General features: G+C 50.0%; 111 protein-coding genes (2 of these 111 only partly in view). 50 read left to right on the forward strand and 61 right to left on the reverse strand.

What is annotated here, in order from left to right; translation table 11 throughout:
• The 12 genes in view from ACJJIR_RS21220 to ACJJIR_RS21275 are tightly spaced (at most 20 nt apart) and all read right to left on the reverse strand, a layout consistent with a single transcriptional unit that may run on beyond the window.
• Positions 1 to 372 carry the 5' portion of an MMPL family transporter gene (locus ACJJIR_RS21220; RefSeq protein ID WP_444906736.1) on the reverse strand. The gene continues 1893 nt to the left of window position 1, outside the view, so 372 of the gene's 2265 nt are visible here — the first part of the coding sequence; the start codon lies at positions 370 to 372; its stop codon lies off the left edge, out of view.
• A 4-nt stretch (positions 373 to 376) separates the two neighbouring features.
• On the reverse strand, positions 377 to 994 hold the full coding sequence (locus ACJJIR_RS21225) for a LolA family protein (protein WP_444906737.1): 618 nt from the start codon (positions 992 to 994) through the stop codon (positions 377 to 379).
• A complete protein-coding gene (locus ACJJIR_RS21230) occupies positions 994 to 1428 on the reverse strand; it encodes an acyl-CoA thioesterase (protein WP_444906738.1) in 435 nt (144 codons plus the stop codon). Before ACJJIR_RS21230 ends, ACJJIR_RS21225 begins: the two co-directional genes overlap by 1 nt.
• Positions 1418 to 2977 (reverse strand): HAL/PAL/TAL family ammonia-lyase, encoded by a 1560-nt coding sequence (locus tag ACJJIR_RS21235; protein ID WP_444906739.1) that lies wholly within the window; start codon positions 2975 to 2977, stop codon positions 1418 to 1420. The genes ACJJIR_RS21230 and ACJJIR_RS21235 overlap by 11 nt, the downstream gene beginning before the upstream one ends.
• Complete coding sequence (locus ACJJIR_RS21240; RefSeq protein WP_157953838.1) at positions 2974 to 3897, reverse strand: lysophospholipid acyltransferase family protein; 924 nt, start codon at positions 3895 to 3897, stop codon at positions 2974 to 2976. The genes ACJJIR_RS21235 and ACJJIR_RS21240 overlap by 4 nt, the downstream gene beginning before the upstream one ends.
• Positions 3894 to 4634, reverse strand: coding sequence for a glycosyltransferase family 2 protein (locus tag ACJJIR_RS21245; protein ID WP_444906740.1), 741 nt, complete (start codon positions 4632 to 4634; stop codon positions 3894 to 3896). The genes ACJJIR_RS21240 and ACJJIR_RS21245 overlap by 4 nt, the downstream gene beginning before the upstream one ends.
• Complete coding sequence (locus ACJJIR_RS21250; RefSeq protein ID WP_444906741.1) at positions 4627 to 6333, reverse strand: ApeI family dehydratase; 1707 nt, start codon at positions 6331 to 6333, stop codon at positions 4627 to 4629. Before ACJJIR_RS21250 ends, ACJJIR_RS21245 begins: the two co-directional genes overlap by 8 nt.
• 9 nt (positions 6334 to 6342) lie before the next feature.
• A complete protein-coding gene (locus tag ACJJIR_RS21255) occupies positions 6343 to 6870 on the reverse strand; it encodes a COG4648 family protein (protein WP_444906742.1) in 528 nt (175 codons plus the stop codon).
• Positions 6871 to 6890: 20 nt separating this feature from the next.
• Positions 6891 to 7145 carry an acyl carrier protein gene (locus ACJJIR_RS21260; RefSeq protein ID WP_413663941.1) on the reverse strand — a complete coding sequence of 85 codons (255 nt, stop codon included), beginning with the start codon at positions 7143 to 7145 and terminating at the stop codon, positions 6891 to 6893.
• An 11-nt stretch (positions 7146 to 7156) separates the two neighbouring features.
• Complete coding sequence (locus ACJJIR_RS21265; RefSeq protein WP_444906743.1) at positions 7157 to 7414, reverse strand: ApeE family acyl carrier protein; 258 nt, start codon at positions 7412 to 7414, stop codon at positions 7157 to 7159.
• The gene (locus tag ACJJIR_RS21270) at positions 7411 to 8196 is read right to left on the reverse strand and encodes a lysophospholipid acyltransferase family protein (protein ID WP_444906744.1); all 786 of its coding nucleotides are present in this window, start codon (positions 8194 to 8196) and stop codon (positions 7411 to 7413) included. The genes ACJJIR_RS21265 and ACJJIR_RS21270 overlap by 4 nt, the downstream gene beginning before the upstream one ends.
• Positions 8186 to 8911, reverse strand: coding sequence for a beta-ketoacyl synthase chain length factor (locus ACJJIR_RS21275; RefSeq protein WP_444906745.1), 726 nt, complete (start codon positions 8909 to 8911; stop codon positions 8186 to 8188). The genes ACJJIR_RS21270 and ACJJIR_RS21275 overlap by 11 nt, the downstream gene beginning before the upstream one ends.
• A 356-nt stretch (positions 8912 to 9267) precedes the next feature.
• Here ACJJIR_RS21275 and ACJJIR_RS21280 point away from each other — a divergent pair, with 356 nt between their 5' ends.
• Positions 9268 to 9987, forward strand: a complete 720-nt coding sequence (locus ACJJIR_RS21280) for a 4'-phosphopantetheinyl transferase family protein (protein WP_444906746.1) — start codon at positions 9268 to 9270, stop codon at positions 9985 to 9987.
• Between the two features lie 26 nt (positions 9988 to 10013).
• Here ACJJIR_RS21280 and ACJJIR_RS21285 read toward each other — a convergent pair whose 3' ends face one another.
• From ACJJIR_RS21285 to ACJJIR_RS21325, 9 genes are all read right to left on the reverse strand, one after another.
• On the reverse strand, positions 10014 to 11639 hold the full coding sequence (locus tag ACJJIR_RS21285; RefSeq protein WP_444906747.1) for a M28 family metallopeptidase: 1626 nt from the start codon (positions 11637 to 11639) through the stop codon (positions 10014 to 10016).
• Positions 11640 to 11815: 176 nt separating this feature from the next.
• Complete coding sequence (locus ACJJIR_RS21290) at positions 11816 to 12559, reverse strand: hypothetical protein (RefSeq protein ID WP_444906748.1); 744 nt, start codon at positions 12557 to 12559, stop codon at positions 11816 to 11818.
• A 14-nt stretch (positions 12560 to 12573) separates the two neighbouring features.
• Positions 12574 to 12984, reverse strand: coding sequence for an ACT domain-containing protein (locus ACJJIR_RS21295; protein ID WP_444906749.1), 411 nt, complete (start codon positions 12982 to 12984; stop codon positions 12574 to 12576).
• A 359-nt stretch (positions 12985 to 13343) separates the two neighbouring features.
• Positions 13344 to 14018: a hypothetical protein gene (locus ACJJIR_RS21300; RefSeq protein WP_282930497.1), complete on the reverse strand. Its 675-nt coding sequence runs from the start codon at positions 14016 to 14018 to the stop codon at positions 13344 to 13346.
• A 45-nt stretch (positions 14019 to 14063) separates the two neighbouring features.
• Positions 14064 to 14543 carry a hypothetical protein gene (locus ACJJIR_RS21305; protein WP_282930498.1) on the reverse strand — a complete coding sequence of 160 codons (480 nt, stop codon included), beginning with the start codon at positions 14541 to 14543 and terminating at the stop codon, positions 14064 to 14066.
• Between the two features lie 265 nt (positions 14544 to 14808).
• The gene (locus ACJJIR_RS21310) at positions 14809 to 15273 is read right to left on the reverse strand and encodes an ecotin family protein (RefSeq protein WP_444906750.1); all 465 of its coding nucleotides are present in this window, start codon (positions 15271 to 15273) and stop codon (positions 14809 to 14811) included.
• A gap of 44 nt (positions 15274 to 15317) precedes the next feature.
• Entirely contained in the window at positions 15318 to 16514 is a 1197-nt protein-coding gene (locus ACJJIR_RS21315; RefSeq protein ID WP_444906751.1) for a biotin/lipoyl attachment domain-containing protein, read from the reverse strand.
• A gap of 123 nt (positions 16515 to 16637) precedes the next feature.
• Complete coding sequence (locus ACJJIR_RS21320; RefSeq protein ID WP_413663932.1) at positions 16638 to 17324, reverse strand: thiol:disulfide interchange protein DsbA/DsbL; 687 nt, start codon at positions 17322 to 17324, stop codon at positions 16638 to 16640.
• A gap of 229 nt (positions 17325 to 17553) precedes the next feature.
• Positions 17554 to 18228, reverse strand: a complete 675-nt coding sequence (locus ACJJIR_RS21325; RefSeq protein WP_444906752.1) for a c-type cytochrome — start codon at positions 18226 to 18228, stop codon at positions 17554 to 17556.
• A gap of 124 nt (positions 18229 to 18352) precedes the next feature.
• Here ACJJIR_RS21325 and yihA point away from each other — a divergent pair, with 124 nt between their 5' ends.
• On the forward strand, positions 18353 to 19012 hold the full coding sequence (yihA, locus tag ACJJIR_RS21330; protein ID WP_444906753.1) for a ribosome biogenesis GTP-binding protein YihA/YsxC: 660 nt from the start codon (positions 18353 to 18355) through the stop codon (positions 19010 to 19012).
• Between the two features lie 75 nt (positions 19013 to 19087).
• Here the strand turns inward: yihA and ACJJIR_RS21335 are convergent, their stop codons facing one another.
• The 4 genes from ACJJIR_RS21335 to polA all read right to left on the reverse strand — a co-directional run bounded on the left by ACJJIR_RS21335 (position 19088) and on the right by polA (position 24618).
• Positions 19088 to 19300, reverse strand: coding sequence for a hypothetical protein (locus ACJJIR_RS21335; RefSeq protein ID WP_444906754.1), 213 nt, complete (start codon positions 19298 to 19300; stop codon positions 19088 to 19090).
• 13 nt (positions 19301 to 19313) lie between these two features.
• Positions 19314 to 19772: a hypothetical protein gene (locus ACJJIR_RS21340; protein WP_444906755.1), complete on the reverse strand. Its 459-nt coding sequence runs from the start codon at positions 19770 to 19772 to the stop codon at positions 19314 to 19316.
• 728 nt (positions 19773 to 20500) lie between these two features.
• A complete protein-coding gene (locus ACJJIR_RS21345; protein ID WP_413663927.1) occupies positions 20501 to 21469 on the reverse strand; it encodes a ribose-phosphate diphosphokinase in 969 nt (322 codons plus the stop codon).
• Between the two features lie 410 nt (positions 21470 to 21879).
• A complete protein-coding gene (polA, locus tag ACJJIR_RS21350) occupies positions 21880 to 24618 on the reverse strand; it encodes a DNA polymerase I (RefSeq protein ID WP_444906756.1) in 2739 nt (912 codons plus the stop codon).
• Positions 24619 to 24952: 334 nt separating this feature from the next.
• Between polA and ACJJIR_RS21355 the strand changes: the two genes are divergently transcribed.
• Positions 24953 to 25246: a hypothetical protein gene (locus tag ACJJIR_RS21355; RefSeq protein WP_444906757.1), complete on the forward strand. Its 294-nt coding sequence runs from the start codon at positions 24953 to 24955 to the stop codon at positions 25244 to 25246.
• A 55-nt stretch (positions 25247 to 25301) separates the two neighbouring features.
• Here ACJJIR_RS21355 and ACJJIR_RS21360 read toward each other — a convergent pair whose 3' ends face one another.
• Entirely contained in the window at positions 25302 to 26204 is a 903-nt protein-coding gene (locus tag ACJJIR_RS21360; RefSeq protein WP_444906758.1) for a metal ABC transporter substrate-binding protein, read from the reverse strand.
• A gap of 121 nt (positions 26205 to 26325) precedes the next feature.
• Between ACJJIR_RS21360 and znuC the strand changes: the two genes are divergently transcribed.
• The 3 genes from znuC to ACJJIR_RS21375 all read left to right on the forward strand — a co-directional run bounded on the left by znuC (position 26326) and on the right by ACJJIR_RS21375 (position 30759).
• A complete protein-coding gene (gene znuC, locus ACJJIR_RS21365; protein WP_444908444.1) occupies positions 26326 to 27117 on the forward strand; it encodes a zinc ABC transporter ATP-binding protein ZnuC in 792 nt (263 codons plus the stop codon).
• A complete protein-coding gene (locus ACJJIR_RS21370) occupies positions 27118 to 27918 on the forward strand; it encodes an iron chelate uptake ABC transporter family permease subunit (RefSeq protein ID WP_413663923.1) in 801 nt (266 codons plus the stop codon). It begins immediately after the preceding gene.
• A 228-nt stretch (positions 27919 to 28146) separates the two neighbouring features.
• Positions 28147 to 30759, forward strand: coding sequence for a TonB-dependent receptor (locus ACJJIR_RS21375; protein WP_444906759.1), 2613 nt, complete (start codon positions 28147 to 28149; stop codon positions 30757 to 30759).
• 86 nt (positions 30760 to 30845) lie between these two features.
• On the opposite strand, the gene ACJJIR_RS21380 is transcribed toward ACJJIR_RS21375, so the two are convergent.
• The 9 genes from ACJJIR_RS21380 to ACJJIR_RS21420 all read right to left on the reverse strand — a co-directional run bounded on the left by ACJJIR_RS21380 (position 30846) and on the right by ACJJIR_RS21420 (position 37900).
• Positions 30846 to 31016 carry a hypothetical protein gene (locus ACJJIR_RS21380; RefSeq protein ID WP_444906760.1) on the reverse strand — a complete coding sequence of 57 codons (171 nt, stop codon included), beginning with the start codon at positions 31014 to 31016 and terminating at the stop codon, positions 30846 to 30848.
• Between the two features lie 194 nt (positions 31017 to 31210).
• Positions 31211 to 31447, reverse strand: coding sequence for a hypothetical protein (locus ACJJIR_RS21385; RefSeq protein ID WP_444906761.1), 237 nt, complete (start codon positions 31445 to 31447; stop codon positions 31211 to 31213).
• An 85-nt stretch (positions 31448 to 31532) separates the two neighbouring features.
• Positions 31533 to 32729 (reverse strand): dipeptidase, encoded by a 1197-nt coding sequence (locus tag ACJJIR_RS21390; RefSeq protein ID WP_444906762.1) that lies wholly within the window; start codon positions 32727 to 32729, stop codon positions 31533 to 31535.
• A gap of 197 nt (positions 32730 to 32926) precedes the next feature.
• Positions 32927 to 33718: a CPBP family intramembrane glutamic endopeptidase gene (locus ACJJIR_RS21395; RefSeq protein ID WP_444906763.1), complete on the reverse strand. Its 792-nt coding sequence runs from the start codon at positions 33716 to 33718 to the stop codon at positions 32927 to 32929.
• A 56-nt stretch (positions 33719 to 33774) separates the two neighbouring features.
• Positions 33775 to 34443, reverse strand: a complete 669-nt coding sequence (locus tag ACJJIR_RS21400; RefSeq protein WP_444906764.1) for an SCO family protein — start codon at positions 34441 to 34443, stop codon at positions 33775 to 33777.
• 7 nt (positions 34444 to 34450) lie between these two features.
• The gene (cyoE, locus tag ACJJIR_RS21405) at positions 34451 to 35344 is read right to left on the reverse strand and encodes a heme o synthase (RefSeq protein WP_444906765.1); all 894 of its coding nucleotides are present in this window, start codon (positions 35342 to 35344) and stop codon (positions 34451 to 34453) included.
• 37 nt (positions 35345 to 35381) lie between these two features.
• Entirely contained in the window at positions 35382 to 36473 is a 1092-nt protein-coding gene (locus tag ACJJIR_RS21410; protein ID WP_444906766.1) for a COX15/CtaA family protein, read from the reverse strand.
• A gap of 25 nt (positions 36474 to 36498) precedes the next feature.
• Positions 36499 to 37137: a redox-active disulfide-containing membrane protein gene (locus ACJJIR_RS21415; RefSeq protein ID WP_444906767.1), complete on the reverse strand. Its 639-nt coding sequence runs from the start codon at positions 37135 to 37137 to the stop codon at positions 36499 to 36501.
• A complete protein-coding gene (locus tag ACJJIR_RS21420; RefSeq protein ID WP_444906768.1) occupies positions 37124 to 37900 on the reverse strand; it encodes an SURF1 family protein in 777 nt (258 codons plus the stop codon). Before ACJJIR_RS21420 ends, ACJJIR_RS21415 begins: the two co-directional genes overlap by 14 nt.
• 32 nt (positions 37901 to 37932) lie before the next feature.
• Here ACJJIR_RS21420 and ACJJIR_RS21425 point away from each other — a divergent pair, with 32 nt between their 5' ends.
• Positions 37933 to 38157: a DUF2909 domain-containing protein gene (locus ACJJIR_RS21425; RefSeq protein ID WP_413663912.1), complete on the forward strand. Its 225-nt coding sequence runs from the start codon at positions 37933 to 37935 to the stop codon at positions 38155 to 38157.
• A 45-nt stretch (positions 38158 to 38202) separates the two neighbouring features.
• On the opposite strand, the gene ACJJIR_RS21430 is transcribed toward ACJJIR_RS21425, so the two are convergent.
• Genes ACJJIR_RS21430 through coxB form a run of 4 tightly spaced genes read right to left on the reverse strand, consistent with a single transcriptional unit; the run spans position 38203 to position 42391 of the window.
• Positions 38203 to 39093, reverse strand: a complete 891-nt coding sequence (locus ACJJIR_RS21430; protein ID WP_282930522.1) for a cytochrome c oxidase subunit 3 — start codon at positions 39091 to 39093, stop codon at positions 38203 to 38205.
• Between the two features lie 5 nt (positions 39094 to 39098).
• Positions 39099 to 39671 (reverse strand): cytochrome c oxidase assembly protein, encoded by a 573-nt coding sequence (locus tag ACJJIR_RS21435; RefSeq protein WP_444906769.1) that lies wholly within the window; start codon positions 39669 to 39671, stop codon positions 39099 to 39101.
• 3 nt (positions 39672 to 39674) lie between these two features.
• Complete coding sequence (gene ctaD / locus ACJJIR_RS21440) at positions 39675 to 41225, reverse strand: cytochrome c oxidase subunit I (protein WP_282930524.1); 1551 nt, start codon at positions 41223 to 41225, stop codon at positions 39675 to 39677.
• A 20-nt stretch (positions 41226 to 41245) separates the two neighbouring features.
• Positions 41246 to 42391, reverse strand: a complete 1146-nt coding sequence (gene coxB / locus ACJJIR_RS21445) for a cytochrome c oxidase subunit II (protein WP_444906770.1) — start codon at positions 42389 to 42391, stop codon at positions 41246 to 41248.
• A 953-nt stretch (positions 42392 to 43344) separates the two neighbouring features.
• Between coxB and ACJJIR_RS21450 the strand changes: the two genes are divergently transcribed.
• The gene (locus ACJJIR_RS21450; protein WP_444906771.1) at positions 43345 to 44631 is read left to right on the forward strand and encodes an MATE family efflux transporter; all 1287 of its coding nucleotides are present in this window, start codon (positions 43345 to 43347) and stop codon (positions 44629 to 44631) included.
• A gap of 211 nt (positions 44632 to 44842) precedes the next feature.
• Here the strand turns inward: ACJJIR_RS21450 and ACJJIR_RS21455 are convergent, their stop codons facing one another.
• Genes ACJJIR_RS21455 through ACJJIR_RS21465 form a run of 3 tightly spaced genes read right to left on the reverse strand, consistent with a single transcriptional unit; the run spans position 44843 to position 48032 of the window.
• Positions 44843 to 45673, reverse strand: coding sequence for a hypothetical protein (locus tag ACJJIR_RS21455; protein WP_444906772.1), 831 nt, complete (start codon positions 45671 to 45673; stop codon positions 44843 to 44845).
• Positions 45670 to 45948, reverse strand: a complete 279-nt coding sequence (locus tag ACJJIR_RS21460) for a YheV family putative zinc ribbon protein (RefSeq protein ID WP_282930528.1) — start codon at positions 45946 to 45948, stop codon at positions 45670 to 45672. The genes ACJJIR_RS21455 and ACJJIR_RS21460 overlap by 4 nt, the downstream gene beginning before the upstream one ends.
• 35 nt (positions 45949 to 45983) lie before the next feature.
• Complete coding sequence (locus ACJJIR_RS21465) at positions 45984 to 48032, reverse strand: M3 family metallopeptidase (protein WP_444906773.1); 2049 nt, start codon at positions 48030 to 48032, stop codon at positions 45984 to 45986.
• Positions 48033 to 48097: 65 nt separating this feature from the next.
• On the opposite strand from ACJJIR_RS21465, the gene ACJJIR_RS21470 reads away from it, so the two are divergent.
• The 3 genes from ACJJIR_RS21470 (at position 48098) to ACJJIR_RS21480 (ending at position 50190) form a co-directional block, all read left to right on the forward strand.
• Entirely contained in the window at positions 48098 to 48652 is a 555-nt protein-coding gene (locus tag ACJJIR_RS21470) for a gamma carbonic anhydrase family protein (protein ID WP_444892455.1), read from the forward strand.
• A gap of 19 nt (positions 48653 to 48671) precedes the next feature.
• Entirely contained in the window at positions 48672 to 49586 is a 915-nt protein-coding gene (locus ACJJIR_RS21475) for a LysR family transcriptional regulator (protein WP_444892454.1), read from the forward strand.
• Between the two features lie 85 nt (positions 49587 to 49671).
• The gene (locus tag ACJJIR_RS21480; RefSeq protein ID WP_444906774.1) at positions 49672 to 50190 is read left to right on the forward strand and encodes a carboxymuconolactone decarboxylase family protein; all 519 of its coding nucleotides are present in this window, start codon (positions 49672 to 49674) and stop codon (positions 50188 to 50190) included.
• Between the two features lie 32 nt (positions 50191 to 50222).
• On the opposite strand, the gene ACJJIR_RS21485 is transcribed toward ACJJIR_RS21480, so the two are convergent.
• The 8 genes from ACJJIR_RS21485 to ACJJIR_RS21520 form a co-directional block, all read right to left on the reverse strand.
• Positions 50223 to 50624: a hypothetical protein gene (locus tag ACJJIR_RS21485; RefSeq protein ID WP_444906775.1), complete on the reverse strand. Its 402-nt coding sequence runs from the start codon at positions 50622 to 50624 to the stop codon at positions 50223 to 50225.
• A gap of 15 nt (positions 50625 to 50639) precedes the next feature.
• Positions 50640 to 51473 carry a shikimate dehydrogenase gene (gene aroE / locus ACJJIR_RS21490; RefSeq protein WP_444906776.1) on the reverse strand — a complete coding sequence of 278 codons (834 nt, stop codon included), beginning with the start codon at positions 51471 to 51473 and terminating at the stop codon, positions 50640 to 50642.
• The gene (locus tag ACJJIR_RS21495) at positions 51470 to 51919 is read right to left on the reverse strand and encodes a DUF6841 family protein (protein WP_413663901.1); all 450 of its coding nucleotides are present in this window, start codon (positions 51917 to 51919) and stop codon (positions 51470 to 51472) included. The genes aroE and ACJJIR_RS21495 overlap by 4 nt, the downstream gene beginning before the upstream one ends.
• Before the next feature lie 30 nt (positions 51920 to 51949).
• Complete coding sequence (gene hemF / locus ACJJIR_RS21500) at positions 51950 to 52855, reverse strand: oxygen-dependent coproporphyrinogen oxidase (protein WP_444906777.1); 906 nt, start codon at positions 52853 to 52855, stop codon at positions 51950 to 51952.
• Positions 52856 to 52882: 27 nt separating this feature from the next.
• Complete coding sequence (locus tag ACJJIR_RS21505; protein ID WP_444906778.1) at positions 52883 to 53449, reverse strand: L-threonylcarbamoyladenylate synthase; 567 nt, start codon at positions 53447 to 53449, stop codon at positions 52883 to 52885.
• 295 nt (positions 53450 to 53744) lie between these two features.
• On the reverse strand, positions 53745 to 55178 hold the full coding sequence (locus tag ACJJIR_RS21510) for a catalase (RefSeq protein WP_444906779.1): 1434 nt from the start codon (positions 55176 to 55178) through the stop codon (positions 53745 to 53747).
• Between the two features lie 127 nt (positions 55179 to 55305).
• Positions 55306 to 56472, reverse strand: a complete 1167-nt coding sequence (dprA, locus tag ACJJIR_RS21515; protein WP_444906780.1) for a DNA-processing protein DprA — start codon at positions 56470 to 56472, stop codon at positions 55306 to 55308.
• A gap of 78 nt (positions 56473 to 56550) precedes the next feature.
• Complete coding sequence (locus ACJJIR_RS21520; RefSeq protein WP_444906781.1) at positions 56551 to 57621, reverse strand: LysM peptidoglycan-binding domain-containing protein; 1071 nt, start codon at positions 57619 to 57621, stop codon at positions 56551 to 56553.
• A gap of 183 nt (positions 57622 to 57804) precedes the next feature.
• On the opposite strand from ACJJIR_RS21520, the gene def reads away from it, so the two are divergent.
• The 9 genes from def (at position 57805) to ACJJIR_RS21565 (ending at position 67877) form a co-directional block, all read left to right on the forward strand.
• Entirely contained in the window at positions 57805 to 58311 is a 507-nt protein-coding gene (gene def / locus ACJJIR_RS21525) for a peptide deformylase (protein WP_282930542.1), read from the forward strand.
• Positions 58312 to 58386: 75 nt separating this feature from the next.
• Positions 58387 to 59334, forward strand: coding sequence for a methionyl-tRNA formyltransferase (gene fmt / locus ACJJIR_RS21530; RefSeq protein WP_444906782.1), 948 nt, complete (start codon positions 58387 to 58389; stop codon positions 59332 to 59334).
• Between the two features lie 2 nt (positions 59335 to 59336).
• Complete coding sequence (gene rsmB, locus ACJJIR_RS21535; RefSeq protein WP_444906783.1) at positions 59337 to 60644, forward strand: 16S rRNA (cytosine(967)-C(5))-methyltransferase RsmB; 1308 nt, start codon at positions 59337 to 59339, stop codon at positions 60642 to 60644.
• 30 nt (positions 60645 to 60674) lie between these two features.
• Entirely contained in the window at positions 60675 to 62060 is a 1386-nt protein-coding gene (gene trkA, locus ACJJIR_RS21540) for a Trk system potassium transporter TrkA (RefSeq protein WP_282930545.1), read from the forward strand.
• An 86-nt stretch (positions 62061 to 62146) separates the two neighbouring features.
• The gene (locus ACJJIR_RS21545; protein WP_444892443.1) at positions 62147 to 63598 is read left to right on the forward strand and encodes a TrkH family potassium uptake protein; all 1452 of its coding nucleotides are present in this window, start codon (positions 62147 to 62149) and stop codon (positions 63596 to 63598) included.
• Between the two features lie 97 nt (positions 63599 to 63695).
• Positions 63696 to 64727, forward strand: a complete 1032-nt coding sequence (locus ACJJIR_RS21550) for an efflux RND transporter periplasmic adaptor subunit (RefSeq protein ID WP_444906784.1) — start codon at positions 63696 to 63698, stop codon at positions 64725 to 64727.
• A gap of 46 nt (positions 64728 to 64773) precedes the next feature.
• Positions 64774 to 65469, forward strand: coding sequence for an ABC transporter ATP-binding protein (locus tag ACJJIR_RS21555; protein ID WP_444906785.1), 696 nt, complete (start codon positions 64774 to 64776; stop codon positions 65467 to 65469).
• Positions 65466 to 66626, forward strand: coding sequence for an ABC transporter permease (locus ACJJIR_RS21560; RefSeq protein ID WP_444906786.1), 1161 nt, complete (start codon positions 65466 to 65468; stop codon positions 66624 to 66626). Before ACJJIR_RS21555 ends, ACJJIR_RS21560 begins: the two co-directional genes overlap by 4 nt.
• A 63-nt stretch (positions 66627 to 66689) precedes the next feature.
• Positions 66690 to 67877, forward strand: coding sequence for an ABC transporter permease (locus ACJJIR_RS21565; RefSeq protein ID WP_444906787.1), 1188 nt, complete (start codon positions 66690 to 66692; stop codon positions 67875 to 67877).
• 33 nt (positions 67878 to 67910) lie between these two features.
• Here ACJJIR_RS21565 and ACJJIR_RS21570 read toward each other — a convergent pair whose 3' ends face one another.
• Positions 67911 to 68798, reverse strand: coding sequence for a lysophospholipid acyltransferase family protein (locus tag ACJJIR_RS21570; protein ID WP_444895588.1), 888 nt, complete (start codon positions 68796 to 68798; stop codon positions 67911 to 67913).
• A 159-nt stretch (positions 68799 to 68957) separates the two neighbouring features.
• Here ACJJIR_RS21570 and glyQ point away from each other — a divergent pair, with 159 nt between their 5' ends.
• The 4 genes from glyQ (at position 68958) to ACJJIR_RS21590 (ending at position 75888) form a co-directional block, all read left to right on the forward strand.
• Entirely contained in the window at positions 68958 to 69914 is a 957-nt protein-coding gene (glyQ, locus tag ACJJIR_RS21575) for a glycine--tRNA ligase subunit alpha (protein WP_444906788.1), read from the forward strand.
• Positions 69914 to 71995, forward strand: coding sequence for a glycine--tRNA ligase subunit beta (glyS, locus tag ACJJIR_RS21580; protein WP_444906789.1), 2082 nt, complete (start codon positions 69914 to 69916; stop codon positions 71993 to 71995). The genes glyQ and glyS overlap by 1 nt, the downstream gene beginning before the upstream one ends.
• Positions 71996 to 72051: 56 nt before the next feature.
• Positions 72052 to 72603, forward strand: coding sequence for a D-glycero-beta-D-manno-heptose 1,7-bisphosphate 7-phosphatase (gmhB, locus tag ACJJIR_RS21585; protein WP_444906790.1), 552 nt, complete (start codon positions 72052 to 72054; stop codon positions 72601 to 72603).
• Positions 72604 to 72906: 303 nt separating this feature from the next.
• Complete coding sequence (locus ACJJIR_RS21590; RefSeq protein WP_444906791.1) at positions 72907 to 75888, forward strand: S8 family serine peptidase; 2982 nt, start codon at positions 72907 to 72909, stop codon at positions 75886 to 75888.
• Positions 75889 to 76259: 371 nt separating this feature from the next.
• Here ACJJIR_RS21590 and ACJJIR_RS21595 read toward each other — a convergent pair whose 3' ends face one another.
• Positions 76260 to 77255, reverse strand: coding sequence for a GlxA family transcriptional regulator (locus ACJJIR_RS21595; RefSeq protein WP_444906792.1), 996 nt, complete (start codon positions 77253 to 77255; stop codon positions 76260 to 76262).
• A gap of 272 nt (positions 77256 to 77527) precedes the next feature.
• Here ACJJIR_RS21595 and ACJJIR_RS21600 point away from each other — a divergent pair, with 272 nt between their 5' ends.
• Entirely contained in the window at positions 77528 to 78715 is a 1188-nt protein-coding gene (locus ACJJIR_RS21600) for a class I SAM-dependent rRNA methyltransferase (RefSeq protein WP_444906793.1), read from the forward strand.
• Positions 78716 to 78786: 71 nt separating this feature from the next.
• On the opposite strand, the gene ACJJIR_RS21605 is transcribed toward ACJJIR_RS21600, so the two are convergent.
• Positions 78787 to 80967: a TonB-dependent receptor family protein gene (locus ACJJIR_RS21605; RefSeq protein ID WP_444906794.1), complete on the reverse strand. Its 2181-nt coding sequence runs from the start codon at positions 80965 to 80967 to the stop codon at positions 78787 to 78789.
• A gap of 231 nt (positions 80968 to 81198) precedes the next feature.
• Between ACJJIR_RS21605 and ACJJIR_RS21610 the strand changes: the two genes are divergently transcribed.
• Positions 81199 to 81645 carry a GNAT family N-acetyltransferase gene (locus ACJJIR_RS21610; protein WP_444906795.1) on the forward strand — a complete coding sequence of 149 codons (447 nt, stop codon included), beginning with the start codon at positions 81199 to 81201 and terminating at the stop codon, positions 81643 to 81645.
• A gap of 139 nt (positions 81646 to 81784) precedes the next feature.
• Complete coding sequence (locus ACJJIR_RS21615; protein ID WP_444906796.1) at positions 81785 to 82465, forward strand: phosphoadenosine phosphosulfate reductase domain-containing protein; 681 nt, start codon at positions 81785 to 81787, stop codon at positions 82463 to 82465.
• Between the two features lie 223 nt (positions 82466 to 82688).
• Here ACJJIR_RS21615 and ACJJIR_RS21620 read toward each other — a convergent pair whose 3' ends face one another.
• Positions 82689 to 83195: an SRPBCC family protein gene (locus ACJJIR_RS21620; protein WP_282930559.1), complete on the reverse strand. Its 507-nt coding sequence runs from the start codon at positions 83193 to 83195 to the stop codon at positions 82689 to 82691.
• A gap of 96 nt (positions 83196 to 83291) precedes the next feature.
• Between ACJJIR_RS21620 and ACJJIR_RS21625 the strand changes: the two genes are divergently transcribed.
• Entirely contained in the window at positions 83292 to 84185 is an 894-nt protein-coding gene (locus ACJJIR_RS21625) for a LysR family transcriptional regulator (RefSeq protein ID WP_444906797.1), read from the forward strand.
• A 258-nt stretch (positions 84186 to 84443) separates the two neighbouring features.
• Here ACJJIR_RS21625 and gyrB read toward each other — a convergent pair whose 3' ends face one another.
• The 4 genes from gyrB to dnaA form a co-directional block, all read right to left on the reverse strand.
• A complete protein-coding gene (gene gyrB, locus ACJJIR_RS21630) occupies positions 84444 to 86864 on the reverse strand; it encodes a DNA topoisomerase (ATP-hydrolyzing) subunit B (protein WP_444906798.1) in 2421 nt (806 codons plus the stop codon).
• A gap of 18 nt (positions 86865 to 86882) precedes the next feature.
• Entirely contained in the window at positions 86883 to 87989 is a 1107-nt protein-coding gene (recF, locus tag ACJJIR_RS21635; protein WP_444906799.1) for a DNA replication/repair protein RecF, read from the reverse strand.
• Between the two features lie 117 nt (positions 87990 to 88106).
• Positions 88107 to 89213, reverse strand: coding sequence for a DNA polymerase III subunit beta (gene dnaN / locus ACJJIR_RS21640; protein ID WP_444906800.1), 1107 nt, complete (start codon positions 89211 to 89213; stop codon positions 88107 to 88109).
• 33 nt (positions 89214 to 89246) lie between these two features.
• A complete protein-coding gene (gene dnaA / locus ACJJIR_RS21645; RefSeq protein ID WP_444906801.1) occupies positions 89247 to 90878 on the reverse strand; it encodes a chromosomal replication initiator protein DnaA in 1632 nt (543 codons plus the stop codon).
• A gap of 511 nt (positions 90879 to 91389) precedes the next feature.
• Between dnaA and rpmH the strand changes: the two genes are divergently transcribed.
• The 19 genes from rpmH to ACJJIR_RS21740 all read left to right on the forward strand — a co-directional run bounded on the left by rpmH (position 91390) and on the right by ACJJIR_RS21740 (position 109131).
• A complete protein-coding gene (gene rpmH, locus ACJJIR_RS21650; RefSeq protein ID WP_020413885.1) occupies positions 91390 to 91524 on the forward strand; it encodes a 50S ribosomal protein L34 in 135 nt (44 codons plus the stop codon).
• A gap of 29 nt (positions 91525 to 91553) precedes the next feature.
• Positions 91554 to 91940, forward strand: coding sequence for a ribonuclease P protein component (gene rnpA / locus ACJJIR_RS21655; protein WP_413663877.1), 387 nt, complete (start codon positions 91554 to 91556; stop codon positions 91938 to 91940).
• The gene (yidD, locus tag ACJJIR_RS21660; RefSeq protein WP_108735100.1) at positions 91937 to 92170 is read left to right on the forward strand and encodes a membrane protein insertion efficiency factor YidD; all 234 of its coding nucleotides are present in this window, start codon (positions 91937 to 91939) and stop codon (positions 92168 to 92170) included. The genes rnpA and yidD overlap by 4 nt, the downstream gene beginning before the upstream one ends.
• A gap of 8 nt (positions 92171 to 92178) precedes the next feature.
• Positions 92179 to 93849, forward strand: a complete 1671-nt coding sequence (gene yidC / locus ACJJIR_RS21665; RefSeq protein ID WP_444906802.1) for a membrane protein insertase YidC — start codon at positions 92179 to 92181, stop codon at positions 93847 to 93849.
• A gap of 79 nt (positions 93850 to 93928) precedes the next feature.
• Positions 93929 to 95305: a tRNA uridine-5-carboxymethylaminomethyl(34) synthesis GTPase MnmE gene (gene mnmE / locus ACJJIR_RS21670; RefSeq protein WP_444906803.1), complete on the forward strand. Its 1377-nt coding sequence runs from the start codon at positions 93929 to 93931 to the stop codon at positions 95303 to 95305.
• An 866-nt stretch (positions 95306 to 96171) separates the two neighbouring features.
• Entirely contained in the window at positions 96172 to 98061 is a 1890-nt protein-coding gene (gene mnmG / locus ACJJIR_RS21675) for a tRNA uridine-5-carboxymethylaminomethyl(34) synthesis enzyme MnmG (protein WP_444906804.1), read from the forward strand.
• Between the two features lie 85 nt (positions 98062 to 98146).
• Positions 98147 to 98776 carry a 16S rRNA (guanine(527)-N(7))-methyltransferase RsmG gene (rsmG, locus tag ACJJIR_RS21680; protein WP_444906805.1) on the forward strand — a complete coding sequence of 210 codons (630 nt, stop codon included), beginning with the start codon at positions 98147 to 98149 and terminating at the stop codon, positions 98774 to 98776.
• Positions 98777 to 98902: 126 nt separating this feature from the next.
• Positions 98903 to 99712 (forward strand): ParA family protein, encoded by an 810-nt coding sequence (locus ACJJIR_RS21685; RefSeq protein ID WP_444906806.1) that lies wholly within the window; start codon positions 98903 to 98905, stop codon positions 99710 to 99712.
• 12 nt (positions 99713 to 99724) lie between these two features.
• Positions 99725 to 100627: a ParB/RepB/Spo0J family partition protein gene (locus ACJJIR_RS21690; RefSeq protein WP_444906807.1), complete on the forward strand. Its 903-nt coding sequence runs from the start codon at positions 99725 to 99727 to the stop codon at positions 100625 to 100627.
• Positions 100628 to 100829: 202 nt separating this feature from the next.
• Complete coding sequence (locus ACJJIR_RS21695; protein WP_282930569.1) at positions 100830 to 101192, forward strand: ATP synthase subunit I; 363 nt, start codon at positions 100830 to 100832, stop codon at positions 101190 to 101192.
• Between the two features lie 49 nt (positions 101193 to 101241).
• Complete coding sequence (gene atpB, locus ACJJIR_RS21700; protein ID WP_282930570.1) at positions 101242 to 102168, forward strand: F0F1 ATP synthase subunit A; 927 nt, start codon at positions 101242 to 101244, stop codon at positions 102166 to 102168.
• A 59-nt stretch (positions 102169 to 102227) separates the two neighbouring features.
• A complete protein-coding gene (gene atpE / locus ACJJIR_RS21705) occupies positions 102228 to 102473 on the forward strand; it encodes a F0F1 ATP synthase subunit C (protein WP_020413895.1) in 246 nt (81 codons plus the stop codon).
• 52 nt (positions 102474 to 102525) lie between these two features.
• Positions 102526 to 102996, forward strand: a complete 471-nt coding sequence (locus tag ACJJIR_RS21710; RefSeq protein ID WP_282930571.1) for a F0F1 ATP synthase subunit B — start codon at positions 102526 to 102528, stop codon at positions 102994 to 102996.
• 12 nt (positions 102997 to 103008) lie between these two features.
• On the forward strand, positions 103009 to 103545 hold the full coding sequence (locus tag ACJJIR_RS21715) for a F0F1 ATP synthase subunit delta (RefSeq protein WP_108735091.1): 537 nt from the start codon (positions 103009 to 103011) through the stop codon (positions 103543 to 103545).
• Between the two features lie 48 nt (positions 103546 to 103593).
• Complete coding sequence (gene atpA, locus ACJJIR_RS21720) at positions 103594 to 105138, forward strand: F0F1 ATP synthase subunit alpha (RefSeq protein ID WP_108735090.1); 1545 nt, start codon at positions 103594 to 103596, stop codon at positions 105136 to 105138.
• Positions 105139 to 105215: 77 nt separating this feature from the next.
• Positions 105216 to 106076 carry a F0F1 ATP synthase subunit gamma gene (gene atpG, locus ACJJIR_RS21725; protein ID WP_444895613.1) on the forward strand — a complete coding sequence of 287 codons (861 nt, stop codon included), beginning with the start codon at positions 105216 to 105218 and terminating at the stop codon, positions 106074 to 106076.
• Between the two features lie 53 nt (positions 106077 to 106129).
• Entirely contained in the window at positions 106130 to 107533 is a 1404-nt protein-coding gene (gene atpD / locus ACJJIR_RS21730; protein ID WP_282930574.1) for a F0F1 ATP synthase subunit beta, read from the forward strand.
• An 18-nt stretch (positions 107534 to 107551) separates the two neighbouring features.
• Positions 107552 to 107971: a F0F1 ATP synthase subunit epsilon gene (locus ACJJIR_RS21735; RefSeq protein ID WP_108735087.1), complete on the forward strand. Its 420-nt coding sequence runs from the start codon at positions 107552 to 107554 to the stop codon at positions 107969 to 107971.
• A gap of 173 nt (positions 107972 to 108144) precedes the next feature.
• Positions 108145 to 109131, forward strand: coding sequence for a hypothetical protein (locus tag ACJJIR_RS21740; protein WP_444906808.1), 987 nt, complete (start codon positions 108145 to 108147; stop codon positions 109129 to 109131).
• A 1-nt stretch (position 109132) separates the two neighbouring features.
• Here the strand turns inward: ACJJIR_RS21740 and guaD are convergent, their stop codons facing one another.
• Positions 109133 to 110530, reverse strand: a complete 1398-nt coding sequence (gene guaD / locus ACJJIR_RS21745) for a guanine deaminase (protein ID WP_444906809.1) — start codon at positions 110528 to 110530, stop codon at positions 109133 to 109135.
• A 236-nt stretch (positions 110531 to 110766) separates the two neighbouring features.
• Between guaD and ACJJIR_RS21750 the strand changes: the two genes are divergently transcribed.
• Entirely contained in the window at positions 110767 to 111195 is a 429-nt protein-coding gene (locus ACJJIR_RS21750; RefSeq protein ID WP_444895617.1) for a VOC family protein, read from the forward strand.
• Positions 111196 to 111310: 115 nt separating this feature from the next.
• A complete protein-coding gene (locus ACJJIR_RS21755; RefSeq protein WP_444895618.1) occupies positions 111311 to 111949 on the forward strand; it encodes a glutathione S-transferase family protein in 639 nt (212 codons plus the stop codon).
• 74 nt (positions 111950 to 112023) lie between these two features.
• Here the strand turns inward: ACJJIR_RS21755 and ACJJIR_RS21760 are convergent, their stop codons facing one another.
• On the reverse strand, positions 112024 to 113022 hold the full coding sequence (locus ACJJIR_RS21760) for a hypothetical protein (protein ID WP_444906810.1): 999 nt from the start codon (positions 113020 to 113022) through the stop codon (positions 112024 to 112026).
• A gap of 23 nt (positions 113023 to 113045) precedes the next feature.
• Positions 113046 to 114392: a methyltransferase gene (locus ACJJIR_RS21765; protein WP_413663866.1), complete on the reverse strand. Its 1347-nt coding sequence runs from the start codon at positions 114390 to 114392 to the stop codon at positions 113046 to 113048.
• A 409-nt stretch (positions 114393 to 114801) separates the two neighbouring features.
• Here ACJJIR_RS21765 and ACJJIR_RS21770 point away from each other — a divergent pair, with 409 nt between their 5' ends.
• On the forward strand, positions 114802 to 115343 hold the beginning of the coding sequence (locus ACJJIR_RS21770) for an NAD-dependent epimerase/dehydratase family protein (protein WP_444906811.1). It continues 688 nt past the right edge of the window; only the first 542 of its 1230 coding nucleotides appear in the window; it begins with the start codon at positions 114802 to 114804; its stop codon lies off the right edge, out of view.

Consider the following 115343-nt stretch of genomic DNA (forward strand, 5'->3'; position numbering starts at 1 on the left):
TCTATCTTCAGGGCTGAGTAGCTGTTGGCGCAGAGGAAAGAGCAGCTCCCACTCCTCTTTATAGCTTTCAGAATCGGCCCAACGATATTCAACAGACTCTAAAGATTTAGCGGCCTTTAGTTTCTGCGCCAACTCTTGGGTATGCATGGCCAGACGTTGTGATTCTTTTCCTTCAGAAACTAAAACCCAAATTAAACTTCCCTGTAATTGCTGACTGACTTTTTTCTGGATGCCAGCACTACTTACCGAGTCGGAGTTATTATCAGCTAATAACAAAATATCTGTTTGTAGCCAGCTGGATTGATAGCGTAATACAGTTATCCCAATAATTACACTAACAAAGGAAAGCCAAATAACAACTCGACGTGACATGAGATTATTTCTGGTTATCTTCTGAGAATTCACTCAGCAGTTGACTGTTATTAGCTTCAACTGAATGTAAATTTAAAATATCTATTTCAGTAATTGCCATGTTGGCTTCAGCTAGTACTATTTTCCGAATCTTTTTGTCTCCCACGACCTCTATCGATTCAATAACCTTTCTAAAAGCCTCTTGCTTGGGAATTAAGTTAATTCTCCATTGCTCTTCTGCAATCTGTGGTCCCACCGTAAAAGTCTGATCCAGTTCGCTAAAATCACCACTGATAATCTTTAATAGAGGATCAGCCACATGATTTCCTACAATATTGCTATTGACCCGATTCCCAGAATCAGCATCATCTAGCTTAAATATTCGATGGGATTCTATTGGATTCTCTATTCGCCAGCTTAATCCTAACTCTTCAGAAATAGCCAGGATGCCTGAAGAAACCAGAGGCCTGGGCAACTGGGGCAGCCTCTTTGTCTGGGAAAAAGTGCCAAGCATCTGTGGAGATGACACAATATTTTTCTCTATCTCCCGCAAAACTGCCTGCTGCTCTGAAGTCAAAGCAGAAGTTACTGTGGAAAATAGAAAGCAAATAAAAAATAAAACCAAACGCTTGGCAGTCATCACTAATTTACCCCCAATTTTTCCAGCAAAATTGGAGGCGATGCAAACAGCATTTCGGCACTGCTTATTTCGACAGCTACCTGTACAGTATGTCCTTTTGTTAAGCGTACACCGGTATCTCTATCTGTTATTGTATAATTGATCTTAAATCGATTTTCATATTCTGAAACCTCAGCGCGAATAACAATCCACTGCTGAAATCGTAAAGGCTTTGCATATCGTACGCGCAAATCTATGACCGGCCAGGCAAAACCTGATTCCTTCATTTGTTGGAAGTTATATTCCAACTGATCAAACAATGCACATCGGGCTATTTCAAAGTACTTTGCATAATGCCCATGCCAAGCTATCTCCATCATATCCACATCGTGGAAAGGAATTTGTAGTTCAACTTGTGCCGTCCATTTTTCAGGGCGCATAGGTTTATTAGTTTTCATATAAGCGCCAATGTCTTTGCTGAATTAACGAAACGAATTTTCTCAATGGCTGTTCAAGCTCTCTATCTTCCTCCAGAAAAGAAAATTCATCTCCTATCTGCCTGATTGTGGTATTAAGAGCGGTAGATAATTTTTCCAAATCCACTCCTCCACTACGAACTCGAAGCTGAATACCCTGCCAAGCAACCATCAGTGCCGCTGCGGTTGTTTGCTCCGTTAACTGTAATACCCTAATACAGTCCCTGGCAGCAATGGTGCCCATACTGACCTTATCCTGGTTATGACACTCCGTTGATCTGGAAAAAACACTTGCGGGCATGGTCTGCTTTAGTGCTTCAGCAGTCCAGGCACTCGCACCAATTTGAACAGCCTTAAAGCCATGGTTAATCGATCTTCGAGGCCCGGTTACACCTGATAGGTTTGCCGGGAGTCCATTATTGAACTTAACGTCTACCAGTTGGGCTATTTGTCGATCCAGTAAGTCAGAGAGGTTTGCTACCGCATTCTTCAGGCTATCCATGGCGAAGGCTATATGCCCACCATAGAAGTGCCCACCATGAAGTACCCTCTCGTTTTCACCATCAATGATCGGGTTATCATTGGCACTGTTTAGTTCGCTATGAATAAACTGCTGGAGCCAGGGCAGAGAGTCCTGTAATACACCCACTACATGGGGAGCGCACCGAAGTGAATAGCGATCCTGCAATCGGTTATTTTGTCTTGGAGCGGCACCAACATTGAGATCGTCATGAATCCACTTTGCAATCTGGTTTTGACCGGGGTGAGGCTTCACAGCAAAAAGCGCGCTATCAAAATGATAGGCATTGCCATCCAACGCAACGCTCATCATGGAGGTAATACGAGCACTCAGCTGTGCTAGATACTCTGCCCGTTTGTAGGCTAAGCACGCCAAGCCAGTCATTGCGGCGGTGCCATTCATTATCGCCAAACCCTCTTTTGGGTATAGCTTTAATGGCTCAATCTGCAATTCATCGAATACCTCAGCAGTATCTCTCTGGTGGCCTCGGTACCAAACTTTGCGCTCCCCGCACAAAACCGCAGCAACATAAGACAGTGGGGTCAAGTCGCCACTGGCTCCCACAGAACCCTCTTGGGGAATTACCGGAATAATGTCTTTCTGAAGTAACAGAACCAATTGCTGCAACAGCCGATATCGGACCCCTGAACTGCCCTTTGCGAGGCTGGCAATCCGGGCAGCAACAATCGCTCTACTCTGCTCAAGAGTAAAGACTTCCCCCATTCCACAACCATGGAAGGTAAATAATCGATGAGGTAACTCTTCCACCAGGTCTGCTGGAATACTTTCGGTACAGGAATCACCATATCCAGTGGTTACTCCGTAGATCACACCTTCCTTCTGCCAAAGGCTATCCAGGAACTCGGCACCGCGATTTATCCTTGCGACAAAGCCGTCTTCATCAGATAGAGAGATATCGCCACGGCCAGCTGCAATGGTGTTTACCTGATCAATAGATAGATCTGTGCCATCAAAGACTATTTGGGTTCGTTGTAGTACTGCTGAATTCATTTTTGCTGATCCCAGAACGGGTAAAAGTTATACCATTGCAAAGGTGCTATATGACAATAGCGTTCCAACCGTCGTGCAAACTCCTCGACAAGAGAGCGAATATGCCCCTCTCTGTCACCGCGTTTCATCACAACGCGATCGCAGAGTTTTTCCATATAAATATCGTATCCGGAAGTACTGCGCAGACAGAAAAGCGTGTACACCGGGCATTTGAGCAGCGCAGCAAGAATATATGGCCCCTGGGGAAAAGGCGCTTTTCGCCCTAGGAATTCTGCCTCGCAGGTGCGCCCCATAGAGTTAATAGGTGTTCTATCACCGACAATAACAACCAGCTCCCCAGCCTCAACAGCCTCGGAGAGTCGCATCGCTAGAGCGGGAGTCACTTCTGTTACCTGGATAAGCCGTACTTGACTCAAGGGATTGAGCATCTTCATCATGCGATTAAATTTCACCGCATGCTTTGTATGCACTAACACGTTTACCCGTACCTTTGTCAGGCTGCCAAGCGCTCTGCAAACCTCCAGGTTCCCGAGATGAGAGCCAATTATTAATCCACCTTGGCCACTAGCCGCCAACTGGTGAAGACCCGCTCTTTTTGGGAAATTTACCTGACTATCCGGGATACCCACAAACCAGGCTTCAAGCTTTTCTCTAGCGCTGTTAGCAAAATTAAGGAAAATTCTAAATCCGGTTTTCCAATTCGGTTCTATACCGCTAGATGGGTAGCGTTTGGCGAATAATTCCAAGTACTCACGGATCGAATTGCGGCCACTCTGATTTTTTAGGTAATAGCATAAAACTACCGGGTATACCGCAACTTTAAAGGCAATCGGACCCAACCAGTGATGCAACCAGAATAAGAACTTGATACCCAGGAAAAAGCCTTGTTCCCGGTATTTTGACCAGTGTAAATTACTCACGCTTTTCGCCCTACTGTCGAAATACGCAGAGTTCTGGCTAACATGCCAAAAAATAGACGGGTGTGCATTGCCGATATAAGGAAGTTATCCTCAAATCCCCGGAAATGGGAAACGCCATCTATTGGGTAGCTCACATTAACAGGTACCTGGCAGAGACCGCCTTTGCTCCAATACCACCGTACCAAGATCTCTGGATCAAAATCCATACGATCACCGGTATATTCGTTATCTAACAAATCTACAGTTCGAGATAAGGGATAACAACGCAGCCCACACATGGAATCCTTAATCTCCAGAGAAAGAGTATTAATCCAGATCCATACATGAGTTAGATAGCGTCCCCACAAACGAACTTTAGGTACTGATTTATCGTATTGCGGATAGCCACAAATCAGTGAATCAGGGCACTTTCTGCTTTTCTCTAGGAATTGAGGTATGTCAGCGGGGCTGTGTTGACCATCGGCATCGACTTGAATTCCATGACTATATCCAAGCTCTTTCGCAGCTCGCAGACCACTTTTTACCGCGGCACCTTTTCCACCATTAGCCTGGCGAACAACCAAGTGAACCCGGGAACCGTAGCTCTGCTCTAAGCGTTGTAGTTCATTTCTACAGGGTTCATCACAGCCATCATCTACCAGAATGTAAGGCAGGTTAAAGTCATCCAGAGATGCCAGCGTCTCTGCGATCGCCCCCTCATGATTATAAACGGGTATTACAAAACAAAAGTTAGACATGGCTGAAGCACAACCTACCACTGCTATATTCTATATTGCCATCTTGAGTGTTCCGAAAAGAATAATTTAATTTGTTCTTTTCCTGGCTGAACTCCAAAGATAAAGTGACAGCATCACCGGGCATCATTAACTGCTTAAATTTAATCACTTCCATTTGGGTAAACGTACTGCCGGCTTTTACAAGTGGGCGGCCAAAATGCATAGCCCAATCCAGCTGTACCACCCCCGGCACTACCGGTGAGCCTTCAAAATGACCATCCAAGCAAGGCAAATCGTCATTAACCGTAAAATTCACTTGACAAGTATTATCTAATATTTCGCTGCTAATAATCTGTGGCACCATTGCTGCCGGAATTTCATCAAAAAGTTGCATTAGCAGGTCTCTCGTTATTTTTCCCTGTAAGTTAGTGGGAATTTCATCAACAAAACGCCAAGAACGTGGCACAGCCACGCCATCAAGATCCTTGGCCAGGGTTTCTCTAAGTTTACGAACAAGAGAAGCCTTTCCTTTCTTTTGCAATAGTTCTTTCCCGGATTCCGTTAGTGTGGCAACAGCGGCAACTATTTTTCTTTTACGCTCCAGGACAAGTGCATTGGCTTTTACAATATATGAGCTACCAACTAGTAGGGACTCAACTTGTGTAAGAGAAATTCTTTTCTCTTCAATCTTAATAATGCGATCAGCCCGCCCCTTAAGTTCGAACATACCGTTTGTATTTATTTGTACTTTGTCCTGACAAATAAACGCCTTGGGTAACCACGGAGAAGAGACTTTGAGTAACCCATCGCTGTTTTTTGCAATGTTCACTCCTTTTAGTGGACTCCAACTTTTCTGACGCAATTGATTACGCCAGGCAATCCCCCCGGTTTCAGTGCTTCCATAGACCTCTATGGGCTGGATTCCACACAACTGATCAATCGCCTTTGCATCTCTTTCCAGTAAAGGCCCCCCAGAAGAAAAGATATCCACTAAGGACTTTCCTAACTCCCATGGCCAGGAAGAAATACGGCGGCTTAACTGTGCAGGGCTTGCAACCCACACGGCAGGCCCCCATTTCTGGGCGTCTTGGAGTAATCCCACAATATCCACATAAGTCTTACTAACAAATCGACGCCCGCTGGCTAGCGGCCACAGTAATTTAAACAGTAAGCCATATATATGCTGGTGGCTTACTGTTGCCAAAGTAGTTGTATTAACCACCCGGGATGACCACTTCAGATTATGGGCCTTAACCTCATTGAGCAATTGATATAAGGTTTTATCAACGGTTTGTGGTTCACCACTGGTTCCTGATGTGAATAATTGAATACCAGCATCAAAATAACTGGGAACAGATAGCTCTTCGCTATATTGATCCGGAATATTTATAGTAAATGCCGAGCTGTCTTCCCAGCTGCCCAGTAATAGGGTTTGCTCACCCAGTTTTTGCTGAGTAAATCGCTTGTTATTTGCCGGAATAACAACAACTTCACAACAAGACATAGCGGCAAAAAAAAGTAAACTAAACTCGTAACTATCTTCACAGAAAATGGCAGCTTTTTTGATCCCAGCTTCGTTTAGGGATTTTTTTAGCTTTCGCTCAACAAATGCCAATTCACGCTTAAATTGTGCGAATGAAATTTCCCCACGACTTGAATAGCTAACTACTGCTTGGTCATTCGAGTAACCAAACACCTGTTCAAACTGTACTTTGTCCACGACCTTAACTCACACCTTATTTTGGACGCGACGACGCAGTAGCCATTCACCACCCATCATAATTCCCATTAGCACATATGAAACAAGGCCATTGTAAAGAGTCCAGACTTTCATATCGCCGTTTAAAACAGTTGCCAGTGCGAGGCTTCCATTAATTAAAAAGAATAGACACCATGCCTTGGTAACCTTTCGTGTATATAGGACACCTTCAGCTGGTAAATCTGGAGTCGTAAGGCGAGCAAGCCGTTCTACTAATGTTTGCGGTTGACTCAAACTGTAAAAAAACAGTGAAAATAGAATCAGATTACAAAGTACTGGATACCAAAGAAGTCCGTTTGAGTCGCCCCTTAACCAGGAAACCCCAACAACAAAAGCCAAGGCCACAGCCATTAACTTGGTGCCAATCGCCTTATTCGCGCCGCCAAACAATACCCTTAAAACCGCAACTATCAACAGCAGTAACAGAATACTACTTAAAGACAAGTATTCTATGCCAAAGTAAATTGCCATAGGGTACAGTGTCAGAATAATGACCAATATTAGCTGCGCGAATCGACTCACTTCTCTGCCATTACCTTTTCAATTGCACCAACTACATCTCCAACAGTTCTTACACTTTTGAACTCTTCAGGTGCAATTTTCTTTCCTGTTACTTCTTTCAAGCGAACAATTAGGTCCACAGCATCAATACTATCTATATCAAGATCATCAGAGAGGTGGGCTTCTTCTTTTACATCTGCCTCATCGACCTCAAACATCTCAACCAGAATTTCGGTCAATTTTGGTAAAATTTCTTCTCTGCTATTCAACATAAATACCTCTATTATGCGCGGCGGCTGCTGACAAAATTTGCCAGGCTATTCACATTAGCAAAATGCGATTTTGTATCTTCGCTTTCTGCATCTATTGATATGTTGTATTTTTTTTGCAGAGCAAGACCTAACTCTAGTGCATCAATAGAATCCAGCCCCAAGCCCTCTCCAAAAAGGGGCTCATCTGCTACGATTTCTTCTGGAGTAATATCTTCCAGATTTAATACATCAATAATCAGAACTTTAAGCTCTTCAACTAACTCTTTCACGCAGCACACTCCTCGGTAAAAAATGCTTTTAATTCTTGAGTAACCTCTCGGGCTACTTGTGGTGTTTCATCTTTTTCTTTTACTTGAATAAAACTCTCTGATTCATTCACATCGAATTGAAAATGTGGTCGACTCAGAGGAATACTGTACCAAGGAATATTTTTCATCAGCATCGGTGGATTACACCGTATTGTTACCAGAGTTGGGGTCACCCCGGAGCGTAACGCCATGTAGGCTGCCCCACGCTGAAACCTAAACGGTTGTCCTGGTACAGAGCGAGTTCCCTCTGGAAAGAGAACTACTGATTCCCCTTTTTGTAGTGATATCGAAGCCAGTTCGATAATCTGTTCCGGGTCATCATTAGGTATATAGCCTGCAGTCATTACTGCGCCGCGCATAAACGGGTTTCTAAATAAACTGGCTTTTACAATACAGTTGGCATTCGGTATTCGGGATATTAGAAATACCACATCAATAAGCGATGGATGATTTGCCAATATCAATTGGCCTGGTTTAGCTAACTTTTGTTCATCACGAAATTGATAGGTGTAGATTCCCGTGATATGCATAAAGCCAATAAACAATCGAAAAGCGTTGTGGATACACAAACGAGCCTTGCATTTTCGAACTTCTGCGTCCCGATAGATCACCTTTAATGGTGGGAACAGAACAAACCGCAGTATCAATCCACCGATACCGAACAGGCTAAATGCTATCGCCGTAGCGACCAACCTTAGCCAATACTTGTCTTTTTTCTTTGCCGGCAATAAGTTAACTGGCATTGATCTGTAGCTCCCATCTCTCTGAAACAGGTATACGCCCCTCGCGATCAATCAAAGATCTAATCAACGGAAGCTGGTAATCAGGCTCTGCAAATACTGACTCAGCTCCCGCACATTCACTGGCAGTTAACGATAGTTTTATATCTGTATCACTAGATTTATGTTTCGCCAAGCGCATAGCCGTTGCGCAAATATATGTTGAGCTCTCAGCGCTGGGATAGTAAATCTCAGGTAGTGTTTCTTCACAGAACACTAAAAGCAATTCCTCAGCACCCTCTTGGAGTAGACCAGCAGCCTCTATAAAACCCGACTGCATAGGAAAATCCCCCCCAGCTAAAGCAAGTGCTGGAGACCTGGTTTTACAGGCAATAGAGAACTGTCCTGCAATTGCGTTGTGTACAGAAAGTCCAAATGCAGTTGGCGATAGGTCTTCACTTGCTGCAACGCCTTGTAACAAGGAATAAGTCCTCATTGCTTCGCCATGCACTGAGCAAAGCAGTAAAGGAATATCTTCCTGCTCTAATAGCGGAAAAGCGGTATTAAAAACGGCTTTAGCCAGCGGACTCAACCGACGGCGCTGCATTGCAGGAAGAAAAGACACATCCGCCTGGCTATTTCCACCAAGCTGCTTTTCTCCTCTACGCCAACCCTGCCAATCCGATTGATCTGATATTCCCGAGCACCATGCTCGCCAATTACTGACAACAAATTCCATAACCAAACATTAATTCTGGAGCAGAGCTCCATCCCCCAAAATCAAAAAGCTGAAGCTGGCCTTTCCCACCATTATTTTTAGTTGGCTAATAGGTATTGCGCGACCAGAGACAGGGCGGGAATGGTACACAAAATGACCAATAGCCGCCAGTAAAAGCGCTGAATTATAGGTCGATGCGCGGCCTTAGATTACAGTGAAATACACGGGCTTTTCCGGCCACTTATTCTCTCGTACTATGGTACACATTTGCCATGGGAAACTTGTATTGCACAGCCCCCCAGCCGTTAAAGTGAAGGTTTTTTAAGTCGACCAGATTCCATCGCTTCCAAAGGGAACAAATTCTTAGGGGTTATCAAATGCCTTACTTTACCTGCTCTTCCTTCAATAGCTGGTCAGGAAACTGGCAGGGAGATTCCATTCACCTGCTGGGAAGCACTGAGCTCTCACGGCTGGAGAAAATACACAGTATTAAACGCCGAGCCCAGTTCCTGGCCGGGCGAATATTACTGCGCACTTTAATTGCGGAGCAATACGAGTATTCACCTTGGGAAATTACAGTTGAGGCTGAAGCACCGACCATTGCTATGGTTAGAGGAAAACCCCTTTGTCATATTTCCATAAGCCATTCCGATGACTTTGTTGCCGTAGCAATAGCGGAAACTCCAGTAGGTATTGATTGCGAAAATGAGTCCCACCAAAGGAATTGGTTGGCCATGGCTAAGCAATACTTCCACAAGGCGGAGATAACCGAACTAAACTCGCTCCCAACATCGCAAGTAGCTGCTTGTTTCCTCACTAAATGGACCGCCAAAGAAGCATTAGCTAAATGTTCTGGTGTCGATTTGGGGCAGCTGCTGGCCTCAGCTCCTGTAATTAACCGACCTCAGCAATTGAACCATCCGTACAAGAATTACCTATTGTGGACAGGACAGCCGAAGCCTGGAGCCTACCTAAGCCTTGCGGTTAAACACAATCAAGCCACCTCTGTCGTAAACCCAATAGGCACATTTAGAGCTAGCCACTGCGGGAGAACAAGCGATAGTACTATCCTGAAGCCAATCAATGGTTTCAGTTAGGGTTGCTCCCAGGGTGTTCAAACCGCTCAATCCCTAGAAAATAAATCCCCAAAGAAATCACCTTCGTACCAATATGGTTGAATGTCGGCATCGGCAACTTGCCGGGCAATCAGGTAATTTACCTGGGTAAATTGCTCAGCCGCCTCATAATTAATCTGCTCGTCCGCAGCATCCCCTGGCTTGTGGTAGCGCTCGCGGAAGAAAGCCATCTGTGCAGCAGTACCATCCACACTGGGGTCTTTTGCCTCCCTTCCGGTAATCAAGTAGATTGAGGGCACTCCGCGACGGACAAAATTGTAGTGGTCACTGCGCACGAAGATAACTTCCTCCGGCATAGGATCGGGACTGAGTTTAAGCCCGGAACGGTTTGCAGCCTCCTCCGCAACTCGCCCCAAAGATGAATGTTCAGCACCGAAAGCAATAATATCGCGGAATGGATAGAGCAGCATGGGCATATCAAGGTTGATATTGGCTACGATCGATTCCAGTGGCACCGTGGGGTACTCAGCAAAATAATCCGATCCCAGCAAACCTTTTTCCTCTGCGGTAACAGCAACGAACAGCAGTGATCTTCGAGGATTTTGCCCAGATTCAACAAAAAGACGTGCGGTTTCCAACATCACCGCGATACCGGCAGCGTTATCCTGGGCTCCGTAGTAAATCTCGCCGTCCTCTTTCTTTCCAACATGATCCAGGTGTGCGGAAAAAACAACATATTCAGCTTTCAGGAGTGGATCACTTCCCGGTAAAACGGCCACTACATTCGGGCTGGTTACGCGCTTGTGGTTAGAGCTGCTGCTCATTTTTGCACGGTAACTAAGGGGGAAGCCTTCTGGAGTTTTTCCCTGCTCGATATCGGCAAAAATACTTTCAAGACTGCGCTCAGCGCCATCAAACAGCTTGCCGCCTGCAGTGATGCTCAACATAACTCCCGGGTGCATCCCCGGGATTGCACTACCGGGCATACCAGTCTTTTTCACCCAGTCAAAAGTGTCGTCAAAACGGTGCTTCGCATAGTAGTCAAATGGGCGGCGTTTCTCCCGCTCAGGCGTATACAGGCGAACAAAACCCACAGCGCCATGTTTTGCGGCAACCTGGCGTTTGGTGCGAGGAGAGGAGTGGTGAGCCCCCACTTCACTGGGCAAGCTCTGCGGCCGGCCTGCTAACACAACGACAATCTTTCCCTGTACATCCAGGCCGTGATAGTCATTAATGCCAAAATCCGGAGCCTCAATACCGTAACCGACAAATACCAACTCGGCATTGATCTGCGAGCGCTCACTCAGTGCGGAGGGCGATGCTAGAAAGTCCTCGCCAAATTGCATGGCGATTTCATCGTTCTGGCCCTCTAAGACAAATTCAGGATCACTCCCATCCCAACTGGCACTGCGAAAAGGCACTTCCTGGAAGTAACCTTGCTCCCCTGCTGGAATCAGCCCCATCTTTTTAAATTGGCCAGCCACATACTGTGCCGCTTGGCGATAACCCTCGCTACCGGTATCGCGACCCTCTAGTTCCGCTGATGCGAGGAAATTGATATCTCTACGGATGTAATCACTATCTGCAATGGGGCCAGTGCTGTTAATGCTGGAGGTGGTACAAGCCACCAATAGTGCCATAGCCAGGGCACCCAATAGACTTTTAACTCTCATGGGGAGTGCTACTTCTCAGGAATACAAAGCGTGATTGTTGATACGGACAGGTCATTTGAAATCGCACCACTACAGGTGCTTGTGGACCGTCGAGCAATTGCCCATCTTACCACGATTTAGGGCAATCTAAGCTGAGGCCCAGTGAGCTGCGCCCTGACTGTGCTCGCTAAACTCATCTATGCAGCCTTCCCCAAACCGGGGAACGCTTGTCCAACCGCATAAGCTACTTTCTCGTAGGCATTATCCGCACAAAAATCTCCATGAGCCGCAAGAAAGTGCAAAAACGGCTGCCTTAGGATTTGTTCGAAGTCGTACTTCAACCACAGCCTGGGATTTTTATCACTTGGTGTCACCCTTGCTCTCCAGGAGGGAGCAATCTGCATACCTCGGCGGATACCAGAAAACCTCAGCAGGTTTTTCCCAAACCAGGTACATCCATTCCATGACTGCCAGTACTGCAGGGCATCACAACTGACCAGTAGTCCGCCACTAAACGGGAGCCACAATACGGCCTCTGGAAACTGACTTTGGGAAAAGACAATAAAGCGCCCCCCCGGTATTGGACAAACATCCTCCTGTCGCAACACCTTATCTGCTTTTGGCGGATAAAAATCGGAGCCGCGCTGTGTCCAAAAGGTAAGATCAAAGTGGTCTCTGTAGTAGAGATCATCACGCCCATGGTGATAGCCGAGCCGTATCGCGTGACTCACACGCCCGAGATCTTTTAACTTTTCCTCCTGCTGTGGACGCAATCTGATGGGATTAATCAAGGTAAGGTGATCCTGCCAGCGAGCGATTCCCATATTGCGATTGATAGTGACCCCCGGCGCTAGTTTGATAGTTCCGGGAACATAAAAAAAATTAGGCAACAGTTGGCGAATCTCGCCGTGGGGCTCTGTGGGGGGATAGTTGATACGCACTGGCAGGCTACATATCAGCTATATTGAACTCGATTTCGAATACCGCGCAGAATTTTTACTGCAAATTCCGCGCGCTCATCAGGGACAAAAATGTGGTCACGGTGTAGTGTGGATACCACGCTGGTATCTATTCCAGCCTCCATTAATTCCTGGGCGACCACAGGAATAACCCGCACCGCATCAAGACCAGCCAGGATCTGCAAAGTGATTTGGCGAAAGGGGGCGCTTGCGACAATATCTAATTGCCGAGCCGAACGTTGAGGCAGTATCACACTCATTCCCTCACCTTCTCGGAAGAAACACAAACTCTCTGACAAAATATCTGTAAACCGACTATCTGAAACCTGACAAAACACATAGATTTCATCGTGCAGCTTGGGATACAAAGTTCTCAATGCTCTCACTACGGATAGATCAGCTTTCATGCTTTCTTTGCCGTCTGGAAGTTTTCTCCAACCTGATTAATACGACCGGTTTCTACACGGTCGCACTGCTTTTGGATCAATCTTTTTGATTAATACCTGTCTTCAGGTGAAAATAATCCAACTCTAAAACTACTTTTCGTGGGCTCTCTATTACCCGGCAGCATATTTTAATTTGGAAAAGGTAAGATCACGCATTTTTTTAGAATTATTTTCCTAACAGAGCTGGCAGTTTAATAACTAAATCTTTTTAAGATTTTTCCTGAAGCTTAGAGAAGTCGGATTTTAGCTGGTGGAAAGTTAAAAATATATTGATGGGATTATTTCTTATTGAGAGAAGTAGACCCAATGACTGTGAGAAGTTACGGATTTCTCAGCTCTTCACCATCAAATTCCGGTTCATTGGGTGCCGGAGTTGTATCCACTTCCGACGAATCCTGTTCAACCTCCCAGCTCTTCAGCACCGCGTCAATATCCTTTTCCAGGCGTACACGGGGAAATTTGGGGCAGGGTGAATCTCTATCTGGATCATGCCATGCGGACAGGGGGGCTACAAAAACTACATAGGATTTATGCAGGCGATTTCGCCCAATACTCACTTCTGTCCATGTTGTTTGCCAGGCAAACTTTCCCCTTACCGCGTAGTCGCTTTCGTAGGATTTTAAAGTGAGAAAATAGGGGTAAATCTTCCCTCGCTTGCAAATAATTCTGCGTCCGGTCTTTATATTGGCCATTTGAGTAAATGGATCAAAATACCAATTAATATCGTATCCAAATACGAATTGCATCTCTCCATTTTGCCTTAAAAAAGCGTAGGATCTCCCAGTGCCATCGGGCTTGAGACTCCACACATGCCGCGCTTCACCATCGCGGGAAATCAGCCAGGCCCCAACCCATTGACTGGCATCGTAGCGTGATTTTGCATGCCAGCCTTCATTGAGTGTTTTTCGTTTCTCTTCACTGGCATTTGCACTTACGACAAAAATTAGCAGTGGCAGGAAGAGATAGAATTTTATCCATTCCCACCCACTACTCATCTTTTCCACGCACGGATTAAATATCGTTCGCACGGAATTAAGCTGCTAGCGACTGACAATATCCGGGCAACTTGCACCGGCCTTGGGGGTTCGCCAATCAGCCAACCGACGCTGAAAGCTCAGAAGTCCACCGCCCGCCTGCAGCCAATGACGGCCATCAATCACTGCAAAGAGGAGGGTGGCACGGCTCCAATCTCGAAATGCGACAGATACAACCCCGCCCTTACAGCGCACCGAGGTTCCCGTTTTAACTCGCACCCGGTCACCATCCAATTGCCAGTTAATGGCAAAACCATGGGTCAATAGGCCTTTGGCATTAAATCCATAGGCATATCCGGAGCCATCGGCATGCAGTTGCCACACTAATTGATCATCGCCTTCACTCACAACCAGCCAATTTCCCGCCCACTTTTGCTGGGCGGACTCCGCCGAGGCCCACATTGGTATCGCTAGGAAAATTGCTGTGACAAATGGAACAACCGGCTTGATAAAATGCCGCTTTGGTAAAAGACGCAAAAACTTCATGCGCTGCCCTACGGTATCGGCCCCAGTGCATTACAGGGGGCGGGTTATTCAAAAGACGACTGGGGAAGTCGCCAATTTTCCTTTCCGATTACGGGGCTAAAGCCTCACTTATCGGCATGAAAAAACGCTTCGGCGCTATTTTTCACATCCCTCGAAAAGTAAGGCTAGACGCAATTTACAACGGTGGCAGGTTAAACGTTAAAAATATTCAAATTTACGACAAATTCACAAAAAGAATGCCAAGTCATTTTTACCGGTAGTCCAACTATCTGGATTTTGCTTCGGAAAAATTCTTGTCTGCTCTCCACACCCGATACTTTAACTGCACGCCCTGTGGCAGATATATAACCATTGGCAACTTACTGCTATAAGGCAGCATCAAGCCATCACCGCGCACGGTGATAAATCGCCGGGATTCACTGCCTTGGGCACAGACCTTTTGCGTATCTGTGGTCGGGGTCAAGTCGGACAGGACATAAAAGGGGTAACCCCAGCCTGGGAGTATGTCCTTACGCAATGGGGCGCTAAAGCTTTGCAAGTTGCATTCCGCGACTTGGCTTTTTCCCGGTACCAACTCAACCCTGAAGCGACTTTCATCGACAACCTTGGGCAGCTTGATAACGTGACGTAACTTGCCTTCAACCTCCTCTGGAAATGCATCCAGAGGCTCAGAACCGTGACAATCCAGGGCCAGTAACAACATGAAGGCAGTGGCAACTAATTTTGACATGGTATGGCCTCACTACTGCGCCGGGAAATGGCGGACAAAACTTTTTAAAGTCTAGTTCGCTTTTGTCTTCGCAGTCCCCACCAGAGCAGCGCCCCCAAACCGATTGCCAAAGCAAACAGAGCGGCAGTCCATAGGTATCGCCCCTCCCCCATCGCAGGTGGCTCCAACTTGGAGTGGGCCAGATTGAGATCCGCCCGCAGATTTTGAAACGCGGCAATAACTTCTGTGGAACTGGCACCACCAATCAAGTCACCCCTCAATTGCTGCCATTGGACCTGAAGCTGCTCCACCAGTACCTTGTCACGAATCAGCAGCTCCTGTCGTAACGGCCTATACCCATCACGATAAGCCAGCATTAACTTACCGTATGCCGCTGTTATATCTCCTCCTCGATAGTCCGTCTCCGCCAGCTGCAGCAAGCCAATTGCGCTGATAAGAGGGGGGATCAGAGTGCGTACAAGATGGGGGTTTCCGCGCCACCACATCAATGCTTGTTGCAGAGTTGGATCAAGTTCCGCCGGTTTAGTGGTCGCCATTCCCGGCAGTCCCAGTAACCCGGGATAACGGGTCGCCAAGTCAGAAGAGGGTGGTAACTGATTCGCCACTGGAAAAGCAGCGACAGTCACCGCTAATGCCCAGCGCTGTAGGCCGGTCAGATCTCCATCAATGTCGACTGTGTGAATAGAGTCAGTTTCTGGGTCCAGGGTGTTATAAAGATCATAGAGACTGAACCCCGCCATTCTCTCAAGATCATTGAGGGCTGGGCCTTCATTACTACCCTCACCGTCGACACCGTGGCAGATGGCACACCGCTGCTGATAAACAGGCATCATAAAACCCGGCGAGGGCAAAGAGTAACTGGGTGACCGCTGCAGCTGATACAAAGCAGCAAGGCGATCGGCGATTGCATTGGCTCGACGGCGCACCTCTGCGCTGGAATCCTTATCCTCAATCGCCTTACGCAAGTCCGAGAGGCTTTTCTGCAAACCCTGCCGACCAGGCCGATCGGGGAGTTGAGTGACCAGGCGCAGTACTTCTTCTACCTGTTGCTTCTGTAGTTCATACAGAGGAGTGTCCAGTCGCTGCCCGTTCTCTACGGCGTCGCCGTAGTCTACCGCTATATAGGAGAGAAGATTGCTGGCCTGAGCGGCCACAGTATTGCTGCTTGAAGTGTCCTGGGCTGAAACAGGTGCGATTAAGCCAGCTAGGAGGGTAAACAGTAAAATCCATTTGAATCCCATTAGTGGCTTCCGGATCGGGCAAGGTTGATCGATGTTAGGAGCCTCTCGACAGATTGCGGGGCACCTTTCTTAGGGTAGAAATAAAAAACCCCGCTCGAGGCGGGGTTTCTTCAATTGGAAAGCTTAGCCGCGATCCGCTCGCTCTTTGGCAATCAGGTAATCCGCCACTTGCAGCATCAGCTCCTGGCCATTGCTCTTACCTTTATATCCGGGGAAAGAGGAACTGATGCGGTATTTACCCGCAACAACAACTTCTGGGGTACCAGTCATTTTGTAAGCGCGCTGATTGGCCATACCTTGCTTAACTTTGCTGTTGATAGCGAAGGAATTCATCAGCTTCGCAGCTTTGGCACCATCTTCACCATGCTTGTTAAACAGAGCCTCGATAGCCTTTAAGTCAGGCACCCAGTTGCGACCTTCGCGGACAGCCAGCATCTGGCGCTGAGTGTAGATGGTGTTAAAGATAGGCGTGTGCATCTTTTCCAGAACACCCATGGAATCTGCTACGTAGTAAAGACGAGCGTGTACATCCATAACCGGCTGCCAAATTGCTGGCAATTTCAGCAGCGCAACATCGCTGGGCATCTTTTCTTTCCAGCGCTCCAGAGTTGGCTCAAAAGTGAAGCAGTGGGCACAGCCGTACCAGAACATCTCAGTCACTTCGATCTTGTCGTTGCTCTTTTGTGGTACAGCCTGCGGCAATACTTCATAGTGCTGGCCCGCTTTGAACTCGCCACTTTCCTGGGCGCAGGCAACGAGGCTGAACATTACAGCAAAAACCATCGTGATCGGGGCGAGAAATGCTCTCATAAGTCTTCTCCAACTTTTATTTAGTGGTGCGAACGCCATCTAGCGGCGGGCTGTCGAGCCACTGAGGACACAATAGACAACGCAGATTATTTAAGTTCCCGGACCCTCGTGCAAGGAAACACTGCAAAAACTGCCTAGTACATCTATGGAAAGCGGCTTTATGCTCAGGCGACAGGCACAAAAAAGGCCGGTTACAGACCGGCCTCAGTGTACTCAAACCCTGTGACTATTAGTCAGTCAGGCCTGCGATATAGTTGGCCAGCGCCTTGATCTCTGCATCGGAGAGTTGCTTGGCCACGGTGCGCATAGTGCGAACTTCACCGTCATTGTTGCGGGTACCCACACGGAATGCTTTCAGCTGGGCTTCGATGTACTCTGGATACTGACCGCCCAGACGAGGGTAACCGGCCGGTGCATTGCCCAGTCCAGCAGGTGAGTGGCATCCCATACATGCGGGAACACCAGTCTCCATATTGCCACCACGGTAGATTTTACGTCCAAGCATCAGGCCGTCGACGTCCTCACCGTTGTTTAGCTTCACGGAAATAGCCTCAGATCCGGTCAGCTGCATTGGCTGCGAGGCAAAGTAAGCGGCGATATCCTGCAGGTCCTGATCGTTGAAGTTGTCCAACTGACCGATCATTTGCGGCACATCGCGGGCCTTTTTACCGTCTGGTGTACCTTTAATATCTTTAAGCTGCTTATACAGATATTTTTCGCCGAGTCCGGCAATCTTTGGAAAAGCTGGAGCAATACTGTTACCGTCTGCACCGTGGCAGGCTGCACATTGAGCGGCTTTTGCCTTGCCCGCAGCAGCGTCGCCCGCAGCCAGCGCCAAGGGCACGGCGCCCAAGCCGAAAACTAAACCGAGTGCCAGAGCAGTGTTCTTGATAATGCTGTTCATACGTCGTCCCGTTGCGCGCTGAGAGATGGCGTTTCGCACCGCCCCCGATAGTCCTGCGACGCGAAAACGGCGGCATTATATACTTGCGCGCCAAGCGAGTGTACCGAATAAACAGACTTATACGATGTCAAATTCAGAATTTAAAGCCCAACCACCAAAACTGAACTACCGTTCCATACAATTTCTCACCAGTGCCCCCACCCTGACTGAGTGTCCGGAGGACTTTGGTGCCGAGGTGGCCTTTGCCGGTCGCTCCAATGCGGGGAAGTCCAGTGCCATCAATGCGCTCACGGAAAACAACAAGTTGGCGCGTACCTCTAAAACACCGGGACGCACCCAGTTGATCAACTTCTTTCGCCTCTCCGATCAGCAGCGCCTGGTGGATCTGCCCGGCTATGGCTTTGCCAAGGTCGCCCGCAGTATGAAAGATGAGTGGCAGCGCCATCTGGCCACCTACCTTGAGAAGCGAGAGTGCCTGCGTGGACTCGTGTTACTAATGGACATTCGCCAACCCCTCAAGGAGTTCGATCTGCATATGCTCACCTGGGCAGTAGAGGCCGAGCTCCCAGTGCACATCCTGCTAACCAAGGCCGACAAGTTGAAGAACGGTCCAGCCAACAACACTCGCTTTGCCGTAGAGAAGACCCTCAAGGAGCAGGGACTCAATCACGGGGTCACTCTGCAGATCTTCTCATCGACCAAAAAAACAGGCCTGGACAAACTCGAGCGCAAGCTCAATGAGTGGCTGGAAATCCCAGAGGAAGCCGCCCCCACTGAAGATTGAACGAGCTGGGAGCCCGGGGGCAGCGCCCCCCGAGCAACACAAGCACTTCAATTTATCTCACACCGGAGAAAATTCCTAAAAGTGAACTCCGGGCACACCAGTTGCCGCTGCTATGCGCTTCTGTTCGGGGATCAGGGAGCGAAGCAGTACCCGGTGCAGCCGTCGGCGTGCCCCCGGAGTTAAACAATGCAATTCCTCTGCATGTAAGTACCTCTGCGCGAGAAGAGCGGCAAGAGTTTCTTCGTGTATGGCAATCGTCAGCAGACGGGAATTGCCATCGGTATTCATCTTTTCACTCCCCTCAGTGCACTCTGTTTCCGCCATTGATACAGGCGGATATTCTGGCTGTGGAGAACTCGCGTACCTGCTGCTGTGTCTCTCCGGGGTAGAGTGAGCTGATGCAATCCGCCGCAACCCTTTGCTTATGGCTATCGCCCAACTCGCGGGCGAGTACTGAGCTGGCGCCGGCAAGTATGTAGTTTCGAAGTTTTTCATCACCCAGCTCCCGGTAGGCAGCCATTAACCAGATAGCGCTTTCACTAAAACGCGTTGCCGAAATGGAATAAGTTGGCCACTGCTTTTCCAGAAGAAAGCTGGCCAGATCGAAGGCGCATCCCAAATAAGGTATTGCTTCGGCGTAATTGCACTCTTCAAGCAAAAGCTTGCCGCGCTCAATCCAATCGAGCCACGCCTTTTCTGCTCGATCCGTGTCAGCGGTCAACCATTGGCGATGGTTGGCACACAAGTAACGTAAATTCACCGATAACCCCCCATATTTGATTTAACTTAAAGATAATGCGAACCATTATCATTTGCAAGCGCATTCACAAGCAACTTTTGCTTTCTGCTGTGATGGAGTCATTTAATGAAATAAAAAAAGCCGGCAGATGGGGGCTGCCGGCTAGGGGACAGTGCCCTTGGGGTGGGGCACTTGTCAGACGCACCCAGGGGGACGGGTACGCCTGAGGGTTCTTTTCATCCCAAAATTTCTTTACCTGCTTCGATGGTAGGCTGAACTTTCATGCTTCCCAAGCGCATGTGTGAACCTTTAGGTTAGACCTATGCCATGCCCCAATTATGCCGGAAGTGGATAACAGGCAATGTAACCGTGGGACCCAGGGGTAACTGTGAAAAACCTCTGCGGGAGTCTTGGGGAGATCCAATCTAAGGGCCTGCTCGCCGCATACGAAAACTTAAACTAGCTGAGCAGCTCACCAAACGATTTAAGCGCTTAATTCAAAAAGGAAAGGACAGGTGCCCCGATGGATGAAATTACATAAATTCACGAAAGACATAAAAAAACCCCGGAGTTGGGGACCATCCGGGGTAGAAAAAGCTAAACGCTTTGGGGTTAGGGAGCAACAATGAACTGATTAATTGGATAGGCTCTCAAGCCCGATGGTTCCCGCTCCTTTGGTAAATAAGTGTAAACAAAATACGTGTTTTGGCGCCTCATACGTTCTTCTAAGTAAAGGCGGTCGATTTTTATCAAATTGTTAACTCAGCCACTGGCCCATTGCTGTGCAGGCGGCGAATACAATCTGCAATCAACGGCGCACAATCTATCCACTCACAGTTTCCTCGCAGCTGCGACTGAGGAAGAGAATTAGTCACCACAATTGATTCCACCGGCAAGCGCGCCATTGCTGTATGGGCATCGCGACTAAATTGTCCGTGGACACAAAACACCAAAATCCGCCTCGCTCCCGCTTTTATCACCGCGTCCACTGCCCGTGTAACTGTGTGGCCAGTAGCAAGTAAGTCATCGACGATAATGACCGTGGCATCCTTAACTTCCCCAATCAAAGTTCCCCCACTCAACAGAGCACCACTGCGATACTTCTCTACAAATGCGCTAGCTACCGGCACCCCCAACTGATCCCCAAGGGCCAAACGGAATTTTTCCGCACGCTTTATCCCTCCTTCATCTGGAGACAAAACAACCAGGGGACCGGGGTCTCCGGACAGGCGCATTCGCGCTACTTCAATCAACAGGGGGTTGGAAACCAGGTGAACGGTGCGACAGCGGAATGCGTTCTCAAAGGCCGCCAGGGAGTGAACATCCATAGTCACGACTACATCCACTCCGGCGGCTTCCAGAAAACTGGCCAGATAGCGACTCGGCAGGGGGTCGCGCAATTTGGTTCGCCGCTCTTTTCGTGCATAGCAAAGGTAGGGGATGACCGCAGTCACTCTCGCGGCACCGGCATCACGAAGCGCCCCAATGAAAAACAGGCAGCGCATAAGTTTCTGGTCAACACAGCTGCTGGTATCGGTGTAAAGGGATTGGACCAGAAAAACATCCGCCCCTTCCACATCATCCAGTGGCCGAACTTTGTGTTCGCCATCATCGAATTGACGCTCTTCATGGCGAGATACCGGTTCACCGAGACTCGCGGCGACACGTCCTGCGAAGTCTGCTCCCACATCGAGACTGAATAACTTAATGCGGCTCATAAGCTCAGTACCCTGCCTGGCGCCTCACACTCGCTAAGCGCCTTGCCCACGTTTTAATAGAAGTATGGACAGTGGAATTTAGGATCTGGAGTACTGCGGGTGTTGCAGTTGTTGCGGCTTGGGTAGATAGGGAGGGTCAGGGCTGAAAGACAGGCAAAAAAATGCCCCGGACTTGGGGGAGTACCGGGGCAAACATCTGACTTCCTTGGGGGATGATGACGCATTCCAACGATCTTGCCTTTTTAGAGGGGCTGTCGCCGGAACAGTTCCACGGAATTTCAAAAAGATTGTAAAAACGCCTAACAAAACACAAAAATTGGCATTTTATTCATCCGTACCAACAAGAGCGCGCCAAATCATTCCGAGCAGCGCGCCCTACCCTCAATTCTTAGATGGTTTCTTCAGTCAAATTAGTGCGCCTGATCCCAATCTCGGCCTTGTCCCAGATCCACAATCAGGGGAACGTGGAGTTCTGCCGCGCCTTGCATCAATTCAATAATGCCATCGGCCACAATTTCGACCTCATCCTTGGGTACTTCAAGAACCAATTCATCGTGTACTTGCATAATCATCCGGGTCGCCAGCTTCTTCTCCCTGAGCCAGCTGTCTACAGCGATCATGGCCCGCTTGATAATATCGGCGGCAGTACCCTGCATTGGCGCATTAATTGCGGTCCGCTCTGCTGCTTGGCGCTGCATGCCATTGCGTGAGTTAATTTCCGGCAGATAGAGACGGCGTCCAAACAGGGTTTCCACATAGCCCTTTTCTGCGGCCTGTGCACGGGTATCCTCCATATAGCGCAATACACCCGGGTAGCGCTCAAAGTAACGGTCGATATAAGTTTGGGCGTCAGCCCGGGGGATATCCAACTGCTTGGCCAGGCCAAAAGCCGACATGCCGTAAATCAAACCAAAGTTGATCGCTTTGGCCCGCCGGCGCTGCTCATCAGTCACCTTATCCTGAGCTACTTCAAAGACTTCTGCCGCCGTCGCGCGGTGAATATCTGCGCCTTGAGCAAATGCATCCACCAACCCTTTGTCCCCAGACAGGTGAGCCATAATACGCAGCTCAATTTGGGAGTAGTCCGCAGCGATGATCTCACTGCCACCATTGATTCTTGGGTCAACGGTGAAGGCCCGACGAATACGGCGCCCCTCCTCTGTACGAATGGGAATGTTCTGCAAGTTAGGGTCACTGGAGGACAGGCGCCCGGTAGCCGCTACTGCCTGGTGATAAGAGGTATGTACACGACCGCTACCCGGGTCGATCATCTTTGGCAGTTTATCGGTGTAGGTATTCTTCAGTTTGGCCAGGCCGCGATACTGCATTATCAGTGCGGGCAGCTCGTGGTTGTGGGCCAATTCCTGCAATACAGCTTCGGCGGTAGAGGGCGCACCTTTGGGGGTCTTCTTGATCACTGGAATCTGCAGCTTTTCAAACAGGATCGCCCCCAGCTGCTTGGTGGAGCCCAGATTGAACTCTTCGCCGGCTACTTCGTAAGCCTGCTGTTCCAGCTCTCGCATTCGCTGCTCAAGTTCAGCACTCTGCTCCGCCAACATCTTGGCATCGATATAAGCACCGTTACGCTCCATACGTGCCAGAACTGGTAGCAGGGGCATCTCAATTTCATCGAGTACCTTTACCAGAGTTGGCTCTCGCTCCAGACGCGCACTCAACTCATTGTGGAGACGCAGGGTGATATCTGCATCTTCAGCCGCATAGGGGCCCGCTTTGTCCAGCTCGATCTGGTTAAACGTCAGCTGTTTGGCGCCTTTACCGGCAATATCCTCGAAGTGAACCGTGTTCTCCCCCAGGTACTTGAGTGCGAGACTGTCCATATCGTGACGGCTGCCAGTGCTGTCCAGAACATAGGACTCCAACATGGTATCCCGTGCGATGCCGCGCAATTCAATATCGTAGTTGGCCAGGATATGACTGTCGTACTTCAGGTTCTGCCCCACCTTCTTCTGCTGTGGATCTTCCAGCAGGGGTTTGAGTTTGGCCAGTACTTCGTCAAACGGCAGTTGCTCTGGTGCACCCATATAGTCGTGGGCCAGGGGAACATAGGCTGCACGATAGGGCTCCACCGCGAAGGACACCCCCACTAATTTTGCCTGCATATAATTGAGGCTGGTGGTTTCCGTGTCGAAGGCAAAGATGTCTGAACCCTTCAGTTGTTCCAGCCAGGCATCGAACTCCGACATTTCTGTGACGATGACGTAATCGCGCTCAACGGCTTCCGCCATGGCTTCTTCAGCCTCTTCACTGGTTAGCTCTTCTAACCAGCCGCGAAATTCATTCTGCGTGAATAGCTCAACCAGTGCCTCTGTATTGGGCTCTGAATTGTGCAGTTCCTGGGGGTGATAAGGCATCTCCACATCGGTTTTGATAGTGGCGAGCTTATAGGAGAGTTCTGCCGCCTCGCGGTGCTCCGCCATCTTTTTGCCGAGGGTTTTTGAGCCACGGAACCCCAGCGGTGCAATGGCATCCAGGTCGGAATAAATGGTCTCCAAGCCTCCCAGATTCTGTAACAGTGCCAGAGCGGTTTTCTCGCCCACACCAGGAACTCCGGGGATATTGTCTGATTTATCTCCCATCAGGGCGAGAAAATCGATAATCAGTTCTGGACCTACACCAAATTTCTTAGTCACGCCCTCGCTGTCCATTTCGGTATTGGACATGGTGTTAACCAAGGTAACGCCCGGACGCACCAGCTGCGCCATGTCTTTGTCGCCGGTGGAGATTATGACTTGCTGCCCCTGACTCTGGGCCTCCAGCGCCAGGGTGCCGATCACATCATCAGCTTCAACACCATCGACCACCAAGCGCGGCAATCCCATAGCGTCGATGATGTCGTGAATGGGCTGAATCTGCTCACGCAAGTCATCTGGCATAGGAGGGCGGTGGGATTTGTATTCGGCAAACATCTCATCGCGAAAAGTCTTGCCCTTGGCATCAAAAACAACCACTACGGGACTGCCTGGATGCTCCTTGAGATGGCGGCGCAGCATACTAATCACACCGCGCACCGCACCAGTAGGCTTACCCTGGCTGGTGGTCAATGGCGGCAGCGCATGAAAAGCGCGATAAAGGTAGGAGGAACCATCCACCAAAATCAACGGGGCGGCTGAGGTGTTTTGTTTACTCATAGACGATGAATTCTTGCTTGCTTAGTTTGGCGTTCATGACGCGCGGCAGGCCGATAGGATAACGCCCTTCGCTCTGTTTTTCCGCTTACTGATTCTTTCCCGCCAGACACCGTAGGCAACCTCTGCACAAAAGCCCACTCGACTTACCCCGCCGATTAAAACTATCGGCGCATCGATCTCACCAAATCTCCAGGCTTGGCTAGTCTTGCCGGTAGCGACCTTATGCGTTCGCTACTCCCCGGAAATCAAATTGTCACAGGCTGCCCCCAGGCAGTCAGGGATCTTTTATTTCCAAAAAACTGTGCCACCCGATGTTGAAGGAAGGATTCGAAAGATGAGAGGAGTGATGCGTGCCACCCTGTTGTTTGCCGCAAGTATCTTTGCCATTTCGGCAAGTGCCGGCTCGGATTGCAGTGGAGAGCATACCGCTGAAGCCGAGGCGACTGATGAAACACACTCACAGCAGTCTGAGGTAGAAGGCCATGAATTAATACTCAGGCAAGCTATCCGTGAAAGAGAGAATGATTTGCTGGAGAGACAAAAACAGCAGCTGGAGAAACTGCAAAAAAAAGCGGAAAGAGATGCTGCCCGAGTAGAGAAACTACAGCAAATAACCAATCGTTCCTAGAAACCACCCTACCAGATCCCGCCCCCTCCCTGGGTAGGCGGGATACTTGGTGCCCTCAAGGAGCCTCTGATTTATCCTTGTTGCGGTCGGGAACCTGACTCAAGCAAGTGCGGGCTTGAGACAAGAGGGACTCTATCAATTCCCTGTAATCAGCATTTTCATTCAACTGATCTCCCAGCAGATCCAAAGCGGCGTAACGCAGCCCCAAGTTTTCTGCCAACTGTTGATCTCGTTCATTAGCCGGCATATCTCCAAATAGACAGCCGTCGCCAATCTGTGACAAATCCAGCATTGCCTTGGCACCATAGCCCCCACCACTGCCATCGCCCAGGGCATGGGTTTTCACTCCTGCGGAACCAAAAAAGTGACCATAGGCATCGTGCGTAACAACGATGGGAACTTCGCGATATCCATACAAGGCCCGATCGAGTACTTTCTGCAAGTTGGCCATCGAACTGGAAAACTGCCGTGCACGCCCCATAAACAGCTCCGCCTGCTGTGGCTGTAATTGCGCCAGGCGCTCAGCGATCTGCGCCGCAGCTATTGCCGCATTGCGGGGACGCAACCAGAGGTGGGGGTCGGTAGCACTGGCTCCCTCATATTCAAGGGTCTCTATATCCAGCAGCTGCATTTGCCGGCCCGCTGGTAACAGCGCTGCCTGTTTTGCCAACACCCCCTCCATTTGCGGCCCCAGCCACACCAATAGTAGGGCGCGCTCAAGTGCAGCCCGATCGGAAACCGAAGGGGCATAATGGTGAGGATCTGCTCCCTCAACCAGCACCCGAACAGGAATATCCTCACCGGTTATTTCCCGGGCGATCAGGGCTAAAGGGCGCACGCTGACGACCAGCTCTCCACCACTATCGGATTCCGGTTTGCTACAAGCCGGGAGAAAGAGCCCGAACAGAAGCACCGTGGAGATTGTAAAAAGACGTTTGAAGGGATACATCAGAGACATTAGGCGGCGAAAAATTGCGATATAATCACAACCAGCGCCAAGCTGCCAGCCTGGTTGTCCATATCCGGTAAAGAAGGTATGGAAGCAAACATCTTAAAGACTTCCCTGCGGAGATTGAATTCTGAATCCACCCCAGCCGCTTATCACAGCTGACAATATCGCCCTTCAGGTGGGCGGCAGACAGTTACTTAAAGATATTACAGTCGAATTGTCCCAGGGGGAGATTGTCACCTTAATAGGCCCTAATGGAGCCGGCAAAACCACTCTCCTTCGCCTTCTGTTGGGGCTCAGCCAGCCGACCCAGGGCCGCGTGTGGCGACAAGCTGGGTTGCGTATTGGCTATATGCCCCAGCGGCTTCATATCGATAGCTCAATGCCCATGTCAGTTGAACGCTTCTTGCAACTTGGCCAATCGACCATGAAGCCCGAGCAAGCGCAGTCGGCATTGGACAGGGTGGGCGCAGGGCAGCTTAGAGGCGCCTCTCTGGCAAATCTATCCGGTGGAGAAATGCAGCGGGTCTTACTCGCTCGTGCCGCATCGCGCAAACCTCAGCTGCTTGTCCTGGATGAACCCACGCAGGGAGTCGATATCGGTGGTCAAAGTGAGTTGTACCAGTTAATTGCCACTCTGCGCGACGAGCTCGGCTGCGGTGTGTTACTGGTTTCCCACGACCTTCATTTAGTTATGGCTGCAACCGACCGGGTCCTTTGTTTGAACCAGCATATCTGCTGTCACGGACACCCGGAGCAAGTAAGCCGCCACCCTGCCTATCTGGAATTATTTGGGGACAAGGTCGCCCCCTATACCCACCAACATAACCACCAACATAAATTAAGTGGGGATATTGCGCCCGCAAGCAGCTGCAATCATCAACACTCTCATACAAATACAAAAAACAAAGAGCAAAAATAAGTGGTCGATTTCGGCGAATTACTGCACAGCCAATTTCTCTGGTACGCCCTCGCCGCCGGCCTTATGGTCGCTGTTGTCAGCGGCCCTTTGGGCTGCTTCGCCGTGTGGCGACGCATGGCCTATTTCGGCGACACCCTGGCTCACTCTGCCCTTCTCGGAGTGACGCTGGGTTTTGTACTTCAAATTATGCCAACGGTGGCCGTCGGTATTACTTGCTGTGTACTGGCACTGCTGCTGATGTATTTACAGCAACGCCAAAAGCTCGCTGTAGATACCCTGCTGGGCATATTGTCCCACTCCATGCTGGCACTGGGTATTGTCACCGTCAGTTTCTTCAAGATTAAGGTGGATCTCTTATCTCTGTTGCTGGGAGATTTACTCGCGGTCAGTGGCCAGGATCTGGTACTAATGGCCATTGCCGCCGCCACGATCCTGGGACTGCTTTATTTCCTGTGGGAACAGTTACTGGCTTTCACCCTGCACGAGGAATTAGCTTCAGTGGAAGGTGTCCCTATCGAGCGATTGCGGATCGCTCTGATGTTGATGCTGGCAATACTGATTGCGATCGCAATGAAAGTTGTCGGGGTTCTGTTAATTACCGCCCTGCTGATTATTCCCGCAGCTACCGCGCGAAAACTGTCACACACTCCGGAGCGTATGGCGGTGCTGGCCTCATTGCTGGGATGCTTAGCGGTAGTACTCGGTCTTCTTGCCTCTATCCTGTGGAATACACCGGCGGGCCCGTCCATTGTTCTGGCCGCAGCACTGTTCTTTCTCACTTCACAACTGCGTGCCAGCTGAAGGTAGCCGCAGGTTAACCTCATCCTAATTTCTTATTTTATTTCGTTATTTGTCGCAAATTGTCGCTTAAATCTACCCATTGGTGAGATGCCCGTCACCGTTTATCGCAATAAGCTGATGGTTAGCCGCTAGCTAATTGTGTCAATTTTCCGTCGTTGCTAGTGTTGCCCGACGACCAGCCGTATTAGGCCGGTCACCAATAATGAAAAAAAATGGACTCACAACGATATGGAAAAGTTCTCTCTTCGTCGCAAGGTATTAACTACAGCCATAGTGGCGGCAACCGCTGCCACTAGCCCACAAACACTCTTTGCCGCCGAGGATCAGGCGATGGAAGAAGTTGCAGTTGTGGGTTCCCGTATTAGTCGAAACGCTGAATTTGAAACAGCTACCCCGATCCAGGTAATGGATCGCGATGCCATCGAAAAGTCGGGATACACCAATCTGCAGCAGCTTTTTGAAAAAAACCCTGCCGCAGGTAATGGCACCTTCTCAACCCGGGGTAACAACCAAGACTCTACCGCAAATGGGGCTGCCGCTGTGAGCCTGCGCGGTATGGGTGCCGACGCCACTTTAGTACTGGTAAATGGTCGCCGGGTGGCTATCAGCGCATTTGCCGAGAGCATTACTACCAACTTTGTGGATATCAACAGTGTGCCCCTTGCGGCGATTGAGCGGGTCGAAGTCCTAAAGGATGGTGCCTCCGCAATTTACGGTTCCGATGCCGTTGCCGGTGTGGTCAATCTGGTGTTACGTAGAGACTTTGAAGGTACTGAGGTATCCGTAGATTACGGTGGTGCCGATGGCTATGACGAGCAATCCATGTCCGCTGTCTGGGGCATCAATGGGGATGACTCAAACCTGACTGTTATTTTTGACCACCATAAAAACAGCCGCCTATCCAGCACCGAACGCAGTGGTTTGGATACCGCTAACCAATCCAGCCGTGGCGGTATGGACTTCCGCTCCTCCAGGGGCTATCCCGGTAGCTTCAATGTGGGCGGTACCTTTGTTTCCGACCCCAACTGTCCCGAAGAGCGCGATACCGGTGAAGTCTGTGTTTATGATTACGGCCCCTGGACTTTGATCACACCCGAAGCCGAACGCACTGGCCTATTAATGCTTGGCCATACCCAGTTGGCCGAAGGCGTGGAGTTCTTTAGCGAGGTCGCTGTTCAGCACAATACCTCCGTAGCCCAGGGTGCACCCACCCCCCTCGATGGCGACGCGGGTCTCTATGTACTGGCAGATCATCCCAATAACCCATTCGGCGAAGATGTAGATATTTACCGCTATCGCACCGTGGATGCAGGCGCCCGCCAGTGGGATATCGAAACCGATAACTTGCGTGGTGTCTTCGGCCTGCGCGGCTCTGTCGCCGACTGGGACTGGGAGGCTTCTGTGCAGCGCTCCCGCAGTGAAACAACCCAGACCGGTGACCGCTCCCAGGGCTGGGTGCGTACGGACCTGTTACAAGAGCAGATTAATGCCGGTAACTACAATCCGTTTGGCGGGGTTCAAAATCCAGACTCGGTGATTGATGCCATCACCACCAGCCTGGTCCGCCAAGGCAAGTCTGACCTGACCAGCTATAACTTCTCAGTTAATGGAGATTTAGTCGATACCGCCAGTGGCACCATTGCCATGGCTGCAGGCTTGGAATATCGGGAGGAGAAAGCCTCCGACATCCCTGATGACCAGTTCCAGCGCGGTTTGATCTTCGGTACCGAATCCGTATCCGCCAGTGCCAGCCGGGATATCTCCTCAGCTTATGTGGAAGTTGCTATCCCCCTCCCTGCCAGGTTCGATCTAACTGTGGCCGCCCGTTACGATGATTACAGTGACTTTGGCAGCACCACCAATCCAATGGCAAATCTGCTGTGGACAGTAACCGACCAGCTATCCTTCCGAACCTCTTGGGGTACCGGCTTCCGCGCGCCTTCACTGGCACAGGTCGGCTTAGGCCCATCGCAGGAGTCCCTGTTCTTCGCTGATACCTATGGCTGTGAAGTTAACGATGCCTACTGTGCAAAGACCGACTACACCATTGTCTTCTCCGGCAACCCGGATCTGGATGCAGAGGAGTCAGAGTCCTTCAACATCGGCGCTGTTTACGAGCCCATAGAAGACCTGCGACTGTCTCTGGATTATTGGAATATCACCCAGGAAGGTAAGATTGACGAGGTCCCCTTCGGCTATATCTACAGTCTCTATTGCTGGGATCAAGACAGCACCGTGTGCCGCCGCGATACCCCGATTGATGGTGAAACCCTTGGCGCCCTGCAATCTATCGACAGCAGCTTCACCAATATTGGTGAACAGGACGTATCAGGCGTCGACCTAAGTATTGTCTACAGCGGATTTGAGCTAGTGGGCGGAGAGCTTGGCCTGCGCCTGGATTACTCTTACCTGGCAGAATTTGAGCGTGTTGAACTGAACTCCAGCGGCGACGCATTTATCACTCGCGACCTGGCCGGTGAATACGAGTATCCACAACACCGTTGGAACGCTACCGCTGACTGGACCTTTGACACCTTCGGATTTAGTGCCGGGCTCAGCTACATTGGTGAGTTCGAGGATACTCCGGATATCGATTTCGACGGGACACTCGACTATGACAGCAATAACTCCCGCACCGTAGACTCTTTCCTGACCATGAATATGCAGGCCCGTTATACCGGCTTCGAGAATATGGTGTTGAGCCTGGGTGCGGATAATGTCTTCGATGAAGAACCGCCCTTCGCTATCGGGGATGGCGACGGAGACCTCTATGGTTATGTACAGTCACAACACGATCCCCGTGGTCGCTTTATCTACGGCAAGATGACTTATAGCTTCTAAGTTTTTTGTAAACCATAAAAATTACAAAGGGGAAGCATCAGGCTTCCCCTTTGTATTTCCTAACTAAGAGTAGTTAAGGACGACAATCATTTTTCTACGCCATTCTTCCGCACTCTTATTGCTGCCGACTCCAAAGAAATACGCTGTTTAGTCAATTCTTGCCCTGCCTTTCGAAACTCACGAATGCCCAGTAGAATTCCTATTAACTCAAAAAGCGAAACCGCCACTCCAATCAATAACAGATAAATTTCAGGCACAACTATCTCCTGCGAGCTAGCAAAGCCGTCACTTTGAAATAGATGCCCAGTGTCAGAATAGTGGGAACCCAAAGTGCGGTAAAAATTCCTTGCTCCTTATAACCGCTAAACCACAAACTCGCGGATAATATCAAAGAGATTAAAACTGCCAGTAAGATAAAGAAATCTGATACTTTGAGCACGCACCATATCCTCTAATCTTCATCAAATTCCCAGAATCCAATTGCCGCCATCAGCAAACCAAAAACTGTAATACCAGCTGGAATCCGCATCCACAATACGCCAAAAACGTCCAGCATTGAGGGAATAAATGAAAGAAATCCTAAAATTCCCCATAAAAAGAAAATACCGGCAATCGACAATCCAGTCCAACCCACTATCAATCGTACTTTCTTAGATCGAAAATAACCGGCCAAAAGTATTTTCTGCATTAATAATACAAAACAAACGGGCTTTGCCCGTTTGAACATTATTGACAGAATAGTGCAGCCTCAGCTGGTTAGAGGAGTGTGAGTCTCATCCTTTATTGCGCTTGGCGTAATCTTCATTAGCTTGCCAAACTCTAACTAAATTTCCGCCTAGAATTTTTTTAATATCCTGCTTGCTATACCCACGCTTTAGCAGGCCTTCAACCAAATTAGGATATTGAGAGACGTCTTTTAAGCCGACGGGCAAGCTATCTCCGACACCGTCAAAATCCGATCCAATGCCTATATGATCCACTCCCACTAAATCACGAATATGGTCGAAATGATCAAGAACATCTTCCAAATCTGCAAAAATGAACTTCTCAGTTGAAAGCTTATCGGAGTACTCCTCAACTTCCTTACTATCTTTGGGTAAACCCTTTTCTTTAGCAAATTTCTCAACCTGATCAGTTATTTCACGATATGAATTCAGTGATTCACCACTAATAAAAGTAGAGCCAAAATTCACCATGATAATGCCGCCATTGTCAGCCAACGCCTTTATCATTTCATCATTCATATTTCGTTCAAATCCCGGGGTAAAATGCCTTGCCGAAGAGTGTGAAGCGATAACAGGAACAGCGGATAAATCAACAACTTGCCAAAAAGCTGCATCTGATACGTGGGAAATATCGATCATTACTCCCGTCCGATTCATCTCTCGTACCAAGCGCTTTCCGAATGCACTCAAGCCTTCCCAGGGCCTGTTTTTATCATACGAGGAATCAGAGATATGATTGCTCTTTGAGTGAGCTAAGGTAATGTACCTCACCCCTCTATCAGAGAAATACTTTAAATTGGCTAGATCTCCCTCAATAGGAGCTCCGTTCTCTATACCCAAAGGTAAGGAAATTAAGCCGGCATCGACTTGCTTTTGTAGATCATTTATTGACTTAGGTATTGCAAACTTATCCGGGTGCTGTTTGACCATTGCCTCCACTTTATCAATCAAAGTATCTGCATACGATTTGGCAATACCTTCATCCTCCTTTTCTGCTGGGACATAAATAGACATAAAGGGGGCATTTAGTCCACCTGCTTTAGCTCGAGGGTAATCAAAGTCTCCCTTATCCGTGCTAAGTCCAACATCTTCTTCAGCTTGTTCGAGACGATAGGGAACATCTACATGTCCATCAACAATCAAATACTCTTGAACCAGCTCTTGAGCCAGACTTTTACCTTCAACTGCAAATACAGGGTTGCAAGTTAGTGCACATAATGTCCCAACTAAAAAATAATTTTTCAAATGACAATCTCCCTATTTATATGAATAAATCTAGAAAATTTACCGTAGATGGTGTTCATCTAGAACCACATTTCTTAAATACATTACTTTGATTTGTTAATCTACAAAGATTAAATCGTTGTCTTTCTTATAACTGCAGATTGGCTGAATCTTAGGGGTAACAATAAAACAATGATCCAAAGCAGATGATATATGGCCTAGCCGGGTAACGGGTAAGGCAACAAGAGCATATGCATAAGATTTACCCCCCAATGCGTCATTACGCATATCCAAAAATTCTGCCGCAATGTCCAAATCAATGCATAACAGATTGAGGCGACTATCAATAATAGAACTGCGGAGATATCTGTTGACCACCCTCCATGTAGAAGCACAAACACCGTAGCTACAACTGGTACGGATAACCAGCGCCAGCGTCCTAATAGTTCTTCGGTACCCCGCTGTAATATCCACCGGAAGAACCCCTCTTCAGAAATGCAAACAATTACTAAGTTTATCATTACCGCAACGGCGATAGTGCCAGTAAATTTTATCGAAGGCGTATATAGGAGTAGACCCAATGCAACAGGAGTAAATATAGCCAATAAAAGATAGGGTAAGTCCGTAAAACGGAAGGTCTGCTTCATGCGCAACATAAAAGCCAATAAGGCAATAGCAATAACTGCTTTACCGCTGTTTATGCTGGCATAGATAAGATTACCACTTGCATCTGTATAGGGTGGCAATACCTGGATATGTTCACTACCGGGAAGCAAATTTAACCCCGATACCAGCATTAGAACTGCTACAGAAAGAAAAGACAACGCTCTCGGCCAACTGCTAGTAGACTCTATTGTTCGCAGGAAAATCCAGATTAAAGGGGCTATAAGCCCACTCCAGCCAAAAGGAATTATACAAAGTGATAGCAAGATAGGTGCAGCCCAAGGACTCACCATACCAGATGGTGTCTGATCTCCTCTTCTCCTTAAAGCAGCAACTTCATTTTGCATCGATTGGTCCAGAATTAATATCTAATTTGATAACAATAGCTCATGCGATTCCTTCACTATCCATTAAAGGTCGCTCGTATTGAACGATAGGTCAACTTCATTTTCGCAGGATCTAGAGGTGCCTTAAAAAAGGCGTGATAATGTCCTCTAGGATTAATTAATACAACTTGAGATCCATGATCGATAGTATAACCGCCCTCAGCAAGAGAAACTTTATTAAAAGGTACATTTAGCTGAGTGGCAAATTTCTTCAGCTTAAAAAAATCACCGGTAATACCACGAAATTCAGAATTAAAATAACGGACATACTGCCCTAACTGCTCCGGCTTGTCCCTGCTTGGGTCAACCGATACGAGTACTACGTCTGTAGATGCTCTGGTACTTTCGTCTAAAGTTTTATAAAAATTATTAATTGTAGATAGAGTTGTTGGACAGATATCTGGACAGTGGGTAAACCCAAAAAATACCAGAGTCCACTTACCTTGAAAGTCTTTAGTATAGAAATCTCTACTGTCATCAGACAATAATTGTATATCTTCTATGATTCTTGGTCTCTGCAGTTTTACAGTGCCATTAATTCTAAGTTCCTCATCAGTAATAATACGAGGCTGTCCGAGCTTATGTATAAATCCAGCAAGCACAGCAAGAATCAATACTAGAAGAACAATAACGGTAATTCTAATTCCACGTTTCTGTTTATCGATGGCAGAATATTGCTTTTCCACTTTTCCCTCACACTTCAATTAAATAATGATCTAATAGCATGATAAAAAATAGTGCCATTAAATAAATTATTGAATATTTGAAAGTCTCCATACCAGCATTGGTTTTTTTTCCAATGAGCATTACAAGGCTCCAATAAACAAAACCAAATCCAAGTACGACAGCTCCCAGCAAATATAACCACCCAAACATTGCGGTGGCAAAGGGCAATAGGCTAACAGCCAATAAAATAAAGGTATACAAAACTATATTTAGGTTTGTATAGGGTATTCCATGTGTAACCGGCAACATAGGAACATCAGCTTTTGCATACTCTTCTTTTCTATGTACGGCAAGGGCCCAAAAGTGTGGAGGAGTCCAAGCAAAAATAATCAATACTAACAACAAAGCATGCCCATGCACTTCCCCAGTAACCGCAGTCCATCCCAGTAGGGGCGGAGCGGCTCCTGCAAGCCCGCCAATAACAATGTTTTGTGGTGTGGCGCGTTTCAGGAACATGGTGTAAATCACCGCATATCCGAGAAGAGATATTAAGGTTAGCCAAGCGGTAAGGGCATTGACAAAAACCAATAGGATAAACATTCCTGTCACACCCAAGATAAGAGCAAAGGCAACCGCTTTAACTGGCTCAACCCGTCCTTTCGCAATCGGGCGATTACTGGTACGAGCCATTTTTGTATCAATATGACGATCAACTAAATGATTTACTGCCGCAGCACTACCCGCACAAAATGCAATTCCCAAATTACCAAATACTAAAATATCTAGCGGCACCATTCCTGGAACAGCTAAAAACATTCCAATAACAGAAGTTAATAGCATAAGCATAACTACTCGAGGCTTAGTAAGCTCATAGTAGTCCCGCCATTGAATTTGATGTATTCCCGTGGAGTTTATGGCCATATTCGCACCTATTTTTATATTTATATACGCTTAGTATCTAATTAAGATTGGATACGGTAGTTAAACCTTCTCCCCGCTCTATTACTTCCACATCGACTACCTCTTGTTTATTTATAATGACGGCATTCATTGTGTATATTCGATAACAAAAAGTTAGCAAACTAAGAAGTAGAAGAGCTGCACCAGCATTGTGTGCCACAGCAATCCCTAATGGTAGAGACATAACAACATTTGCTATTCCCAAGCTGACTTGAAGAAGTAGTACCCCGGTAAGCCATAATGACCAACCTCTCAATCCATATCTCCAAGCTAAAACTGAAAGAATAAGTACAATTGCTGTTGTAATCAGTGCTCCAATACGATGGGCAAGATGTATGGCTGTACGTGCATCATTCTCTAATGCACCACCTAAATAATTTGGGCCAATTTGTTGAAAAATATTAAAGCCTTCTACAAAGTTTGCCTGTGGCCACCATTGGTTATGACAAGTTGGAAAATCTGGACAGGCTAAAGCTGCGTAATTAGAGCTGGTCCAACCACCGAGTCCAATCTGTAGAATTACTATTGCAACTGCAGTCAGTGCAAGTAGTCGTAATCGCCTTATTCCCGGTAAATACCTCCCATGTAATTGTCTAGGTTTATCAGCCAACCTTTCACAGAGAATCCACAACATAGATAATGTTGCCATTCCACCTAATAGATGAGCAGTAACTACCTGCGGCCAAAGCTTCAAGGTTACCGTCCACATCCCAAAAGCAGCTTGCAGTATAATAATAATTAAAAGAATATGTGTTTGCTTAAAGGTTGGGGCTTGCCGATCTCTCCAAGCAAGATAAGTGAGTAATACAACGAATAAAAGTAAAGTTCCTGCAAAGTATCGATGAACCATTTCCGGCCAAGTTTTACTAACATCTACCGGAGAGTCCGGAAAAATCATATTGGCCGTTTTAATTTCTTTTATATCATTCGGCCAGGTGAGATGACCATAACAACCAGGCCAGTCTGGACAGCCCAAACCGGCATCCACCAGCCTAGTAAATGCACCTAGAACAACAACTACGACAGCTAGTATACAGGCCGCCCAGGTAATGATATGTCGCCAATTCTTAGGGGTTTTTTGTTTAGACACTACTGAAAATCTCCGAATAGTAATCTTATTGCTCGTAGGAGTACTTCAATAATCTTTTTATATCTTTAAGTAATTGGTTTCCGCTATGCTGCCGATCATAGGCCATCATTGCATAACCCTCCTGATCAACCAGCAACGCCTTGGTTGAAGTCACACCGTCATGATCAGTTTTCTGTACCAACTGCTTAAAGTTTTCATCATCCAAATTCACTATTTTTAGTTTCGGATGCTCAATTTGTATTTGTTCTTGTCGTTTTTCATCCAAACTATCACCAACCACCAGTAGCCTCTCAACCCTATGAGCTTTTTCCCCCAGCCGAATATGAACCTGCCTACTTATATACAAGAGATCTTCACAATCTTTACCACAATCACTGTCACTTAATATTAGATAGCGCCATTTTGATTCTCCCTCTTGTGCCAGGGATTGCTGCTGTCCTTGAAAGGTGATTTTTATTTCAGTGATATCAAATGGGGGCTGCAATAATTCACCTTGATTAATCGTCTCTTTAGGCATGCCTAAGCCCGTATAGTAAACGACACAGGCAGCTGTAATTGGGAGTACGACGGATGCTAGCACTGAGAGTCCTTGAATGATTTTATTCGCTGGCTTCCTTTTGCTCAGATTTCTTTCAGGTGAAACTGGCTGACTATTTGATTTCATTTTGAAACTCCTTTTTCAAACTTCTACTCAATCTACGACGTAATCTAAAAATAATATTTGTGGCTGAATAAGCCCATAAAAGCCAGATAGCTATTGCCATCGTGAACCACTGGAAAGCATACGCTTGATGTTTTTCAGGGCCACTATTGAAAAAATTCCAATCAGTAATTAAAGCTGCACCTGAATCCGCAAACAAACGGATCGACCATCTATTGTTGACTAAACCGATAGCCTCAATGAAATTTGAATTTATTTGTTGAATTCTATTTTTAAAAACCGGGTCTATACTAACATTCGAGTAGGATTCAGTATCGATAGGGTATAAGTAGCCCTGAAGTGATTTCACATCAAGTAAAGCTGTTACTTCAGGTAAGCTATCTCGGTCGCCAGCAGAGGGAATCCAACCTCTATTGACAAGCCAATCAGTATTTTCTGTTGAAAATACTTGTAGTACTTCATAGCCCACACGACCGTTTCTGGTCCGGTTATCCAGAAAATATATTTCCTTCTGGAAAACTCCCGCTAAAGTTACAGACGCATACTCTTGATAAGAACTTAGATTTGAAATTTCCTGTGGTTGCAGAGAGAGCCTACTCTCTACCTTTTGCATAAGTTCGACTTTCTGCTTTGCCCTATCAAGCTGCCACAATCCCAAAAATATAAAAAGGATGATTGCACCCAGAGAAAATATCGTGATGGGCCAATTGCGAATCAGTGGTAAACTGATATCTTTCGCAGAAGCTGATGGAATATCTACTATCATGCGCAACTACATAAATAATGGAAAATAATAAAATGTGGCTGAAGATTGTTATTGTTGTCTTATTCCTTTCCGTACTTGCCAGTCTTTCAAGTGCACTTTTTTTTCTACTTAGAGATATGGGAACACCTCAATCTAAGCGCACACTCTACGCATTAGGTATTAGAATACTCCTAGCGTCACTCTTACTTCTTGCCATTTGGTACGGCTTTGAAAGTGGCATTTTGGCAAAAACGGCACCTTGGGCTGATAAATATTAAGAAAACAAAGGCTTTCTATTTATACGATAGAAAGCCTTGCCCACATTAAGCACCTAGAACATATACAAATATAAACAGCCCGACCCAAACTACATCGACAAAATGCCAATACCAACTTGCTGCTTCAAAGCCGAAGTGATCATCAGGTCTAAAATGATTGGCTATCACAGACCTTAACAACATGATCAACAACATAATTGTACCGAGTGTGACATGGGCACCATGAAATCCGGTCAGCATAAAGAATGTTGTACCATAGATTCCTGACTCAAGTGTTAACCCCAAGTGTTGATAGGCTTCGTAGTATTCTTTACCTTGTAGAAAAATAAACGCCCCACCCAATGCCACAGTGATTGCCAGTAATATATTGAAATTTTTTCTTTGATTCTTTTTCAGGAAAACATGTGCGAAGTGTACAGTTACACTGGAGGTGAGAAGTATGATGGTGTTCCATAGTGGCAAGTGCCATGGGTCTATCACATCTTTAGGCCCCATAAATTTTGCCGTTTCTCCGTTTGCTGCGGCGTCAGGAGTCACATATAGGGGCCAGCTACTTTCGAATCCCTCCCAAAGCATATTGGAAATTCCACGATCACCTTCACCACCTAGCCAGGGAACTGTAAAATTGCGTATGTAATAAAGTGCTCCAAAGAACGCAGCAAAAAACATCACCTCAGAAAATATAAACCAGCCCATCCCCCAAACATATGATCTCTTTAACTGTTCACTGTTGAGCCCTGCCATATTCTCTTTGATTACGGCAGCAAACCAAAACCACAAAACTGCGGCCATCGCTAACGCACCGGTGAAGAAAATATAAGAGCTTCCTCCATTAATCCAATTTGCTGCGCCAAACGCTATTAGGAATAGACCTATCGTCGCAAAAATTGGCAGCCTGGATTGTTCGGGCACGTAATAACTGCTTTCACTAGCCATAATTTTTATCCCTCTCGCTCGGGGTCGATATCATTCTTATCGGTTTTATTGGCAAACCTTTCCGTTACATCAAACAACGTATAGGAAAGCGTTACAGTATTAACACTTGCGGGAAGATCTGGATCCACAATAAAACGTAGTGGTAATTCTGCAGTCTCTCCCGCTTTTAATTCTTGCTGGTTGAAGCAAAAACACTCTGTTTTATGAAAGTACTCAGCAGCTTTGAAAGGAACCATACTGGGAATTGCCTGACCAACCATATCCCTAGATGTCTTATTTTCTGCAATAAAAACAGTATCTTTAATTTCTCCAGGGTGTACTTTCAAAGACATCACACTCGGGCGAAATTCCCATGGCATATTTTCATTATTGTTTGCCACAAATTGCACTGTGACCAGCCTATTTTTATCAATCGCAGCTGGCACAGCTTCATAACGACCACCGGTTTTACCATTGAGCCCTGTGATTTCACAGAAGACATCGTAAATAGGCGGCATAATGAAAATTGCAAATACCAGCATGCTGGTCGCCACGGCCAGCAGCTTGATAGTTACCTTTGCATTTGCTCCAACTTTCATAGGTCAACGTACAACCGGTGGCGTACTAAACGTGTGATATGGGGCCGGGGAAGCAACCGTCCATTCCAGTCCTTCAGGATCATCCCAAACCTGATCAGATGCTTTTTTCCCGCCCATTACAGTTCGAACCACATTAAACAAAAATACTATTTGTGCAGCGCCAAATAGGAAGGCACCGATACTGGATATTTGATTGAAATCCGCAAATTGCAGTGCGTAATCAGGTATCCGACGTGGCATACCGGCCAGGCCAACAAAGTGCATTGGGAAGAAAGTTACATTGAGACCAATAAATGCCAGCCAGAAATGTACCTTGCCCATAACTTCGCTATACATATGGCCAGTCCATTTAGGCAACCAATAGTAAACACCAGCAGTAATTGAGAAGATTGCACCAGGAACCAGCACATAGTGGAAATGGGCAACCACAAAGTACGTATCGTGATATTGGAAGTCTGCAGGCGCAATCGCTAGCATCAGACCAGAGAATCCACCGATGGCGAAAAGGATGATGAATGCAATTGCAAAAAGCATCGGGGTTTCAAACGTCATGGATCCCCGGAACATGGTAGAAACCCAGTTAAAGATTTTCACTCCTGTAGGTACAGCGATCAGCATTGTGGCATACATAAAGAACAGCTCACCAGCAATCGGCATTCCCACAGTAAACATATGGTGCGCCCATACGATAAAGCTCAGGAATGCAATTGCTGCGGTGGCATATACCATGGAGCTGTATCCAAAAAGAGGCTTACGAGCGAAGGTGGGAATAATTGCAGAGATAATGCCAAAGGCCGGCAAAATCATGATGTAGACTTCCGGGTGTCCAAAGAACCAGAACACATGCTGGAATAAAACCGGATCACCGCCACCGGCTGCACTGAAGAAACTTGTGCCAAAATGAATGTCCATCAACATCATGGTCACTACTCCGGCTAACACCGGCATTACCGCAATCAAAAGGTAAGCAGTGATCAGCCAGGTCCATACAAACAACGGCATTTTCATCAAGGTCATACCAGGAGCACGCATATTCAAAATGGTAGCGATAATGTTGATCGCACCCATGATGGACGAGGCACCCATAATATGAATGGCAAAAATGAAGAAAGTTACGCTGGGTGGCGCATATTCCGTTGAAAGTGGCGCATAAAATGTCCAACCGAAATTAGGCGCACCCCCTTCCATAAATAAGGTCGATGCCAACATTGCGAAAGCAAAGGGCAAAATCCAAAAACTCCAGTTATTCATTCTTGGCAGTGCCATATCTGGCGCACCAATCATCATTGGTATCATCCAGTTAGCCAACCCCACAAAAGCCGGCATAACTGCACCAAATACCATGATCAGACCATGCATTGTGGTCATTTGATTGAAAAATTCCGGCTGTACAATTTGCAAACCGGGCTCGAATAATTCAGCGCGTATAACCAATGCCATACATCCGCCGAGTAGGAACATCGCAAAACTAAACCACAAATACATAGAGCCTATATCTTTGTGGTTGGTCGTATAGAGCCAACGCTTTATACCGGGTTGAGGACCATGTGCCATTCTTAAATTCCTCCGGGCGTTTACTGCTTATTCTTAAAGTTGAGGATATCTACGGGTTGGACCGTATCACCCATCTCGTTGCCGAAAGCGTTTCGCTGGTAAGTAATTACCGCAGCCAGGTCCACTTCTGATAGCTGTTCACCAAAAGCCTGCATTGCGGGGTTTACCGCGGAACCGTCGATAACGATGTCTAAGTGGCCATTGAGGGGACCGGTAGCAATTTTTGATCCAGCAATCGGCGGGAATACTCCGGGTACTCCCTGCCCGTTCGGCTGGTGGCAGGCGGCACATGTGCGTGTATAGACTTTTTCACCCTGAGCAAAAAGCTCTTCGAAGGTAAATGTCTTCGCTGTAAGTTCACGCATTTTTATGGCTTCTGCTGCACGAGAACTCAGCCAGGCATCGTATTCCGCCTGTGGCACTGCCTTCACAACAATAGGCATAAAGCCATGGTCTTTTCCGCACAATTCAGCACACTGTCCGCGATATATTCCCGGCTCCTCAATACGCGTCCAGGCATCATTGATAAAACCGGGGATAGCATCTTTTTTAACGGCTAGATCTGGGACCCACCACGCATGTATCACATCATTGGCAGTAATCAGGAAGCGTATTTTTTTCTTGATAGGAACAACCAGGGGCTCATCGACTTCTAGGAGGTAGTTAGCACCCTTAGGCTGAAGGTTATCAATTTGAGCTTTGGGAGTGGACAAGCTGGAAAAGAATGAAACATCAGTGCCCCGATATTCATATTTCCACTTCCATTGATAACCGGTGATTACGATATTGAGATCTTCTTCCTCAGTATCGTAAATATCATAGAGCGTTTTGGTGGCCGGAATCGCCATCAGAATCAGGATGACGGTGGGAATAATAGTCCACACCAACTCCACAACCGTGCTCTCATGAAATTGGGCCGCTTGGTATCCCTTACTTTTGCGGTGCCGCCACATGCTGTAGAACATGATGCTGAACACCAATGCCCCTATAGCCACACAAATCCAAAAGATCAGCATGTGTAGCTCGTAGGTGGTCTGGGCGACTTCTGTCACCCCCTGGGGCATATTAACCCCCCAGCGCTCAACGTCCTGCTCATTCGCTAACACCGCTTGTGCAGATAGCGAAGTAGCCAGCAAGGCGAACAGCCGATCAAAGCCTTTCAACATCGCCTACAGATCTCCGTGGTTGCGGGTCTCTCAGGGAAACCCGTAATTTTTATTTTGGCCACTGGCCTTCACGGATAAGCGAATTTTACCTGTATCAACTGCCTAACAGGATTAATTCCACACAAAATTTGTGGACATACTGTAGTAACACAAGACTACATACACTGGGCGAGGAGACCACCTCGCGTTACTGCCGTCAGTGCAACTTGTTATTCTTAGTAAAAGATTTTTTACTCCAGATGCCGTCGTCCGGAAAGGTACAACCAACAACCAGTTTCTTTATTTGTCGCAACTACTGCAGGTACAAAAGGAACACATCGACAAGAAAAAGTCAATCGGGATCATTTTTGAATAACGTTGTCGCTTTGTGAAAAAATTCGGTGATTAACAAATAAATTTAACCACTTTGATAGGATACTTTTCCACAAGTAGAAAAAAAGTCGCTCCAAATAGAGACATGGCAATTTATTTGGTGAAAGATGACAACTAATCAAGCATTAATAATGCTGCCAAGAGAAGTATAAATCCTCGGGTTCAAGTGCCCCTGATTACTTTTACACAGATTGGCAACGATTTTTAATCTCTAATACTAAATTCTGACTGCTTCACACAACCAAGGCAGATTAGTTTCGATAAGCTTGAGGATTATCAGGCAGATCAATACAGAATCCTGTACTATCTACACTCAATCAAAATGATTTTTCCGCCAAATATTTCGTTTCGATTTTGTAAGCGTTACGAAATGAATTGCTAATAGCAGTATTGGGAGACCGATTTAGGAAAAGGATCTTATCAGCTCTGTACTGTTACCATTGGTAGAATCCGCCTGCACAGCTTTTCTTTTTCCGATTTCGGCTAGAAGCCAATCTATCCGCTAGTTGTTATGACTTATGCCTTCTTCTACAAAACTTGAATCCCAACCTATGTCTCGCGTCTGGAATCTGGCTTGGCCAATGATACTGAGTAATATTTCAGTGCCATTACTCGGGATAGTAGATACCGCAATTCTTGGTCACCTCCCATCTGCAGAGTACCTATCCGGTGTAGCTATCGGGGCTAGCGTAATGTCGATGCTTCTATGGGCATTTGGGTTTCTGCGCATGGGTACTACCGGACTGGTGGCTCGGAGTACAGATCTTGGGATTCAATGGTTAGTACGTGCACTAGTATTTGCCATGGGGTTGGGAATCACTCTGTTTATTGTTGCCTCTCCTTTAATCTACTATATCGTTGAGTGGATGAATGCCAGTCAGGAAGCACAACCCCACGCACTGGCCTACCTACAAATACGTCTGTTATCTGCCCCCCTGGCTCTGGCAAACTTTGCCATTCTGGGTTTTTTTATTGGTCGACAAGATAGCCGTGCGCCTCTATATATACTTTTCGCTGCCAATCTTCTGAACATAGCCCTCGATTTCCTATTTATCCTTGGCCTGGGCCTAGGGGCAAAAGGTGCAGCAGCGGCAACCGTACTCGCTGATATTTTTGCATTTCTACTGGGTCTATATCTTCTTACCAGGGTTCATGTTGATATCTGGTCTTATATACACAAAGAAATTGGGCAGAAGAAACTTCTCCCCTGGATCGATTCATCCCCATGGATCAATCTTTTAAAGATAAATACAGACTTATTTATAAGAACCTGTTTGCTCTTGCTAACACTCACTTTTTTTACTGCACAAGGGGCAGCCCAAGGTGATAATGTACTTGCTGCAAATGCTATTCTTATACAGTTATTAATGATGACTTCCTATGCCCTGGATGGTTTTGCTCATGCTACCGAGGCCTTGGTTGGGGAATCCATGGCAAAGAGATCAACGGCTCTATTCAGAAATACCGTTCGCAGTGCAGGTTTGTGGGCCCTGGGAAGCGCTGTCCTGATTACGCTGGTACTAGTTTCAGGGAAACCCTTGATTCTATCCTTATTTACAGATATCAAACCAGTAATCCACCAAGCGGAACAGGTATATTGGTGGCTCTGTGCACTACCTTTATTAGCGGTTTGGAGTTATCAGCTCGATGGTGTTTTTATCGGTGCTGGGAAAAGTCGCGATATGCGTAATACTATGTTTATAGCCTCAGTACTGGTTTTCTTTCCCGCCTGGTGGTTTACAAGGGATTGGGGGAATACAGGCATATGGTTCAGCTTGTTTTTGTGGATCGGAGCACGATCTTTAGGACTCATAGTATATTTTCAATACTACACTGTAACCAATTCCTGGATACGTAAATTACAGTAAAACTGTGGCAGGATATTTAGAGTTATTTTTTAATGTATAAATAACAGAATATGACAAATTTTGAGATTGAGAAATTAACTATTTCAGTCAGGATTACTCACTATCAAAATAGTAAATCTCTTATGATGCTACAAACACATTTAAAGCTATAATCTCAGGTTGGTAAATAATGAGCGGGCAAAGCAACAAATAATAAAGCCCGCTCACATTTTTAATAGCTTGAAGACCGCACCTGTTTTTGCACTAAAATTTGCTTAAAATTTCCATAAAACGCTCCCTCTCCCTGGATGACAGCATTATATAAGTCTTCAACCTTCTGCTTTAATTCTTGGCTATAAAAATATAGGCTGCCGTTTCGGACACTGTAGGACTTTGGGTTCTCGGCCATGGTTTTGTAAAAAAGGGATACCCTTTCCAGATAGGTATCTGCCTGCTTTTTGGAAAAATTACCTTGTTGGTAATTATCTAAAACCTGAGAACTGATTCTTTGAAGAGTTAATTCGCGCTCTTCATCTGAAAAACGAAAGGCTTTTAATTGCGTGTTGATATCACGCTTTAGGTCTTTCATATAGCGAGCAGCAGCTTCTGCTGATTCATATAGTGCGTGAATAGTCTTTTCACGCTTCCGCAGAGCACCGCGATCTTTCAAGGTATATATATTGGAGATCTCCTTTTCGGAGAAATCGCCCAGGGGGCGAAAAATAGTGACATGTTGCAAGTTACTATTTCTTGTGAGCTTGTCACAAATCTTTATTGCATGTCTCCACTTTTCAAAAGACTCCCCTTTAAGGATTTGATCTGGTAGGGATTTTACCGCAGCTCCCAGTCTATTTTCCTCTTCAATGTAATAATCTGGATGAGTCTTCCAGTCATTAGCCTGTAAACGGAATAACGTAAGTATCCCCTGATTCACACAGCTCGTTAGTAGATAGGCAACTTGTTCTCTCTGCCGTTCTGTATTTTTTCGATGGCGATCAAGGCCATAGAGACCTATGATCGCAACCGCAATAAAAACCACCAGTATAAAAAATATTTTTTTCACTTTTTACGGCTACTTGTGGGTTGGATAAGTTTCACTGGCTCCTCGTGAATATCTTTCTCTGTATCTTGGTTAACACGAGTAGACAGTTCTGTTGGCGCTGACTGCAATCGAATTTCATCCTTAAACCCACAGGCAACACATTCCCTATAATTTTTCCCATCCTTGTGATAGTTAATAATTTTATCCATTTCGCTACAGCGGGGGCACACAGCCCCTGCAATAAAGCGTTTTTTAACGATCTTACCAGACTCAGCCGAATCTTCTTTCTTCATCATGACTACTACTCAATATTTCATGACTGACTTATCCGTTACACAGGACTGATATTCAGCTCTTGCTGCTCGATACCAGAGTGACGCAATAGGGCATCAATTTGCGGCTCTCGTCCACGGAATTGAACAAACAGCTCCAACGCATCACGGCTACCACCCTGTTCCAAAATACTGTGCAGAAAGTTATTTCCCGTCTCTCTATTAAAGATACCATCTTCCTCAAATAGAGAAAAAGCATCTGCCGAAAGCACTTCTGCCCATTTATAGCTGTAATATCCTGCGGCATAACCACCAGCAAAAATATGGCTAAAAGCATTTTGGAAGCGGTTTTCTGCGGCGATAGGCACAACAGCAACCTCTGCTCGTACCTGATCCAGTAAAACCTGAACTTTATCGGCGGTCAATGCCTCTTCGCTGGCATGGAGGCGAAAATCAAAAAGTGCAAACTCCAACTGGCGTACTGTAAATATGGCAGACTGGAAATTTTTCGCTGCCAGCATTTTATTCAGTAAAGCTTCGGGAAGGGCCTCTCCAGTTTCGAAATGTGCAGAAATTATGGAAATAGCCTGGGGTTGCCAACACCAATTTTCCAGAAATTGGCTGGGCATTTCCACCGCATCCCAAGCAACACCATTAATACCAGAAACTGCTGCCACATCAATCTGTGTCAGCATATGGTGGAGGCCATGGCCGAATTCATGGAATAAAGTGGTTACTTCCGTGTGGGTTAAAAGTGAGGGGATATCACCTGCAGCCGGACTGAAATTACATACTAGATAAGCTATAGGCAACTGGAGTCCGTTGAGCGTGTGGCGACGACTACTTACTGTATCCATCCAGGCCCCGCCACGCTTTTTCTCACGCGCGAACGCATCCAAATAGAAACCAGCTATCTTTTCGCCATCTCTCAGCAGCCAAAAGAACTGCACGTCGGCATGCCAAGTAGCAACGCTGGTATCTTCTTCAACTGTGATTCCGAATAATTTATCCACCACAGTAAAGAGGCCGTCAACGACTTTGGCGTAAGGGAAATAGGGCCTCAATTCCTCTTGGCTGATGGCGTATCGCTGCTGTTTGAGCTTTTCTGCGGCCCAGGCCACATCCCATGGTTGCAACTCTTCAATACTGAGTTGGTCTGCAGCAAATGCTTTCAGCTCAGCCATTTCTCGTTGGGCAGCTGGCCTGGCTCGTTCTGCCAGATCCTGTAGAAATTCCAAAACCCGCTCTGTATTTGGAGCCATTTTGCTGGCCAATGACAACTCCGCATAGCTGTTCATTCCCAGTAAACTGGCCTGTTCAGCGCGCAATGCGAGAATTGCCTCCATCACTTCGGAGTTATCGTATTCACCTGCCTGGGGACCAACTTCGGATGCGCGACTAACAAAAGCCAAATGGACATCCCGACGCAGAGATCTATTTTCAGCATGGGTCATAACAGCGAGAAAGCTGGGCCCCTCTAAGGTAATCAGCCACCCATCCAGGCCTTTTGCCTCAGCTGCATTCCGTGCAGCGGCGAGAGCAGTTTGAGGAAGCCCCTGAAGCTGAGCTTCATCATTCGTATGCCAGGTCCAGGCATTGGTTGCATCGAGGACATTGTTGGCAAATTGGCTGGATAACTCCGCCAAACGCTGACTGTTAACGGCAAACTTTTCACGGGCCTCTCCTTCAAGGCCTACACCACCGAGTTCAAAGTCTCTGACTCCCAGCTCCAAAGACTTCTTGCGTGCCTGTGGCCAGTTTGCAAATTCGGGCGACTGCATTAATTGGAGGTACAGGTCGTAAAGTTCGCGATTTTGCCCCTGCTTTGTCCAGTAAGCCGTCACTTTGGCTAAGGCGGCCTCATAGGGCGCCCGCCAGGGGCCACTTAGAACGCTGTTCAGGTGACTGACTGGGGAGAAGGCTCGATTTAGCTGGTCTTCCGCCTGTTCCAGAGGCACCAGCGTATTATCCCAGCTGGGGGTCTCCAATCCCTGTTGAAGGGTTTGCTCACACTCTTTAATCAGTTCGGCGATGGCGGGTTCCACCTGCTCGGGCTCGAGATTATCAAAAGGCGGCAGCAGCGGGATATTCAACAGTGGATTGGACATATAAGACTCTGTGCTCGAATTAGGATAAAGCTATGATAGAGGATTCATTGTACAGGAGCTTATTTATGTCCCCACTGCGCAGCCACGATGATTCCCACGGCGAGAAGTTTCCAGAACTTGGCGACAGCGTATATATCGATCCGCAATCCGCAGTCATTGGTGACGTTACCCTGGGGGATGATTGCTCCGTATGGCCCATGGCCGTTGTGCGCGGTGATATGCATAAGATCCGAATCGGCGCGCGAACCAGTGTACAGGATGGGGCTGTTCTCCATATCACCCATGCGGGACCATTCAACGCCGACGGTTGGCCGCTGACTATTGGCGAAGATGTCACTATCGGTCATAAAGCCTGCCTGCACGGTTGTACCATCGGCAACCGGATCTTAATTGGTATCGGATCTATTGTTCTCGACGGAGCCATTATTGAGGACGATGTCGTACTGGCAGCCGGAGCACTGGTTCCGCCCGGTAAAACCCTGGAGAGTGGTTATCTCTATGTAGGCGCCCCCTGCAAAAAGGCGCGCCCCCTGTCTGACAAGGAAAAGGCTTTCTTTAAGTATTCCGCTGAAAACTACGTGAAACTGAAAGATCAGTATCTCCTTAAACAGCAGCCATAGTGACAGCCGGCTCCCCGCTATGCTTAACCTGAATATGGACCAGCTGCATATTTTTGTGCGCTCCTGTGAAGTCGGATCTTTTTCGGCGGTTGCTCGCGAAGTGGGCCGGGCTCAGTCTTCTGTAAGCAGCTTGATTCAAAATCTTGAACTCGACCTGGGGCTGACTCTCTTTAACCGCGAAGGGAAATATCCCCAACCCACCGACGCCGCTTTGGCATTACTGCCATTAGCACGTCAATCGTTGGGGCAGTTGCAGCGCTTCCAACAGGCGGCAAATTCCTTCCAGCGGGGAGAAGAGCCCCAGCTCAATATATTATTTGAAGAGCTGGTAATGCCGGATCGACTCAACGATATGCTGGTAACTTTCAGCGAGCGCTTCCCGCATACTGAGCTTCAGCTCGGCAGTGTTACTGGGAAGGAAGCGGTCCAGCAGGTGACACAGGGTGAAGCCGATTTTGCCTTTGTCACCTCCAGGGATTCCTATCCCAGCTCGCTGGATACCAGTAACCTGGGACAACAGCGGGTACTTAGCCTGGCCTGTCCAGAACATCCCCTGGCCCAGAAAAAACAATCCTCATTGAATGAAGCGGCCCAGCACCGACAGATCACCACAGCACCAGAATCCCAAAGGTACCGTTGGCAGCTCTCTGCACAGACTTGGCGAAGTGATTCTCTGCTACAGGCCCTGGATCTGGCATGTAAGGGGGTTGGGTGGGTCAATGCGCCCTACGAACTGGCCCGCCCCTTTTTAAAAAGCGGCAGGTTGGTTGAGCTCAACTTAACCGGTTCTCTCAATACCTGGAGCCTCGGTGTGGATCTGCTCTGGTCCAAGCAGACGCCACAAGGCTTAGCTGCGCAATGGTTCGCCCGAGAGGCCCGGCGACTCTACGGTAACTTTTACAGCCCACCTATCGAAATATCCGATAGAAACTAATTTTTACCTATCAGGCTTTTACATAAGACTTGGCGTTGTAGGCCGATGGTCTGTGACTCAATCCGACTTGATTAGGAGCCAAACTATGTCCAAACAGCAATATCTCCAAGAAATGGAGGCCTTCTCCCAAAAGTACCGCTATGACATGGACTACTTGCGCGAGTTTCTTCAGGGCTCTCCTGAAGGCTTTGAAAAATTTAGAAATTTTCAGCCCCTATCCATGCACAGGGAGTTTTTACCTATTGATGTTTTTTGGGTGAGTAAGATAGCGGCAATGCAAGTAGCTGATTGCGGCATGTGCCTGCAACTGAATGTGCGTATGGCCCTAGAGGCTGGTGTTGAACCCCACTTGGTGAAAGCTTGTATCCAAGGCGGCAGCGGCCTGCCTGAGAACTTGCAGGACATTTTTGATTTTGCAACAGCCGTGGCCAGCTACAAAATGATCGATCCTGTTCTCAACGAACGGATAGGTGCACAACTGGATAACCGACAGAGAATCGAGCTGGGGGTCAGCGTCGCTACTGCGTCAGTCTTCCCCACAATCAAGCGGGCTATGGGATATACCCAAAGCTGCAGCCTGGTTGAGATCGAATTTAAACAGTGATGTGGTAGGCCTTGGCAACCAAGGCCTCCTCACTATTTACCCTGTAGCCGCAGCAGTGCCGATGCACCTATGCCGCCAATGGCACAAGCTAGAACGATAACCAGGGGCGTCATTTGTCCCAGTACCAGAGCACCGTAGTCATAACCTCTCTGCGGCAGAAGATACAACAACATCAACCCTGCCGGCACCAGGGATAAGAGGAAGCCCCTTATTACCCAGGCGTTGCGCAAAGGCAACAAAAACAGCAACCCGAAAACTCCACCCCAAACTACGCGCTGGTACAGGTAGGCATTGCTCAGGGATGGCGCCAAATCTACCCCTAAAAACTGGGTGAAGCCATACCGCCCCATGGCCCATAGCCCCACGGCATAGCAGAGCCCACCGAAACACCCCACAGAAAAACAAATCGACAGGTTTCGCACAATATCACGCACAACGCTTTCTCTCTTTTAATTATCGGTTGTCTGATTGAGGTCCCGGCGCAACTTGGCCATGATCGGCGCTGTTTCAGGGCGCACACCACGCCACAGTAAAAACGACTCAGCGGCCTGCTCTACCAACATCCCAAGGCCATCAGCACTCTCTGCGCCCTGTCCACGCGCCCATTGTAAAAAAGGCGTTGGCTCGGCGGCGTACATCATGTCGTAAGCTTTACCATGACTGGCGACACAGCCTTCAGGAAGCGGCGGCAGCACACCGCCAAGGCTTGCGGAACTCGCATTGATAATCAGGTCGTAGCAGCCTCTCAATTCCTCCAGGCCGCCACCACTTAATTCGCCCAACTGGGAAAATTCTGCCGCAAGCTGTACCGCTTTTTCTGCGGTGCGGTTGGCAATATGTAAATGTGCTGGTTTTTCCGCAAGGATTGGCAGCAATGCTCCCCGGGCGGCTCCGCCGGCTCCCAGCAGGAGAACTTTCCGACCCTTGATTTCCCAGCCCAAGTTGGTGCAAATATCAAATACTAGGCCAGTCCCGTCGGTGTTGTCGCCGAGAATCTTTCCACCTTCAGCCAGTGCCAAGGTGTTCACCGCCCCTACTGAAGCAGCTCGCTCAGTCAGGTTATCCGCCATCTCAAATGCTTGCAGCTTGAAGGGCACCGTCACATTGAGGCCACAGCCACCCTCGGCAAAAAAAGTTCTCGCGTAATTAACAAAGCCATCCAGGGGGGCAAGCAGTTTACTGTAATCAATATCCTCGCCTGTTTGCGTGACAAAGGCTCGGTGTATCTCCGGTGAGAGGGAGTGCTCTATAGGGTTACCCACCACCGCATAGCGGTCACTCATGATTCCGCCCTTTTGCGCTCTCTCGCTGCCTCACGAATCTTGGCACTTTCATCGACAATTATTAAACCGTCAATTTTGAGGCCGTCGGCAGCTTCGGTGACTAAATAGCGGGTTTGTGAGCTGTACAGCTCTACTGCCTTTTCTTCCCCCTGCGGGTGTAACAAGGTCCAGCGCAAGCTCGCAAGGGTGCTGTAATTATTCAGCTCTATCACCTCGGTAACAGTGCCGAGAATCTGACAGACACCAAGGCGTCGATAAGCATTGAGGAGCTTAACCACCTGCTGGATAAACTCATCCCGTTCTACGGTGAGCTTTACGCCATCTTCCCGGTAGTAGTGCAGTGGGAAACGATAAAAGTCAGCAATCTGCTCAACATCTCCCGTTTCAAAATGCCGCCTGTAATCGAGAAACAGGGAGTTGATTCCTTCCAATCGCGATGGGTGCACAACAAACCTCCATTGTGACAAATTGCTTGGCTATACCCAGTCTCTGTGTGGCAGAAAATCAGTGTATAGCTTCTCTTCCGCAGACCCCGGCTCTGGTTGCCAGTCATACTTCCAGCTCACCAGTGACGGCAAGGACATCAGAATGGATTCTGTACGCCCACCACTTTGCAATCCGAACAGAGTGCCACGATCAAAGACCAGGTTGAATTCCACATAGCGCCCACGGCGGTAGAGTTGGAATTCACGCTCGCGCTCACCGTAAGCAGCCTCTTTGCGCTTCTGCACAATGGGTAGATAAGCCTCCAAGTAACTATCGCCAACAGCGCGCATAAGCGCAAAAGCATTGTCGTAGCCACCTTCGTTAAAATCATCGAAAAAGAGTCCGCCGACTCCCCGAGCTTCATCCCGATGCTTCAAGTAGAAATATTTGTCACACCACTGCTTAAAGCGAGGGTATACCTCGCTGCCAAAAGGCTCACAGGCCTGCTTGGCCGTTTGGTGCCAATGTACGACATCCTCGTGATAGCCGTAATACGGGGTCAAATCATAGCCACCACCAAACCACCAGATGGGCTCAGCTCCTGGCTTTTTCGCCACAAATAGACGCACGTTTGCATGGCTAGTGGGTACGTAAGGGTTGCGCGGGTGAATGACCAGGGAGACGCCCATTGCTTCAAAAGAACAACCGGCCAGTTCGGGGCGATTAACCGTGGCCGAAGGCGGGAGTCCATCCCCATAAACATGGGAAAAGTTCACTCCGCCTTTTTCGATCAGATTCCCCTCTTCCAGCACTCGAGTTCGACCACCGCCACCACCAGGCCTGTCCCAGTTGTCCTCGCGAAATGACTGGCCGTCTTCTTCGCTCAGGGCTTTGCAAATACGGTCTTGTAGGCCGAGTAGATAGGCCTTTACTTCCTTGGTATCGATATCACTCATAGGCGAAAACTACGTCTCTGTTTGAGGTTAGGCACCCGCCCTCAGCACACGGCCGCTTTGCAGATCGCGAATTTCACTGGGGGCGCTGCGGCCACCGGTCGAGCCGCCGCCGACAAAGTCGAGGTCGCGGCCGAAATAGCGTAGTACCTGGTACTTATTACGGGCGGGCTGAGACCCGGCCGGGTTTGCTGAAGTGGATACGATAGCACCGCCAAAGGCGCGTGTTAACGCAGCAGTAAACGGGTGATCGGTGCAGCGCAGGGCCACAGATTTATGTACTCCACAGACCCAGGCAGGAATTAAGCCCCGATGGGGTACGAGCCATGTCACCGGTCCCGGCCAGCTGCAATCCAGCTGCTCCTGTTGTTGATCACTAAGGTTTCTAAGGAGCGGATCAAAATGTCTTCTGTCACCGGAGACCAGGATCAAACCCTTTTCAAGCGGGCGATGCTTGAGTTGTAGCAGGCGCCTAACAGCCAACAGGTTATTGGGATCGCAAGCCAAGCCCCAAACAGATTCAGTGGGATGGGCAATAACACCACCCGCTGCCAGGGCCCGGGCAGCCTGTTTTACGGAAAGTGGTGAGTACTTCATTTTTAAGCTGGTCTTACTTCATTTTTAGGCCGCTGCCAATCTTGCTGCAACGGAATATGGAATTTATCTAAGGCGCCAAGCAACTTTTCCTTCAGGCAGGTCGAAGTCAAAATCCACGAGGATCGCTCCAAAAGGCTTCTCTTCCGACTTACTTTACTGCCGAGCGAGGTGAACCACTACAATCTAGCGAATTGCCCAACTGCGCACAAGATGTAACCCCCGCGCTCATCTCAGAAATCAGTTCGAAAGCAAATCCCATGGCAATTCATATTGAACAGGGCATGCGAACCGCTCTTCAAAGCGCCATTTTTACCCCTGCGGCATAGCTGGGATGTACTTTGTGGAACTCAGCCAATTGTCGCTTAATTATTTCATTCGGTACACCCGCCATCGCTTCTGCAATATTGTTATATAAGCGCTGTTTTTGTTCATCGTCGAACAAATCAAAGAGAACTCGAACCTGACTGTAATCGTCATTGCCTTTGCGGTGGTCATATCTATCTGCCGCACCGGATGTTGGTAACGGGGGTTCTTTCGCTTTTGGGTCCTCCTCTGGTCCAGAAAAACTATTGGGCTCATAAAAGGCATCCGGATTGCCACTGCGGATACCCGTACTATTCAATTCACCATCCCGATAATAATTATGGACAGGACAACGCGGTGCATTCACTGGAAGACTCTCATAGTGAGTTCCCAAGCGGTGACGATGTGCATCGGCATAAGAGAATATACGCGCCTGCAGCATCTTATCCGGCGAGAAACCGATACCCGGTACGATATTGGATGGAGAGAAAGCTGCCTGCTCGATTTCTGCAAAATAGTCTTGCGGGTTGCGATTCAACTCCATGGTTCCCACATCGATAGGTGGGTAATCACCGTGGGGCCAAACCTTGGTGAGGTCAAAGGGGTTGTAGCTTGTTTTGCCAAGGTCTGCTGCGGGCATGACTTGAATCTGGAATGTCCACTTCGGGCATTCCCCGTTTTCTATGGCACTGTACATCACCTCCTGGTAACTCTCCCGGGAGCGCCCAATTACTGCTTCCGCCTCCTTATTGGTGAAGTACCTATGTCCCTGCTGGGTCTTGAAATGAAATTTCACCCAGAAACGCTCCCCATTGTGATTCCACAGGGAGAAGGTATGGGAGCCATAACCATTCATATGCACCGGAGATATAGGCAAACCGCGATCGGAGAACAGTATGGTCACTTGGTGAAGACTCTCAGGACTCAGCGACCAGAAATCCCACATGGCCGTGGGGGAGCGCAAGTGAGTGCGGGGGTGGCGTTTTTGTGTGTGGATAAAATCCGGGAACTTGTAGGGGTCTCGTACAAAAAAGACCGGCGTATTGTTGCCGACCAAATCCCAATTGCCCTCCTCCGTATAAAACTTCAGTGCAAAACCACGAACATCCCGTTCCGCATCAGCTGCACCTAACTCGCCGGCCACAGTTGAAAATCGAGCCAACAGTGGGGTCTCTGCTCCAGGCTGCAGCACCCGGGCACAGGTGTAGTTAGAAATATCACCGGTTACCCTCAAAACCCCATAGGCGCCCCAACCTTTGGCATGTACCGCCCGCTCGGGTATACGCTCACGATTTTGATGCGCCAGTTTTTCGATAAGCTGATAATCTTGAATCAATAGCGGGCCATCTGGCCCCGCTGTAAGGCTATTTTGATTATCGGGAACCGGAGCGCCGGCATCAGTGGTGAGTTTGGGTTTATCCGCCATAATGAGACTCCACTTTTGGAATCCACTGAGTATTAACGCTGCTCCAGAGCAGCGCGAATTGATCGGCGGCTACACCATCAACAAGGAGTTTCTGATTAATTCTCTTCGTAACTTCCCAGTAAGACCTTTAGAGACTCACTAACTCCTCACAAGTTTTAGCCAGTTTTTCCCCATCCGTATAACGGCTGCCCTTCAGAGTTAGCTGGTAAGACCCTGTGAGTTGCTCCACCAAGCCCTCTAACTCCAATTCCATCAATACAGCCATTAAATCACCCGGCTCAACTCCGGTATCCCGCGACAAAAGTTCGATACTTCGGGGCCCACCGGCAAGCGCACTGATGACTTGTTGCTGAAGCTCTGGCAGTGGTTTAGCGGGAGGAAGATCAGTGGGTGTGGGCTCTGCCAGTAAACCGCCCAGCTGGCTAGCTACATCTGCACTGGTTTCGACCAGTGTCGCACCTTCCTTAATCAAGTGGTGGCAACCCCTGGCCATTGGGTTGTGGATAGAACCTGGAATCGCAAAAACCTCACGATTCTGCTCCAGCGCCAAACGCGCCGTAATCAGAGACCCTGAGCGCATCGCTGCTTCTACCAGTAACACCCCCATTGAAAGGCCACTGATAATCCGGTTCCGCCGAGGGAAGTTCTTTGCCTCAGCACTGCTGCCTATAGGCAATTCGCTGACCAGAGCACCGCCTGCAGCGAGAATGTCCTCCGCCAGGGGGCGATTGTGTTTTGGATAAATGCAGTCAACTCCACTACCCAACACAGCGATCGTAGCACCCCCTCCCCGCAGCGCCCCTCTGTGAGCTGCAGCATCCACACCCAGAGCCAGCCCGGAAGTGATAGCAAATCCGGAACCTGCCAATTCCGCGGCGAAGGCCCGGGCATTATCTAGACCCGCCACTGTGGCCCGACGGGCACCCACCATCGCTACCTGCGGTAGATTCAAAGCGCTTCTTTCACCACGAATATAGAGCAAAGGCGGGGGGCGTGAAGTCTCCGATAACAGGGCGGGATAATCGGGATCGCTGTGACAAATCAGCTGCACGCCCAGGTCTGCGCAGCGGGCCCGCTCGCGCTTAACCCAATCGATGAGTTCACTGGCGGCAGATCGGCTGGAAAACCCCCGCCACTGGGTTTGGGCCCGCGGTGATAACTTTTCCAGAAGAGGTTGAGGAAACTGGTGGAGAGCCTCTTTGGCAGTGGCAAAGTACTCCAGTAATTGCCAGTAGCGAGCTGGGCCAATCCCCTCAAGACGCAGCAACGCCATAGTAGCGGTCAATGCATCCATGCAACTTACCATTTTCTGTTTTGAAGGTTGTGCGGCAGGGCAAACAGCAACACCTGCCGCGAGATTTTCTGGGATCGCTTAGGGGTTGCGTACCATATCCATCACCGACAGCGGGCGACGGGCGTCCATAACCAGAGCGAGGCTCATTTTTTCGAAGGTACGGAATACCAAAAGCTCGCCTGCACGCTCATCTGGCAACTTCACCACATCTCCAACGATACGGTCACGAACTGCAGAGCCGCGCTTGTAAACCGCAAGGACATTGCCAGGTTGCAAGCCATCCCGATTGCCAGAATTAAGGATAACCACGTCAAATTTGGCAATCTGGCTCACCCCTTCATCAACGCCTACGATCACTCCGTCAATAGTGACACTAGGTGCACTGGGGTGGAACAGGGCTTCAATTGAGCGCTCCTCCACCGGCATTAATCGATCTTCAAGGCGAATCTCTTGAGAGGTGTTGCGCACCCCCATTGTTCCAATAGAGAAGCCAGGGTTGTTATCCGGGTCTAGTTGTATCAAGTCTAACGTGCCCACACCAAGGGCTTGCCGCCCAAGGATTTCACCGGAAAGTGGGTCAGTATAAATAGGGCCTGGACGATAAAGCCCGTAAGATGGTAACCCTGCGGTAAATTCACCTCGAGCATAAAGAATGTCTCCAGCGCCCATCAAAATGTGATTGTCTGAGCCAGAAACCACATAGGGGGCCCCTTCTATAGCTCCGGGCTCAACAATACGCGTACGCGATAAAAAGGAGTTGATCGCGTCCAGCGGAATCGCCGGAATCGCGTCCTCTAATGCCACGCGACGGATCGAGGGCGACAACCGATTACCATCAATCCCCGGGGATAATTGATACGCTCTAGGGCCGCGCTGCAGTTGTAATTGTGGCTGGCCATCGATGTAAACAAGGCGCAGGCTGTCTCCCGGATAAATCAGGTGGGGGTTTTCCACCTGTGGGTTCACTTGCCAAATCTCCGGCCAGTACCAGGGTTGCACCAGGAACTGACTGGAAATATCCCAGAGCGTATCGCCCTTTTGCACCACATAAGCGTCGGGGTGACTGGGGTTCAGGCGAACCTGATCCTGTGCTTCGACACCAAGGGCAACCGCTAACATCGAGATCGCGGCCAGGATAATTTTTTTCATGGAAGCATTCCTATGCTCTTTATCGCTATAATTCTCAGCGCCGGGCCACTCCCGTGAAGGGAGCGAGACCGGACCCGGGCGCATAGCGCCAGCAAAAACAGGGGTCCACTCGGTAAATTTTGAGCGCGATCATAATGTTATCAGCGCACGTTCAACGAATACTAGAAGTTTGTCACAGGTGTTATGGCTAAACTCGAGATACTGGAATTTCCCGATCCGCGCCTGCGCGAGGTCGCTAAACCCGTCGCTGAAGTGACCGACGCCCACCGCCAATTGCTCGACGACATGTTTGAAACCATGTACGCCGCGCCCGGCATCGGCCTCGCCGCCATCCAAGTCAATGTGCAGGAGCGCATTGTGGTGGTGGATATCTCTGAAGACGGCAATGAACCGCTCGGGTTTATCAACCCCGAGATCGAAGTGCTGGACCCGGAAATCCACCAGTACGACGAGGGCTGCCTGTCGGTGCCCGGTTTCTACGAAACAGTGGAACGCCCGCGCAAAGTGCGTGTTAAAGCCCTGGACCGCAATGGCGAACCTTTTGCCCTGGAGGCCGAGGGATTGCTGGCGGTCTGTATCCAACATGAAGTCGATCATTTGGACGGCAAGCTGTTCGTGGATTATGTCTCTCCGCTGAAGCGCAACCGCATCCGCTCCAAGCTGGAAAAATCCCAGCGCCGCCGCGCCTGATCTGCACCAGCCGCAGGAGCCCTGAGCTGCCGCCTTACGGCAGCTCTCCCACCCCCATTACCTGAGAGCAAGTCAGTGAATATTATTTTTGCCGGCACACCGGACTTTGCCGCTGTGCACCTGCAAGCGCTGCTCGACAGCGAGCACAATGTCATTGCCGTTTACACCCAACCGGACAGGCCGGCTGGGCGCGGTAAGAAATTGCTCGCCAGCCCGGTGAAACAGCTGGCACTCTCCCACAATATCCCGGTGTACCAACCCCTGAGCCTGCGCGACGAGACGGCCCAGGCGGAGCTCGCTGCCCTTGGAGCGGATATTATGGTGGTGGTGGCCTACGGCCTGATACTGCCGCAGGTGGTGCTGGATACCCCGCGTTTGGGCTGCATCAATGTGCACGCCTCTTTGTTGCCACGCTGGCGCGGTGCCGCGCCGATCCAACGCGCGGTGGAAGCGGGTGACAGCGAGAGCGGTGTCGCCATTATGCAAATGGAGGCGGGCCTGGATACCGGCCCGGTTTTGGTGGAAAGCCGCTGCGCGATTACTGAGTCCGATACCGGTGGTAGCTTGCACGACAAGCTGGCAGAACTCGGCGGCCCATCCCTCCTCCAGGCCTTGGCTCTACTGGAAAGTGGCAGTGCCAACCCTCAGGTACAAGACGATACCCAGGCTAACTACGCCAACAAAATTACCAAGGAAGAGGCGCAGATCAACTGGCAGCGCCCCGCTGCTGAACTGCATCGATTGATACGCGCTTTTAACCCCTTCCCGGTGTGCTGGAGCACTTATCAGGACAGGAAGGGCGAGCAGCGCCTGCGTATCTATAGCGCCGCCATCGAACTGGGCTGCCACAGTGATCAGCCCGGTACCATTCTCTCCAGTGACGACGAAGGTATTTTAGTGGCCTGCGGCCGCGAGGCCCTGCGCCTCCAATTAATACAGCTACCGGGTAAAAAAGCGCTTCCCGCAGCAGAAATTTTGAAAGGCTACCGGGAGCAGTTCGCCCCGGGTACCAAACTGGGATAATTATGAGCAGAGATGTACGCGCCGAGGCCGCCCGAGTTATCGCCTCACTGCTGGAAGAACATGGCTCGTTGGCAAGACTTCTGCCTGCCGCCGAGGACAAAGTCGAGGAGCGCGACCGCCCTCTGTTGCGGGAGCTCTGTTACGGCAGTGCCCGCACGGCACCGCGCCTGCAATTGATCGCCGCCAAGTTGCTGCGTAAAAAAGTCTCGGATATTGAGATCAATGCACTGATCCTGCTGGGCATTTACCAGCTCGAGTACACTCGCATACCCGATCACGCCGCCATATCTGCAACCGTCAATGCCGCACGCAGCCTCGGTCTAGATAGAGCAACCGGGCTGATCAACGGGGTGCTGCGCAACGCCCTGCGCAACCGCGAACAGCTCCAGCGCAAGCTGTCCGGCAACCCGCAGTTCAGCTCCATGCACCCGGCCTGGCTACAGCAGCGGATTAAAGCCGCCTGGCCTGAAAAGGCGTCAGATATCTTCCGCGCCAACAATGCCAACCCACCCATGACCTTGCGGGTAAACACCGCCAAGATCTCGCGTGCGGACTATTTACAACAGCTCGATGAAACCGGCCTCTCCGCCGAGCCCTGTGCTATTTCCCCGGTCGGTATCACCCTGGTTGAGCCGGTTTCAGTCGCAGTACTACCGGGCTTTGCCGAGGGCTTGACCAGTGTGCAAGATCAATCCGCGCAACTAGCGGCTCTGCTGTTACAACCGCAGAAAAATGCCCGGGTGTTGGACGCGTGTGCGGCACCTGGAGGCAAGAGTTGCCATTTATTGGAGCAGGAACCCAGCATTCAGTTGAGCGCGTTGGATATTGAGGAGGACCGCCTGGTGCGGGTCGAGGAAAACCTCGAGCGCAACGGGCAGAGTGCCGAGCTTATCTGTGCCGATGCCACGTCTCCGAATGAGTGGTGGGACGGGCAGCAATACGACCAGATACTACTGGACGCACCCTGTTCGGCAACCGGGGTAATTCGCCGCAACCCGGATATCAAACTATTGCGCCGGGAAAAAGACATTGCCGAGTTAGTCGCTTTACAGAGCAAGATCCTGCGCGCTCTGTGGCCCCTGGTTAAACCGGGCGGGCAGTTGCTCTACGCCACCTGTTCCAGCCTACCGGCGGAAAACAGTGAAGTCGTCGCAGCGTTCATTGCGGAGACTGAGGATGCGAGCGACAATACCCCCGAACTGCTAAACGATAAGCCCTGGGGTGAGAAACAAGTTGCCGGTATGCAGCTTCTACCCCAAACCGGCGGCGGTGACGGTTTCTACTACGCTCTGCTGAGCAAAGCTGAATAACGGCGTCGCTAGTCGCGAGTCTCATCCGATATGAAAATTGTCATTCTCGGCGCCGGCCAGGTGGGCGGCTCTCTGGCGGAGGCCCTGGCCTCCGAGCGCAATGATATTGTCCTGGTGGACAGCGACGAGAAAACCCTGCGCGAACTGCGCGACCGCATCGATATCGGCGTGGTACTGGGCCACGCCTCTCACCCGGATATTCTGATGGAAGCCGGGATTGAGGATGCGGATATCCTGGTTGCAGTCACCAATAACGATGAGACCAATATGGCGGCCTGCCAAATTGCGCACTCTCTGTTTCGCGTACCTACCAAAATCGCCCGGGTACGGGCCTCCTCCTACCTGCAATACCCAGAATTATTCGATACCCAGGCCATCCCTATCGATGTACTGATCAGCCCGGAGCAACTGGTTTCAGAATATATCTCCCGCCTGATGGAACATCCCGGTGCCTTGCAGGTGTTAGATTTTGCCGGCGGTCGCGTACAGCTGGTAACGGTTTTAGCCGTTCAGGGCGGGCCTCTTGTTGGGCACCAACTGCGCTATTTGCGCGAGCATATGCCCAAGGTAGATACCCGGGTTGCTGCGATTTATCGTCGCAACCGGCCAATTATTCCCCAGGGTGATACGGTGATTGAAGCCGGCGATGAAGTGTTCTTTATCGCCGCGCGAGCAGATATTCGTGCGGTAATGAGCGAACTGCGTCGACTGGAACACGGTTATAAACGAGTAGTGATCGCCGGCGGTGGCAATATTGGTTTGCGCCTGGCCACCAGGCTGGAGAATCGCTATTCGGTAAAAATTATTGAGCAGAGCCACGAGCGCTGTGTATTTTTATCCGAGGAGCTGTCTCACACCATTATCCTGCACGGCAGCGCCTCCGATCAGGAGTTGCTGCTGGAAGAGAGCATCGAAGATACCGATGTTTTTCTTGCCCTTACCAATGACGACGAGGCTAATATCATGTCGTCACTATTGGCCAAACGTCTGGGCGCACGCAAAGTGATGACCCTGATCAATAACCGCGCTTATGTGGACCTGGTACAGGGCGGTGAAATCGATATTGCTATTTCACCGCAGCAAAATACGATTGGCAGCCTACTCACCCATGTGCGCCGAGGGGATATGGTCAACGTCCACTCCCTGCGTCGAGGTGCAGCTGAAGCCATTGAGGTTATCGCCCACGGTGACGAGCGCACTTCCAAGGTGGTGGGGCGCAAGATCGAAGATATCGACTTGCCCGAGGGCGCCTCGATTGGCGCCATCGTACGGGAAACGGAAAATGGCAGCGAAGTTTTGATGGCACACGATGATGTCATTGTGCAGAGTGATGACCACGTGATTGTCTTCCTTATCGACCGCCGCCAGACCCGCCATGTAGAACAACTGTTCCAAGTTGGTTTTGGCTTTTTCTGAGCAAATAATATTTTCGTTTTCCGGCGATAACGGTCTCCGCCGTCCAGATAACATTGCAACAAATAACGATAGGCTGATAGGCGCCAATGCGAATTGCGGTAATTGCGCGAGTTTTTGGAATTCTCTTGACGGTGTTCAGCCTGACTCTGCTGCCGCCGATTGGCGTATCCCTTTGGTATGAAGATGGTACTCACAGCGCATTTGTCGCAGCTTTCATCATCACTCTGATCACCGGCCTGTTCATGTGGCTGCCAGTGCACGATTTGCGCGAAGACCTGCGCACCCGGGACGGGTTCGTAGTGACATCTTTGTTCTGGCTGGTACTGGGCAGCTTCGGTGCCCTGCCCTTTATTATCAGCCCACAGCCTGACTTGAGTATCACCGACTCTATTTTTGAATCCATCTCAGGGCTAACAACCACCGGCGCCACGGTGATTACCGGGTTGGATTCACTGCCTCCTGCCATTCTCTACTACCGCCAGCAGTTGCAGTGGTTTGGCGGTATCGGCGTAATTGTTATCGCCCTGGCCATCCTGCCGATGCTGGGTATCGGTGGTATGCAGCTGTACAAGGCAGAAATTCCCGGCCCGGTAAAAGATACCAAATTGACTCCGCGTATTGCCGAGACAGCGCGGGCACTAATTGTTATTTATGTAATTCTTACAATCCTCTGCGGCATCGGCTACTGGTGGGCCGGCATGACGGTATTCGACGCCGTTGGCCATGCGTTTTCCACTGTGGCCAATGGAGGCTTCTCCACCCACGATGCCAGTATGGGGTTCTACGCCCACAACCGCGCGATCATGATTATTTGTATCGTGTTTATGTTTACTGCTGCCATTAACTTCGGTCTGCATTTCTTCGCATTTCGCAACAGGACCCTCAGCCACTATTGGCGCGACTCAGAATTCCGCTTCTACGTTATGCTGATTCTCGGTGCCGGCCTGTTGATCAGCTGTTACCTGTGGATATTGAATATCTTCTCCCCCGGTAACAGCCTGCTACACGGTTTCTTCCAGGTGGTCTCGATCAGCACCACTGCCGGCTTCGCCTCGGAAAATTTCTCAGCCTGGCCAGTATTCTTACCCTACGTCCTCTTGCTGTTAGGTATTCTCGGTGCCTGCGCCGGCTCAACCTCGGGGGGCATTAAGGCGGTGCGCGGTATGCTGATTATGAAGTCCGGTATGCGCGAGCTGAATCGCTTGGTACATCCCAATGCGGTTATCCCTATCAAGATCAATCGCAAAATTGTCCCCGATCGAGTTACCGACGCAGTGTGGGGCTTCTTTGCGGTCTATGTTTCATCCTTTTTTATCCTCGCCATTATCGTCATCGCCACCGGTGAAGACTTTGTCACCTCCGTTACTACAGTAGCCTCCTGCCTGAGTAATATCGGACCCGCCCTCGGCGAAGCCGCTGCCCACTATGGTGCGGTTAATGAAGTCGCCAAATGGTTTCTTATCCTGGCGATGCTGATGGGACGCTTGGAAATATTTACCCTGCTAGTACTACTTACCCCAGCTTTTTGGCGCCACTAACGACACAAGATGTCATGGCCACGCTAACGCGTGGCAATATTTTTTAATTTCTGCCACAGTTGCTGTTTACAGGAAGTAACTAATAAAAACAGGCTGTATGAGCAGAGATACTAGTGCGCTGCTCGGTCAACTCAAAATTGATCGGGAAACAGCGCCCGAACCCAGTTCCCCATCACGCAAAGTTATATTGGCGGCATCTGTCGGCCTAGTTACTGGCATAGTTATAGGCCTTGCCTGCGCTTCTCTATTTGCAGAAGACAGTACGCCAGTGCTCCCCCAAAGTAGCGAACCTCAAGCCAAGACTCTCAGCTTGATTCCCAGGGAGGAAAAATTTCACGAGACCATTCTTAATGCTTCCGGCTATATCACACCGAGGCGCATGGCTACGGTCTCTGCTGAAGTAATGGGCCTGATCAGTAGTGTGGATGTCGAAGAGGGAATGCAGGTCGAGGAGGGACAGGTTCTGGCCCGCTTGGATGATGCCAAAGCGCGGGTCGCGCTGGATTTTGCCCAGGCACAAATTCAAGTGCTTCAAGCCAAGGAAGCGAGTATTCACGCGAAGTTAAAAGAGGCTGAACGCCAATATCGGCGTTTTGCCGGACTTCGAGACAAAAATTATTCCAGCAAAGCGCAGCTCACCCAAAGTGAATCCTCGGTAGAGGGGTTACGGGCAGACTTAAAAAGTGCCCGCGCCAATATTCAAGTCGCCATTCTTGAAGCTGAGAGGCAGCGAGAACGCCTGGCAGATCATATTATCCGCGCGCCTTTTGCCGGCGTAGTCACGACAAAAAATGCACAACCTGGCGAGATAGTTGCCCCCAGCTCTGCCGGCGGAGGTTTTACCCGTACTGGAATCTGTACCATCGTGGATATGAATTCACTCGAAATCGAAGTGGATGTGAACGAGGCCTTTATCGGCCGGGTCGCCAAGGGACAGAAAGTTAACGCCAACCTGGATGCCTACCCGAACTGGGACATTCCAGCTACCGTTATCGCCATCATTCCAACGGCCGATCGAGCCAAGGCGACTGTCCGGGTACGAATCGCTATCGACGACAAAGATGCTCGAATCCTGCCGGATATGGGCGTTAAGGTGGGCTTCCTCGCAGGCGAGGCCGCAGCTCCCTAGCAAACACCAATAAAAACACAACAGTATTTAAAAGAGGGAATTTGAGATGTCAGAGGAAGTGTTGTTTCAGCTGAAGGGTGTCAGCAAAAGTTTTACCAAGGGCAAAGAGACCATTTCCATTTTTGAATCCCTGAATATGGAAATTGATCGCGGTGATTTCGTTGCCATTATGGGGCCTTCGGGCTCCGGTAAAACAACGCTGTTAAATATGTTGGGCGGCGTCGATCAACCCAGCGGTGGAGAGATATGGTTTGATAGCGAGCGCATTGACTCCCTCAATGAAGGCGCCCTAACCCGCTGGCGAGCGAGAAATATTGGTTTCATTTTCCAATTTTACAATTTAATGCCGATGCTCAATGCCCAGCGCAATGTAGAGCTGCCGCTACTGCTGACAAATCTCTCCAAATCTCAACGCCGCCACAATGTGGAAACCGCACTGGCCCTGGTGGGATTAAGTGATCGGGCAAAACATATGCCCAGTGAAATGTCCGGCGGGCAACAACAGCGTGTTGCCATCGCTCGCGCCATCGTTTCCGATCCAAAACTGATTCTGTGTGATGAGCCCACTGGTGACCTGGATCGGGCCACAGCAGATGAAATACTGGAAATGCTGCAATTGTTAAACCGCGATCACGGCAAAACCATCGTGATGGTTACCCATGATCCCGCGGCTGCAAGATACGCCAAGCGCACCCTGCATCTGGATAAAGGACAATTTGTGCAGAGGGAAATAGTGGCATGAGTGATTTTTATTTGGTTTTTAAAAATATGACAAGGAAGCCCTTGCGGCTATTCCTTACTTGCTTTGCTATTTTTATCGCCTTCTTGATTTTCGGTGCGGTTACCAGCCTCAAGGCCGCATTAAATTCCAGCGTGGAATTATCCGCTGATAATCGTCTGGTGGTATTCAATAGAATTAACTTTACCCAGTCACTACCCATTGCCTATGTGCAAAAGGTTGCAGCCGTCGAGGGGGTGAAACATGTAACTCATCTCAACTGGTTTGGCGGTTATTTTCAGGAACCCAGCCGGCAGGTCGTTTCAATGGCTGTAGATCCAGAATCCTATTTAAATGTCTATGAAGAAATTGTTATTCCCGAGGAACAAAAGCAGGCCTGGTTTAACAATCGGCAAGGGGCTTTGATTGGGGAAAAACTCGCAGATATTTACCAGTGGAAAGTCGGCGATAGGATTCCGCTATCTTCCAATATTTTTTCGCACAAAGATGGTGGCTACACCTGGGAATTTGTGATTTCCGGGATTTTTAAAGGGGATACGGAACAGTACGATACACGCCAATTATTGTTTCATTATAAATATTTTATGGAGACACAGACTTTCGGTGGCGACTGGATTGGCTGGATGGCACTAACAACCGATGATCCCGCCATCAATGAAAATGTCGCAAAAACTATCGATGACAATTTTGCCAACTCGCAGAATGAAACCGATACCAGTACCGAGAAAGCCTTTAATAAAGCCTTTATTGAACAAATCGGAAATATTGGCTTAATTATTTTTTCTGTGGTGTTTACTGCCTTCTTCACCATATTGGTAGTGGTTGGCAACACTATGGCGCTGGCTATTCGCGAGCGTACCGGGGAAATCGCTGTGTTAAAAACCCTGGGTTTTTCCAGCACCCGTATTTTCCGAATGGTGCTGTCGGAGTCCCTGTTAATTGCCTTTGTCGGCGGTCTTTCCGGCCTGGCCGCAGCCTGGCTGCTGGTCGAAGGGGTAAAAACCTTCCTTGCCCGCTTTTTGCCCAACTTGATTTTGGATGGGGATATCGCCCTGCAAGCCATTCTATTTATGTTGTTGTTGGGTCTGATTACCGGGCTGATGCCAGCCTTTCAGGCTCTGCGACTCAACATAGTAACTGCATTTAACCGACAACAATAAACTGGTGCCCCACTGAAACTACACAATGGTTTTCACTGGGGAAACCTTAAAGGAGAAGAAATTATGGGTTCTCTTGTTGCACAAATTGTTTCGGTAACTCTGATGAATCTGGGCAGCCTGCGTCGGCGCCTGTGGATGTCACTGGCCATGGTATTTGCCTCGGCAGTTGTCGTCGCAATCCTGCTGGCGTTTCTCGCTATGGCCAAGGGCTTTGAGGCGACCATGAGTGGGGCCGGCTCCAGCCAGATCGCAATCCTGATGCGAGAGGGGTCTGCCAGTGAAATCAACTCTGTAATCCTACAGGACCAGGTCAACCTGATTGCGGAATCGGCCGGTGTTGCCAGGGATACGAACGGCCCGCTGGTATCACCGGAGCTCTACGTTATTGTCGATGGCCTGAAGAAATCCACCGGCACCGAAGCCAATATCCCCCTGCGCGGTCTCAATGAAACCGGCATGGCCATGCGCAATAACATGCGTATGGTGGAGGGGCGAATGTTTACTCCTGGCACTAACGAAATGATTGTTGGTGAAGGGGTATTGCGTGAATTTAATGGTTTCGAAATCGGTAAAGAAGTGCGCTTTGGCAAAAACCTGTGGACAGTTGTTGGGGTCTTTTCCACAGGGGGTAATATATTTGAGAGCGAGCTGTGGGCAGATATCAAAATTATCCAAAGTCACTACAACCGGGGTAACAGCTACCAGTCAATCCGCTTGCAATTGGAGAATGACGGCGATCTCAAGCCCATTCAGGAAACCATCAAACGCGAGCCCCGCCTAAACCTGGAAGCGCAAACCGAACAGGAGTACTTCGCCAGCCAGGGTAAACAGCTGCAATATATCGCTACTTTTGGCTGGATCATCAGCTCTGTGATGGCGCTAGGCGCACTGGCCGGAGCTCTCAACACCATGTATACCTCGGTAGCGGACCGGGCTCGTGAAATCGCCACGCTGCGCGCGTTGGGATTCAGCAACTTCTCCGCGTTCTGCGGCACTATTGCTGAGGCAATGGTTTTAGCTGTTGCCGGCGGACTTTTGGGTTCCCTGGCTGCATACCTGTTTTTCGACGGTCTCAACACCTCAACTCTGGGAGGCAGTTTTACCCAGGTGGTGTTCAGTTTTGAGATGTCCCCAGACCTGTTTGTGCAGGGCGCCGTATTGGCGCTGGTGATCGGTTTTATCAGCGGCTTCTTCCCAGCCTGGCGCGCGGCACGCATGCCGGTTGTGGTCGCTTTCCGGCACGCGACTTAAATAATTTTATGGGGGGGCTTCTATGAAGAGCCCCTACTTTTTCTTGCGGTAAATTTTACTCTTGCCTTCCGGCTGTTTCCTGAAGCGCTTGTATTCCCACTGATACTGCTCTGGTGCCTGGGCAATACAGGCCTCCACTCCCCGATTCATCGCCGCCAGGGAAACTTTCTGCTCATCGCTATAAATGGCCTTTTCCGCAGGAACAAATACCAGCTCAAATCCACCTTCAACGCGCTTGCCGAAACCAAACACCACATGGCAGTTGGTGCGCTGAATCAAGTTGTGGGCGAGGGTCATCGTCAGGGCCGGGCGGCCAAAGAAAGGAGCAAAATCACCGCCCATATCCGGCTCCTGATCGGGAAGTATCAGGGCAAAATTACCGGCTTTGAGAGCCTTAAGTAGCGAGCGAACCCCATGTACGTTGGTGGGAACCATCTTGCCACCGGTCACTTCCCGCCCATTGCGAATAACCGGGTCCAAGGCTTCAATTTTGGGAGGCTGGTATAGCACTGTGCAGGGAGCCAGGGTGCCTACATGCAAGCCAAAAATTTCCCAATTGCCCGTATGCGGCATCAGTACAATTGTGCCGGTCCTGCCTTCTTCACTCCCGTCGAGCAAGTGCTGGTTGCGCACTCCCACAATCGCATTCTTACTTTTGGCCCAGGGGGTGTTCCATAGGGCCGCCATCTCAAAGCCGGTCATTGCAGTACTGATCACGCTCTCTCTGGCGAGCCGTTCGCGCTGCTTTGGGTCCATGGCCGGATAGCACAACTCCAGGTTTATACGGCTCAGACGCAGCCCCTCGGAGCGCGTCCACACAGCAATTTTGCCAACGAGTAAACCAAGGCGTCGCGACCAAGACAACGGCAGTTTGCCAATGATTTTCAGTGCCCCTACTGCAAGGCGCCCTTTAATATCCACTGAATTACTTCCTATCCACAAAAGCCATTTTGAGACGGCTATCTAGTTCGAGAATGAACATTGACACCTCCGAAGCGGCTATAGCGCTTTAAGCACAGGAGCCGCTGCCGCTATAATTGCGTCCCTTTGCCCACAGCAGATACTGATCCGGAGATAGCGGTGTCCAAGCAATACGATCTCAGTACCTTTCAGGGACTCATTTTTGCCCTGCAGGATTATTGGGCGCGCCAAGGGTGCGTCATTCTACAGCCTCTGGATATGGAAGTGGGCGCCGGCACCTTTCATCCAGCGACCTTCCTCCGTGCCATAGGCCCGGAAAACTGGAATGCGGCCTATGTACAGCCCTGCCGCCGCCCCACCGATGGCCGCTACGGCGAGAACCCCAACCGCCTTCAGCACTACTACCAATACCAGGTAGTAATGAAACCATCCCCGGACAATATCCAGGAATTGTACCTCGATAGCCTTCGCGCCATGGGCGTAGATCCCGCTGTCCACGATATTCGCTTTGTTGAGGACAACTGGGAATCCCCAACCCTGGGCGCCTGGGGCCTCGGCTGGGAAGTTTGGCTGAATGGTATGGAAGTTACCCAGTTCACCTACTTCCAGCAGGTTGGCGGCCTCGAGTGCTACCCAGTTACCGGCGAGATCACCTACGGTCTTGAGCGTATCGCCATGTATCTGCAAGGTGTCGAGTCTATCTACGATTTAGTGTGGACCCGCAACCCGGATGGCAGCCCCGTCACCTACGGCGACGTTTTCCATCAGAACGAAGTGGAAATGTCCCACTACAACTTTGAACACGCCGATGTGGAGTTCCTGTTCGCGACCTTCGATCGCTGCGAGCGCGAGAGCACACGCCTGATTGAGCTCGGCCTGCCGCTCCCCGCTTACGAGCAAGTTATGAAGGCCTCCCACGCCTTCAACCTTCTGGATGCGCGCCACGCCATCTCAGTGACTGAGCGCCAGCGCTATATCCTGCGCGTACGAACCCTGGCCCGCGCCGTGGCACAGGCTTACTACGATGCGCGCCGCGCCTTAGGCTTCCCCATGGCAGATGAAGCACTGCGGGCAGATATTTTGGCGGAAGACATCGAGCAAGAGGAGAAGCAGTAATGGCTCAGGATTTTCTGGTAGAGCTGGGCACCGAAGAGCTGCCGCCCAAGGCGTTACACAAATTAATGAGCGCTTTCGCCGATGGTATTACCCAGGGCCTCAAAGGCGCCGAGTTGTCTTTTGGCGAAGTTAAAGCCTACGCAGCCCCCCGTCGCCTGGCCGTAGCAGTATTCGGTTTGGCAGATAAGCAGCAAGACAAACAAATTGAAAAGCTGGGCCCGGCTGTCAAAGCCGCTTTCGATAAAGAGGGTAAGCCCAGTAAAGCCGCTGAGGGGTTCGCCCGCAGCAACGGCGTAGCTGTTGAAGAGCTGGGACGCAAAGAGACCGACAAAGGCGAGCGCCTGGCCTTTATCAGCGAGCAAAAAGGCGCTGAAACCGAATCCCTGTTAGCGGGCATTGTCGAGAAAGCATTGACTCAACTGCCAATTCCCAAGCGTATGCGCTGGGGGGCGCGCCGCGAGGAGTTCGTGCGCCCGGTGCACTGGCTCGTCATGCTGTTTGGCAACAAGGTAGTCAACGGTGAAGTACTCGGCTTAAAAGCCGGTAACACCAGCCGCGGTCATCGCTTCCACTGCAATCGCGAGCTGGAGATCCACTCCGCCCACGACTATGCACAGGTTCTGCGCGAACCCGGCTACGTAATGGCTGACTTCGCCGAGCGCCGCGAAGCCATTCGCGCCCAGGTGATCGCCGAAGCCAACAACGTCAATGGTGAAGCGGTCATCGATGACGATCTGCTCGACGAAGTAACTGCATTGGTGGAGTGGCCTGTTGCCCTCACCGGCCGCTTCGAAGAGCGCTTCCTGGAAGTACCCGCTGAAGCCCTGATCTCCTCCATGAAGGAGCACCAGAAATATTTCCATGTAGTAGATGAAGATGGCCAGTTGCTGCCTTTCTTTATTACCGTGTCCAATATCGAGAGCCAGGATGCCGCCCAGGTTATCCACGGCAATGAGCGCGTAATCCGTCCGCGCCTGGCGGATGCCGCCTTCTTCTTTGAGACAGACAAGAAGACCAGCCTGGAATCACGACGCGAGAAACTGCGCCAAATCGTATTCCAGCAGCACCTGGGTAGCGTCTACGACAAGACTGAACGGGTAGCTGCCTTGGCCCGCACCATCGCTGAGAAAACCGGAAGCAACGGCGACTGGGCCGAGCGCGCCGGCCGCCTGTGCAAGTCGGACCTGGTTACCGAGATGGTGTTCGAGTTTGCCGATATGCAGGGCATCGCCGGCTACTACTACGCCGAAAATGACGGCGAGCCGTTGGATGTGGCCAAGGCCATGTACGAGCAGTATATGCCCAAGTTTGCCGGTGACGAGCTGCCCGCCAGCGACACCGGCACTGTAATTGCCCTGGCAGATCGCCTGGATACTTTGGTCGGCATCTTCGGCATAGGCCAACCCCCCAGCGGCTCTCGCGACCCCTTCGCCCTGCGCCGCGCCAGTCTGGGTATCATCCGCATCCTCGTAGAAAAGCGTCTCGACCTGGACCTGCGCGAGTTGCTGGAATTGGCCCGCGACAACTACCCGCGCACCGCCCTGGGTGAATATGACAAGGTGGTGGAACAGACTCTGCAATATGTACTGGAGCGCTTCCGCGCCCGCTACGAAGACCAGGGTATCGCCACCGAAGTATTTATGTCCGTTGCCGCGCGCAAACTGTCCCGCCCGCTGGATATCGACAACCGCGTGCACGCGGTCAACGCGTTTAGCCAGCTGCCGGAGTCCGGTGCTTTGGCCGCCGCCAACAAGCGCGTTTCCAATATCCTCGCCAAGTTAGACAGTGCTGTACCCAGCAGTGTTGATGAAGCTCTGTTGCAGGAAGAGGCGGAAAAGGCTCTCTTCGCCGCAGTACAGGTTGCCCGCACAGAAGTCGAGCCTCTGTATAGCGATGCGCTCTTCGCCGAGGGCCTCGCCGGTCTGGCTGGCCTGCGTGAAACCGTAGACAGCTTCTTCGACCACGTGATGGTAATGAGTGACGACGAGCAACTGCGCAACAACCGCCTGGCCCTATTGGCCCAGCTGCGCGCACTGTTCCTCGAAGTTGCCGATATTTCCCTACTGGTTCCTGCCAAGTAATGACTTGCAGAGGCGGGGCATTAAACCCCCGCCTCGCAAATCAGGGAGATACGAATATGGCAATTATCATTCTCGGCCGCGACGGGGTGATCAACGAAAATCCCGATAAATTCGTCAAATCCGCCGACGAATGGCAGCCCCTGCCCGGCAGTATTGAAGCACTGGCAGCTCTCAGTCAGGCCGGCCATCAATTGGTAATAGCCACCAATCAGAGCGGCCTGGCGCTGGGCCAATTTGATCTGGATGACCTGGAAGAAATGCACGCTAAAATGCGTGCTCAGGTGGAAGATGCCGGTGGCGAAATCGCCGCTATTTTCTACTGTCCCCACGGCCCTGAAGATAATTGCCGCTGCCGCAAACCCCTGGCGGGTCTGCTGGATGCCATTGAGGCTGAATTTGATACCAGCCTGCACGACTGTTATTTGGTCGGAGACAAGCTGGCAGATCTTTATCTGGCGTTGGAGAAGGGGTGTAAACCCGTTCTAGTAAAAACTGGTGCAGGTGATCAGACTTTGCAGCACCTAATCGAGCAGCCGGATCCCCGCCTGGCTAACACTTCAGTATTTGTTGATCTTTCGCATTTTTCTCAGTTTTTATTATCCCCCTAAACCGCTCCCTCTCTCTTTTCGCTAGATGATTCGAGCGTCCAATATCTAACCTGGCGCACTATTTTTGCGATCAGTTGTTCACCCAGGCGCCAACTTATTGAGCTGTATGGCGCATTCCTTTAAAAGCAACTAGCGGGAGGGCGAGCCCATTGTTGTACCAGCGATTCGTGCCAAGCCAGGGATGGGTGAGGCTTGAATGACGCTCTGAACATTCCTGTCGGGGAAAAGGAGTAATGCCCCCAGCGACGAGCTCTTTTAAGCCTTTTGTTGCCGCCTGCACAAAACAATAAAAGGGATACTCCAATGAAAAGTCAAATTCTTACTGCCCTGACAGCCGGTATGTTGTTATCCAACAGCCTATTTGCTGAGTCAGCCACAAGTAAGTTTGCCCCCAGTCAGGAAAAACCAAAAAAAGTTTATATTGTTCAATTAGACAGCGAGCCTCTGTCTTCCTATAGCGGTACCATCCCCGGTTTGTCGGCCACCAAACCGTCCAACCGTGGCAAACTCGATCCCCAAAGCAGCAGCTACCGGCACTATTCCAATTTCCTTCGGTCGCGGCGGGAACAAGTTCTATCCACCGTTCCCAGCGCACGCACTGTTCATGAATACGACACCGCTTTTAATGGCTTCGCCGCCGTAATGAGCGAAAAGGAAGCGGCTGCTCTGCGCGGTCGCGCCGACGTTAAAGGTGTTTGGGAAGATGAATTACTAAAGCCCCATACTGACTCCACTGCGGACTTCCTCGGCATCACAGATATGCCCAGCCCATGGCTCTGGGGGATTACGGGTGAGGATATTGTTGTAGGTGTTATAGACACAGGGATCCACCCTGAACACCAGAGTGTCGCAGACATAGCTACACCGTTACAGGGCAACCTGGGGCCCCAAGTTCCCTACGGTTCAATACCCGAGAGCTTTACTGGTGACGGTTGCGAATTTGGTAACAGTGACCAAAACCCCAACGACACTGCGTTTACCTGTAACAATAAGCTGATCAAGGCCAAGTCATTTTCCGATGCCTTCCTGACCAACAACGAATTGGCAGATTACGAATTCCTGTCAGCCAGGGATGCAGACGGGCACGGTACCCACACCGCGACCACTGCCGCCGGTAACTATGGCGTTATTACCCCGGATGGAAAAACCCTTACCGGAATGGCGCCACGAGCCCGCATCGCGGTGTATAAAGTCTGCTGGGACGCCCCAGATCCCGACGATAGTGGTTGTTCGTCGGCCGACTCCATGGCGGCTATTGATGAAGCCGTGGCCGATGGTGTGGATGTTATTAACTTCTCGATAGGTGGCGCCAGCACCACCTTTAGTGGTGCCGATGACATCGCATTTTTATTTGCCGCCGATGCCGGCGTTTTTGTCGCCACATCTGCAGGTAACAACGGACCCGGACCCGAGACTATGGGCACTCCTTCGGGAGTACCCTGGATAACCGCAGTCGGCGCCTCAGAGGATGACCAAAGCTTCGGTTTAGCCCTACAGATATCCTCGCCAGAATCCATTTCCGGAATTTATGAGGGGCGTGAGGGCAACAGCACCGTAAGCCTTGAAGAGGTTGGAGCAGTCTCTGCTGAGGTTGTTCTCAGCGAGCCGTTAGAAGCCTGTAGCGAAGTCACTAACAGTGAGTCTTTGGAAGGCGGTATTGCTCTGGTAAGACGTGGAGGTTGTTCTTTTTCCGATAAGTATAATAATGCTGCCGATGCCGGCGCCTTGGCTATCGTCGTTTACAACGACGGTACTGCAGACGATCGCATCAACCCGATTACCATGTCAGCCCCTGATACCCGCATCCCCGGAATGATGATCTCGTACTACGAGGGTGAAACTCTCGCAGCCAGCAGCGAAGTTTCTGGAGTTATCGATCCGTCTCAATTGATCCCCAGGGAAGACCGCGTCGCAAACTTTTCATCTCGCGGTCAAAATGGTGGTGCGCCGGATATTATCAAGCCGGATATCAGTGCCCCAGGTGTTGGCATTATCGCGGGAATTTCTCCGGTACTGAGTGGAGGAGAACTGTTTGGGGCTCTGAGTGGCACCTCTATGGCGAGTCCGCATGTGGCCGGTGTGATGGCGCTGCTAAAGCAGGCCAACCCGCACTGGAGCCCGGCAATGGCCAAGTCCGCATTGATGACGAGTGCGCGCAATGACCTGCGCAAGTCTTACGGACCAGCGGATGCAACACCATTTGATATTGGTGCCGGTGCCATAGTGCCCCGTGACGCCTTCAAACCAGGTCTGGTTTACGATGCGGGCTTCAATGATTATCTCGCCTTCCTATGTGGCGCTGAACTCCAACCCGAGATGGTTGATAGCGCAACCTGTGATGCGTTGACGTCCCTGGGATACTCTAGCGATTCCAGCGACCTGAACCTCGCTTCTATGGGGGTCGCCGACCTCCTCGGCAGCCAGACCATCAAACGCCGGGTTACTAGCGTCGCCCCCGGCCAGCGTTGGTATTGGGCATCCATCAACGCGCCACTCGGTATCGATGTAGATATCAACCCGAAAGTGCTACGCCTCAGGGAGGGAGAGAGTGCTGAGTTTGAGGTGACCTTCACCGCCACAGAGTCCGCCGAAATGAATACTTGGGTCTTTGGTGATCTCACCTGGCAATCCGTAGGCTCCCAGATCAGTGTGCGCAGCCCAATTGCTATTCGGCCTGTTCCTCTAGCTGCACCACAGCAATTAACTGGCAGCGGCACCGATGGCAACCTCGAACTCAATGTGGGCTTCGGCTACAACGGTGATTTCCAGGTGAATGTCACTGGCCTGGCGGAGGGTGAGGCCACTACAACCACTGTTGAAGATGGCGATGTTCAAGTAATTTTCTTTGATATACCTGAGGGAACAGAGCTTGCGCATATCGCTATGTATGATGCCGATGTGGGCGACGGTAGCGGAAGTGATGACCTGGACCTGGAAGTTTATGGCCCAGCGCCAAACTATCCCGAAGTCGGTACCAGCGGCAGCGCCACTTCCGCAGAGTCAGTTTCCCTGGCTAACCCTTCTCCGGGCCAATATGCAGCTGTTGTTGTCGATTATGCGACATCCGCCGGCCCCACCAACTTCAGCTTATTCAACTTTAATCTGAATGGGGACAACGGGAATATCGCAGTGGAGGCGCCGGCTCAAGCACAGATTGGTGGAACTGGGGTAGTTTCTTTAGAGTGGATGAACATTACTCCCAATACCCGCCATCTTGGTATTTTGACTCATGGTGACGGAGAAAAAGATTTTTCCGAAACCCAGGTCATGATTAATACTCAATAGGCCTCACACGCTGATAATTGATGGTAGGAAGTGAAAGTCAAAACCGGCCAGAGTTTGGCCGGTTTTTTTATTCGCAATTGAGTGCATTCTGCTGATGAATAAAAGCGCTCGCTATGTCTGGGGATAATCGACCAAAGTGCCAAAAATATTTTGTCTTTCGATTGATATTCAAAGCAGCAGAAAGCTTGTACTCCGGTAGTATCATCAATCCAGAAAATTCTTCCTAAGCTAAAAAATAAGCTTCGGTAAAAAAGAATGAGTAAGTTCAGTTGATATGTGACTTAAAACATCAATTACGTTTTACTGCACTAAATATAAATTTTCTAAATTAAATATTAACAATTGGCTGCAAGTAATTAATAAATATATTTTTAGTGAAAACGCTTTCGATATTCACTAGGCAAAATACCCTTGTGCTTTTTAAAGGCTCTTCTCAATTGCTCTTGGGATTGAAATCCACAGAGTTTTGCCACTTTATCCTGTGACTGATTTTGTTCGGAAAATAATTGGCAAGCTCGTTCCACTCTTATTTGCTCTAGGAAACGAGCAGGCGTTACACCAAGCTCTCGCACAAAGCTTCGGGCAAAATTCCGTGGGCTCATAGCCGCTTCCTGAGCCAGCCTCTCCACCGTTATAGGTTTCTTAATATTCTGGTACATCCATTCAATCAAAGTTGCAAAACGATCGCTGTTTATCTGATTTTCCAATCGCACACTAAATTGCTGCTGTCCTCCATCTCTCTTTAAGTAGAGAACAAGAATTCGAGCCAGGTTGAGTGCCAAGCCCCTCCCATGGTCCTCCTCGATCATCGATAGAGCCAAATCAATTCCAGCAGTAATTCCGGCCGACGTATAAACATTACCGTCGCGGACAAAGATGGCATCCGGATCCACTTCTACCTGGAGGAACCCCTGCAACTCAGGAACATCCGCCCAATGCGTTGTAGCACGCCGTCCATTGAGAATGCCTGCGTTGGCGAGCATCAAGGCCCCACTACAGATTGAACCAATACGAGCAACTTTTTTCTGCTGCTCAGCCAGCCACTCCAGAACAGAACTATTGGTACAAGCGCGCTGACAGGAGTCCGGTGGCATGCCGCTCACTAACAGGGTATGAATCCTCTCAGCTTCATGAAACGGGAGGTCTATAAAAACCTTAACCCCTGTCGAAGTCGTAACCGGACCAGACTCAAGTCCCACCAACTGAATATCATAGAAATCCTGGTTGAAACGCCCTTGTTTGCGCAACTGGTCATTTGCCAAGGCAAAAACCTCTAGGGGACCTGTGATATCCAGGCTAGTAGCACCCGGGCAGACCACCATGGCGACTTTCCTAGCTCCATTTTGTGTTTGTTGGTGCTTATTCATCTCGGCAGTTTTCCACAACGGCTGGGGATAAGAATGATTTACAGGCGCCAGATTCTGCCAGTTATAGCCAGCTTAGACACCCTGTTACCCCAAATTGATAGTCATTTTCTCCGGTACTGAGGTATAAACTTTGACGGATATGAGTAACCCTCGGGTGACTATTGGTTCTTAAAGCTCCGAACGAGCCATACATCAGCTTGAGGCTTGACCTTCACTTAGCTGTCCGCACAATTGGCCCCTAATTTGTACACATCAACGGAGATCCCCTTTTGGTGGAGTTAATACTGAATCGAGGCGCAGAGCGCCGACTCAAGCGTGGCCACCTATGGATTTACAGCAATGAGGTGGACACTAAGCGCTCTCCATTAAAGGGAATTGATGCGGGTAGTCAGTGCCAAGTTCACGATAGCCAGGGCAAGCTGCTCGGCACAGCCTTTGTAAATCCGAGCCAACTTATTTGTGGACGAATAGTCAGCCGTAATTCTGACTTTTCCACAGATACTGTTTGTGAGCGCATACAAACTGCATTTGAACAGCGCCAACGGTACTTTTCTCACCCCAGCTACCGGATAGTATACGGGGACTCTGACTGGCTTCCGGGCTTGGTAGTGGATAGGTTTGGGGATTATTTAGTAGTCCAGGTCAGCAATTGGGGAATGGAGCGCTACCAACAAACGATTGTGGATAAGTTGGTGGAGATGGTTAACCCCAAAGGCATCCTGCTGCGCAATGATCATCAGGGTCGCGCAGTTGAAGATATGCCGCTGGTACACACCGTAGCCTTTGGAGATGTACCCGAGATGGTCCCGTTCGAGGAGAACGGCGTTCCACTTCTGGCCCCGGTACACCAGGGGCAGAAAACCGGTTGGTTTTACGATCACCGGGAAAACCGCAGGCTATTGAATCGCTGGGTCAACGGCAAAAAAGTATTAGATCTGTTTTCCTACGCGGGCGGTTGGGGTATTCAGGCACTGGCCAATGGTGCGGCAGAGGTAGTGTGCGTAGACGCCTCACAGCAGGCTTTGGACTGGTGTTTGCTCAATGCGGATCACAATGGATTCGCCGACAAGCTCAAAACCATCCAGGGTAAAGCACTGGATGTCCTCAAAGGGTTGGTTGCAGAGGGGGAGAGGTTTGATGCGATTGTGCTCGACCCACCCGCTTTTATTAAGCGGAGGAAAGATCATAAAGCCGGCTTGGCGGCCTATCGCCATATCAATGAACTCGCAATGCGTTTGTTGGCAAAGGATGGGCTGTTAGTAAGCGCTTCCTGCTCTATGCATCTGCAATCTGATGAGCTTCTCGACTGTATCCGTGGCGCCGCTCACCGCTTGGGGCGCCCAGCCTCAATTCTGGCCAGTGGTGGTCAAGGGGCCGATCACCCTGTGCATCCAGCAATTCCGGAAACCAACTACCTAAAAGCTCACTTTGTACATCTCGGGGGAAACACCAATAAGTAGGTGCTCATGAACCCCACAAGGCCCCGGTAATGACCGGGGCCTTGTTCTCAGATCGATGAGCCTACTTCAGGTCAAAAGACATACTTCATGCCTAAAGTGGCAGTGCGGGGTCGATTTGCACGGGCGCCATCTGGACTGCGACTAATAATAACCTGCTCATCCAACAGATTATCCACTTTCAGGTAACCGGTCAGGTCAGCCATGAAATCATAATGCGCAGCAGCATCTACAACCCAAAGTGACTCGGTATAATCAAATTGGTCGGTATCTCCCCGGTTGCATTGGGTATTAACACACATCTCGTCCTGATAGGCTGCAGTCAGGTTCAAACGCCAAGCAGCGCCGCTATCCAGACCCGCAGATATCGCAAAGACATTTTCTGGGAGGTATTCGAGGTTGTCGCCGGCAAGCAGGTCATTACCGTCACTATCTTCACTGATTTCTGCATCAGTAAAGGTATAGGTTGCCCGCACCGGTAGTATCCAACCGTTTGTGAGCACCCACTCACTTCCAAGCGTAGCTTCCAGCCCTTTGATTTCTGCTTCACCCAACTGGTAGGTACCACTCTCGGCACCATTGGGACATTTCACCGCCACCGAGCAGTTTTGCACAGCATTTTCATAGTCACTGTAGAAGGCGATCAATTCAGCATTCAGGCTTCCTTTATCGAAGCGAGCACCCCATTCATAGTTTGTGGATAACTCCGGCCCCTGGCCATCGGCTGCACCTGCGCCGGGAGGGGCGAAGCCACGGTGCACACCTGCCAGCAGGCTCCACTGTTCGCTTGCCTGGTAAACAAGTCCCAAGCCTGGCAGCCATTCATCCACCTGATTGGAGCGATAGCTGCCCTTCTCGGTACGCTCAGCGTCGTTATAACGCTGCTGCTCGGTCTCTATATCCTCGTAGCGAAGAACAGCAGTGAGGGTCAGCTTATCGTTCAGCTGGATATCGTCGTAGATAAAGAACGAAGTTGCATCCGCTTCTTCAACACGGTTATTGCTGCTTTCTTCAGCGGTATCGGGAATATCTGTGCTCAGATACACCAATTTGCCATCAACCTGCTCATAGTTTTCCACAGGCTGGAATCTATCCACCTCATCTCGATGCTGGCGCACTCCAAAGGACAGCTCATGACTAACGGAAGCAGTATTAAAGCGCCAATCGGCACTGATCTGCAGGCCCTTGGCCTCGTACTCACGATTGTTGTGCTTAACACCGAAGGTGTAATCTTCAGTGCCATCCAAAACCGCTTGAGGGTCTAAAACTCCATCAACACTGCCGCCGGTATTAACAGCATCTATCAAGTCACCCTCGCTGACCTTAAACCAGTCGCGTTTAAACTTGTTGTAGTAAGCCTGGGTATGCAGGGCAAAACTGTCACTCAGTTCGATACTGTGGTTCAGCTGGATAGTGCTGTGGCGATTCTGCATTTCATCCAGGGCGCTGATACCGTATCGACGGTTCGGATCTTTCTTAAAGTCGGCATCCGTTAGGCCCAGATAACTCATGCCAGACTCCTCTTCGGAGTACTGAAGCTTGATATCCAACTGCTGGCGATAAGTTGCGTCTCTATCGGAACTGATACGACCCTTTAATAGATAGTCTTCTTTAGCAATATCTGCGCTGCCGGCACTATCGATTTCTCTGAATCCATCTGCATACTGCTGCTGTGTTTCCAACAACCAGCCAGTATTTTCTGTACTGGCACCATAATGAGCATGCAAACGGGTCTCACCGAATTCTCCGGCCTCTAGTTGCACCATACCTTCACTGGCAGTGGGAATAGGTGTGCTCAACATATTGACTGCACCACCCACGGTGAATGGGCCATATTGCAGAGATCCGGGGCCCTTTAACACCTCAATTGCATTCATGCGGCCCGCACTGGGGAAATAATAAGCTTCTGGTGCAGAGTAAGGAGCCGGAGCCACTAACACCCCATCTTCCATCAAGGAAATTTTGGCGGAGCGTCCCCCTTGGGCACCGCGAATCCCGATATTCGGACGCAATCCGTAGCCATCTTCTTCAAGAATGTAGACCCCAGGAACTGAGCGCATCATGCGATTGATATCTACAAACTCGAACTCGGCTAACTCATCAGCATCAACCAAGTGTGCAGAGCCAGGCAAGTTGGAAATAGATGAGGAGTCGCCGATTACTGTTACGCTCTCCAGCTGTTGCTCGGCTAAAGTCGGCGCAGCAATAAGAGTGGCTATCGTAAAGGCCAGGTTTGTAAATGGAATGTGCTTCATGAACCCTCCAAGGATTATTAGTAACCTTGAGCCATTGTTTTTATAAATACGAATGATTGTATTTTAACATTCCCATTACACTTTATTTACACTCTTATTTTTGTTGTTTAGCGTCACGAACTTCGCTGGGGTGCCTGCAACTTTAAGGTTTTGCTTATAAGCAGATGTTTTCTAGGATCTACTCTTCGATCTGACTAGCATTGGGCTCACGTATCCGCTTCGGGTGTGCCCATGATTAGAAAGGCAAAACTCAAAGAGCTGGACAGGTTGGAGCAACTTTGGCTACATGCATCAGCGAACTCCCACCCCTCCATACCCCGCCAGTTTTGGGTGGACCGTATAGCTCAATTTCGTAAAGACTGCCGTAACGCCACTCAATGCCTGGTTTATACCGATCGCAACAACGCTGTCGCGGAAGCCTTTATCACGCTTCTTAGTGACGGTACCGTCACCCACCTCTGTGTCAGTCCTTTATTTACCGGTTGTGGAATCGGCACTAACCTCATTTCTGCAATTCGTGACCGGCGTTATCCACTAAAGGCTGAAGTACTTCGTGAGAATCTTCGCACTCGATACTTTCTACAAAAGCATGGTTTTGTGGAGGTGGAGCGCAGCTATAACGTGGAGTATGGCCAGCATTCAATCTCCATGCAGTGCCCCAGGGCATCTGCAAGATAAAATTTGCCGCACTATGCCCATTGAATAGACTTTCCCTTATAACTGAAGCTTATTGAATCACTTCTTTTTATTGTTTCTACGCGACTCTTGAACCGGGTAGCATGCCTCCCATCATAATTTTCCTGAGCGCTGAATTTTTATGGGACGCAACGCTTCCAGCCAAACTTTACAGCCTATTCCAGAACGCACCTTTCATCACGATGCGGATCTGGAGTCCATGAACCTACGTTTCGCTGGCGCCAAGCCTAGTGAAATTATGAAGTTCACCATGGAACACGCTCAGAACCCGGTGGTTTTTACTAATTTCCGCCCATTGGCGATAGCCTTTCTCCACTTGGTTACCCGCGCCAAACCGGATATCCCGGTAATTTGGGTGGATCATGGATATAACACCCCGGAAACCTATCGCCATATCGAAAACGTGGTCAAATCTCTCGATTTGAACCTGCGCACCTACTCACCGAAGATGTCCGCGGCCCACTACAACGCTGTGTACGGGGGAATCCCGCAGCTGGACACCCCAGAGCATGACTTCTTCTCCAGGACCGTTAAATTGGAGCCGTTTAACCGCGCTATGCAGGAATTACAGCCGGATGTATGGCTAAACGGTATCCGCCACGATCAGAATTCGCACCGCAAAAACCTGGATATTTTCACCCAGGGCAACCACGGTACTATTCGAGTGGCACCGATGTTCCACCTGAAGGAAATCGATGTGGAAGAGTATGTTTACGAGAATGATCTTCCCGATAACGATATTTACTTTGATCCAACTAAAGGTGAGGAGCACCGGGAGTGCGGATTGCTGTTGGAAAAATAGAGTGGAATATTCGGCGAGGACTAGCGTACTTCGCCTATCTCTTTAACAAGGCCCTCTATCCCAGCCGTTTATAAAGTAAATACTTTTTACGTATTTACCGAATAATAAAATCTATTACAAATAGGCGAGTCTCGACTCGCTGTATTTTTTTCAAAAAGGAGACTCTTCTATTTACTTCCGCGTAAATCCAGAAGAGTCCTTAAATTACTTATCATGCGATAGGCTAGGCGACTGCCCCTTTTGCAAGATGACCTCCTTTTTCCATATAAATTTTCAGGTCCTTCAGCATTTGCTCAAATTGAGAGCCAGTCATCTTCTTCACCACAGGGCTCAACACGCCTCCTAAAGCATTTAACTCCATATTTGCAGTGAAATTCACTGTTGTGCCTCCACCAACAGAGGGGCTTAATTTAAATTGAGATAAACTCTTTTTAACGGGGAATCCCGGTGGCGTATTTTTGGTTTCAACCGAGACATCCAGTTCATAGTTTTTCTCATCAAACCTTGTAATAGTTTCATCTGCGACAAGACCCGACGGTCCCTTATTTGTCAGGACACAAACCCGGCCTTCTACACTCGCATTTTCAACAGGTTTTCCCTCCTTAGCGAAGGAATGAGGGATTAACGTCATCCACTCGTAAGCTGTATCAAAATCAACGGCGAGGACTTTCCAGACCTCATCAATTGGGCGGTTAATTGCGATTTCTCGGTTTACTTGGGCTTCTTTCATCTCTGATCTCCTGGGTTTCTCTACGGAGTGCTATTGACGGGAGACAGATTAACTGGACACTATATGCAACGGAATACAGCAAAATAGGACAGTGTGTTGCATAAAGAGTCCATCGATTGGGGAGATATCCAGTTCTTTATCGCGGTAGCCAGGAGTAAGAGCGCTCGCAGCGTTGCTGACGACTTTAAGGTCAGCCACTCCACAGTTTCTCGCCGTATTGATGCCCTGGAGGAAAAGCTCCAGGCCAAGCTGTTTTATCGCAGCTCCAAAGGCTATCAGCTGACGGAGGATGGCAAGGCGATGCTCGACTACGCCCAATCGGCAGAGCAGTATCTAAATGCCGCGCAGAAGCATTTACAGGGGGGGAGTAACCAGCTGTCCGGGGAAGTTCGCATCACTATGCCGGATGTAGTCGCATCGCACTTAATTATCCCCTACCTAAATGACTTCTCACGTACGTATCCAGAGATCAACGTACAGCTACTGGTTACTAACCACGTTCTCGATTTGGAAAGTCACCAAGCCGACATAGCACTTCGTATTCTCCCCAAAGGCGACGTCGATGTTTCGGATCGACTTGTTGCTCGCAAGCTCGCTGACCTACCCAGTTGCTGTTACGGTTCTCCGAGGTATATCGAGAAATCTGTACCTGACGATGGCCACTGGCTCGGCTGGAGTGGCGATGACGCCACATTGAATTGGGCCAAAGACACGCCCTATCCACAGATGCCTTATCAGCACCAGATTAATCACGGTTTGATACAGCTAGAGGCAGTTAAGAGTGGACTGGGGCTGGCCAGGCTGCCCTGCTTTCTTGCAGATGGTGCTGAAGGAGTCGTTCGGGTCCCTGGGGCATCTCCATCCAGCCTGCATGAACTGTGGCTAGTCTCCAACCCAGAGCACCGCAATGTCATGCGCTTTAAGGTTTTTAGGGAGTTTATCGTGGAGTTGTTTATGAACCTGGAAGATAAACTGGTAGGAAAGCTTTAGTTGAGGCAATTGGTATATTTCCGGATATAGTAAGCCTCCCTAACCGACTGACGCTATTGAGCTGTTTGATTTTTTAACTATTTATTGTGATCGAAATTTGTCTGAGAGGGCAGCTGTTTAGCTTTCACATGGCTTTTGATAAGGAGAAAATTATAAATATCCAATTTATCGGAAGTTGTTTTTCAGGTGAAAACAATACTCCACAGTAATTCCTTATGTTGGTCACGTAAGAAATTACTGTGGGCTTATCGACTTCTATTAAACGTCGAGGTTTTCTACCGCCAAAGCATTGGTCTCGATAAAGTCACGGCGAGGCTCTACCTGATCGCCCATCAAGGTGGTAAAGATCTGGTCTGCTGCGATAGCATCTTCAACTGTTACCTGCAGCATACGGCGGCTCTCCGGGTCCATGGTGGTTTCCCAAAGCTGCTCCGGGTTCATTTCTCCCAGACCTTTATAGCGCTGGATACCGTAGCCTCTACGGCTCTCGCCCATCAGCCAGTCCATCACTTCAGGGAAGCTGCCAACAGAGTGCTGCTTCTCGCCGCGCTGGATAAAGGCACCCTCTTCCAACAGACCCACCATCTTCTCACCCAGAGCGCAGATAGACGCGTACTCTGCGGAATCGAAAAACTCGTGGTTAATCAGGTAGTCACTGCCAACACCGTGGGCCACGATATGGATATGGGGCAGGAATAGGCCGCGCTCGGTGTTCTCCTGAACCGTCACTTCGTGACGACGGGTTCCACCACTCTCTTCGTCACCGAGTTTCTCCTGAAGCTTCTCACTCCAAGCTGCGACTTTCTCCTGGGACTGCAGGTCTTCCTGAGACAAGTTGGGCAGGTAGATCATGCTGCGCAGCACTTCCTCAGGGTACAGACGCGACAGACGGTCGATTGTCGCCAGTACGCTGCGGTACTCGCCTACCAGGCTCTCCAGGGAGGCACCAGATAGCCCTGGGGCGTCCGGGTTCACAAACAGCGTGGCGCCTTCAAGGGCGGCGTTGGTGAGGAACTGGGTCAGAGCGCCCTCATCCTTCAGGTACTGTTCCTGTTTGCCCTTGGAGATCTTATACAGCGGCGGCTGGGCGATGTAGATGTGGCCCCGCTCGATCAGCTCCGGCATCTGACGGAAGAAGAAGGTGAGCAACAGGGTACGGATATGGGCTCCATCCACGTCAGCATCGGTCATGATGATGATGCTGTGGTAACGCAGCTTATCCGGGTTGAACTCGCTCTTGCCGATGCCACAGCCCAGTGCGGTAATCAGGGTACCCACTTCGGCACTGGAGAGCATCTTGTCGAAGCGCGCTTTTTCCACATTGAGAATCTTACCCTTCAGCGGCAGGATCGCCTGGGTACGGCGATCACGGCCCTGCTTGGCAGAACCACCGGCGGAGTCACCCTCCACCAGGTAAATTTCAGATAGTGCCGGATCTTTTTGCTGGCAATCAGCTAGTTTTCCAGGCAGGCCGGCAATATCCAGTGCACCCTTGCGGCGAGTCATTTCACGGGCTTTGCGGGCTGCCTCACGAGCTTTGGCCGCGTCGATCATCTTGGTGACGACAGATTTGGCTTCCTGTGGGTTCTCCATCAGGTAGTCTGTGAAGTGGTGGCCCATCTCCTGCTCTACAGCCGGCTTCACTTCGGATGAAACCAGCTTGTCCTTGGTCTGGGAAGAGAATTTCGGGTCCGGAACCTTCACAGAGATAATCGCGGTGAGACCTTCCCTGGCGTCATCGCCAGTGGTGTTCACCTTATCTTTCTTGCCCAGGCCTTCCCGTTCGATATAGCTGTTCAGGCCACGGGTCAGGGCTGCACGGAAGCCCGCCAGGTGGGTGCCGCCGTCGCGCTGGGGAATATTGTTGGTGTAGCAGAAGATGCTTTCCTGGAAGCTGTCGTTCCACTGTAATGCCACCTCTACTGCAATGCCATCTTCGCGCTGGCTCTGGAAGTGCAGAACCTTATTAATCGGGGTTTTGTTCTGGTTTAGGAACTCCACAAAGGCACTCAAACCACCTTCGTATTCATAGACCTCTTCTTTACCACTGCGCTCGTCCTTCAAGACAATACGCACACCGGAGTTCAGGAAGGACAGCTCGCGCAGGCGCTTGGCCAGCACGTCGAAATGGAATTCGATATTGTTGAAGGTGTCCTCTGAGGGTTTGAAGTGCACTGTGGTGCCGGTGGTATCGCTGTCACCCACAACTTCCAGGGGTGCCTGGGGCACACCGTGGTGGTAGGTCTGCTCGTGGATCTTGCCACCGCGACGGATAGTCAGCTTCAGCTCCTTGGACAGAGCGTTTACCACCGATACCCCTACCCCGTGCAGACCGCCGGAGACCTTGTAGGTGTTGTCATCAAATTTACCGCCCGCGTGAAGGACGGTCATAATCACTTCTGCTGCAGAAACCCCCTCTTCCGGGTGAATCTCTGTAGGGATACCACGGCCATTGTCCGATACGGAAATGGACTCATCCGGGTGGATGGTTACACGGATCTCATCACAGTGGCCGGCCAGCGCTTCATCGATGGAGTTGTCGACCACCTCGAATACCATGTGGTGCAGACCGGTGCCATCGTCGGTATCACCAATATACATTCCGGGGCGCTTGCGCACCGCATCCAGGCCTTTTAATACCTTGATACTGCTTGAGTCATAGCTTTGCTGCTCTGACATTTATTCGCTCCATTAAACTTATTGTGCGGCCGAAGCTTCGGCACTGATCTTCCCATGTTCCACGTGGAACACTTTCGGGCAATTCCAAGGGGCATCTAGTTGCCGCCAGGGGCGGCTTGTAGTGCCCTCCTCAATTCCGGTTACAAGCACCTGGCTGGCACAACGCCCAACCCAATGCGCAAAAATCTGTTGATTACTGTCATCCAGCTCTGCCGGCAAGTCATCTACCAGGAATACTGGCATATCCCCCTGCCTACAGACTACCCCCGCCATGGCCGTGCGCACCGCACACACCAACATCTTCTGTTGGCCTCGAGATAGGATATTGTGGGCCAACTCACCGGCTACGGTAAAACGAATATCCGCCCTATGGGGACCAATACGCGTATGCCCCTGTGAAACATCTGATTCCCGTGATTCAGATAGAGCACCACGCAGGTCAACTTCTTTACGCCAGCCACGACGGTAACTCATATCAACACGGCTCAATAAGCTCTGTGGTAACTCATCGAGAAGTTGTGAAACAGCGGTCTGTAATTGAGAAAACTGAGCTAATCGGAGATCGTTTACACGCTCGCCACTAAGGGCCAACTGCTCTTCCCATACGCCGATGCTGGCCTCATCGATTTTACCACGACGCAGGAGAGCATTTCGCTGCCGCAGTGCGATTTGATAATTTTTCCACTCTTGGGTAAATAAATGTTCCACGTGGAACACTGTCCAATCCAGCAACCGACGCCGAACGCCGGGGCCACCATCAAGTGCGGAAAAACTTTCACTGTTTATCAATTGAAGTGGCAGGCAACTAGCAAGCTGTGAGCTGGATTCCGCTGGAGCCTGGTTAACCCTGATTCGGCCCGAGCCATCCGCGAGGCGCTCTACCCCCAAGTTAAAACCTGTATCGAGCTGGGCAAAAACCGTAAGCCCACCAGTATCATGCTGAATAACCGACTTATGCTGGCGAGAGCGAAAGGAACGACCGGTTGCCAGCATATGTACCGCCTCTAGCAGTGAAGTCTTGCCACTGCCATTCGCGCCACAAAACACATTAACACCAGGACCCAGTTTGAGATCAGCGGAGCAGATATTTCGAAAATTAGATAAGAGAAGACGGGTCAGCGCCACAGACACCTCCCCCAGAGTGAAGAGCGCGATGCACAGGCATCGCTTTTTTTATCGGCTACCCCACCGAGCGGGGAGGTAGCCTCAATCCATTCAGAAAAGAGCAATGGGTGGGCTGCCTTACAGGCGCATAGGCATAATCACGTACAGCGCATCACCTTCTTCAGGTTGCTGCAGCAGAGCACTGCTGTTGGCATCCGCCAGACTGATACGGATCTGGTCACTGTGGATAGCACCAGTGACGTCCAGCAGATAGGAAACGTTAAAACCAATCTCCATTGGCTCACCTACGTAATCCACCATCATCTGCTCTTCCGCCTCTTCCTGCTCCGGGTTGTTGGCAACAATTTGCAGCAGCCCCTCAGAAACCTGAAGGCGCACCCCACGGTATTTCTCGTTGGAGAGAATCGCCGCTCGGGAGAAAGCTTGGCGCAACCCCTGGCGATCCGCATAGACCACATTGCCCGCGCCTCGCGGCAACACGCGCTCGTAGTCAGGGAATTTGCCGTCTACCAATTTAGAGGTGAAAGTAAACTGACCACTAACCACACGAATATGGTTATTACCCAGCACTACCTGTGCCTGTGCATCGCGGTCTTCAAGCAAACGACCCAGCTCGAGTACGCCTTTGCGCGGCACAATAGCCTGGATAGGCGTGGAGACATCCAGGCCGGGGGCATCGCGATCGCAGAGTGCCAAGCGGTGGCCATCAGTAGCAACCGCGCGCAGCTGCTGCGGGCGGCATTCAAGCAGTAAACCATTCAGGTAATAGCGCACATCCTGCTGAGCCATAGCAAAACTAGTGGCTTCTATCAGGCGGCGGATCTCGCGCTGGGAGATATCGAAACGAGTCTGTGCACTGGCCTCTTCCTGGTTCGGGAAGTCCGCTGCGGGCAGAGTCGACAGCTGAAAACGGCTGCGGCCACTGCGTAGTATCAGGCGCTCGCCATCGCGCTCAAACTTTAGTTCAGCACCATCGGGCAGAGAGCGACAGATATCCAGCAGCTTGCGTGCGGGAACGGTCACCTCACCTTCCATTTCTACACCGTCTACACCGAGACGGCCGACAATTTCCACTTCCAGGTCAGTACCGGTCAGGGAGAGTTCCTGGCCCTGTAACTGCATCAACACATTGGCCAGGACTGGCAGTGTTTGGCGTTTTTCAACAACACCGGCCACCAGTTGTAACGGCTTCAGAAGGGCGTCCCGGCTCACATTGAATTTCATCGGTAGTTTCGCCTTGTTTTGTCAGTTATTCGATTAAGTGGTCAGCGACCGTGTCAGCAATTTAACGTCCTCGCGAATATCCGCGTCGGACTCCTGCAACTCACGTATTTTGCGGCAGGCATGCAGTACTGTTGTGTGGTCGCGACCACCGAAGGCATCGCCGATCTCCGGCAAGCTGTGATTGGTCAGCTCCTTGGCCAGGGACATAGCGACTTGGCGGGGGCGGGCCACCGAGCGACTGCGCCGCTTGGAGAGCAAATCCGCCACCTTAATTTTGTAGTATTCAGCGACAACCCGCTGGATATTATCCACACTAACCAGTCGATCCTGTAGGGCCAACAGGTCTTTTAGTGCTTCGCGCACAAGGACATCGTCAATAGCGCGACCGGTAAATTGCGAATTGGCAATTACGCGGCGCAGTGCACCCTCGAGCTCCCGCACATTGGAGCGAATACGCTGTGCAATAAAGAAAGCGGAGTCGTGGGGCAAGTCCACACCCACCTGCTCGGCCTTCTTCATCAAAATAGCTACCCGGGTCTCGAGCTCCGGAGGCTCTACAGCCACCGTTAATCCCCAGCCAAAGCGGGATTTCAAGCGCTCTTCCAAGCCGTCGATCTCTTTCGGATAGCGGTCACAGGTTAGGATAATCTGTTGACCACCCTCCAGCAGAGCATTAAAGGTATGGAAAAACTCCTCCTGAGAGCGCTCCTTACCGGCAAAGAACTGGATATCATCAATCAGAAGGGCATCAACAGACCGGTAGTAGCGCTTAAAGTCGCTGATGGCATTCAGCTGTAGCGCTTTCACCATATCTGCAACAAAGCGCTCGGAGTGCAAATACACCACCTTAGCATTGGGGTTGCGCTCCAACAGTGCGTTGCCAACCGCGTGCATCAAGTGAGTTTTCCCCAGACCCACGCCCCCATATATAAAGAGGGGATTGTAGGCGCCACCCGGATTGTCAGAAATCTGTTGTGCCGCAGCGAGGCCCAGCTGGTTGGACTTACCTTCAACAAAGGATTTGAAAGTAAAGTTGCGATTGAGTGAGCTACCGTGCTTGATGGCCCCCTCCACCTCAACCTGCCTGGCCGGCTGCTCCGGTACGGAGCGAGCTATACCATTCATAGCCGGTGGTCGCAAATCTGTCAGGGCCAGTTCGCCTGTCGTCATCTGTTCGGCAGTCACCTCCTCAGCCATAGCGGGGTGAGGCACCGGCCTGCTGGCACCAAACCCAGATCCCAGCGGTGAAGTCACCGGAGGTGGCGTAGTGGCAACAGGTGGCACTGATACCGGTGGCGGTGCCACTGCCGGCTGCACCGGAGGTGGTGGCGGAGCTGGCGCCGATGGCGCGGGTGTCGGTACCGGAGTCGGAGGGGCATTATTTGTTACATGACCACGCTGGAAGCGAGCCGGCCGGCGAGCGGTAATCTCGAGCGCCACCTGCAGAGGGCGCCCCGGTGCAAACTGTTGCACCAACTCGCGAATGCGGTTCAGGAATTTTTTGCCAACCCAGTCCAACACAAAGCGGTTCGGTGCGATCAGGCGTAACTCGCCCTCCGCACTAACGGGATTGACGCGCAACGGCCTGATCCAGGTATTGAACTGCTGAGACGGCAGCTCGTCCTGTAAACAGCTCGCGCACTGCTTCCATACGGATTCAGTCAAGAAACCCCCCAAAAAACCCCAAAATGGTAAGACCAAGGAGAGACGGCAAGGCCGGATTAGGAATCACCCGGGGCCGTCAAATAAGATCGGCGCAGTATACCTTTCCACCTTTAGGTTATCCACAAGAAAGACTGCATCTGTTGAAAAAACTGCGCAAAAAGATCCACACAATCAAGGATTTGCACAACAATTAGACAATTGAGGTGGAAACCTTTTGAAAGTTACCCACAGGAAGCTGTGGGTATCTTGGGGTCAATCAGTGGGCATTCAGAGATACCCCTGATGACTCAACGACTTGTCTAGTTGGCGTAAAAAATTACAGTAAACTCGCGCACCAATAAAAAGAATTTCCCTGATTAGCGCGTTGCTTTCGCTGCTGGCTTTCTATACAATCCGCGGCCTTCGCAGCGCGTAGCTCCGTCTGCACCGGCTTTGTGCCGGACCGGAGTCCAGGCCGCGGCCGGGAAAGGTCCCGAGAAATTTTGAACACAAAGTCTCAGGTAGCAAGACTATGAAACGCACATTTCAACCAAGCAACTTGAAGCGCAAGCGCACTCACGGTTTCCGCGCTCGCATGGCAACCAAAAACGGCCGTAAGATTCTGGCCCGCCGTCGCGCTAAAGGCCGCAAAGTACTGTCTGCATAAGATCTCTTCCCTTTTAGAGATATCTCTTTATGCAGCAGGTGCGCAGCAGCTTCGGATTTGCCAAGACGCTGCGCCTGCTCAATGCGGCGCAGTATCGCTTGGTATTCAATGAAAACCAGGTGCGCGCCGCACACCCTCATCTGTTGATCCTCGCCCGTCCCAACTCCTTGGAACACCCGCGTCTCGGTCTCGTTATTGCTAAAAAGCATGTACGCAACGCCTCCGACCGCAACCAAATCAAGCGTATAACCCGGGAAACCTTCCGTCTGCAGCAATACGATTTGCCGCCGCTGGATGCCGTGGTGCTCGCGCGCCCTGGGGTCGCAGATCTGGATAAGGCCGAGTTGGCGAAACTACTGAATAAACTCTGGCGTAAACTGGCCAAGCGGGCTCGACAACCGCAACCCCGACCATGAAGTGGATACTGATCAAGCTGATCCATGTATACCGCTACCTGGCCAGCCCCTGGGTAGGCAACCAATGTCGCTTCTACCCCACCTGCTCCCGGTACTCTGAAGAGGCCATTGAAACTCATGGAGCGATAAAAGGGGGTTATTTAACTCTGCGCCGCCTTATAAAATGCCACCCCTGGCACCCTGGTGGATTGGACCCGGTTCCCCCCACCAGACACAAGAACACGCTCTAGGTAATAAGATGGATTGGCAACGCTATACGCTGCTCGGCGGAATTCTCGCGGTTCTCCTGGCACTTATCTTCCAGTGGAACGCATTTCAAGAGCAACACACTCCTGAACTCGACCGCGAAACCGTCGTGCAGACTGGCGGCGAGACTGTCAGCCAAATACCCGCCGAAACACCCGCGAGCACCGGCGACAGTGATGTTCCCCAACTTCGCTCCCAGGTGCCCGCATCCAATGAAGGCAGCAGTACTGAGAGCAAGCTGATCAGTGTCACCACCGACGTTTTTGATCTGCTCATCAATCCTCGTGGCGGCGATATCGTCAAAGTGGCGCTGCGCAAACAACAAGAGAAGTTGGATACCCCGGACCAACCCCTGATCCTGTTGAACCAGACCCGCAACCATACCTATATTGCCCAAAGTGGCCTTATCGGTAAAAACGGGACCGACAGCGCCGCTGGCCGCCCGGTTTTCAAGGTGGCAAAAACCGAATATGCGATGGTTGAGGGCGACGATACCCTGATAGTAGACCTGACTCTGCAACAGGAAGGCGCCAATATCACCAAGCGCTTCACCTTCAAACGTGGAGACTACCTGATCCAAGTGGCCTACCTTGTGGATAACACCAGTGACAAACCCTGGTCCGCGGCCATGTTTGGTCAGATTAAGCGCGATGCCAGTGAACCCGCAACCGACACCGGTTTCGGCATGTCGCCTTTCCTCGGCGCTGCCATCCGCACCAACGAAAAGAACTACTTCAAGCAGGACTTCGAGGAGATTGCTGAAAGCCCCACCCGCGAAACCATCAAAGGTGGTTGGGTAGCTATGGTTCAGCACTACTTTATCAGTGCCTGGATTCCCCCCCAGGACGAGCGCAATACCTTTGAATTGAAGGAGCTATCCAACGGCCTCTTCCGTATGGGCTTTACCGCACCTCAAGTGCAAATCCCCGCTGCCACCCAAGGCGAGCTGAGCGCTTCTTTCTACGCTGGCCCGAAAGATGTCTACCGTCTGGAAGAAATCTCCCCCGGCCTCGATCTGACCGTCGACTACGGCTGGCTCTGGTGGATCGCAAAACCGCTATTCGGTGTCCTGCACTTTATTCAGGAGCATATTGTCAGCAACTGGGGCTGGGCGATCATCCTGCTCACCGTATTTATCAAGACGCTGCTTCTGCCACTGTCCGCCGCTGGCACCAAGTCCATGGCGCGTATGCGCAAGTTTGCGCCGCAGATGAAAAAACTGCAGGAGCAGTACAAGGATAACCGGCAAAAGCTGGCGGAAGAGACCATGAAGCTCTACCGCCGCGAGAAGATCAATCCGATGGGTGGCTGCCTGCCGATCCTGTTGCAGATGCCGGTATTTATCGCGCTCTACTGGATGCTCACCGAAACCGTTGAGCTGCGTCACGCGCCCTGGATTTTCTGGATTCACGATCTGTCAGCGAAGGACCCCTACTTTATCCTGCCGGTATTGATGGGCCTGTCTATGTGGTTTATGCAAAAGCTGAACCCGGCGCCCACCGACCCAACCCAAGCCCGCATCATGCAGCTGATGCCGGTGATGATGACAGTGTTCTTCCTGTGGTTCCCAGCGGGTCTGGTTCTGTACTGGATCGCCAACAACCTGATTACCATTGCGCAAACCTGGTATATCAATAAACAGGTGGATGCCGGTAAGTACTAACCAGTACCGATCTGCAGCAACACAATAAACAAGGGCCGCAAATGCGGCCCTTTTCCGTTCTGTCGAGTAAACTCAGCCGATGACACAAGAAAGCCTCAATCGCGACACTATTGCCGCTGTTGCCACCGCGCCCGGGCGCGGCGGTATCGGCGTTATCCGACTGTCGGGCACAAGAGCCCTGCAAATTGCCCAACAAATCTGCGGGGAAAAATCCCTCCAGCCCCGCTCTGCCCACTACCGGAACTTTACCCACAAAGAGCAGTTAATCGATCAGGGATTGGCACTCTTTTTCCCTGGCCCCAACTCCTTTACCGGGGAGGATGTGGTGGAGCTCCAGGGACACGGCGGTCCGGTAATTCTCGATCAGCTACTTCAAGCCGCTATCGAATTGGGCGCTCGACAAGCCCGCCCCGGAGAATTTTCCGAGCGGGCTTTCCTCAACGACAAAATGGATTTAACTCAGGCCGAAGCGATCGCCGATTTAATCGACGCCGGCAGTGCCCAGGCAGCGCGAAATGCCATGCGTTCACTACAGGGCGCGTTTTCCGAGAAAATCGAAGACCTGGTGGAAAACCTCACCCACCTGCGTATCTACGTGGAGGCCGCCATTGATTTCCCCGAAGAGGAAATTGACTTCCTCGCCGATGGCAAAGTGGCAGCTGATATAGAAACCTTACTGGCACAAATGGTGGGTGTGGAAACCCAGGCGCGTCAGGGCGCGATAATGCGCGAGGGAATGCGAGTTGCTATCGCAGGCCGCCCTAATGCAGGGAAATCCAGCCTGCTCAACACACTGGCCGGACACGACGCCGCTATTGTCACCGATATCGCCGGTACCACTCGGGATATCCTGCGTGAACATATTCATATCGACGGTATGCCCCTCCAGTTTGCCGATACTGCGGGATTAAGAGATGCCCCGGATAGAGTCGAGCAAATTGGTATCGAACGCGCCTGGGAGGAAATCCACGGCGCAGATAGGGTACTACTTGTCATGGATGCAGAGCAGCTCCACTCCCTGGACCCCACACAAGTTTGGCCAGAATTTACCAGTCAGCTGAGAGATCTCAACAAACTGACATTAGTACTGAATAAGATTGACCTCACCGACTACAGCGCTGGACTTCAGGCACACACTGAAGGCGTGCCAGTGATTGCCATCAGTGCAAAAACAGGTGCCGGGCTCGATGCGTTAAAAGAGCATTTAAAACAGAGTATTGGTTTCAGCGGCGCTGGAGAGGGAACATTCAGTGCCAGGCGCCGACACCTGGACGCACTGGGCCGGGCACAAGCTTTTATACATCAGGGCCAGCGGCAACTTCACACTAGCGGTGCAGGCGAACTGCTCGCCGAAGACTTACGCCAAGCCCAGCAGGCTCTGGGAGAAATTACAGGCACCGTCAGTGCCGATGAATTACTCGGCAAGATCTTCGGCAGTTTTTGTATCGGTAAGTAAACGCTCCATCCCAACTTCCAAGTTATCCCAAGGGGGAGGCTACTTTATCCTCCCTCGCTTCTCTCCTTCCAGCTTCCCAACATATTTCTCACTTCTTTTACACAGGCTTAACCCCGACTTTCAGGGCGGGTAAATTAAATCCCCAATTTTTCCCGATCTTATTAAATAGATTCGCGAAAAAATCTGGCAAAAAACTCTGCAAAATAAGATATGGCGCCGATCGAGTTATACATGTCCACGGGGATTTCCCGTGGATATCTTTTCACTTGCTTCAATCACCTATAAATCACATAGATACAGCAACAAAACTCACAGACTTATACAATATTCACTCTTACGCACAATTAACCCCCAAGTCTTATCACCCTCTACGCACAAGCTAAAACCTGAAATTGCCAGGTGTGAGTAAAAAAGGGGATAAACACCTGCGTAAGCAACGAATGCTATGATGATAACTTTCCCGCCAGCACGAGGCGCGCAAAGTTGTCCCGGCTTTCCACAATCGTCTACCGGGGTTGCCCCCCCTTCAGCCAAGGGGTTATTGCCCATGTTTTCATTAATGTATCCTATTGATTTATAAGGTTTTTTTTTGCTTATACATGATTTGCCGGGCACTAATAAAAACAACTAAATCAAAAACCTCTCTCTAAGAAATACATTTATTCATTTATATAAACTTAAGAGAGTCCAAAAAAATGACTTCCTTAGAGAAAGAGCTCGATATGCAGGGAACTGGATAGTCTCCGTTTTTACAGCTTTACAAGGGTCTACCAACTAGAGTGCAGGAATATGCTTGTAGCCAATTGCTGACTCATACCTACTGCCTATAAAATGTGCGCCCCCAGTTGTAACCAGTAGCACCCACTATGGAATTCCCTAAGACCTATGATGTGATCGTGATCGGCGGAGGCCACGCAGGTACCGAAGCCTCACTGGCAGCGGCACGTATGGGAGCTTCCACTCTGCTGCTGACCCACAATATCGAGACCCTTGGACAAATGTCCTGCAACCCGGCGATCGGCGGTATCGGCAAGAGTCATCTCGTGAAGGAAGTCGATGCCCTCGGTGGCGCTATGGCAACGGCAACAGACCTGGGCGGAATTCAGTTCCGGGTCCTCAATGCCCGCAAAGGCCCCGCAGTAAGGGCAACTCGTGCCCAGGCCGATAGAGCCCTGTATCGCGCCGCTATCCGTTCAATCCTGGAAGCACAGGAAAACCTGGAGATCTTCCAACAAGCGGCGGATGACCTGATTGTCGAAGGTGAACGGGTTGTGGGCGTTGTCACCAATGCGGGGGTGCGCTTTCGCGCCAAGACAGTGGTACTGACCGCAGGGACTTTCCTCGGTGGGCGTATACACATTGGCTTGGATAACCACGCCGGCGGCCGCGCTGGAGACCCGCCCTCGGTCGCCCTTGCAGATCGTCTGCGCGAGTTGCCTTTCCGCGTTGATCGCCTCAAAACCGGTACCCCTCCCCGTATTGATGCCCGCTCAGTAGATTTCAGCGAGCTGGAGGAACAGTGGGGAGATAGCCCCACACCGGTAATGTCTTATTTGGGTAGCCGCGATCAACACCCGCGCCAGGTCTGCTGCTGGATTACCCACACCAATGCCCGCACCCACGAAGTTATCCAGGGGGGGCTCGATCGCTCGCCCATGTATTCCGGCGTGATTGAGGGGATTGGCCCGCGCTACTGTCCTTCCATCGAGGACAAGGTGCACCGTTTTGCGGACAAAGACAGCCACCAGGTGTTTATCGAGCCTGAAGGGTTGACCACCAACGAGCTGTACCCCAATGGTATTTCCACCAGCCTGCCCTTCGATGTACAGATTGAGCTGGTGCACTCCATCAAAGGCTTTGAAAAGGCGCATATCACCCGCCCTGGCTATGCAATTGAGTACGATTTCTTCGACCCGCGCGACCTTTTGCCGTCCCTGCAAACCAAATTTATCCAGGGGCTCTACTTTGCCGGCCAGATCAATGGCACCACCGGCTACGAGGAAGCGGCTGCCCAGGGACTCCTGGCTGGCGCCAATGCCGCCCTACAGGCCCAGGAGCGCGAAGCCTGGTCCCCGCGTCGGGATGAAGCCTACCTGGGCGTGCTTGTGGATGATTTGATCACCAGCGGCACTAAAGAGCCCTACCGAATGTTTACCAGCCGCGCGGAATATCGCTTGCTGCTCCGTGAGGACAATGCTGACCTGCGCCTGACCGAAAAAGGTCGCGAATTGGGCCTGGTCGACGATACCCGCTGGGCAGCGTTCAGTGAAAAGCGCGAGGCGATCGCTCGGGAGACCCAGCGACTACAAGATACCTGGGTGCACCCAAAGACGCCCCAGGCCGCCTCTGTAGAAACCAAACTGCCGCAGCCATTGGCGCGGGAATACAGCCTGATGGACCTGCTGCGCCGTCCGGAACTGGGCTATCAGGATGTGGCGGGCCTCAAAGGGGAAGCGGTAACCGACGAGCAGGTTGCCGAACAGGTGGAAATTTCGGCCAAGTACGCCGGTTATATCGATCGCCAGCGCGAGGAAATTGAGCGTTTGCAGGCCTACGAAGATACCCCGATCCCGGCGGACTTCGACTACAGCGATATTTCTGGTCTGTCCAATGAGGTCAAGCAAAAACTGGGAGAGACCCGCCCGGATACCCTGGCGCGGGCCTCGCGGATTCCGGGTGTGACGCCCGCATCCATATCCCTGCTGCTGATCCAGTTGAAAAAGCGCGGGCTGCTGAAGCGCAAAAAAGCGGTATAAATCGGTTTTCCACAGGGTATCCCGCGAGGCCCTGCGGGGTTTGAGTTTCGCGGGACTACTGGGGGATAGACCCATTTCTCACTCAATGGAACAGTTTCGTCCGCGCCTGTTAGAGGCGGCGGCACAGATGTCGGTGGCACTCAGTGACCGGCAGCAGAATCAGCTACTGGAATACCTGGCGCTTTTTGCCCGCTGGAATAGTGCCTACAACCTGTCCGCCATACGCGACCCAGAGCAGATGCTGGAGCGCCATATTATCGACAGCCTCAGTGTGGTAAATCTCTGTGGCGAAGGCTCTTTAATCGATGTGGGTAGCGGTGGCGGCCTGCCTGGAATTCCCCTGGCAATTGTGCATCCGGAGCGCGCCATCACCCTGCTCGACAGCAATGGCAAGAAGACCCGCTTCCTGTTCCAAGTGGCCAGCACCCTGCCCCTGCCCAATATCACGGTAGTCAATGAGCGGGTAGAAGCCTTTGTGCCAGAACAGCCTTTTGCCGGTGTGGTGTCCCGCGCCTTTGCCTCCATCGAAGATATGGTCAATGGCAGTGAGCATATGTTGGCACCCAAGGGTCGTTTTTATGCCATGAAGGGCAAGCTGCCTGAGGATGAGTTGAGCGCTCTGCCAAAAGGCATTAAGGTCGAGCAGGTGCACCGGTTGTCGGTGCCCGGCTGCGACGGTGAGCGACATATGATTCAGCTCTGTCGCACAGAATAAGATGATAGTTTGGCGGGTTTGTCGCCCGCCTAATCCTGCTCCCCTATCGTGGGGCACAACAGCCGCCGCCCGAAGCCGAGCCGGCGTCGGGGCAAACGCACCCGGAAACAACAAAGGACAAGAATCTTGAGCAAGATATTTGCTGTGGCCAACCAGAAAGGCGGGGTTGGCAAGACCACTACCTGCGTCAACCTGGCCGCATCTTTGGTTGCCAACAAGCGGCGCGTATTGCTGATCGACCTGGACCCCCAGGGCAATGCCACCATGGGCAGCGGTGTGGATAAAAGTGACCTTGAGGTGTCCGGTTACGATGTGCTGGCCGCTGAATTACCCATTGAGCGGGCCATTGTATCCACAGAGAGCGGTTTTGATTTGATCCCGGGCAACGGTGACCTGTCTGCGGCAGAGGTGGAGTTGCTGAATCTGGAGGGCCGCGAATCCCGCCTGCGCCGCGCCCTGGCTGCGGTGAGTAATCGTTACGACTACGTGATTATCGACTGTCCGCCATCGTTGAATATGCTGACCGTAAACGCCCTCTGTGCAGCTCACGGCGTATTGATTCCCATGCAGTGTGAATACTATGCCCTGGAGGGGTTGTCAGCACTGGTGGACACCATCACCCAGATCCAGCAGGCCGCCAATCCGGACCTGAAAATCGAGGGTATCTTGCGCACCATGTACGATCCGCGCAACAGCCTCACCAGCGAAGTGTCGGCGCAGTTGCAGGAGTTTTTCGGCGATCGCCTGTATCGAACCTGTATCCCGCGCAATGTCCGTTTGGCAGAGGCTCCCAGCTTCGGCAAGCCGGCGCTGGATTACGACCGCCATTCGAAAGGGGCTATTGCCTACTTGGCACTGGCTTGCGAAATCAATCGCCGCCATCCCGCCAATCAATCTTCCAATAAGAAAAGCCGCCCTGTGGCGGAAGCCGTATAAGGGGTAATTACTATGGCCGCCAAACGCAAAGGGCTGGGCCGGGGTTTATCCCACCTGATCAGCAATAAAAACAGCACCGCGATCGCCGAGGCTACCGGTGAAGCTGAAACCGAAACCGCCGTGGTCGACGGTGAGCTGAAGGAGTTGCCGATAGAGTTTTTGCAGCGCGGCCGCTACCAGCCACGCCGGGATTTTCCACAGGAATCCTTGCAGGAGCTGGCGGACTCGATACGCGCCCAGGGCATTATGCAGCCGATCGTCGTGCGCGGTATCGGTGAGCAGAGCTATGAAATCATCGCCGGTGAACGGCGCTGGCGCGCGGCCCAATTAGCCGGCCTGGATAAAGTGCCGACACTGGTACGCAGCGTTTCCGATGAAGCTGCCATCGCTATGGCGCTGATTGAAAATATCCAGCGTGAAGACCTGAATCCGGTAGAGGAAGCTGTAGCCCTCAAGCGTTTACAGGATGAGTTCAAGCTGACCCAGCAGGAAGTGGCCGATGCGGTGGGCAAATCCCGTACCGCAGTAACCAACCTGTTACGACTGTTAAGCCTCAGTGAAGAGGTGCGGACTTTCCTGGAGCGTGGCGATCTGGAGTTGGGGCACGCCAAAGCTCTGCTCGGTCTATCCGGTGCCACCCAGCGCTCCGCTGCGCGCCAGGTGGTCGAGCGCAGCCTTACCGTGCGCCAGACAGAGGCGCTGGTGCGCCGTTTACAACAGCCGGCTGCCCCCGCACCGGAAAAACCGAAGCCCGACCCCAATATCCGTCGCCTGACTGAGCGCCTGGCAGAAAAAGTCGGAGTGCCCGTATCTATCGATCACAACGATAAAGGCAACGGCCGCCTGATACTCAAATACACCACTCTGGAAGAGCTGGATGGAATCCTCGCCCACCTGGGTTACGCCGAGGACTGAGGCCACAGGGAAATGCGCGTCCTAGTGGCGCGCGCAATAACTGTTGGCAAATACTCACTGCGGCGAGTAATTCCGTGCAAAACCTCCTGAAAATCAAATAAGTTGACGACATTTGCCGGTTGAATCGGCGATGCTGTTGCCGCATAATTCGCACGCCCAAATTTTGGGCGGACAGCGCAAAAAAAGTCGGCTTATCCCGTCTATGACAAAACCCCCGGTATTACGAATAGCCGCGGTACAGCTTCTGCTGATATCGGTGGCCAGTGCGGCACTGCACTTGAGCGGTAAACCGGTGACTGCGCTCTCCGTATTTATCGGCGGTGCCCTGTGTGCACTGCCCGGAGCATATTTTGGCAGGCGCGCCTTTCGCGATAGCGGTGCGCGCGCGGCCCATCGCGTGGTAGGCAATTTCTACCGCGCGGAAACCGGCAAATTTATATTGACCATGGCAGGTTTTGCAGCGGTGTTTGCCACCGTCAAGCCACTGAATGCCGCGGCGCTTTTTATCAGCTACGTCCTCTGTGTAATCGTGCAGTGGATCTTGGTAGCGCGCATGGTCCGCTAGCCGGTGGATAAGAAAAAAGAATTCTTACTTTTACGATTGTTGAGGAACTATGGCAGGCGAAGCTCAAACCGCGACGGGGTATATCCAACACCACCTGCAAAACATGACTTACGGCAAGCTGCCGGCCGGGTATACCCGCGCCGACGGTACTGTGCTGAATGAGTCTACTTGGACTATGGCGCATTCCTCCCAGGAAGCTGCGGATATGGGCTTTTGGGCCCTGCACGTAGATACCCTGGGCTGGTCTATCGGCCTCGGTCTGATTTTTTGCTTCCTGTTTGCCCGCGCAGCCAAGAAGGCCAGTGTGGACAAGCCCACAGGCTTCCAGAGCTTTGTGGAGCTGGTTACCGACTTTATCGACAAGCTGGTTAAGGAAACCTTCCCCCACCGCAACACCATGGTTGCCCCGATGGCTCTGACCATCTTTGTGTGGGTTTTCCTGATGAACCTGATGGATTTGGTACCGGTGGACTGGCTGCCGATGGCTGCCGCCAAGATCTCCGGCAACGATCACCTCTTCTTTAAAGTGGTCCCGACTACCGACCCGAACGCCACCCTGGGTATGGCCCTGGCGGTGTTTGCGCTGATGATTTTCTTCAGTATTCGCGAAAAAGGTGCTATCGGCTTCCTTAAAGAGCTGACTCTGCACCCTTTCCATACCGGCAAGTTGTTCTTTGACATCCTGCTGATCCCGGTGAACTTCCTGCTGGAAGCAGTATCCCTGATCGCCAAGCCGATCTCCCTGGGCCTGCGTCTTTTCGGAAACCTCTACGCCGGTGAAATGATCTTTATCCTGATCGCGATTGTCTTTGGCGTTGGCGTTCTTGGCTTTATTGGTGCGGGCCTCCTGCACATGGGCTGGGCGATCTTCCACGTACTGGTAATCGTGCTGCAGGCGTTCGTATTTATGGTATTGAGCACCGTGTACATGGCGATGGCACACCATCGCGACGATGAGCACGAGCACGATCAATAAGTTTTTAACCCTTTTTTCGACCTTTACAACAACTCTTTAACTTTGATTTGGAGAACACAATGGAAGCATTAGGTCTGGTTTACATCGCAAGTGCACTGCTGATCGGTCTGGGCGCCCTGGGCACCGCAATCGGTTTCGGTACTCTGGGTGGCAAGCTGCTGGAAGGTTCCGCTCGTCAGCCTGAACAGGCTCCGGCTCTGCAGGGCAAGATGTTCCTGATGGCTGGTCTGCTTGACGCGGTTCCGATGATCGGTGTTGGTATCGCTATGTACCTGATCTTCGCCGTAGCTCCTGGTCTGGTTTAATTACGCCGTTCCAATTGCCCTTAACCCTATTTAAAGAGCAAGAGGTGTCGGAGTGAATATCAACCTGACTCTAATCGGCCAGTCGATTACTTTCCTGTTTTTCGTCTGGTTTTGCTGGAAGTTTGTTTGGCCGCCGCTTTTGGGCGTGATGAAAGAGCGTGAGCAGAAGATCGCAGATGGTCTCGCTGACGCCGAACACGCACAGAAAGATCTGGAACTGGCCAAGCGTAAAGCTGCCGAGCAGTTGAAGGAAGCCAAAGATCAGGCTAACGAGATCATTGATGGTGCCAACAAGCGCGCCAACCAGATTCTCGATGAAGCCAAGCAAGCGGCTCAGTCTGAAGGCGATCGCCTGAAAACTGCGGCCAAAGCTGAGATCGACCAGGAAGTGAATCGCGCTAAAGAGCAACTGCGCAGCCGTGTGGCAGACCTGTCTGTCCTGGGTGCGGAGAAGATTCTCGCGGTCAATATCGACGCTAAGGCGCACGACGACCTGATCGATAAACTGGCAGCCGAGCTGTAAGCGAGGAACCCAATGGCGGAACTCAGCACACTGGCCCGGCCCTACGCTAAAGCTGCATTCTCTTATGCGCAGGAAGCCTCCCACTTAGGTGGTTGGAGCACTGCGCTGAGCACTGCGGCAGCGGTCAGCCAGAACGAAAAAGTGCGTGAGCTGCTGGATAATCCCCAGCTCACCAGTGAAGAGCGCGCAGATAAATTCCTGTCGATTTGTTCAGACGAACTCGGCGAGCACGGAAGGAACTTCATCCGGTTGCTGGCGGAAAACAACCGCCTGCAGCTGCTGCCGGAAATTTCCGAACTGTTCGAAGAGCTGAAAGCGCAAGCGGAAGCCACCCTCGAGGTGGAAGTTGTTTCCGCGCACGCCTTGAGCGATGCACAGGCGCAAGCACTGGGCCAAAAGCTCAGCGCGAAGTTTGAACGCGAAATACATCTGCACAGCTCGGTGGACGAGAGCCTGCTGGGCGGCGCGATCATCCGCGCCGGTGATACAGTCATCGACGGTACCGTACGCGGCCGTCTGGCCAAGCTCGCCGAGGCGATGAACTCCTAAATTACTCTCCCCGTTGGTGTTAGCCGGCGGGGACTTGAGGAACAGAGCATGCAGCAACTGAATCCCTCTGAGATCAGTGAAATCATCAAGAGCCGCATCGAAAATCTCGATGTGAGCACTGAAGCCCAAAATGAGGGCACCATTGTTTCCGTATCCGACGGCATCATCCGCATCCACGGCCTGGCCGATGTGATGTACGGTGAGATGATCGAGTTCGAAGGCGGCGTTTACGGTATGGCGCTGAACCTGGAGCGCGACTCCGTTGGTGCTGTAATCCTGGGCGACTACAAGGCGCTGGCTGAAGGCCAGAAGTGCCGTTGTACCGGCCGTATCCTGGAAACCCCCGTTGGCCCGGAACTGCTTGGACGCGTTGTAGACGCGTTGGGTAACCCGATCGACGGCAAAGGCCCGCTGAACAACAAGCTGACCGACGCGGTAGAAAAAGTAGCGCCTGGCGTTATTGCCCGTCAGTCCGTTGACCAGCCTGTACAAACCGGTTTGAAAGCGGTTGATACCATGATCCCGATTGGCCGTGGCCAGCGTGAGCTGATCATCGGTGACCGTCAGATCGGTAAGACTGCTGTGGCGATCGACGCCATCATCAACCAGAAAGGCACCGGCGTTAAGTGTGTCTACGTTGCCGTGGGCCAGAAGCAGTCCTCTATTGCCAACGTAGTGCGCAAGCTCGAAGAGCACGGCGCTATGGATCACACCATCGTAGTAGCCGCTGGCGCCGCCGATCCGGCAGCGATGCAGTTCCTGGCTCCCTACGTCGGCTGTACCATGGGTGAGTACTTCCGCGACCGCGGTGAAGACGCCCTGATCGTATACGATGACCTGACCAAGCAGGCTTGGGCCTACCGTCAGATCTCCCTGTTGCTGAAGCGTCCGCCTGGACGTGAAGCCTACCCCGGTGACGTTTTCTACTTGCACTCCCGTCTGCTGGAGCGTGCCGCGCGTGTAAACGCCGACTACGTAGAGAAGTTCACCAACGGTGAAGTGAAAGGCAAGACCGGCTCTCTGACCGCCCTGCCGATCATCGAAACCCAGGCCGGTGACGTATCTGCGTTCGTACCGACCAACGTGATTTCCATTACCGACGGCCAGATCTTCCTCGAGACCGATCTGTTCAACTCCGGTATCCGCCCAGCGATCAACCCGGGTATCTCTGTATCCCGTGTAGGTGGTGCAGCGCAGACCAAGGTGATCAAGAAGCTGTCCGGTGGTATCCGTACCGCTCTGGCTCAGTACCGCGAACTGGCGGCATTCTCCCAGTTTGCCTCTGACCTGGACGAAGCTACCAAAGCCCAGCTGGATCACGGTGAGCGCGTAACCGAGCTGATGAAGCAGAAACAGTACTCTCCGCTGTCTATCGCGGACATGGCTGTTTCCGTTTACGCCGCCGACAAGGGTTACCTGAAAGAAGTAGAAGTTGCCAAGGTTCTCGATTTCGAAGCCGCCCTGCTCGCTTACATGAACAGCGAACACGCAGAGCTGATGGAGAAAGTGAACAGCACTGGTAACTACAACGACGAAATCGACGCAGCTTTCAAAGCCGCTATCGAGAAGTTCGTCGCTACTAGCAGCTGGTAAGAACTCCCTGGAGAGCGCGAGAGAGCGGCGTGTCCGCTCTTTCGGAATCTAACTTCCAGCGAACAAGGTAAATCACTATGGCAGGCGGAAAAGAAGTACGCACAAAAATTGCCAGCATCAAGAGTACGCAGAAAATTACTGCCGCAATGGAAATGGTTGCAGCCAGTAAGATGCGCAGGGCTCAGGATCGCATGGCACTGGGGCGTCCCTACGCCCAGCGCATACGCGCAGTGATCGGCCACGTCGCCAACGCTTCGGCCGAGTACCAGCATATTTACCTGCAAGAGCGCGAGGCCAAGCGGGTCGGTTTTATCCTGGTATCCACTGACCGCGGACTCTGTGGTGGCTTGAACGTCAATATGTTCAAAGCCGCTATTCGCGAGATGCAGGCGTGGTCCGAGCAGGGTGTCGACGTCGAAGTCTGCGCGGTAGGTAACAAGGCGGCCAGTTTCTTTAATGCCATCGGCAGCAAGGTTGTCGCAGCGGTACGCGATCTGGGCGATGCGCCCCAGGCCAACCAGCTGATTGGCTCAGTTAAGGTAATGCTGGACCGTTACGCAGAAGGCGATATCGATCGCCTGTTCCTGGTATCCAATGAGTTTATCAACACCATGTCCCAGAAGCCGCAGGTTGAGCAATTGCTGCCGCTGCCGAAGGACGAAGATGAAAAACTCATGCACGAGTGGGACTACCTCTACGAGCCGGATCCGGTTGAATTGCTGGATGGATTGCTGGCTCGCTACATCGAGTCCCAGGTATACCAGGCAGTAGTTGAAAACAAAGCCTGTGAACAGGCAGCGCGTATGATCGCGATGAAGAGCGCCACCGATAACGCCGGTGAGCTGATCGATCAGTTGCAGCTTGTCTACAACAAGGCGCGCCAGGCGGCCATTACCCAGGAACTGTCCGAAATTGTCGGCGGTGCGGCGGCGGTTTAATCCGCTGCCAGTAATGGTCAGCCTAGAAAGAATTTAAAGCTGAGGATCCGGAAATGAGTAACGGGCAAATTGTGCAAGTGATCGGAGCGGTCATCGACGTGGAATTCCCACGCGATTCTGTTCCGAATGTATACGACGCACTGGTGGTTGAGGACAAGAACCTCACCATGGAAGTGCAGCAGCAGTTGGGTGACGGCGTGGTACGCGCTATTGCCATGGGTTCATCCGAAGGTGTCAGCCGCGGTCTGTCCGTGCGCAATACCGGCGCTCCGGTTTCTGTACCGGTTGGCCTGGAAACCCTCGGTCGCATCATGGACGTGCTCGGCAACCCGATTGACGAGTGTGGCCCTATCGGTGAGAAAGAGCGCTCCTCTATCCACCGCGCTGCACCGACCTACGAAGAGCAGTCCAGCTCTACCGAACTGCTGGAAACCGGCATCAAGGTAATCGACCTGGTTTGCCCGTTCGCCAAGGGTGGTAAGGTTGGTCTGTTCGGTGGTGCCGGTGTAGGTAAAACCGTAAACATGATGGAACTGATCAACAACATCGCTACCGAGCACTCCGGTCTGTCCGTGTTCGCAGGTGTTGGTGAGCGTACCCGTGAAGGTAACGACTTCTACTACGAGATGGCTGAATCCGGCGTTGTTGACCTGGAAAACAAAGCCAACTCCAAAGTGGCGATGGTTTACGGCCAGATGAACGAGCCGCCCGGCAACCGTCTGCGTGTAGCCCTGACCGGTCTGACCATGGCGGAGAAATTCCGTGATGAAGGCAAAGACGTACTGCTGTTCGTCGACAACATCTACCGCTACACCCTGGCCGGTACCGAAGTATCCGCACTGCTGGGCCGTATGCCTTCTGCGGTAGGTTACCAGCCGACCCTGGCGGAAGAGATGGGCGTTCTGCAGGAGCGTATTACCTCCACCAAGACTGGCTCTATCACCTCTATCCAGGCGGTATACGTACCGGCGGATGACTTGACTGACCCATCTCCGGCGACCACCTTCGCGCACTTGGACTCCACTGTAGTACTGAGCCGTGATATCGCCGCTAAAGGTATCTACCCGGCTGTTGACCCGCTGGACTCCACCTCTCGTCAGCTGGACCCACAGGTAATTGGTCAGGAGCACTACGAAGTGGCTCGCGGCGTACAGTCTGTACTGCAGCGCTACAAAGAGCTGAAGGACATCATCGCGATCCTGGGTATGGACGAGCTGTCTGAAGAAGACAAGCAGACCGTAGCCCGCGCCCGTAAGATCGAACGCTTCCTGTCCCAGCCGTTCCACGTTGCGGAAATCTTCACCGGTGCACCAGGTAAATACGTTTCCCTGAAAGAAACCATCCGTGGCTTCCAGGGCATCCTGAACGGTGAATATGACCACATGCCGGAACAGGCCTTCTACATGGTGGGAACCATCGACGAAGCTGTGGAAAAAGCCAACAAAGCCAAGGGCTAATCGAGAGAGGCATATACTATGGCCATGACAGTACATTGTGACATTGTCAGCGCCGAGCAGTCTCTCTTCTCCGGACTGGTAGAGATGGTGATTGTGAGTGGTATCGAGGGTGAGCTGGGTCTCTCCTACGGTCACGCTCAGTTGCTCACCGCTCTGAAAGCCGGTCCGGTGCGCATCATCAAGCCCGGTGGTGAAGAGGAAGTACTGTTCGTCAGCGGTGGCTACGCCGAGGTACAACCTAATATGGTGACTATCCTCGCCGATGTAGCCGAACGTGAGATCGATGAAGACGCCGCGCAGAAGGCCCGCGAAGAAGCGGAACACGCCCTGCACAAGGCGCCGTCTGAAGTCGACTACGCGCGCATCTCAGCCCAGCTGGCCGAAGCCGAAGCGCGTCTGCGTACCCTGCAGGCAATTCGCAAGGCGGCCGGTAAGTAAACAGTTCTTACCTACTCGTAAGGCCTGTTTTCAGGTGACAAAAAAGCAGCTTCGGCTGCTTTTTTTATTCTTTTGGAAAACTCCAAAAGCCTACCCCTACCCTGCGCACACCCTATAACGGCTATAGTTTCAAGTGATGGTTGTATGTTTAAGGATTGAAGAAGCTATCAACTATGAAATGGATGTTAACTGTCGCGTATTTACTTTTCATGTTTGCGCCCTTGACTGCCACTTCTAACAAAGTGATTGCAGCCTCTATTAAAACTAGTAAAGAACCTACTACAGCTGAAAATCTAAAGTCCCCTAGAGCGTTACTAATTCACGGAAGTATCACCTCCCCTATATATGTAGATCCTGAAAATAATGTGCCTGAACACTTGGTGGAATTTGGTTTCTTTCATTCCGGATGGACTGTAGATGAAATTGCTGAGGTATCGCAATTTACAACGTTTGTTGACGTCTATTACAATGAAATAGATATCATGGAGACCGCAAGGAATCATGGACTAAAGATATGGGTACAAATAGCACCAATATTCTTTGATGGTTATCCGACCTATAGGAAGCGAGCGGATTATTTGGAGCGGTGGGAACTAGCAAGGAAACGATTAGAGCCATTTAGTGATATTATTATAGCGTTTGATCCATTAGATGAACCCTTCCATCGCTCAAAATTAAATAATCAAACACTAAAGCTATATCTAGAAGAAATTGCTCAATTAGTTAAAGAAAGCTTTCCTAAAGCAAAAAGAGCAATTACATTTATGAATGAAACAGTTAGAAAGTCAAATTTCAAAAAAATAATTCCTAAAAAGTATAATTTATTTGCTGTAAATTACTATGTAGGAGAGAGTTTTCAACAACAACTAGTAGAAAAGCTAATGGTTAAAACATCAGATTTAAATGTTAATTATTATTTAATACCAAGAGCATTTAAAACCTCGAACAGAGGTTTCGGTAGTATTTCTGAAGCAAAATTAATCAACCAGGCAAAGCAAGCTTATGATTTTGCGATAGCAAACCCCAAGGTTATTGCCATTTATCCCTTTGTTTGGGAGAGTATTTTTGGCAAAGACGACTACTACCTTGGGGTTGACAATCTAGAGCGAGTACAAGAAGAGTATCGAAAAATAGGTCACGCGATATCAAATACCAGATAAACTATTTTTTATCACCCATTATATATGTGCTGTATATAGCTCTATCATCACCAAGAACCTGCAGGGCAAATAGTTTTTCTTCAAGTGTCTTTACAGACTTCATTCTAAACTTCATTAAATCAGTTGATTCTAAATCAATGACAATAAAATCTGCCTCCTTTCCTTTTTCAAAGTTCCCAACTTTGTCGTCGATATCCAGTGCTTGTGCTGATCCTAAGGTTGCAAGGTAGAAAGCTTTAAGTGGAGAGAGTGTCGTTATACCATTGTTATTTCCAATCGACTTCTGTAGCTGAACTACCTTATAGGCCTCATCCATAGTCTCTAACATCGAGAAACTGGTGCCGGCTCCCACATCAGTTCCCAGGCCGACGCTAACATTGATTTCTTCAACTCTATTAAGCGGGAATAATCCGCTCCCCAGAAAAAGATTAGACGTTGGGCAAAAAGCAATAGCGCTGCCGACTGAAGCCATACTTTCCATCTCTTGGTCATCCAGGTAAATACCATGAGCAAACACTGAGTGGTCGCGATTTAATCCATATATGTTATAAACATCAAGATAACTATTTGCTTCTGGAAACAATGATTTTACCCAATTAATTTCATCCTTATTTTCGGAAACATGGGTATGCATATACACATCGGGATATTCATCTAGTAACTTAGCTGCCTGCTTAAGCTGTTCTGGAGTACTTGTCGGGGCAAATCTTGGAGTAATGGCATAGCTCAATCGATCCTTATTATGCCAACGTTCGATCAGCTTCTTGCTATCGGAATAGGCACTTTCAGGTGTATCTTGCAGGTATTCTGGCGCATTGCGATCCATCAGCACCTTACCTGCAATTAGTCGCATGTTCTCCCGTTGAGCAACTTCAAAGAGAGCATCTACAGACTCTGGATGAACGGTACCAAAGACAAGTGCTGATGTTGTGCCATTCTTTAGTAACTGACTAATAAAGAACTCTGCAACTTCCTTCGCGTGTTCTTTGTCGGAAAATTTACTTTCAGTTGGAAAGGTGTATTCTTTAAGCCACTCTAATAATTGCTCGCCATGAGCCGCAATCATCCCCGTCTGTGGATAGTGAATATGAGAATCAATAAAACCGGGAAGTATTAACTTGCCGCGATAATCTACAATCTCTGCTTCTTTTTGTTTTTCCGAAATTTGTTGTTCAGAAATTATCCCTGCAATTATTCCATCTTTGACAATTAATCCGCCATCCTCAATATATTCATAAGCTTTATTGGTCTTCGCCGGGTCGGCTGTAAAATGAAGTATGTCACCTTGAAATATAGTTGTCTCTGCATAAACAAAGTTGCTAGAAGCTGAGAGTAATAAAAATAATTTAACTATGTTGGACTTTATACTGCTGCTTAGGGATAAAGTTTCGACCACCATTTCACTCCGTTAAAACAATAAGCAAACCTATATATTTAGCATTTGAAAGATAATGTGACAAATTTATTTCGGTACTCTCTAGAAGAACTGGAATACAAAACAACAAATTAACTTATATATTGAGTAATAACCTGCTTGAAAATACAAAAATTTGATTTGTATATTTTGTATTTGGAAAAAACTTAAGTAATTACATCTAAACTTGTACTTAAATCCAGATTGAAGGCTCTCAATCCATGTTTAAACACCCAGATCACGTAACAGTAGTTGTTACGAAATTAGAGGAAAGTGTCAGTTTTTTTGAATTGCTGGGTTTTGAGCTTCTACTCAAAAATTATCTAACTGGCGAGAAAGCGTCACGGTATCTCCAGGTGGATAATGTAGAAGCAGATCACTTTACGATGGTACTAAAGCAGTCATCTCCGAAATTTGAGATACAGCTACTTCACTACCGAAATCCAGTGGTTAAAACTAATCCATCACTAATTGACTTGGCAAGGCCCGGTTATAACCATCTGTGTTTAAAGGTAGATAATTTGAATGAAGCTTTAGAGTATTTATCGAAGCAAGGAATTAGTACAAGAAGCGGAATATTGGAGTATCAAGATAAAAAATTAGCTTTTCTCTTGGGGCCTGAGAATATAACTGTTGAATTAGCCGAGTGAATTATCCAAGTAAATAGATAGTACTTTTACTTAATAACTTGACATGTAAATCTCTCGAAGAAATGATACTTGCCTAGCTAAAATTTATGTCTCCACATAATTTCGAGATATTGACATGGCAAATGAAATCATCTTTTATACGAATCCTCAGTCGAGAGGCTGTATTGTTCGATGGATGTTAGAGGAGATATCAGTACCCTATCAAACCAAAGTACTTGAATATGGCGAAGACATGAAATCGCAAGAGTATCTTGCTTTGAATCCCATGGGGAAAGTTCCAACACTAGTGCACGACAACAAAATAATAACTGAAGCAGCAGCAATATGTGTCTACTTGGCAGATGTATTTTCCGATTCAGGTTTGTCTCCGATAAATAACGAAGAGCGTGCCAATTATTACCGATGGATGTTTTATTCGGCTGGACCTCTGGAGTCCGCCATTGTGAATAAATATATCTTTGATGAAGATGTGGCTAAAGATAAACAGCAAATGTTGGGTTACGGTAATTATAAATTGGCACTAGATACGCTTTCTAGTGCAATTAAATCAAACCCGTATATTGTTGGAGAACGTTTTACAGCAGCAGATGTATATATTGGTGCACAGCTGGGGTGGGGGTTACAGTTTGGAACTATAGATAAGCGTGAAGAGTATCAGGAGTATGTAACTCGTTTATCTCAGCGTAAAGCATTTCAACGAGCTCATGAACTTGATGCAGCTTTGGAAAAAGACATGAATATAAGTCCCGCTTAAATTTAAGTATAGTTTGAACTAAAAGGTCAGAAATTATACTTCTGACCTTTCTAATTTATCCCAAATACTAGTTTTCAACTAAAAATTCCGCTTTTTATTTGCCGAACAGCTCTGTTGAATCGAAAACGATCATTTCTGTCTATAGAAGTATTTTCATCCATCATATGCTCATAATCACTTTCAACTACTTTGAGATAATCTAGTGCTTCATCTTTATCCCCCTTCATTGCAATAAGATATGAGCGAGACAAGCACATTCTTAATTTGTGAGTATCTGTTAGATGTTCTTTAGGATGATTATCGTGGAGCTTCAAGCATTCCTCTAGGCTAGCTTCGATGAATGGGTCGTATTCAGCTACTTCCTTAGGAATTGGTTTTTTACACTTATAGATTGAACTTGAGAATACTTGCCCATACCAGTCGAAATAATCTTCAAGATATCCCATGGTTACTTTAATCCATGGTAAACGATCAAAGAAAAAATCTTGATTAATGAAAAATGATTCGCCCTCAATAAGCTTTGGCATAAACTCTGCTGAAACATGTTTATTTAGGTCCTGAGTTTTACATACATCAATAAAACAAATTTCAATTGGATTATCAGGCCAGGAAAACTCATTAAAATCACCGATATTTAGTTCAATCAATGATTGAAATGGAGAAATACTATTTTCTAGTATTGGAACAAAAGATTCACCAAACTTATAGGTTAGTGAGTCACACTCCCAAACACGATCCGAACCATTTGCAGGTTTAGGTAGAAAACCCAATTCATAACTACTAATAGGTTTACTATCCAATATATTTGAGTTTCTGTTGTTTGAAAAATCTGAGTTACTCATCAACCCATGTGCGAGAGAAACCACAGATGCTCCCATAAAGCTTCCGGCATCAACAATATACCCTTTTTGCTGAAAGTTTTTTGACGCCAATGAATAGAGTAATTTACGTTCCGCAATCGAAACCATCCCTGGTGTCTCAAATACGCTCTGGGGGACTTCAGTTTTAGAGAATGAAATTTCTGGGTGTACATAACAACCCCTTGCAATTTCCGCATCATCAATTTCGTACATTATTTTGCTCCGGAAATAATTGATTACTTAGCGTAAGCTACACAAAAAACAACATTTGTCTTCATTTCATCCAGTGTAATATCAGGAATTTCTTCTCTTACCCTGGTCTCTATTTCCGGAGTTAAACGCTCTAAAACATTACTATGGGAAGGCTGTAGTTCCCAGGTTTCGATATTAAAATACTTACGTGTTAATGCGCGTAATTCATCGATTCGAATGCGATTTAGATGTGTGTGTAAATAGTGGTCATGTGGCAAATGGCGGACAATATTAATATGGTTCCAATCACAAAACTTAAGATGATCTGGATTCCCTTCATCCAAAACTGATGGATTATGAGGAGGCATATGGTGCCCACTCCAGCCATAAAAGTTGTGATGCAGAAATATAATTTTCCCTCCTTTGGTTAACAGCCCCGCAATATCCTCGAATACACCCTCAATTTCCAATAGGTGCTCAGTGACATTGTGAAGGCAAACCGTATCAAAGGTCTTTATACCGACGAGATCGCGGGTAGAGCACTGGCGTAGATCAATATCCGGGATCAAATCCATGATGTCCTGGCCGGACATTGGAGCGTTAACCCACTTTCTTATCCTTTTATTGCGAACCCTCCTGGAGTCTAAAGACATTGCTGGGTCTACACCGGTATAACTGTTTGCTCCAGCACAGAGGTAGCCCATGGCATAGCCGCCAAAACCACAACCGACATCTAAAACATTGCACCCTTGTACATATTTATGTAATTTTCTTGGCCATGAGCAGTAGCCGAGTTCAACGGCACTAGTGATGAGATCCGAATCAAAATTCTTCAGTGCGTGGCGTATATTAGTGCAGTTGTGGAAAAATGCGATTTTAGCCTGTAATTCATGATTGTCCCAATCTTCTAAAGGTTCTATTTTCTTCAGTTGTTTTGCTGCCTTTGAGCGGGAAAGTTTTGAAAATGCAGGGTGAGAACGGGAAGTGTCTAAAATTTCAATCGCTTCCCTGGCGTTATTTTCGATTCGTATCAGTTTGACTTGGTCAAAGACTTTCAGAGCTCGTTTATGTTCTGGGTTGCACTTGATTGCTATTTTTATATCTTTTTCAGCTTGATCTATGTCTCCTTTAGCTATATTTAGCATAGCGGAGATTATTCTCATGCCTACATGGTGTGGATGTCTTGAGATGAAGGTCAGCGCATACTTATCACAATTTAGAATCGAACCATTTTTTGATTCGGCATAGCACAGAAAATAAGTAGCCGGATGAAAAGGGTTGAGATCGGCAATTGGACGCAATAACTCTCTCGCCAGGTCTATTTCTCCAGCTAATGCAGCTTGCTTCCCTTGTTCAAAGTTATCCAGCTGATTGATTTCTAAAGTAGACATTTAATTTTCCAAGTAATGGTAACCAGGTTTTTTGGCGTGGATATTGACTTGCATGCTGCAAATAGGTGCAGTTGCGCTCGATTTAAATCAAATATAATAAGATTGCTTATTATTGAGTACATGCTCGCAGCTAGCACTGATTTTCTTAAGCTATGAAAATATTCATAAATGTGAAAGTTGGAGCTGTCAAATAATAAATTTATTTTCTCTGAGAAAACTATTCAAGGTGCAATCTATAAAAGTTGGCGCGGATGCTAACTCGTATAATCGGTAAAGCTGGAAAGCCTGTGTTATAAATTGGATTTTGTAAGATTCACGTTATCCAATTAAGCAGCAGACGATAACACCTCAATCCTGAATAAATTGATCTGCCAACGGCCTGGTTGGCAAAACTTGTGGAGGTGGCTCTTTGAAACTGATAATAGTCGGTGGCGATGGCTTTTGTGGATGGCCAACCTCATTACATCTGAGTAATTTAGGTCATGAAATTATTATTATTGACAATTTTTCTAGAAGAAAAATTGATAGTGAGCTCAATGTAGAATCATTGACACCGATTCGAGAACTGAAAGAGCGTATTGATACCTGGTTTGAATTAACGGGAAAGGCTATTCGCTTTGTCGAGTTGGATGTTTCCCAGAAATTTAACGATCTTGTAAATCTCCTAGAGGAGGAAAAGCCAGATAGTATAGTTCATTTTGGTGAGCAGCGCGCTGCGCCCTATTCGATGAAAAGCAGCGCTACTAAAAATTATACGATCGCTAATAATATTTGTGGTACTCATAATATTCTCAATGCGATTGTAGAGACGCAGCTTGATATTCACTTGGTTCACCTCGGTACAATGGGAGTGTATGGTTACGGCCATGAGGAGCCCATACCAATACCTGAAGGTTACTTGGATGTAAAAATAGAGACAGTTGATAATCGTCAAATTTCAGACTCCATCGT

The sequence above is a fragment of the Microbulbifer maximicatervae (SeqCode) genome (genome assembly GCF_052467385.1).

Bases quoted from the DNA above. Each gene is read 5' to 3' on its own strand.
- ACJJIR_RS21230 (WP_444906738.1), bottom strand. From the start codon at position 1,428: ATGAAAACTAATAAACCTATGCGCCCTGAAAAATGGACGGCACAAGTT.
- ACJJIR_RS21235 (WP_444906739.1), bottom strand. From the start codon at position 2,977: ATGAATTCAGCAGTACTACAACGAACCCAAATAGTCTTTGATGGCACA.
- ACJJIR_RS21245 (WP_444906740.1), bottom strand. From the start codon at position 4,634: ATGTCTAACTTTTGTTTTGTAATACCCGTTTATAATCATGAGGGGGCG.
- ACJJIR_RS21260 (WP_413663941.1), bottom strand. From the start codon at position 7,145: ATGTTGAATAGCAGAGAAGAAATTTTACCAAAATTGACCGAAATTCTG.
- ACJJIR_RS21270 (WP_444906744.1), bottom strand. From the start codon at position 8,196: ATGCCAGTTAACTTATTGCCGGCAAAGAAAAAAGACAAGTATTGGCTA.
- ACJJIR_RS21275 (WP_444906745.1), bottom strand. From the start codon at position 8,911: ATGGAATTTGTTGTCAGTAATTGGCGAGCATGGTGCTCGGGAATATCA.
- ACJJIR_RS21280 (WP_444906746.1), top strand. From the start codon at position 9,268: ATGCCTTACTTTACCTGCTCTTCCTTCAATAGCTGGTCAGGAAACTGG.
- ACJJIR_RS21285 (WP_444906747.1), bottom strand. From the start codon at position 11,639: ATGAGAGTTAAAAGTCTATTGGGTGCCCTGGCTATGGCACTATTGGTG.
- ACJJIR_RS21295 (WP_444906749.1), bottom strand. From the start codon at position 12,984: ATGAAAGCTGATCTATCCGTAGTGAGAGCATTGAGAACTTTGTATCCC.
- ACJJIR_RS21300 (WP_282930497.1), bottom strand. From the start codon at position 14,018: ATGAGTAGTGGGTGGGAATGGATAAAATTCTATCTCTTCCTGCCACTG.
- ACJJIR_RS21305 (WP_282930498.1), bottom strand. From the start codon at position 14,543: ATGAAGTTTTTGCGTCTTTTACCAAAGCGGCATTTTATCAAGCCGGTT.
- ACJJIR_RS21310 (WP_444906750.1), bottom strand. From the start codon at position 15,273: ATGTCAAAATTAGTTGCCACTGCCTTCATGTTGTTACTGGCCCTGGAT.
- ACJJIR_RS21315 (WP_444906751.1), bottom strand. From the start codon at position 16,514: ATGGGATTCAAATGGATTTTACTGTTTACCCTCCTAGCTGGCTTAATC.
- ACJJIR_RS21320 (WP_413663932.1), bottom strand. From the start codon at position 17,324: ATGAGAGCATTTCTCGCCCCGATCACGATGGTTTTTGCTGTAATGTTC.
- ACJJIR_RS21325 (WP_444906752.1), bottom strand. From the start codon at position 18,228: ATGAACAGCATTATCAAGAACACTGCTCTGGCACTCGGTTTAGTTTTC.
- yihA (WP_444906753.1), top strand. From the start codon at position 18,353: ATGTCAAATTCAGAATTTAAAGCCCAACCACCAAAACTGAACTACCGT.
- ACJJIR_RS21335 (WP_444906754.1), bottom strand. From the start codon at position 19,300: ATGAATACCGATGGCAATTCCCGTCTGCTGACGATTGCCATACACGAA.
- ACJJIR_RS21345 (WP_413663927.1), bottom strand. From the start codon at position 21,469: ATGAGCCGCATTAAGTTATTCAGTCTCGATGTGGGAGCAGACTTCGCA.
- polA (WP_444906756.1), bottom strand. From the start codon at position 24,618: ATGAGTAAACAAAACACCTCAGCCGCCCCGTTGATTTTGGTGGATGGT.
- ACJJIR_RS21355 (WP_444906757.1), top strand. From the start codon at position 24,953: ATGAGAGGAGTGATGCGTGCCACCCTGTTGTTTGCCGCAAGTATCTTT.
- ACJJIR_RS21360 (WP_444906758.1), bottom strand. From the start codon at position 26,204: ATGTCTCTGATGTATCCCTTCAAACGTCTTTTTACAATCTCCACGGTG.
- ACJJIR_RS21375 (WP_444906759.1), top strand. From the start codon at position 28,147: ATGGAAAAGTTCTCTCTTCGTCGCAAGGTATTAACTACAGCCATAGTG.
- ACJJIR_RS21385 (WP_444906761.1), bottom strand. From the start codon at position 31,447: ATGCAGAAAATACTTTTGGCCGGTTATTTTCGATCTAAGAAAGTACGA.
- ACJJIR_RS21395 (WP_444906763.1), bottom strand. From the start codon at position 33,718: ATGCAAAATGAAGTTGCTGCTTTAAGGAGAAGAGGAGATCAGACACCA.
- cyoE (WP_444906765.1), bottom strand. From the start codon at position 35,344: ATGGCCATAAACTCCACGGGAATACATCAAATTCAATGGCGGGACTAC.
- ACJJIR_RS21415 (WP_444906767.1), bottom strand. From the start codon at position 37,137: ATGAAATCAAATAGTCAGCCAGTTTCACCTGAAAGAAATCTGAGCAAA.
- ACJJIR_RS21420 (WP_444906768.1), bottom strand. From the start codon at position 37,900: ATGATAGTAGATATTCCATCAGCTTCTGCGAAAGATATCAGTTTACCA.
- ACJJIR_RS21425 (WP_413663912.1), top strand. From the start codon at position 37,933: ATGTGGCTGAAGATTGTTATTGTTGTCTTATTCCTTTCCGTACTTGCC.
- ACJJIR_RS21430 (WP_282930522.1), bottom strand. From the start codon at position 39,093: ATGGCTAGTGAAAGCAGTTATTACGTGCCCGAACAATCCAGGCTGCCA.
- ACJJIR_RS21435 (WP_444906769.1), bottom strand. From the start codon at position 39,671: ATGAAAGTTGGAGCAAATGCAAAGGTAACTATCAAGCTGCTGGCCGTG.
- ctaD (WP_282930524.1), bottom strand. From the start codon at position 41,225: ATGGCACATGGTCCTCAACCCGGTATAAAGCGTTGGCTCTATACGACC.
- coxB (WP_444906770.1), bottom strand. From the start codon at position 42,391: ATGTTGAAAGGCTTTGATCGGCTGTTCGCCTTGCTGGCTACTTCGCTA.
- ACJJIR_RS21450 (WP_444906771.1), top strand. From the start codon at position 43,345: ATGATACTGAGTAATATTTCAGTGCCATTACTCGGGATAGTAGATACC.
- ACJJIR_RS21460 (WP_282930528.1), bottom strand. From the start codon at position 45,948: ATGATGAAGAAAGAAGATTCGGCTGAGTCTGGTAAGATCGTTAAAAAA.
- ACJJIR_RS21465 (WP_444906773.1), bottom strand. From the start codon at position 48,032: ATGTCCAATCCACTGTTGAATATCCCGCTGCTGCCGCCTTTTGATAAT.
- ACJJIR_RS21470 (WP_444892455.1), top strand. From the start codon at position 48,098: ATGTCCCCACTGCGCAGCCACGATGATTCCCACGGCGAGAAGTTTCCA.
- ACJJIR_RS21475 (WP_444892454.1), top strand. From the start codon at position 48,672: ATGCTTAACCTGAATATGGACCAGCTGCATATTTTTGTGCGCTCCTGT.
- ACJJIR_RS21480 (WP_444906774.1), top strand. From the start codon at position 49,672: ATGTCCAAACAGCAATATCTCCAAGAAATGGAGGCCTTCTCCCAAAAG.
- aroE (WP_444906776.1), bottom strand. From the start codon at position 51,473: ATGAGTGACCGCTATGCGGTGGTGGGTAACCCTATAGAGCACTCCCTC.
- hemF (WP_444906777.1), bottom strand. From the start codon at position 52,855: ATGAGTGATATCGATACCAAGGAAGTAAAGGCCTATCTACTCGGCCTA.
- ACJJIR_RS21505 (WP_444906778.1), bottom strand. From the start codon at position 53,449: ATGAAGTACTCACCACTTTCCGTAAAACAGGCTGCCCGGGCCCTGGCA.
- ACJJIR_RS21510 (WP_444906779.1), bottom strand. From the start codon at position 55,178: ATGGCGGATAAACCCAAACTCACCACTGATGCCGGCGCTCCGGTTCCC.
- dprA (WP_444906780.1), bottom strand. From the start codon at position 56,472: ATGGATGCATTGACCGCTACTATGGCGTTGCTGCGTCTTGAGGGGATT.
- ACJJIR_RS21520 (WP_444906781.1), bottom strand. From the start codon at position 57,621: ATGAAAAAAATTATCCTGGCCGCGATCTCGATGTTAGCGGTTGCCCTT.
- def (WP_282930542.1), top strand. From the start codon at position 57,805: ATGGCTAAACTCGAGATACTGGAATTTCCCGATCCGCGCCTGCGCGAG.
- rsmB (WP_444906783.1), top strand. From the start codon at position 59,337: ATGAGCAGAGATGTACGCGCCGAGGCCGCCCGAGTTATCGCCTCACTG.
- trkA (WP_282930545.1), top strand. From the start codon at position 60,675: ATGAAAATTGTCATTCTCGGCGCCGGCCAGGTGGGCGGCTCTCTGGCG.
- ACJJIR_RS21545 (WP_444892443.1), top strand. From the start codon at position 62,147: ATGCGAATTGCGGTAATTGCGCGAGTTTTTGGAATTCTCTTGACGGTG.
- ACJJIR_RS21550 (WP_444906784.1), top strand. From the start codon at position 63,696: ATGAGCAGAGATACTAGTGCGCTGCTCGGTCAACTCAAAATTGATCGG.
- ACJJIR_RS21555 (WP_444906785.1), top strand. From the start codon at position 64,774: ATGTCAGAGGAAGTGTTGTTTCAGCTGAAGGGTGTCAGCAAAAGTTTT.
- ACJJIR_RS21560 (WP_444906786.1), top strand. From the start codon at position 65,466: ATGAGTGATTTTTATTTGGTTTTTAAAAATATGACAAGGAAGCCCTTG.
- ACJJIR_RS21565 (WP_444906787.1), top strand. From the start codon at position 66,690: ATGGGTTCTCTTGTTGCACAAATTGTTTCGGTAACTCTGATGAATCTG.
- glyS (WP_444906789.1), top strand. From the start codon at position 69,914: ATGGCTCAGGATTTTCTGGTAGAGCTGGGCACCGAAGAGCTGCCGCCC.
- gmhB (WP_444906790.1), top strand. From the start codon at position 72,052: ATGGCAATTATCATTCTCGGCCGCGACGGGGTGATCAACGAAAATCCC.
- ACJJIR_RS21590 (WP_444906791.1), top strand. From the start codon at position 72,907: ATGAAAAGTCAAATTCTTACTGCCCTGACAGCCGGTATGTTGTTATCC.
- ACJJIR_RS21595 (WP_444906792.1), bottom strand. From the start codon at position 77,255: ATGAATAAGCACCAACAAACACAAAATGGAGCTAGGAAAGTCGCCATG.
- ACJJIR_RS21605 (WP_444906794.1), bottom strand. From the start codon at position 80,967: ATGAAGCACATTCCATTTACAAACCTGGCCTTTACGATAGCCACTCTT.
- ACJJIR_RS21610 (WP_444906795.1), top strand. From the start codon at position 81,199: ATGATTAGAAAGGCAAAACTCAAAGAGCTGGACAGGTTGGAGCAACTT.
- ACJJIR_RS21615 (WP_444906796.1), top strand. From the start codon at position 81,785: ATGGGACGCAACGCTTCCAGCCAAACTTTACAGCCTATTCCAGAACGC.
- ACJJIR_RS21620 (WP_282930559.1), bottom strand. From the start codon at position 83,195: ATGAAAGAAGCCCAAGTAAACCGAGAAATCGCAATTAACCGCCCAATT.
- gyrB (WP_444906798.1), bottom strand. From the start codon at position 86,864: ATGTCAGAGCAGCAAAGCTATGACTCAAGCAGTATCAAGGTATTAAAA.
- dnaN (WP_444906800.1), bottom strand. From the start codon at position 89,213: ATGAAATTCAATGTGAGCCGGGACGCCCTTCTGAAGCCGTTACAACTG.
- rpmH (WP_020413885.1), top strand. From the start codon at position 91,390: ATGAAACGCACATTTCAACCAAGCAACTTGAAGCGCAAGCGCACTCAC.
- rnpA (WP_413663877.1), top strand. From the start codon at position 91,554: ATGCAGCAGGTGCGCAGCAGCTTCGGATTTGCCAAGACGCTGCGCCTG.
- yidD (WP_108735100.1), top strand. From the start codon at position 91,937: ATGAAGTGGATACTGATCAAGCTGATCCATGTATACCGCTACCTGGCC.
- yidC (WP_444906802.1), top strand. From the start codon at position 92,179: ATGGATTGGCAACGCTATACGCTGCTCGGCGGAATTCTCGCGGTTCTC.
- mnmE (WP_444906803.1), top strand. From the start codon at position 93,929: ATGACACAAGAAAGCCTCAATCGCGACACTATTGCCGCTGTTGCCACC.
- mnmG (WP_444906804.1), top strand. From the start codon at position 96,172: ATGGAATTCCCTAAGACCTATGATGTGATCGTGATCGGCGGAGGCCAC.
- rsmG (WP_444906805.1), top strand. From the start codon at position 98,147: ATGGAACAGTTTCGTCCGCGCCTGTTAGAGGCGGCGGCACAGATGTCG.
- ACJJIR_RS21690 (WP_444906807.1), top strand. From the start codon at position 99,725: ATGGCCGCCAAACGCAAAGGGCTGGGCCGGGGTTTATCCCACCTGATC.
- ACJJIR_RS21695 (WP_282930569.1), top strand. From the start codon at position 100,830: ATGACAAAACCCCCGGTATTACGAATAGCCGCGGTACAGCTTCTGCTG.
- atpB (WP_282930570.1), top strand. From the start codon at position 101,242: ATGGCAGGCGAAGCTCAAACCGCGACGGGGTATATCCAACACCACCTG.
- atpE (WP_020413895.1), top strand. From the start codon at position 102,228: ATGGAAGCATTAGGTCTGGTTTACATCGCAAGTGCACTGCTGATCGGT.
- ACJJIR_RS21715 (WP_108735091.1), top strand. From the start codon at position 103,009: ATGGCGGAACTCAGCACACTGGCCCGGCCCTACGCTAAAGCTGCATTC.
- atpA (WP_108735090.1), top strand. From the start codon at position 103,594: ATGCAGCAACTGAATCCCTCTGAGATCAGTGAAATCATCAAGAGCCGC.
- atpG (WP_444895613.1), top strand. From the start codon at position 105,216: ATGGCAGGCGGAAAAGAAGTACGCACAAAAATTGCCAGCATCAAGAGT.
- atpD (WP_282930574.1), top strand. From the start codon at position 106,130: ATGAGTAACGGGCAAATTGTGCAAGTGATCGGAGCGGTCATCGACGTG.
- ACJJIR_RS21735 (WP_108735087.1), top strand. From the start codon at position 107,552: ATGGCCATGACAGTACATTGTGACATTGTCAGCGCCGAGCAGTCTCTC.
- ACJJIR_RS21740 (WP_444906808.1), top strand. From the start codon at position 108,145: ATGAAATGGATGTTAACTGTCGCGTATTTACTTTTCATGTTTGCGCCC.
- guaD (WP_444906809.1), bottom strand. From the start codon at position 110,530: ATGGTGGTCGAAACTTTATCCCTAAGCAGCAGTATAAAGTCCAACATA.
- ACJJIR_RS21750 (WP_444895617.1), top strand. From the start codon at position 110,767: ATGTTTAAACACCCAGATCACGTAACAGTAGTTGTTACGAAATTAGAG.
- ACJJIR_RS21755 (WP_444895618.1), top strand. From the start codon at position 111,311: ATGGCAAATGAAATCATCTTTTATACGAATCCTCAGTCGAGAGGCTGT.
- ACJJIR_RS21760 (WP_444906810.1), bottom strand. From the start codon at position 113,022: ATGTACGAAATTGATGATGCGGAAATTGCAAGGGGTTGTTATGTACAC.
- ACJJIR_RS21765 (WP_413663866.1), bottom strand. From the start codon at position 114,392: ATGTCTACTTTAGAAATCAATCAGCTGGATAACTTTGAACAAGGGAAG.